Genomic DNA, 115,343 nt, shown 5'->3' with positions numbered 1-115,343 from the left:
GGCCAGCCAGCCGCACAACGCGCCGTGGAGTTCGGCCGCCGACGCGGCCAGGCCCAGTTGCTGGCTGGCTTGGGTGACGTCGTCGGCGCTAGGAAGTTCGATCATGGACGCAAGGCCTGTTGTGCGCTCGCCACCGAGAGTCGGGGCCAGCGGCGGAGCGGGACTGCGCAGTGTAGCAATCCGCATGTGTCGCGCTGCTTGTTAAGGCTTCCGGCGGGCGCCTACACTCCACCACCCCCTTTCCTGACCGAAGCCCTCTTCCCGCCATGTCGATCGAGCACGTCGCTGCGGGAATTGCCGGTTATGCCGGAACGGACTGGCGCTGGGGCTGGGCCGCCGCAGCGGCGATCCTGGCGGTGGCCGCCGTGGTTTCCGCGCTGCAGGCGCTGCACTGGCGGCGGCGCATGCAGCAACAGCAGAAACGCCAGCAGCAGCTGCAGCAGCGCGACCGCCACCTGAAGCTGGCGCTGTGGGCCTCCGGCGAGCACTTCTGGGACTACGACCTGCAGCAACGCAAGCTGCGCCGCATGCGCGCCGACGAAGCGGCGCCGCACGCGCAGGAGATCACCATGGTGATCCGCGAGGACGATCCGCTGCGCATCCACCCCGACGACGTGCCGCAGGCCGAGCGCGCGCTGCGCGAACACCTGCAGGGCCTGACCCCGGTCTACGTGGCCGAGTACCGGGTGGACCTGGCCGGCGACGGCGTGTGGCTGTGGGCGCGGGTGCGCGGCCGCGTGGTCGACTACGACGCCGCCGGCAAACCGCGCCGGCTCGCCGGCACCGCGCGCGACATCACCTCGCACCGCCAGGCCGACCTGGAACGGCGCATCGCCAGCGAAGTGCTGCGCAGCATGAGCGAGGCGGTCGCGGTGCTGGACGAAGACCTGCGCTTCATCTCGGTCAATCCGGCCTTCACCCGCATCACCGGCTACAGCGAACGCGAGGTGCTGGGCCAGCCGATGACCCTGCTCGACCATGCGCCCGACGTGCCCGCCGCGCCATCGCTCGAGCACGGCCGCTCCTGGCGCGGCGATGCCTGGAAGCGGCGCAAGGACGGCCTGGAAATCCTCTGCCACGTGCGCCGCAACACGGTCGGCGACGCCGACGGCCGGCACAGCTTCCACGTGGTGGTGCTGGAAGACATCACCGACCAGAAGCGCGCCGAGCAGGAACTGCGCTACCTGGCCAACTACGACACGCTGACCAGCCTGCCCAACCGCGCGCTGCTGTCCGAGCGGCTGGCGCGCTCGATCGTGCGTGCGCGGCGCCAGGGCAGTTCGGTGGCGGTGCTGTTCCTGGACCTGGACCGGTTCAAGGACATCAACGATTCGCTCGGCCATGCGGTCGGCGACCGGGTGCTGCGCGCGGTCGCCGAACGCCTGCAGCAGGCGGTGGGCCCGCAGCACACGGTCGCGCGCCTGGCCGGCGACGAATTCACCGTGGTGGTGGAGGACATCGCCGACCAGGCCGAGGCCGAAGCCGTCGCCACGCGCGTGCTGGCCGCGTTCGATGCGCCGCTGCAACTGGAGGACCGCCGCGAAGTGGCGATCTCCTCGTCGATCGGCATCTCGCTGTTCCCGCAGCACGCGTTGCTGCCCAGCGAACTGCTCAAGCACGCCGACACCGCGATGTACCAGGCCAAGGCGGCCGGGCGCCGCAACGTGCAGGTCTATTCGGCGCGCATGGACGAGGCCACCCGCCACCGCGCCACGCTGGCCAGCAGCCTGCGCAAGATCCCGTTCGACCAGGAGCTGAAGCTGGTCTACCAGCCGCGCTATTCGCTGCGCGAGCAGCGCGTGGTCGGCGTGGAAGCGCTGCTGCGCTGGCACAGCGCCGATTTCGGCACGGTCTCGCCGAGCCAGTTCATTCCCCTGGCCGAGGAAACCGGCCTGATCCTGGAGATCGGCGAATGGGTGCTGCGCCAGGCCTGCAGCACGCTGCGCGACTGGCGCCAGCTGGGCCTGACCGACTTGTGCATGTCGGTCAACGTGTCGGCGATCCAGCTCGAGCGCGGCGACCTGCCGGCGTTGATGGCGCGGATCCTGGCCGAGACCGGGGTCCCGGCCGCCAACGTCGAGCTGGAACTCACCGAAAGCGTGGTGATGTCGCAGGTCGGCAAGAACGCCGCCACCCTGCATGCCTGCCGCGCCCTGGGCCTGGCCCTGGCGATCGACGACTTCGGCACCGGCTATTCGTCGCTGGCCTACCTGAAGCGCTTGCCGATCAACACCTTGAAGATCGACCAGGAATTCATCGGCGACCTGACCCGCGATCCGGACGACGAGGCGATCACCAGCACCATCATCGCGATGGGCCACTCGCTGACCCTGAAAGTGGTCGCCGAAGGCGTGGAGCTGCCCGGCCAGCTGGCGTTCCTGCGCCAGCACGGCTGCGACGAGATCCAGGGCCATCTGGTCGCGCCGGCACTGGAACCGGACGCCTGCCTGCAGTTGCTGCGGCAGCCGCTGCTGCTGCCCGCCTGAGCGGCGGCCGTCGCGCCCTCCGCCGGCGTCTTGACCGCCGCTCGGGCGCATGCCTATCGTGGGCGCCATGGACAGCCCCGACGCCCTCGCCCAGCTTCGCACCCTCGCCACACGCGTGGAGACGCTGGTCGAGCGTTGCCAGCGCCTCACCGACGAGAACCGCAGCCTGCGCCAGCAGCAGGAGCAGTTGATCGGCGAGCGCTCGCAGTTGCTGACCAAGAACGAACAGGCGCGCTCGCGGGTCGAGGCGATGATCACCCGGCTCAAGTCGCTGGAGCAGCACACGTGAGCGAACCGGTCAGCGTCCGCATCCTGGACCGCGAATACACCGTCGGCGTCGAGGCCGAAGAACGCGACAGCCTGCTCGCCGCCGCGCGCCTGCTCGACGCGAAGATGCGCGAGGTGCGCGGCAGCAACCGCATGGCCGCGGTGGACCGGGTCGCGGTGCTGGCCGCCCTGAACCTGGCGCACGAACTGCAGCAACTGCGCGACGAGCAGGCGCGGCGCGATCATGAGATGACGCGCACGCTCGCCGATCTCAATCGCCGGCTCGACGGCGTGGTCGATACGGCGCGTTGATACCCGCCTCGCATTTCGATCATCAACGTGAATTGCGCCGTACCGCGCGACCGACGAACGGACTAGCCAAGCGCGGCGACGGCGCTATACTTCGTTTGCGTTCTCTGCTGTAAACGACAGCGTGTGCAAACATTCGCCTTGTCCCTTAATTACGACCACGGGATGGCGACGGAATCGGGTGTGCAGGTCCGCCTTGTAGCGGGAAGCCCGATGGTTCCCCAGCTATCCCACTTGAACCCCGGGTTCAAGGTCGTTTCGCACGCATCGTCTACGGCGGAGAATGCAATATCCCGGAAACGGCGCCGCAAGGCGCCGTTTCCTTTTGCGCGTCCGCGTCCGCGTGCGCCGCGCCCGACGACGCATCGCATCGGCGCCGCCGCTGGCCTCCCTGCAGCGCACGCAACTGCGCACCGACCAGCCGCCGGCGCAAGCCTGGGATACTGTCGCGCCCTTCCAGGAGACGCCGCATGCCCTCGTTCGCCCAGATCATCGACCGCTTCGACCCGAACGCCGGGTTCGACGTGCCTGCCAGCTGGTTGCAGGGACGCACCGCCTTCGGTGGCCTGTCCGCGGCGCTGGCGCTGCAGACCGCGCAGCGCGCCGCGCCGTCCGCGCTGCCGCCGCTGAAGTCGGCGCATATCTGGTTCGTCGGCCCCACCGACGCCACCTTGCGTTTCCAAGCGCAGCTGCTGCGCCAGGGCAAGTCCGCCACCTCGATCGCGGTCGATTGCCTGGCCGGCACGCAGCTCGCGCTGCGCGCGGCGCTGCTATTCGCGCAGCCGCGCCCCAGCCGCATCGCCCACGACTTCATGCCTGCGCGGCCCGCGGTGTGCGGACCCGACGCCGCAGCGCCGATCGCCGCCAGTGCGATTACTCCGGCGTTCGTCGGCAACTTCGAGATGCGCCTGGCCGGTGGCGCCCTGCCGGTGTCCGGCGCCGCCAGCCCGGAACTGATGGTCTGGGTGCGCCATCTTGATAGCGCGGGCGTGGATCCGAGCCTGGCCCTGGTCGCGCTCGGCGACAGCCTGCCGCCGGCGGCGATGGCCTGCTTCACCGAACCGGCGCCGGTCAGCTCGATGACCTGGACCCTGGATTTCCCGCAGCCGGCCGCGGCTGGCGACTGGTTCCTGCTGCGCTCGGCCAGCCAGCACGCCGCCGACGGCTACTCGCTGCAGGACATGCAGATCTGGAACGAAGCCGGGCAACTGGTGCTGTCGGGCCGGCAGACGGTGGCGATCTACGCGTGACGCCGCGTCGGCGGCAACGCCCTAGCCAGTCCACGCGCCGGCACCGACAATAGCGCCGTCCCTTCCCGCACCTGCCCGATGACTCCCGACGACCGCGACCTCCTGCGCCAGCAACTGCGCGCGCGCCGCCGCGCGCTCCCCGCAGCCACGCGCCTGGCCGCCGCCGACGCGCTGGCGCAGCGCTTGCTGGACCTGCCGTTCGCGCCGCAGCACGGCCACGTCGCCGGCTATTGGGCGATGGACGGGGAGATCGCGCTGCACCGCTGGCAATTGAGCCTGCCGGCCAGCGTGCAGTACTGCCTGCCGGTGCTCAGCGGCAAGACCCTGCGTTTCGCGCCGTGGCGCCCGGGGCAGCCGCTGACCGCCAACCGCTACGGCATTCCCGAACCCGACGTCGCCGCCGAGGCGACGCTGGCGCCGGAGCAGATGGCGCTGGTGGTGGCGCCGCTGGTCGGCTTCGACGCCGGCGGCGGACGCCTGGGCATGGGGGGCGGCTGGTATGATCGCAGCTTCGCATTTCGCCAGCGGCAAGCGCCTCCGCCCTGGCTGGTCGGCGCCGCGTTCGCTGTGCAGCAGGTCGACGCGCTGCCCATCGCCGCCCGGGACGTGGCGCTGGATGCGGTCTGCACCGACTCCCTCACCCTCCTGACCGCGACCGATCTCCCCGCATGACCGCACGCAAGCGCTACTGGCTGATGAAGTCCGAACCGGACGCCTTCTCGATCGACGACCTGCAGCGGGTCGGCAGCGAACCCTGGAACGGGGTGCGCAACTACCAGGCGCGCAACTTCATGCGCGACGGCATGAAGCTCGGCGACGGCATCCTGTTCTATCACTCCAACTGCAAGGTGCCCGGCATCGTCGGCACGGCCACGGTGGCCAGCGCAGCGTATCCGGACGTGACCCAGTTCGACCCCACCTCCGACTATCACGACCCCAAGGCCACCCGCGAACAGCCGCGCTGGTATCTGGTGGACGTCGCCTTCGAGCGCAAGCTCGCGCGCACCATCGCGCTGGACGAGATCAAGCAGCACGCCGACGCGCTCGGCGAAGGCTTCCCGCTGACCGCGCGCGGCAACCGCCTGTCGGTGTTCCCGGTCAGCGCCGCGCAGTGGAAGCTGCTGTTGGCGCTCGAGTAGCCGGGGATTTGGGATTGGGCATTGGGGATTCGTCTCCTGCCCTGCCCGCCCTGTTTTTCACGAATCTCCAATCCCGAATCCCTAATCCCGAGCCCTTACCAATGTCCGAAAGCAAGCGCCTGGCCGCCGAAAAAGCCATCGAATACGTCGAAGACGGCATGATCGTCGGCGTCGGCACCGGCTCCACCGTGGCCTACTTCATCGATGCGCTGGGCCGCATCGGCCATCGCATCAAGGGTGCGGTGTCCAGCTCCGAGCAGAGCACTGCGCGCCTGCGCCAGCACGGCATCGAGGTGCTGGAGCTGAACCACACCGGCAACCTGTCGCTGTACGTGGACGGCGCCGACGAGTGCGATGCGAACCGCTGCCTGATCAAGGGCGGCGGCGCGGCGCTGACCCGCGAGAAGATCATCGCCGAGGCCAGCGAGCGCTTCGTCTGCATCATCGACCCGAGCAAGCAGGTGCGGACGCTGGGTGCGTTCCCGCTGCCGATCGAGGTGATCCCGATGGCGCGCAGCCTGGTCGCGCGCGAGATCCTGGCGCGCACCGGCGGCCAGCCGGTGTGGCGCGACGGCGTGGTCACCGACAACGGCAACGTGGTGCTCGACGTACACAACCTCGGCATCACCGATCCGGTGGCGCTGGAGCGCGAACTGAACCAGATCCCCGGCGTGGTCTGCGTCGGCCTGTTCGCGCGCCGCCCGGCCGACGTGGTGATCGTCGGTGGCGAGCCGCCGCGCGTCCTGTAGGACGCGCGGGGATTCGGGATTCGGGATTCGGGATTAGGGATTGGGGATTGGGGATTGGGGATTCGCAAAAGCCGAAAGCACCTCCGGCCGCAGCTCCCCGCTCTTACGAATCCCCAATCCCCAATCCCGAATCCCGGCTCTATTGACTCGCCACCCACCATGCAACAAGGTGCGCGCTGATCCCACCTTCCCCGGCACCGCCATGTCCCTGTTCCGCGCCCTGTTCGTCCTCGTCCTGCTGACCCTCAGCGGCTGCGCCAGCGCCGGTGGCCATTGGGTGGAACTGGCCGGGCACCGCTATCAGGTCGAGCTGGCCCAGGACGATGCGACCCGCGCGCGCGGGCTGATGTTCCGCGACCAGATGGACGCCGACCACGGCATGCTGTTCATCCACGACCGCGAGGAACCGCAGGCGTACTGGATGAAGAACACCAAGATCGCGCTGGACATCCTGTACTTCGACACCCAGCGCAAGCTGGTGGCGCAGCAGCGCGACGTGCCGCCGTGCTCGGCCGGCAACGCCTGCCCGCCGTATCCCAGCAACGCCCCGGCGCGCTACGTGCTGGAACTCAATGCCGGCCAGGCCGCGCAACTCCAGCTGCAGGACGGCGCCGAACTGAGCTTCGACCCGGGCATCCCCAAGGCCCGCTGAGCCGCGCCGGCGTCGGGAAAAGCGCCGCCGCTGTGGCGCTGAACCCGACACCGCTGTCGGGAACCCCCGGACTTGATCGCGTCGCACTTTGCGGCCAGTCTTGGGCCATGGTCGACCGACTGACATTGCCGAGCTGGAACACCCTGGCCGCGCTGGACGACGATGCGCTGCCGCTGCTGGCCACCGCGCTGCTGATCGCCCGCGACGAGTATCCGGAACTGGATGCCGAGCACTACGACACGCTGGCGCAGAACCACGCCGAGCATCTGCGCCACGAAGTGGCGATGATCGAGCCGTGGCCGCTGAAGATGGCCGCGATCAACCGCCACCTGTTCGAAGAACTCGGCTACAGCGGCAACCACGACGAGTACTACGACCCGCGCAACAGCTACATGAACGAGGTGTTCGAGCGCCGCCTCGGCAATCCGATCTCGCTGGCGCTGGTGCAGATGGAAGTGGCGCGGCGGCTGGACATCCCGCTCGACGGCGTGTCCTTCCCCGGGCACTTCCTGGTGCGTCTGCCGGTGGACGACGGCCTGCTGGTGATGGACCCGTTCAACGGCGGCCGCCCGCTGGCGGTGGAAGAACTTCGCGAACGCGCGCGTCCGCACCTGGGCGGCGAGACCCCGGACGACCGCGCGCTGCTGCAGATCCTGGACCCGGCGCCGCACCGCGCGATCCTGACCCGGGTGCTGCGCAACCTGCACGGCGTCTACGCCGAACGCGACGAGTGGGACCGCGCCGCGCGCAGCGCCGACCGCGTACTCAAACTGATGCCCGACCAGCCCGAAGCCCTGCGCGACCGCGGCCTGGCCTACCTGCAGATGGACTATGTCCCCGGCGCGCGCCGCGACCTGGGCCGCTACCTGCAACTGAACCCGGAAGCCAACGACGTGCTGCCGATCCGCGAACGCCTGGTGGAACTGAGCGCGCGCGCGCAGCGGATGCATTGAGGGCCGGGATTGGGGATTTGGGATTGGGGATTCGCAAAGGCCGGTTCGGCGGTGGCTGCGGATTCGCCGCGTCCTGTGGGACGGTTCAACTCCGACCTGGTTTATCGGCATGCGCCGGAATTAAAGCCACTCCTACAGGCCGAAGCAATCGCCGGATAACCGCCGAGGCCGCTTTTGCGAATCCCCAATGCCGAATCCCAAATCCCGGCCTTCAATCAGTCCATCTCCACCATCTCGAAATCGTCCTTGGTCACGCCGCAGTCCGGGCAGGTCCAGGTGTCGGGCACGTCTTCCCAGCGGGTGCCGGGGGCGATGCCCTCTTCCGGCAGGCCGTCGATTTCCTTGTAGATGAAGCCGCAGACGACGCACATCCAGGCGCGGTAGGTGGTGGCAGTGGCATCGCTCATTGGATAATCGCGGGTCTACGGGCCGAACGGGAGGGCATTGTCCCACCCTCGCCTGCACACCGGAAGGCTCCTCCATGAATGCATCACCGCCGCCTCGCGGCGTCTACCTGATCACGCCCGACGAGGCCGACGGCGAACGCCTGCTGGCGCGCGTGGCGCCGCTGCTCGGCCACGGCCCGACCTGGCTGCAGTACCGCAACAAGCGCGCCGACGCGGCGCAGCGCCTGGCCCAGGCGACGGCGCTGCAGGCACTGTGCGCGCAGGCCGGGGTGCCGCTGATCGTCAACGACGATGTGGCCCTGGCGCAGGCGGTCGGCGCCGCCGGCGTGCACCTGGGCGAAGACGACGGCGACCTGGCCGCCGCGCGCGCTGCGCTCGGTGCCGGCGCCCTGATCGGCGCCTCGTGCTACGACGACCTCGCGCTGGCCCGCACCGCCGCCGCGGCCGGCGCCAGCTATGTTGCTTTCGGCGCGTTCTTCCCCACCCGCAGCAAAGTGACCACGCGCCGCGCCGACCCCGGCCTGCTGCGCGATGCCGCGGCGCTGGGATTGCCGCGGGTGGCGATCGGCGGGGTGAGCCCCGACAACGGCCGCGCCCTGGTCGCCGCCGGCGCCGACCTGCTGGCGGTGATCAGCGGCGTGTTCGACGCCGAGGATCCGCGCGCAGCCCTGGCTGCGTACCGCGCCTGCTTCGACTGAGCCGCGGCTGTTCCTTCTCCCATCGGGAGAAGGTGGCCCGCAGGGCCGGATGAGGGTACGGGCGCAGCCTCGTGCCCCAAACTCTGCGAGACGCTTCGCGCCGTACCCTCACCCCAACCCCTCTCCCGGTGGGAGAGGGGCTTTGACTCTTCCCTTCTCCCCTCGGGAGAAGGTGCCCCGCAGGGGCGGATGAGGGTACGGGCGAAGCCTCGTGCATCCAACTCGGCGAGGCGCTTCGCGCACGTACCCTCACCCCAACCCCTCTCCCGGGGGGAGAGGGGCTTTAGAACCATGCGCGCTCAGAAGTCGTAGCTCAGCGTCACCCGGGCCGAGCGCGGCGCCTGGTACGCCACCGCCTGGTTCCATAGCGGATTGACTTCGCCCGGATTCAATTCGGAGAACGGATAGACGTTGGTCACCGTCTGCCGGTTGGTGACGTTGAACACGTCCAGGCTCAGCGCCAGTTTGCCTTCGGCGAACTTCGGCTTGTAGGTCAGGCCCAGGTCGAGCTGCGCCACCCAGCTCAGGTTGCCGTGCGATCCCGGCGGCGACGCTTCGCCGGTGCCGGTGGCCGGGTTGTAGCAGAAGTGGTACGGGCCGCCGGTGATACTGGGATTGGCGTAGCCGGCCGGGTCGCGGTCGCCGGCGTCGTAGTTGCTGCCGTAGTAATAGCCCAGGCACGGCCGTGGCGCGCCGGAAATCAGGCTCAGGTTTGCGGACGTGCCCCACTCCTCGGTCAGCTGGTAGAAGCCGTACGCCTTCAGCTGATGGCGGCGGTCGTTGGACTGGTTGCCGTTGAAGTTCTCCATCAGCGCCGCGTGGTCCCAGCTCTGCGTGGTCGAGGTCGCCAGCTGCCCAGCGCGCCGCCGGTGCGCCACAGGTCCGAACGCAGCTGGCCTTCGGTGGTGCCGTAACTGTGCGACCACACGTAGCTCATCTTGGTGTACCAGCGGCCGTCGAACGGACGCTCCAGGTTGAATTCCAGCGCCGAATAACGGCGCTTGAATTCGGGGTAGCCGCCCTGCTCGCGGGTCACGGTCAACGCGTGCACCTGGCCGTCGGTCCCGACCACCCGGTAGGTATTGGTCTTGCCCGGATTGACCAGCGCCGCGCTGGCGTTCTTGGTCCAGTCGATGTCCACGCCCGCCGCGGCCGCCGCGGCCACCAGGCCCGCGTTGGAGTTGTCCAGGTTGGTGTCGTCGATGCCGTCGTTGAGCCGGCGGTGGGTGCCGCGCACGCCGAACACCCAGTCGTTCGGCAACACCGTGGTGAAGCCGAGAATGACCTCGTCCTGGTTCTCGCCCTTGATGTCCTCGACCACCGCGGTGCGCACGTCGGCGAGCCGGCCGAAGCGCGAATTGGCCGACACCGGCGGCGCCAGCTGGGTGGCCAGGATCGGCGTGCCGTCGGCGTTGATGCCGCTGTAGGTGTAGTAGGTGCTGGTGGACACCGCTGGGGTGAACAGGCCCGCCGGCGACAGCGGCAGGCCGAGGTAGTAGCGGCCGATGTTGCCGTACACCTTCAGGCTGGAATCGCCGTGGACGTCCCAGCTGAAGCCCAGCCGCGGCGCCCACTGGTTCTTCAGCTCGATGTAGGCCTGGCCGAACGGGGTGTAGTTGGTGAAGCTGTCGTTGCGCACGCCGAGCGAGAGCATCAATCTGTCGGTGGCCTGCCAATGGTCTTCGACGTAGTACGCGGTCTGCTTGGCGTCGTAGGAATACAGGTTGGTGTCGATGTCCTGGGTGACGTAGTAGCCGCCGCTGCCGTAGGTGGGATCGGCCAGGCCCGGGCTGGGCACGCCGATGCTGCCGTCCTCGGCCACCGAGCCGCTGACCTGGCCGCCGCTGTTGAGGCCGTACGGGTCCGGGGTGTAGCCGTAGGTCCAGGCATAGCCGGGGCCGGACTTGTACGAGCCGATGTTGATCGCCTCGCTCTTCTGGTTGTCGATGCCGAAATCGATGCTGTGCGCGCCGAGGCGCCAATTGAGATTCAGGCGCAGGTTGTCCTTCTTGTACTCGCGGTCCGGATCGGTGATCGAGACCACCGTCTGCGCATTGCCGATCGCGGTGCCGCCGGTATAGGCCGGATTCTGGTTGGCGACGCTGTTGAGGAACGGACCGTTGCCGGCGTCGTAGCCGATCGCGGTGAGCTTGTTGGGCAGGCTCTCCTTGCCGTACAGCGCGGTCAAGGTGAGGTTGTCGCCGAAATAGCCGGTGTACTTGCCCAGAAACAGGGTCGGGCCGAACTCGTTCTTGCCTTCGCGGCCCTTGTAGCTGCCGACCTCGCGGTTGACGTAGTCGTAGCCGTAGATGTTGCCGTTGGTGCGCGCCTTGTCCTGCGCGCCGGTGAATTCGAGCAGGTGGTTGTCGCTGATCTGCCAGTCGATCTTGGCGTAGGCGCGGGTCTGCTTGTAGTCGTAGCGGGTCCACGGCGAACCGGAGATGCCGCCGGAGGTGACGCGCGCATCGGCGACGCGGGTGCCGCTGGAATCGACCTGCTCCAGCGCCAGGAAGAAGAACAACCGGTCCTGCACCAGCGGGCCGCCGAGGTAGGCGCTGTAGGTGGTCTGATCGGCCTTGGTCTCGCTCAGCGGCATGTAGTTGCCGGCGGTGTACTTGGCGTTGTTCGGATCCCAGTACACGCTGTCCTTGCGGAAATACAGGTCGCTCTGCCGGGCGCTGAGGCTGTCCGGCTGCCAGATCACCGCCGCGCCGAAGTGCCAGTCGTTGCTGCCGCGCTTGCCGACCTGGCTGATCACGCCGCCGTTGGAACGGCCGTATTGCGCGCCGTAGCCGCCGGTGAAGATTTCCTGCTGGTCGATCGCGCCGTACGGCAGGGTCAGCCCGCCCAGGCTGCTGGCCGGATCGGTGGTGTTGAAGCCGTTGAGGTAATACGCGTTCTCGCTCGCCGCCGAGCCGCCGAAGCTGGCCAGCGAACCGCCGAGCGGGCCGTTGTCGTAGCCGCCGCTGTTGGCGACCACGCCCGGCGCCAGCAAGGCGATGGCCTCGGCGCTGCGGCCCAGCGGCAGCACCGCCAGTTGCTCGGCGGTGATCACGGTGCGGCTGTCGACGCTGGCCACGTCGATCCTGGCCACGTTGCCGGCCACCACGTTCACCGCATCCAGCGTCTGCGCTGGGCCGCCGAAGCCGACTTCGGTGCCGGCGCCGACCACCAGGCTGATGTTCTCGCGCGTCTCCACCACCTGGCCGTCGCGCTTGAGCGTGACCGTGTAGGTGCCCAGCGGCAGATTGCCCTGCGCGTAGCGGCCGCGTTCGTCCACCTTGACCTCGCGGCTGAAGCCGCTGGTGTTGGTGATCAGCACGCTGCTTTCGCCGGCGCCGGGCGGCACGCTGCCGACGATGCTGCCGGTGGTGGACTGCGCATAGCCATTGCCGGCGGCAAGCGCCAACGCGAGCGCCAAGGCGCTCTTGCGGATCGTACGGTGCATGCTCTCTCCCCGAAGATGAAGATCGTTGGCAACCCAACGAAAAATGCAGGTGCGACGCCAATGGCCGATGGCGCGCCCCGCGAACCCTGTGCAAACTCCGCCCATCGCACGGCCGCTCGCTGTCGGCGATCGGGCCGTGCGCCCCTGGACGTTTCGATACTAGGCAGCGGATCACACGACGGAGCCGGCCGTGGCGGGTAGGTGCGTGGCGGGCGGGTAGGTAGGCGTCCAGACGGCGGGCGACATGGCACGTGCAGGCGGCAGCCGCGACAATAGGCGGCATCGCTCCGCGCCCGGCCCATCGGCCCGGCCAGCTCGCCAAGGATTCCCACCCCATGAACCATGCCCGTTCGCACGCCCTCTTCGCCCAGGCGCAATCGCTGATCCCCGGCGGCGTCAACTCGCCGGTCCGCGCCTTCAAGTCGGTGGGCGGCGAACCGTTCTTCGTGCAGCGCGCCGACGGCCCCTACCTGTACGACGTGGACGGCAACCGCTACATCGACTATGTCGGCTCGTGGGGCCCGATGATCGCCGGGCACAACCACCCGGCGGTGCGCGAGGCGGTGCAGCGCGCGATCGGCGACGGCCTGTCGTTCGGCGCGCCGTGCCCGGCCGAGGTGACGATGGCCGAGACCATCACCCGCCTGGTGCCCTCGTGCGAGATGGTGCGCATGGTCAATTCCGGTACCGAGGCCACGCTGTCGGCGGTGCGCCTGGCGCGCGGCGCCACCGGGCGCAGCCGCATCGTCAAGTTCGAAGGCTGCTACCACGGCCACGGCGACTCGTTCCTGGTCAAGGCCGGCAGCGGCATGCTGACCCTGGGCGTGCCGACCTCGCCGGGCGTGCCGGCGGGCCTGAGCGAACTCACCGCCACCCTGAGCTACAACGACTTCGACGGCGCCACCGCGCTGTTCGACGAGATCGGCAGCGAGATCGCCGCGGTCATCATCGAGCCGGTGGTCGGCAACGCCAATTGCATTCCGCCGCGCGACGGCTATCTGCAGCATCTGCGCGCGCTGTGCACGCGGCACGGCGCGCTGCTGATCTTCGACGAGGTGATGACCGGCTTCCGCGTCGCCCTGGGCGGCGCCCAGGCACACTACGGCGTGGTGCCGGACCTGACCACCTTCGGCAAGATCATCGGCGGCGGCATGCCGGTCGGCGCCTACGGCGGCCGCGCCGAGCTGATGCGGCAGATCGCCCCGTCCGGGCCGATCTACCAAGCCGGCACGCTCAGCGGCAATCCGGTGGCGATGGCCGCCGGCCTGGCGATGCTGGAGCTGGTGCAGGCGCCGGGCTTCCACCAACGCCTGGATGCGGCGACCGCCGCGCTGTGCGCCGGGCTGGAGCAGGCCGCCGCCGCCGCCGGCGTGGCGGTCACCACCAACCGGGTCGGGGCGATGTTCGGACTGTTCTTCACCATACAGAAAGTCGAAACCTACGCCCAGGCCACCGCCTGCGACACCGCCGCGTTCAACCGCTTCTTCCACGCCATGCTGGAGCGCGGCGTGTTCCTGGCGCCGTCGGCGTACGAGGCCGGCTTCCTGTCCAGCGCGCACGACCAAGGCGTGCTGGAGGCCACGCTGGCCGCGGCGCGCGAGGCATTCGGCGTGGTCGCCGCCGGCTGAACGAAAACTGAGCAGCCGGTCGCGACTTTGCTTTTGTCGCGGCCGTGTCATAAGTTCAACGTTCACGGCCAACGGACGGCATCAGGGCGGGGGCCCGTGGAATCGGCGCCGCACCCGAGCTTTCCGCGATCTGCGCGGCAAGCCGGCACGCGGCCGACTCCGTACCGTCACCCGAACCGCCAGAGGGCGCGAGGGCGACTGCTGCAGACACTCATGGCGACATGCTCAAGCCTGTCACGCTGTTGAATCCGCGTTTTCCTGCGGCCGCGCACGACAGTCCCGCCATGCCCGACTGGGTGCTGGCCGACAAACTGGCGCCGCCGCGCTCGCGCGTGGCCGCGGTGCCGCGCGAGGCCTTGCTGCAGCACCTGGACCGCGCCGCCGAGCTGCCGCTGACCATGTTGCTGGCGCCGCCCGGCTTCGGCAAGACCACCTTGCTCGGGCAATGGCACCAGCGCCTGCGCGAGCGCGGCGAGGCCGCGGTGGCGTGGCTGTCGCTGGACGAGGACGATGCCGATCCAGGGCGTTTCCTCGCCTACCTGGCGCTGGCCGCGCGCGGTGCCGGGATCGACCTCGGCGCGTCCTTGCAGGCCGCGCTGCAGCAGCAGGGCCAGGACCTGGAGGTGGCATGCACCCTGCCGGTGCTGATCCGCGCGATCCGTGCCGCGCCGCGGCGCCTGCTGGTGATCCTCGACGACTACGACCGCGGCCACGCCAGCGCGCTCGACGAGGTGGTGACGCGGCTGGTCGAACACGCCGGCGGCCAATTGCACCTGCTGCTGGCGACCCGGCGCGCGCCGGCGCTGCCATTGGCGCGCTGGGCGCTGCAAGGCCAGCTGGAACGCATCGGCGCCCGCGAACTGGCGCTAGACGACGCCGAGACGCTGGCGCTGCTGGGACCGCAGGTGCCGGCGGCGATGGCCCGCCAACTGCGCCGGCAGACCGAGGGCTGGGCGGTCGCGCTGCAACTGGCCGGACTGTGGCTGGGCGGCGACGAACGCCGCCGCGACGACCTCGGCCGGTTCTCCGGACGCACCGCCGAGCTGGCGGCGTATCTGGCCGAACAGGTGCTCAACGACCTGGATCCAGCCTTGCGCGCATTGCTGCTGCAGCTCTCGCCGCTGGAACGGTTCAACGCCGCGCTCGCCGATGCGGTGCGCGAGCGCGACGACAGCGGCCGCCTGCTGGAGCGGCTGGCGCACTTCCAGGGCCTGCTGGTGGCGCTGGACGGCGAGCACGAATGGTTCCGCTTCCATCCGCTGTTCGCCGATTATCTGTACCAGCAGCTGGAACGCGACACGCCCGGACTGGCGCCGCAGCTGCACCGGCGCGCCGCGCACTGGTTCGACGCGCACGGGCAGTTGCCCGAAGCGGTGCGGCATGCGGTGCGCGGCGGCGCGATCGACAGCGCCGCCGACTGCATCGCCCGCGCCGGCACCTGGCAGTTGCTGCTGCGCCACGGCACCGCGCCGATCCGCGCGCTGCTGCGCCGCTTCCCGCGCAGCAGCATCGGCGAGCGGCCGGCGCTGAACCTGACCCAGGCCTACCTGCACATGAAGCTGGGCGAATTCGCGCACGCGCAGACCCTGCTGGAACGCTTCCGCGATTTTCCCGAGCAGGTGCGCGCGCCGTTCGAGCGCGACTACACGGTGGTGGTGGCGTTGCTGCGCGACCTGCTCGACCAGGTCTGCGCCAACCCGCGCGGACTGGCGCAGATCGCCGCGCAGGCGGCGGCGCTGGACGAGGACGACAGCCTGGGCCGCGGCACGCTGTGGTGTATCTGCGCCACCACCGCGCTGGGCCGCGCCGATTTCGCCGGCGCCGAGCGCTATGCGCAGCTGGCCGGCAGCGCGATGCAGGCCAGCGGCAGCGAGGTCGGCGCCAGCTATGCGCTGATCCATCTGGCGCAGAGCCACTACTACCGCGGCCAATTGGAGCGGGCCGAGGCCACCTGCCGCCAGGCGCTAGCCATCGCCCAGCGCCAGCAGCAGCTCGATCCCACCCTGCAGGCGGTCAGCCAATGCCTGCTGGCACAGCTGCAATGCGAGCACGGCCGCTACGACGAGGCCGCCGACTGCCTGCAGCCGGCGCTGGGTTTCCTGGAGCAGCACGACGGCTGGCTGGACATCTATGCCGCCGGCTACGAGACCGCGCTGGTGCTGGCGCGACAACACGACCGCAGCGGCCGCGCTGCGCTGGAACTGCTCGACCACATCGACCGCATCGCGCACGCGCGGCACCTGGGCCGGCTCGCCGACCTGGCGCTGGCCTGGCGGCTGCACGTGCTGCTCGACCAGCCACCGTCGCCGGCGATCGACGTACTGGTCGCGCGCACCGGCGGCGAAGCGCGGTTCGCGCACGCGCTGGGCCAGCCGCAGGATTGGCGCTTTCTCGCCGCGCTCGGCTTCGCCCTGGCCCGCTGGCACCGCCTGGGCGGACGCACCCGCGCCGCGCTGGCGGTACTGCAAGGCGTGGAGGCGGCCTGCGTGGCCGCCGACAACCAGGTGCAACTGGCGCGAGTGCGCGCGCGCATCGCGCTGGTGCTGCACGACCGCGGCGAATCCGCCGCCGCCCTGCCCTATCTGCGCCACGCGCTGCAGCACGTGGCCAGCACCCAGGCCTGGCAATGCCTGCTGGAACTGGGCGTGCCGGGCAAGGCGCTGCTGCGCATGGCGCGCCAGCAGGATCCGCAGGCCGCGCCGAACACCACGCTGGCGATGACCATCCAGGCGCTGCTGGACAAGCTGCGCCACGACCAGGACAGCGGCGCCGACCTGTTCAGCGAACGCGAACTGGAAGTGCTGGCGCTGCTGGCGCAGGGCGACGCGAACAAGCAGATCGCGCGACGCCTGGCGCTGTCGGAAAACACGGTCAAGTTCCACCTGAAGAACCTGTACCGCAAACTGGAAGCCGGCACCCGCGAAGCGGCGCTGGCCAGCGCGCTGCAGCGCGGGCTGCTGCAGCGCATGGCGCCGCCGGATGCCGCACTGGACTGAGTGCGATCCCGCAATCGCGAGCGTCGTCGCGGTCCTGTAGGAGCGGCTTCAGCCGCGGCCGGGTTTTACCGGGAAAGCCCGGTCGCGGCTGAAGCCGCTCCTACAGGTGAGTCGGCGCTGACGCAGGCCGAAGCCTGCGGCGCCATCATGTTCGAAAGGCGCTGCAGATCGCTGATCGCAACCTGCAGCGCAACCGCGGCCGCTCAACCGAACACGAACTTGCCCTTCATCATCGCCCAGTGCCCCGGGAACGAGCAGAAGAACGTGTAGTCGCCGCCCTTGGTGAGCTTGGCGGTGGAGAACTTGACCGTGTCCGACTGCCCGGCGCCGATCACCTTGGTGTGCGCGATGATCCGCGCGTCGTTCTTCGGCAGGTAGTTGTCGGCCAGGCTGGAACTGGTGCCGGCATTGGCCACCGCCTGGAAGTCCGGTGTCTTGGCCAGCACCCAGTTGTGGCCCATCACCGCGGCCGTGAGCTTGCCGCTGTGCTTGAGCGTCAGCGCCACTTCGGTGCAGTCGGCGGCGACCTTGATCTGCGGCTGGTCGAAGGACATCTGGTCGGTGCCGGTGATGGTCACCGCACAGGTCTTGGCCCAGGCCGCCGGCGCGAACGCGAGCGCGGCGAGGACCAGTAAGGGGGACAGCGACTTCGCTTTCAAGACGGACTCCTTGGCAATGGGGATGGCACAGCAACGCGAACCTCGCCAGCATGCGCTACGCGCACAGCGGCGTCGCCACGACTGTCTGCCTTTGCGCAAATGTTTGTCAACGACAAGCCCTCGTGCACTGCAGCATCCGGCGCGGGCAGCGCTAGGCGTTGCGGAAGAATCCGTGCAAAGGATCGTGCAGCGCCATCCTCGGTGCAGGTACCGGCAGCGGCCCGCGCTGGCCGGCCGCCACCTGCGCGAACGCGCGCTTGAACCGCGCCATCTCCGCCGCGGTACCAATGGTGATGCGCGAACGGTTCGGCCACAACGCCCAGCTGCGGCCGACGAATACGCCATAAGTGGCCATCGCGTCCATGAACTCCTGCGCCGGGCGCTTTACGTCGACCATGAAGCAATTGCTTTCCGACGCCGTGCACGCATGGCCCTGCGCGCCGAGCCAGCGCACTACATCGTTGCGGATGGCGCTGTTGAGCGCGCGTCGCTGCGGCACCAGCGCCGGATCGCGCAGGCTGGCCAAGCCGGCGGCGACCGCGGTTACCGGCAGGCTGTTGACACTGTAGAACTTGAGCTTGGCCAACAGCTCCGGCCGCGCCACCGCATAGCCCAGGCGAATGCCAGCCATGCCGTAGAGCTTGGAGAAGGTGCGCAGCACGATCACATCGTCGCCGGCGGCGACGCGATCGACCATGCTGCTGGCGCTGTCGGAAAAATGCAGATACGCCTCGTCGACCACCAGCACGCTGCCCTTGGGCTTGTGCGCCAGCGCGTAGTCCAGGTCCTTGCGTGCGGTCACCGAACCGGTGGGATTGTTCGGGTTGCAGATGTAGAGCACCCCGGCGTTGGCGTCGGCGGCGCACATCGCCTGCACGTCGTGCGCGTCGTCCTTGCGCAGCGGCACCTTGATCACCTTGGCGCCGTTGCGCGCAGCGGCGCGCCAGCCGGATTCGAAGGTGGGATCGGCGGTGACCAGCGACGCGCTGGGCGAAGTGAACGCCAGCATGGTGTAGTCCAGCGGCTCGGTGGAACCGGCGTAGGCCATCAGGTGATCGATGCCCACGCCGAGCTGGTCGGCAAGGGTCTGCAGCAATTCCAGTTGCAGCTCGCCCAGGTAGCGGCCGCCGCTGGACGCGATCGCCGCGATCGCGCGCTGCGCGGCCGGCGACGGGCCGCCGGGATATTCGTTGGCGTTGATCAGCACCGGCGCCAGTTCGGCATTGGCCGCCTGCGCCGCGGTGGGCACGGCCTGCGCCAGCCACGGCGCGCCGAAACCGGCCGCGGCGACCAGCGCCGAGTCCTTGAGGAACGTGCGGCGCGAGCGCGACGGCTGCTGCATGACGGACTCCTTGGAAAACAGGGCGAAGAACCTACGGACGCACCGCGACCACTTCGATCTCGATGCGGTACAGCGGATTGCCCAGCGCGGCGATCTGGAACGCCGAGCGCGACGGCAGGTTGGGCTGCGCGGGCGTGCCGAAGAACTGCCGGTAGCCCTCCATGAAACCGGCGAAATCCATCTTCCCGCCCAGCGCCGGATCGCCGACCAGGAACGCCTGCATCTTGACCACGTCGCGCATGCCCAGGCCCATGCCTTGCAGCTGCGCCTCGATCTGCGACAGCACGCTGACGGTCTGCGCCTTGGTGTCGCCGTAGGCGGCGGGCGAATCTTTCGGCGCGCTGGCATCGATCGGCCGCGGCACCGCGCCGCTGAGATAGACCGTGGTCTTGCCGGCCGGGATCTCCACCGCCGCGGAAATCGGAAAATCGCTGTTGGGAATCTTGTGGCGCACGATCTCGGCGGCGCCGGCCAGGGCGGGCAACCACAGCGCGGCGCACAGGCCGGCACGGAGCGGGCGGGAAACGAACGAACGGCGCATGCGGAACTCCTCGCGGTCGAAAAGAGAATGAAACGGTACCGGCTCAGTGCCGCAGCGTGCGCACCTCGTCGGCGCTGAGCTTGCCGGGATAGTCGTTGCCGAACTGGCTGCGCACGTAGTGCACGACCTCGGCGACCTGCTGATCGTTGAGCATGCCGGCGAAACCGGGCATGCCGCCGCGGCCGTCGAGCACCATCATCGCCACGTACGGCGCCGCCGCCACCTTGGGGTTGCCGGCCAGCGCCGGATACTCGCCGCCGCCGCGCGCGCCCTGCCCGCCGGGCATGTGGCAGCTCTGGCAGATCGCCGCGTACACGGTGGCGCCGGAGGCGGTGGCGAACGCGGCCTGCGGATACAGCGGCGTGGCATCGGAACTCTGCGCCGCGGCCGGGCCGATCGCCGGCGGCAGCATCAGCGCCAGCACTGCGGCGGCGACCGCCGCGGCGAGCACCCAATGACGATCGAGCTTCATGCGCGGGCTCCATTGACGACGCGGCGATGCAGGCGCTCGATCGCATCCAGCGCCGAGGTGATGGCCCCTTCCTGCCAGGCCGGAATGTACGAGGCGTGTTCGCCGGCGAGCGCGACGCGGCCATCGATCTGGCACAGGTTTTCGTAATGCTCGGCGCGCGCGGCGTCGCTCCACACGCCGAAGCAGCCATGGGTGAACGGCACCCGGTGCCAGCCCACGGCGATGCCGTTGTCGAATTCGCGCGGATACTGCGGATGCAAGTGCGTGCCGTACTCCACCGCCTTGGTCACGCGCTGCTGCGGCGTCATCGAGGTGAACTCGAACGCCTCCAGTCCCCACACGTAGGCACCGAGCAGCACGCCCTTGCCGGCGCTCTGGAAACCGGTGCTCGGATAGCTGATCAAGGTGATCGGCAGGTCGGTGTAGCTGATGCCGCCGTAGATCGCCTCATCCTCTTCCCAGAAACGGCGCTTGAACTGCAACCCCACCTTCACCGACGCCGCATACGGCACCTGGCCGATCGCCGCGGCCATCTTTTCGCCCACCGCGAGCGGAATGCGGCTGAGGATCGACAGCGGGATCGTGCACACGCACCAGTCGGCTTTCGCCAGTTGCTCGGCGCCGTCGCCGTCCTGGTAGGCGACGCTGACCCCGTGCGCGTCCTGGTCGATGCGGGTGACCCGCGCGTTGTAGCGGATCGCGTCGCCGAGCTCGCGCGCGAAGGCCTTGCCGATCTGGTCCATGCCGCCGACCGGCTGGAACATCGCGGTCTGCATCTCGTAGTTGTTGCCGGCCGCCAGCGTGGCCCACAGCCGCGAGCGCAGGATGTCCTGGGTGCTGAACGGTTCGGAGAATTGCGGCTTGCCGGACAGGCCGCCGCCGGGATACTTGGCGAAGCCGCGGCGCTCGCTGCTCTCGCGGCCTTTGACGTAGCCGAAGTCCTTGTCCAGCGCGCCCCAGTTGCGCAGCGACTCGAGCAGGATCTCCTGGTCCTCGCGCTGCACCTGCGCGTCCAGCGCGCCCTGCTTAGTGCTCTTGGCCAGCAGTTCGGCCACGTGCCCCTTGTAGTCGGCGTCGATGTCGCGGAAGCGCTGCGGCTTGCCGCCGAACCCGGCGCGGCTGTGCAGCAAGGCGTTGAAGTTGACCTGCACGAACGGTTCCAGCGCCACCCCGAACTGCTTGCAGTAGGACAGCACCGCCTTGTGATGATGCGGGATGCGCCACGGGCCGGGATTGAGGTACATGCCCTCGTCGAACCTGCATTGCTGCTCGAAGCCGCCCAGCTCGGTGTAGCGATCGCCGCCGCGCAGCGTCCAGTTGCGGCCACCGGGACGCGCGTTGTACTCGAGCACCTGCACGCGATAGCCGGCCTTGCGCAGCTCGTAGGCCGCGGTCAGCCCGGCCAGGCCGGCGCCGAGCACCAGCACCGAGGCGCCCTTGGCGTCGCCGTCCAGCCGCGGCACGCCGTTGAAACGAGATTCGGCGGCCATGCCCAAGCTGTGCATCGCCTGATACATCATCGCACCGCCGCCGGCCAGACCGATCCTGGCGAGCAATTGGCGGCGGGTCATGGCGCCCTTGGTTGTTGCTTGCATCGTCGACATCGCCTCACGGATTGCAGATCGACCATAGCCGCCGCGGCGGCGGCGCAGGCCGCGTGCGGCGGGTAGGTCGCGATGGAGCGGGTAGGGACGCGGACGGCGCGGCATTACGCGGGCGAGCACTCCGCTGGCGGACGTACCCTCACCCCAACCCCTCTCCCGGCGGGAGAGGGGCTCGAACCGCTCAGAAGCGGTAGGTCAGCTTGGCGTAGTAGCGCGCGCCGAAGTAACCAACCGGGCTGCCGGTCAGGTACGGCGAGTTGTAGTAGCTGAGATAGTTCTTCTCCAGGTAGTCGTACGCCGCCGCCGGCACCTTGTCGGGGTATTTGTTGAACACGTTGTCGCCGCCGACGCTGACGGTCAGCTGCTCGGTGGGCCGGAACGTCAGTTCGACGTTGGTCAGCGCCATCGTGCCGATCTTCTGCTTGTAGTACGGCGCGCCGTTGACGTCGACCACGTCCAGCTGGCTCAGCACGCTGTCGGGGAAGATGTCGCCGTTCCACTCGTCGTACGGCGCCACCAGCTGGTACTGCGGGCCATAGACCGCCTCGGTCACGCGCAGGCTGAACTTGCCGATGTTGAACGTAGCGCCCAGGTTGACCCGGTACTTGGGCGCGTTGTTCTCCAGATTGATCAGCGTCGCCGCGCTGTACATGGTGGCGCCGCCGAGCACCTCCGGCGCGGGCTTGGCGCTGAGCACCTCGGTCTTGTTGTAGTTGGCCGCCAGCATCCAGTCGATCGAGCCCCAGTCGAACTCGGTGATGTAGTTGGTCACCCAGTCCACGCCGGTGCTGCGGGTCTTCAGCGCATTGTTGAAGATCGCCACCGAGATGTCCTGCCGCGCGGTGGCGTCGAGCGAGCCGCCCGGCGCGGCCGGATCGATGCCGCCGAGATAGCCGAAATCAATCAGCGCCTGGCCCAGCGCGGCGTTGTAGGCGGCGTCGGGCGTGCCGTCGCCGTTGGTGTCGCCCGGCTGGCCGGCCTTGGAATACTCAAAGGTGCCGACGCCGATGCGGTCGGAGATGGTGATGCGGTAGAAATCCAGCGTGCTGTCGAAATTCTGCATCGGCCGGAACACGAAGCCGAGGCTGTAGTTGGTGCTGGTCTCCGGCTTCAGGCTGCCGAAGCCCAGCGCCGCGGCAGCCGCGCTGTTGGGCTGCAGGGTCGGGGTGGCGCTGGTCGGGCCGACCTGCACCGCCGAGTAATAGCCCTCCTGCAGGGTCGGCGCGCGGAACCCGGTGCTGGCGGTGCCGCGCACCGCGAACGTGTCGGTGAGGTCGAAGCGCGTGGTCAGCTTGCCGACCACCTTGCTGCCGAAGTCGCTGTAGTCCTCGTAGCGCCCGGCCACATCGACCAGCCACTTCTCGGTCGGATTGAACACCACGTCGGCATACGCGGCGTAGCTGTGGCGGCTGTAGGAGCCGGTGTTGAACAACGGGTTGTAGCCGGGGAACGAGGACGCGCCGGCGCCGTAGTACGAGGTCGGATCGCCCGGATCGATGCCGTACTGGTCGCGGCGGTACTCGACGCCGGCGTTGAAGGTCAGCGGCTGCGACAGGCCGATGTCGAAATCGTGCGTGGCGTTGAAATTGGTGGTCCACTGGCTGGCCCAGAAACTGCCGTCGTAGAAGTCCTCCGGCGAATAACCGTAGTCCTGCCACAAGCTGAAGTTCATCGAGTTCAACGTGTACACGTCCATCTCGTTCTTGCCGTAGCTGCTGGAGAAATCCCAGGACCAATCGGCCAGCACGCCCTTCAGCCCGGCGCTCAACTCGTAGTCCACCTCGTCGGAGGCCTCGGACGGATTGAAGCCCAACGGATACTTGTGGCTGACCTCGCCGCTCGCCGGATCGACGTAGCCGCCGTCCTGGCTGGGACGGCGGTAGTTCTCCTCCGACTGCGCGGTCTTCTTGCCGTAGCTGCCGAACGCGTAGAACTCCAGGGTGTCGCTGAGCACCACGCCGGAGTTGAAGAACAGCGCCTTGCGGTGCACTTCCGGCGGATTGAGCCAGGCGTTGACGTTGGGGAAGCGCCCGTTGAGGGTCATGCCCTCGACGTCGTCGGCCAGGAAATCGGCCATGTCCGGATTCACCGCCGAGCAGTCGGCGTAGTTGGCCACGCAGTCGGCGTAGCTGTACGAGCCGAGCCGGTACACGGTCTTGCGGTTCTCGACCTCGGCGCTGAGGCTGAAATACGCCGCGTCGCTGCCGAAGCCGATATTGGCACCCCACGAGTCGGTGCCGCCGCCGCCATCCTTGTAGCCTGCGTAACCGGCGTCCACTTCGCCGCCGTCGTGGTTCTTCTTGAGGATGATGTTGATGACGCCGGCGATCGCGTCCGAACCGTACAGCGCCGCGGCGCCATCGGTCAGCACTTCGACGTGATCGATCGCCGCGGCCGGGATGAACGACAGATCGGCCGAGGCCGCGCCGGTGGTGGTGTTGACGTTGGAGGTGATGTGGCGGCGCTTGCCGTTGACCAGCACCAGCGTGTGGTTGGGCGACAGGTTGCGCAGGCTGGCGGTGAGCGTCTGGCTCGCCATGTCGTTGCCGGTCTGGTTGGCGTTGTACGACGGCACCTGGTTGGCGATGGCGTTGATCAGGTCGGGCGCGGCCGACTGCTTGAGCATGTCCGCGCTCACCAACTGGATTGGCGCCGGGCTGTCGGTCACCGCCATGTTGGTCTTGCGCGTGCCGGTGGAGATGACGGTGATCGCGTCCAGCGTCTTGGCCTCGCCACCCGGCTCTTCCGCCAGCGCCGGCAGCGCCTGCGCACCGGCCAGCAGCAGCGTCAGCGTGGCCAGCCCGTGGCCGTGACGTGCGTTGCGCAATCCCCTGCATACCGATTCCGCCAGACGATCGGCGTTCAAACGCTTGCTCATGTTCAAGACCCCCGAGGTGACGTGGATGTGGCGTGGATGCGCACCGGCTCCCCGACCGGCGGCGCCGCGATCGCGGCGTGCAGGGACCATAGCCAGCGCGCAGCGGCGGGCGGCCGGATCCGGCGGGTAGGTGCGCAGCGAGCGGGTGGGCGCGAGCGGGCAGGCATCACGGGGCGGGTAGTGGCGCTCATCGCCGCGGCGAGTGGGTTAATCTCGGCCACCGACACTCCGGACCCGACCCATGCCCCATCCGCGCCGTTGCACGCAGCGCCAGACGCGGTGGCCGCGTTGATCCATCCTGTCCCGAAATTGCTGCTGCTCGACTTCGACGGCGTGCTGGCGACCTACTCGCGGACGGCACGCATCGCACACCTGGCCGCCCACTGCGGCTGCGATCCGGCGCGGGTGCGAGAGGTCCTGTTCGCTTCCGGACTGGAAACCGCCTACGACGGCGGCGACATCGCCACCGTCGCCTATCTGCACCGGTTAGGCGAAGGGTTGGGCGCGCATGTGGACGAAGCCGACTGGATCGCCGCACGCGTGGCCGGCAGTCGCGGCGATCCCGGCGTGATCGAACGCGTGCTGGCGCTGGCCGACAGGATCGACATCGGCGTGCTGACCAACAACGGCGCACTGATGGCCCAGGCGATCCCGCAGATCGTGCCGACCCTGTTCCCGCTGCTGCGCGGGCGCGTGCTGTGCAGCGGCGCACTCGGCGGACGCAAACCGCAGGCCGAGGTCTACCGCCGCGCGCTCGACCATTTCGGCGTCGCCGCGCGGCAAGCGCTGTTCATCGACGACCTGTTCGTCAACGTCCGCGGCGCCCGCGCGATCGGCATGCCCGCAGAAACCGCCAGCGGCGCCCGCGCCTTACGCCGCGCCCTTGCGCGGCACGGTCTGGGCTAGACGACGCGCCTACCGCCGACAGAAACCGCGTCCGCTGCAGCCGCCACTACGCTCGCGGCCATTCCTGCTGTTGCTGTTGCTGTTGCTGTTGCTGTTGCTGCGGTTGTTGCTGCGGTTGTTGCTGTTGATTCTGCTGTTGCCGTGGCTTTGCTTTACCGGGTTCCCTTCCGTAGCGGCGAATAGGTCGGGAAAAACCCCGAAGGGGCGGCGCACATGGATGTGCGCCGTTCGCGGCAGGGGCAGGATGCCCCTTCCGCGAATCCCGGCCTATTCGCGGACCCGGAGCGCGCAGCGCGGAGGGCGCGCAGGCAGGGTGTGTTTTCTTTTGGTTACTTTTCTTTGCACAAGCAAAGAAAAGTAACTCGCCGCAAGGCGAAAGCTTTGCTTCTGCTATTGCCTTTTGCTTCTGCTATTGCCGTTGCCGTTGCCGTTGCCGTTGCATCAAAAGCCAACCGACACCCACACAGCAATTCGCCTCAACGCTTACCGACATAAGCCAGCAACGCCGCCCGCAACCGCTTCAACCCCTCAGCCACTTCCTGATCCGTAATATTCAACGAAGGCAAGAAGCGCAACACATCCGGCCCCGCCTGCAACGTCAACAACCCCTGCGCAGCGGCATGATCGAGGATCGCCCCAGCCTGCCCCGCATGCGCCTGATTCAGCACCGCGCCCAGCATCAAGCCACGCCCACGCACCTGCGAAAACAGCGCGAAATCATCGTTGAGCGCGGCCAACCCGTGCCGCAGCGCCGCCGCCTGCCGCGACACGTTCGCCGCGATCGGCGCCGACCCCAGCTTGCGCAGCGCCACCCGCGCCACCGCCGCGGCCAGCGGATTGCCGCCGAACGTACTGCCATGCGCGCCGAACTGCATCGTCTCGGCCACCTTCGGTCCGGCCAGCAGCGCACCGATCGGGAAACCGCCGCCCAGTGCCTTGGCCAGCGTCACGATGTCCGGCGTCACCTCGTCCTGCCAGTGCGCGAACAGCGTGCCGGTGCGGCCCATGCCGCACTGGATCTCGTCCAGCAGCAGCAACGCGCCATGGTGGTCGCACAGCGCGCGCACCCGCGCCAGGAAGCCCGGCGCGGCAGGCATCACCCCGCCCTCGCCCTGCACCGGCTCCAGCATCACCGCGGCCACGTCGCCGGCGGCCATCGCCGTTTCCAGCTGCACGATGTCGTTGAAATCCACATAGCGGAAGCCGCCAGGCAGCGGCTCGTAGCCTTCCTGGTACTTCGGCTGCGCGGTGGCGGTGACCGCGGCCAGAGTGCGGCCATGGAAGCTGCCGCGGAAGGTGACGATGACCCGCCGGTCCGGCGCGCGGCCCTGGCTGGCCGCCCACTTGCGCACCAGCTTGATCGCCGCCTCGTTGGCCTCGCTGCCGGAATTGCACAGGAACACCCGCTGCGCGAAGCGCGACGCGGCGACCAGTTCCTCGGCCAGGCGCAGCGGCGGCTCGCTGTAGAACACGTTGCTGGTGTGCCACAGCTTGCCGGCCTGCTCGAGCAGCGCCGCGGTCAGGTCCGGATCGTTGTGGCCGAGCCCGCACACCGCGATGCCGGCGGACAGGTCGATGTAGTCGCGGCCTTCGCTGTCCCACACCTTGGCGCCCTGGCCGCGCTCCAGCACCAGTTGGCGCGGACGGTAGATCGGCAGGTAGTAGTGCTGGCCGAGGGCCATCAGATCCGCGGCGGAGGAAGCGGTCATCGAAAGGATTCCTGGGGGGAGACAGCACACGAGTATAAGACCGCTGCGCGGCGTGGCGGCCGGCGCGAACGGACCCACGCGCGCAGCCGCCGCGGCGGCGCACGGCCAGGAACACGAATCCACCAGCGCACTACCAGCCGCAGCAGGATTGATTGGGGGCGACACTCGGCAGACGCCCCAGGTGCTTCGCCAGCGCGCGCAAGCACGCGCCCGCCGGAACAGGGCCGGGTTAGCATGCGCGGATGCGACTTTTCCTGGATCCCCAACTCGCCCCGGCGACCGAGCACGGCTGGCGGCGGCGCTGGTTCGACATCATCTATCGGCACGACACCCGGCCTTCGCGCAATTTCGATCTGCTGCTGGTCGCGGCGATCGTGGCCAGCGTCGCGGTGATCATGGCCGACAGCGTGCCGGCGCTGCATGCGCGCTACGCCGGCTCCATGTACGTGCTGGAATGGGCGTTCACTGCGCTGTTCACTGCCGAGTACGCGTTGCGACTGATGACGGTGAAGCGGCCGCTGCGCTATGCGCTGAGCTTCTGGGGCGTGATCGATCTGCTCTCGACCCTGCCCACCTACATCTCGTTCCTGCTGCCCGGCGCGCAGACGCTCTTGGTGGTGCGCGTGCTGCGGGTGCTGCGGCTGTTCCGCATCCTCAAGCTGACCCGCTACGTGGAGGAAAGCAGCCTGCTGGTCGACGCGCTATGGCGCAGCCGGCGCAAGGTGTTCGTGTTCCTGTTCACCGTGATCACCCTGGTGGTGATCTTCGGTGCGCTGATGTACGTGGTGGAAGGGCCGGCCAACGGCTTCACCAGCATCCCCACCGCCATGTACTGGGCGGTCGTGACCATGGCCACGGTCGGTTTCGGCGACATCGCGCCGCTCACGCCGCTGGGCCGCGCCATCACCTCGGTGCTGATCCTGATCGGCTACAGCATCATCGCCGTGCCCACCGGCATCTATACCGCCGAGTTGGCCAACAGCCTGCGCGACGTCGACCGCAACCGCGCGCCGGATCAACGCAGCTGCGCGCGCTGCGGCCTGCAAGGCCATGACCGCAGCGCCGGCTATTGCCGGGGCTGCGGCCAGGTGTTGCCCGATACCGCGCCCTGAGCCCTCACCACACGCCGGTATTGGGCATCGATGCCCACGGCTCGGCCGGGGCCAGCGCCTCACCCTTCTGCAGCAGCTCGATCGAGATCAGGTCCGGGCTGCGCACGAAGGCCATGCGCCCGTCGCGCGGCGGGCGGTTGATGACGATGCCCTGAGCCTGCAGATGCGCGCACAGCGCATAGATGTCGTCGACCTCGAACGCCAGATGGCCGAAGTTGCGGGCGCTGCCGTAGTCCTCGTCCGAGCCCCAGTTGTAGGTCAGCTCGACTTCGGCCTCCGGGTTCTGCGGCGCGCCGAAGTACACCAGGGTGAACTTGCCGGCTTCGTTCTCGATGCGCCGGGTCTCGCTCAGGCCAAGGCCTTCGGTGAAGAATTTGCTGGTCTTCTGCAGATCGTGGACGCGGATCATGGCATGCAGGTATTTCATCGCGACAACTCCAATGGATGGGGGAAACGGGCAGGACCGCCACGATTTGCGGCCGCTGCCGCCACACGGGGCGCGACAGCGAAGTCCTTGCACAGGCGCATAGGGTAGCGCCCGCGGCGTGCAGGCGCGGGCAAGCCGCCGGCACGGACGCCGTGCACACGCCTTTCAGCGGAAGTAGCAGGCCTTCAACGGCAGCGTGGCCGCGCCAACCGCACTGGCGTCGGCCATCGCCGCGGCCGGCAGCAGCACCGGCAATGGCCGCGCCTGGCCGCGCCGCGGCTGGTTGTCGACGCGCAGCTGCGGGATCAGGCGCAGCGCCAGATCGCGCGGCAGGCGCCCGCCGAACACCACCGCCTGCGGATCGAATACGGCGCTGATCGCCGAGACGATCAGCGACAGGCCCGGCACCGCGCGCGCGATCCAGCGCTCGATCGTCGGCCAGGACGGATCGTAGGCCGCCACCAGCGCGCTGACGTCGGCCAGCATCACCCCATCCTCGATCAACATCTGCCGCAGCAGTTCCAGCGTGCCGCGCTCCAGGCCCGGCCCCGGCAGCATGCCGGCGAACTCGCCGGCATTGCCGTGCGCACCGCGCAGGACGGCGCCGTCGATCACCACGCCGCCGCCGAGACCGTAGCTGAAATACAGATAGGCGAAATCGCGGTACTGGCGGCCGACCCCGAGCAGGCTTTCGCCGACCGCGGCGACACTGCCGTCGTTGTCCACCCACACCGGCAGGCCCAGCGCGTCGGCCAGCCAGTCGCCGATCGACAGCTCGCCCAACGCGCGCAGCGGATCGGGCGGATTCATGCGCTCGGCGCCATCGACGAAGAACCCGGTCATCGCCACGCCCGCGCCCAGCCGAGGCCCAAGTCCGCGCCCAGCCGCGGCCAGCAGCGCCGCGTCGGCCTCGCGCAACTGCGCCAGCAAGGCCGCCGGCTCGGTCGAACGCAATCGGTGCTCGGCGGTGGCGCGGACCTGGCCGCTGAAATCCAGCAGCGCCAGCGACAGCGCGTCGGTGGCGATCGAGTAGCCGACGGTATGGCCGTGCGCGGGATTGAGCGCGATCGCCGCACCCGGCTTGCCGCGGCCGCCATGCGCCAGCGAGGCGCCGATCAGCACCAGCCCGCGCTCGGCCAGGCCATCGATCAGGCGCACCGCCGATTGCACGGTCAATCCGGTGATGCGGCTGAGATCGGCGCGGGTGACGGTGCCGAACAGGCGCAGGCTGTCGAGCATGCGCCGCTCGTTGTCGCTCAGATCGGCATGCGTGGCATGGACGGAACGGGAAGCGCGCGGCAGCGAGACGGCGACGGGAGCGGGCATGAGCGAGGATCGGCGAAAGGTCGGAAAGCATAGCGGGCAATGGTGAAATATTTAATTCACCCATAGTTATTAAATTTGCGCCATTGCCACTGAAAATCGCCGCTGTGTGGAGATGGCCGACGATCCAGAAGACCGCTGCGCCTCCGCATCAAACCTCCACGTTGCGCCCAATCCTCGGCCGCACATCCTGCAGAGAAATCAGCCCTGCCGCGATCCATGAAAGTTTCCAGTCTGCGGTCAAGTTCGGAGCTGAAGCCCCTCCTGCAGCCAGCGGCGCGACGGACGCACTGTCGCTGCACCGGCCGGCGCCTGCCCCGCTCAATCCAGGAACAGATCCGGCAACAACGGCTGCGCCGGATCCAGCGCGTAGCCGGACAGGTCGATCACCCCGGCCGCGGCCAACACCTCGTCGTCGATCAGGAACTGCCCATGGAACCCGGCCGCGGTGCGCGTCAGCACCGCATGCGCCGCATCGGCCATGATCTCCGGACGCCGGCCGTTGCCCGCATCGACGCCCGGGATCATGTTCAGCGCTTCGGTGGCAATCAGCGTGCGCGGCCACAGCGCATTGACCGCCACGCCCTGCGGGCCGAATTCGCCGGCCAGGCCCAGGGTCACGAAGCTCATGCCCATCTTCGCCAGCGTGTAGCCGGTATGCGGCGCCCACCATTTCGGATCCAGCGACGGCGGCGGCGCCAGGGTCAGGATGTGCGGATTGGCGCTGCGCAGCAGGTGCGGCAGACAGGCCTGCGCGCACAGGAAACTGCCGCGCGCATTGACCTGCTGCATCAGGTCGAAACGTTTCATCGGCGTGTCCAGCGCGCCGCGCAGCCAGATCGCGCTGGCGTTGTTGACCAGGATGTCGATGCCGCCGAACGCATCGACCGTCGCCGCCACCGCCGCGCGCACCTGCTCCTCCTCGCGGATATCGCACTTCAGCGCCAGCGCGCGGCCGCCGGCCGCCTCGACCGCCGCCGCGGCGCTGTGGATGGTGCCGGGCAACTTCGGATTGGGCACCGCCGACTTGGCCGCGATCGCCATATTGGCGCCGTCGCGCGCCGCACGCAGCGCGATCGCCAGACCGATCCCGCGCGAGGCGCCGGTGATGAACAGGGTTTTGCCTTGCAACGTCATGGGATTGGGGATTCGGGATTGGAGATTCGCCGCAGCTTAGCGCCTTTGTCGTCCCCGCCAGGACAGCCCCAGACACAGCCATGCGCCTTACCAATCCCGAATCCCCAATCCCGAATCCCGGCCTCTCAGGGCTTCGGCCCCTGCCCCTCGTTGTCTTCCCACTTCAGAATGCGCCGGGTCACGAAGCGGTAGACCGGCTTGCCGGTGGCGAACCACAGTTCGCGCACCCAGGAGTGGCGCTTGAGCAGGCGCAGTTCGACCGGGGTCAGCGCCTGCCGGCAGTACATGCGCTTGTGCTTGAGCAGGTGGCGCAGGTCCTCGCGCGCCAGCAACCGCATCCAGCGCGAACGCGGCGCGCCGCGCACCGCCAGCTGGAAGTCGATCAGCGCCGGACTGCCGTCCTCCAGTACCAGCCAATTCGCTTCCTTGGCCAGATCGTTGTGCGCCACGCCGCGCCGGTGCACCTGCTGCAGCAGGCGCCGGGCGGCGCGGAAGTAGGCCAGGTCGCCGCGCGGCGGACGCTGGTACATCGCGTCGCCGGCCAGGTAGCTGCGGTCCAGGAAGGTGCCGTCCCAGCCGCGCAGCTGCGGCGTCGCCGCCATGCCCGACAACTGCTGCAGCGCCCGCGCCTCGCGCCGCGCCAGCCACCAGGCCGGCAGGCGCAGCCACCATGGCGCGGCGGTCAGGTCGCGGCGCACGAACACGCGCTCGCCGTGGCCGTCGGCCTCGCGTACCAGCAGGATGCGTCCGAAGCTGTCGGACTTGAGGATCTGGGTGGAAGCGGCCGGCGCGCGTGTCATCGCGGCAGTTTAAGCGGAACGCCATGCGCGCCCACTTATAATCCCCCCATGAATGCATCATGGATCGACGCCACGCTGGAGTGGGTCGCAACGCATCCCATCCTGGCCGGCGCGGTCATCTTCGCGATCGCGTTCTGCGACGCGGTCATCGTGCTGGGCACCATCGTGCCGGCGCTGCCGTTGCTGTTCGCGATCGGGGTGCTGATCGGGCTGGGCCAGATCTCCGGCCCGTACGCCGTGGTCAGCGCCGCCCTCGGCGCGCTGGCCGGCGACGCGCTCAGCTACTGGGTCGGCCATCGCTGGGGCCACCAGCTGCGCAACTACTGGCCGTTCCGGCGCTATCCGCAGCTGCTGGATCGCGGCGAGGCGATGTTCCGCCGCAATGCCTTCAAGAGCATCCTGGTGGCGCGCTACGTCGGCGCGATCCGCCCGTTCGTGCCGGCCGTGGCGGGGATGATGAAGATGCCGCTGCGCCGCTACTTCGTCGCCAGCGGCGTCGCCGCGGTGACCTGGGCGCTGCTGTTCCTGGGCCCGGGCTGGCTGCTCGGCCAGGCCTACGACGCGGTGGCCGCGGTCGCCGGGCGCCTGTTCCTGGTGCTGGGCCTGCTGGTGCTGGCGCTGGGCCTGGTCTGGGCGATCGTGCTGTACGGCTATCGCTGGTCGGCCGGGCACATGGATGCGCTGCTGGCGCGCGGCCTGGACTGGTCGCGCCGGCACCCGGTGCTGGGCCGCTACTCGGTCGCGGTGTTCGACCCGCAACGGCGCGAGTCGGTGCCGCTGGCGATGCTGGCGGTGATGCTGCTGGCGCTGGGCTGGGGTTGGTTCGCGCTGCTGATGGTGGTGGTCGGCCACGGCGAGCCGCTGCGGCTGGACCTGGCGGTGCACGACCTGATGCTGGCGCTGCGCAATCCGCTGGCCGACTACCCGATGACCGCGCTGGCCTCGCTCGGCGACTGGCAGGTATTGGTGCCGGCCACCACGCTGGGCCTGGTCTACCTGATCTGGCGCCAGCGCTGGATGGCCGCGGCGCACTGGCTGGCGGCACTGGCCTTCGGCCTGGCCCTGACCAAGCTGCTCGGCACCACCGTGCACGTGGTGCGCCCGCCGGCCGCCAGCAGCGGCTTCGGCTTTCCCTCGGTGGCGGTGACCATGGCCACGATCAGCTTCGGCTTCTTCGCCGTGCTGATCGCGCGCGAACTGCCCGGGCGCTCGCGGGTGTGGCCGTACCTGCTGTCGGGCGTGGTGGTGACCCTGATCGGCTTCGCCCGCCTGTACCTGGGCGCGCATTGGCTCAGCGACGTGGTCGGCGGCATGCTGTTCGGCATCTTCTGGCTGCTGGTTCTGGGCATCGCCTACCGCCGCCGCTTCAACCGCGCGTTCTGGATGAAGCCGCTGGCCTGGCTGTTCTACGGCGGCTTCGTGGCCGCGGCGCTGTGGTACGCGCCGCGCGATCTGGAACGCAAGCTGGCCAAGTTCGAGCCGCCGCCGCCGGTGCTGATGGACCTGACCGCCAGCGCGTGGTGGCAGGACGAGTGGCGGCTGCTGCCGTCGCGGCGCAACGAGTTCGACGACGACCAGCGCTGGCCGCTGGACCTGCAGGTGGCCGGACCGCTGGCGCCGCTGCAGCGCCAGCTCGAAGCCGCCGGCTGGCGCGTGCAGCCGCAGGCCGGCTGGCAGCAGGCGCTGCAGTTGCTCGACTACAAGACCCAGGCCGAACGCGTCCCGGTGCTGCCGGCGACGCTGGACACCCGGGTGGAATCGCTGCTGATGCTGCGCCGCGGCCCGCGCCCCGGCGAACTGTATGCCTTGCGCCTGTGGCCGGCTCCGGCGCGGCTGCAACCGGGCAACGTGCCGCTGTGGCTGGGCAGCGCGCAGAGCCTGCGCTACGAACGCCACTTCAACCTGATCGGCCTGTGGCGCCCGCTGCGCGGCGCCGATCCCGCACTCAACGCGGTCACCGACGCGCTGCACACGCTGCCCACCCGCAAGGACATGCATCGCCCGTCGGATGTGCCGGTATTGCTGGTGCGCAGCGAGGGCGAGGCGCCGGCCGAGGCCCAATAACGCAGGCCCACTTCAGCTGTTTAGCGCCAGCGGAGCGTGTAGCGGAGCAATGGAGGAGTGACGTCGGTCGCAACAGACATTGCCGGCAAAACCTGGCGCGACCGATGGTTCATGGCTACCTCGTATCGCGCCAACCAGTCTCGCGCCATGCTGCGGAACGATCCCCAGTCGCTGATGGCTCAGGTCGCGGCTGAAGCCGCTCCTACAAACGCTCGATCGTGCCTGGAGCATCCGCGTCCAGCAGAGGCATGGCCATTCGCCACGCATCCACGCCGACACCCGCTGCGAATCCCACCCGGCGCTCAGGGAATCCATCCCAGCAACTGCTCCAGCCGCTCGTGCGGATCGTCTTCCTGCAGCAGCGCCAGGCGTTGGCGCTCGTCCAGCGGCAACAGTTCGGCCAGGCGCCAGCCGACCCAGGCGGCCTGATCGAGCAGGCGCGGACCGACCACCGGATATACGTCGGCGGCCTGGTCCAGGATGCTGTCCAGCACCGTCGACAACAGCGCGTGCTGCGGCCGCAACTCGTCGTCCTCATCCGGCTCGCGCCAGTGCACGTCGCCGACCACCAGGCCGTTGTCGCGGACCCGGCTGCGCAGCACGTGGAAACGGCGTTCGCCGCGCAGGCTCAGCACCAGCACGCCGTCGGCGCCGACATCGAAATCGACGATGCGCGCCTCGGTGCCATACGCCGCCGGCACCGCCGGGACGCCGGTCTCGGCACCCTCCAGAATCAGGCACACGCCAAAACCGCTGCCGCTGCGACCGCAGTCGCGCACCATGTCCAGGTAGCGGCGTTCGAACACGCGCAGCTTGATCGACGCACCCGGCAGCAGCACCGCATGCAGCGGAAACAGCGCCAGCGTGCTGCGTTCCTCGCTCATGCGGGCACTCCAGCGCGCGGCATGACGCTCACTGCAGCGCTGCCAGGAAGCGCCGCGGCGCACCGTCGAAGCCGCCGTTGGACATGAACACCACATGGTCGCCAGCGCGCGCCTGCGCCTGCAGCACCGCCAGCAGCGCGTCCACGTCCGCGGCGGCCCAGGCCTGGCCGCGTACCGCGGCGATCACCTTGCCGGCGTCCCAGGCCAGTTCCGGCCGCTGCAGGAACACCACCGCATCGGCCGCCTCCAGCGCCGGCGCCAGCGCCTCGGCGTGCGCGCCCAGCCGCATCGAATTGCTGCGCGGCTCCATCGCCACCACGATGCGCGCCGCGCCCACTTTCGCGCGCAACCCTTCCAGGGTGGTGCGGATCGCGGTGGGGTGGTGCGCGAAGTCGTCGTAGACGGTGATGCCCTGCGCCTGGCCGAGCACTTCCAGGCGCCGCTTGACGCTGCGGAACTGCGCCAGCGCCGGCATCACCTGCGCCGGCGCCACGCCGACCGCATGCGCCGCGGCCAGCGCCGCCAGCGCGTTCATCACGTTGTGGCGGCCGAGCAGCGGCCAGCGCACTTCGCCCAGTTCCTGGCCATCGTGCAAGACAGCGAAATGGCTGCCGTCGGCGGCAATCGGGCGCGCGCTCCATTCGAACGCCGGATCGAACCCGAAGCGCTCCACCGGCGTCCAGCAGCCCATCGCCAGCACCTCGCGCAGATGCGCGTCCTCGCCGTTGACGATCAGCCGCCCGCGCCGCGGCACGGTGCGCACCAGATGGTGGAACTGGCGCTGGATCGCGGCGACGTCGGGGAAGATGTCGGCGTGGTCGTATTCGAGGTTGTTGAGGATCGCCACCAGCGGCCGGTAGTGCACGAACTTGCTGCGCTTGTCGAAGAACGCGGTGTCGTACTCGTCGGCCTCGACCACGAACAGCGGCCGCGCTTCCGCGGCTGCGGTTTCGCTCGCACGCGTGCCGGTGGCGGCCGCTGCGTGCTCGCGCGCCGCGACGGCCTCTGCGCCCGGATCGCGTTGCGCACCGCCGGGTGGCGATGCCTTGCCGCCCAGGCGTGCGGACACGCCGAAATCCTCGGCCACGCCGCCGATCAGGAACCCCGGCTCGCGGCCGGCCGCCTGCAGCAGCCAGGTCAGGATGCTGGTCGTGGTGGTCTTGCCGTGGGTGCCGGCCACCGCCAGCGTGTCGCGTCCGGGCAGCACCCGCTCGCTCAGCCACTGCGCGCCGGAGGTGTAGGCACGGCCGGAATCCAGCACCGCCTCGACCGCGGCATTGCCGCGCGACAGCGCATTGCCGACGATCACCTGCGCGCAGTCGGCGCAGATGTGCTCGGGCAGGTAACCCTGCTTCAGCGCGATGCCCAGGTGCTCCAGCTGCGTGGACATCGGCGGATAGATCGCCTGGTCGCTGCCTTCGACCTCATCGCCGAGTTCGCGCGCCAGCGCGGCGACACCGCCCATGAACGTACCGGCGATGCCGAGAATATGGATCTTGCTCATGCCGCGATTGTCGCCGATCCCCCGACGCGCGCAAACCGGCACGACGCGGCTGCCGGCCCGCGGTGCGGCGCCATCGAGGGGCAAGCTGCCCAGCTCTTTCCTCGAAACGGCGACGACGTCAAGTAGGAAATCCCCCACACCCCCTGAAGAAAGTTCCCGATAGGCAAGTCGGGAGCCAACATCGAAAATGAACGAGCCAGCCGCAACCCCCTACGGTCCTACTCCCCAAGAGGCCATCCCCAAGGGAGCTCATGTTGTGGGGCTCTGAGCAAGCCCGTTCGCTGGCACCTAACGGTTCCGGCCTCCCGCCCGCGTCCACGCGTGGCGGGAGGCATGGATTTGGCCTTGGCCACTGCTGGCAGCGGATGCGATTGGATTCTTGCGCAGAACGCGGTTCGCCAACCACGTGGCGCGGACGCGCGGCAGCCGGAGTTAGGTCGACGCCTGGCGGGCTTGAACCCTGCGCGCACCCCGTACACGCGAGCCTTACGTCCTATCCCGTGCAGGAGCGGTTTCGACCGCGACAAGCGAAGTGTGAGGTGCAGACTTCGGACACAGCCTGTCGGGGCTGAAGCCCCTCCTACAGCGCACCCAGTCAGCTTGCCGCAAGTCTCTGTAGGAGCGGCTTCAACCGCGATGAGCGAAGCGGCGTGCTTTCCGCCGGCGCGATGCGTCGGGACTGAAGCCACCTCCACAGTGCACCCAGTTAGCTTGCCGCAAGTCCCTGCAGGAGCGGCTTCAGCCCCGACTAGCGAAGCAGCGCACTTTCCGGCGGCGCAATTGCGTCGGGACTGAAGTCCCTCCCACAGCGCACCCAGTCAGCTTGCCGCAAGTCTCTGTAGGAGTGGCTTCAGCCGCGACGAGCGAAGCGGCGTGCTTTCCGGCAGCGCAATGCGTCGGGACTGAAGTCCCTCCCACAGCGCACCCAGTTAGCTTGCCGCAAGTCCCTGTAGGAGCGGCTTCAGCCGCGACGAGCGAAGCGGCGCACTTTCCGGCGGCGCGATGCGTCGGGACTGAAGTCCCTCCCACAGTGCACCCAGCGAACAGGCTGCAAGTCCCTCGGGACTTCGGAAACCGTCGGGGCTGAAGCCCCTCCTACGGTGAAGCGAGCGCGACGGACTCAGGCCTGCGAAGAAGCGCAGCGGATGAGGCGAGACCGTCAGCCCCATGGGTCGCGTCGAGCGCCGCAGCGAGGCGGCCGCTCGTCGCAGGGCCGTCTCAGCGGCCGATCGACGCCAGGATGCGCGCCAGCACTTCGTCCAGCGAGCCGACGCCGTCCACGCGCGCCAGGGTGCCGCGCTTGTCGTAGAAACCGATCACCGGCGCGGTCGAATCGTTGTACACCTGCAGGCGCTTGCGCACCGATTCGGGGTTGTCGTCTTCGCGGCCTTCGGCCTTGGCGCGGCCGGCGATGCGCTCGACCAGCAGTTCGGTGGCCACGTCCAGCTGCACCACCGCGTCCAGCGGCTGGCCGATCTTGGCCAGCAGTTCGTCCAGCGCCGAGGCCTGCGCCAGGTTACGCGGATAGCCATCGAGGATGAAACCGTTGGCGACGTCGTCGCGGCCGAGGCGCGATTCGAGCATGCCGAGCAGGATATCGTCGGAAACCAGGTCGCCGCGCGCCATCACTTCCTTGGCCTGCACGCCCAGCGGGGTGCCGGCGGCGACTTCGGCACGCAGCAGATCGCCGGTGGAAATGTGCGGGATCTGCAGCTTGTCCTTCAGGCGGCTCGCCTGCGTGCCCTTGCCCGATCCGGGCGGTCCCAACAGAACCAATCGCATCAACCTGACTCCTCGAGGAAATTACCGTGCGCGGCCGGCGGCGTTAGACTCGGGGGCCACGCCTGCGCTGTACCGCAAGGCCCCCAGCTTAACGCATCCGGGCAATGTCCCGGCAATGTCCCCACCCCAGGAGCGAGTCCCGACCATGGCCCAAGGCACCTTGCTGTATGCCCAGTCCGGCGGCGTCACCGCCGTCATCAACGCCAGCGCCGCCGCCGTGATCGGCGAGGCGCGCGCGCGCAAGGTCAAGGTCCTGGCCGCGCGCAACGGCATTCTCGGCGCACTGCGCGAGGAACTGATCGACACCTCCAAGGAGTCGGCCGCGGCGATCCGCGCGCTGGCGCACACGCCCGGCGGCGCGTTCGGCTCGTGCCGCTACAAGCTCAAGTCGCTGGAGGCTGACCGCGCCAAGTACGAGCGCCTGCTGCAGGTGCTGCAGGCGCACGACGTGCGCTACTTCCTCTACAACGGCGGCAACGATTCGGCCGACACGGCGTGGAAGGTGTCGCAGCTGGCCGACGCCTTCGGCTATCCGCTGCACTGCATCGGCGTGCCCAAGACCATCGACAACGACCTGGCGGTCACCGACACCTGCCCCGGCTTCGGCTCGGCCGCCAAGTACACCGCGGTGTCGGTGCGCGAAGCGGCGCTGGACGTGGCGGCGATGGCCGAGACCTCGACCAAGGTTTTTGTCTACGAAGCGATGGGCCGCCACGCAGGCTGGCTGGCCGCCGCGGCCGGACTGGCCGCGCAGTCGCCCGACGACGCGCCGCAGATCATCCTGTTCCCCGAACGCGCCTACGACGAGGCCGCGTTCCTGGCGCAGGTGCGCAAGGTGGTGGACAAGGTCGGCTGGTGCGTGGTGGTGGCCAGCGAAGGCATCCAGACCGCCGACGGCCGCTTCGTCGCCGATGCCGGCGGCGGCACCGATGCGTTCGGCCACAGCCAGCTCGGCGGCGTGGCCTCGTACTTGGCCGGCAAGGTCAAGGCCGAACTCGGCTACAAGGTGCACTGGACCCTGCCCGACTACCTGCAGCGCTCGGCGCGCCACATCGCCTCCAAGACCGACTGGGAGCAGGCGCAGGCGGCCGGCAAGGCGGCGGTGCAGTTCGCGCTGAAGGGCATGAACGCGGTGATGCCGGTGATCGTGCGCAGCAGCGATGCGCCGTACCGCTGGAAGATCGAAGCCGCGCCGCTTAGCAAGATCGCCAACCACGAGAAGAAGATGCCGCCGGCGTTCCTGCGCAAGGACGGGTTCGGCATCACCGAGAAGGCGCGCCGCTACCTGCAGCCGCTGATCCGCGGCGAGGCGCCGCTGCCCTACGGCAGCGACGGCCTGCCCAAGTACGTGACGCTGAAGAACGTGGCGGTGAAGAAGAAGCTGCCGGCCTGGGAGGGGTGACCCTCACGGCGCGCGCCGGCCATGGCGGCGCATCGGCGGGAACGGATGCGCGCGCGCTGCGCGGCGGGATCGCGCCGCCTGCAGGATCACGAAGTCGCCGAGGAGCGCCGGAAAGAACGCAGTGGCATCAGTTCTCCAACCTGCTGCCAAGTGCGGCTGCGCAGCGCAGCCTCGCGACTGCCCAGGACCTGGCGACGCGATTAGGCCAGGCTGTGCCGATCGCGTTGCAGGCCTTAGCGCGCGTCGCGTTCCTGCACGGCATAGCGAACCGGCAGCGACGGCAGCATCAACGCGGGAGCTGCGGTTCCCGGCGCGACCAGCACCTGGTCCAGCGCGATCGCGTCGTCGCCCTCGCGCGCGACGAAGGCCTGGACCAGGCGGGTGCCGGCCGTCGGCAACAGTGCCTGCGGGATCGGACTCGGCGTGCGACCCATGCCCACCAGCCATTGCGGACGCCCGGCGACGAGCGTCGTGCGCGGGTGCACGACCTGCAGATCGACCGAACCCGCTAGCAGGCCCACCGTCAGCGGCTTGCCGTGCCGCATCAAGACCACGGAGCGGCCGTGTGTCTTGGGTTCGGCGATGGCATACAGGTCGGCGTCGGGCCGATTCATCGGAATCGGCGACAGGCCCGCCTGGTCGATCGTCAGCGGATCGATGCCCGTGGCCCGCTTGAGGCGCTGCGCCATCATCTCGACCTTTGCGCCCTCTGCGGCGATCGGCCGTTCGGCGGCATGGTGTTCGCCGGCATAGATCAGGATCTTGCTGGTGGGAGCCTGCTCGAGCGCACGCCGGATGAGGTTGTCGGCCTGGTCCTGCTCCCGCTGCGCCTGGGCCTCGCCGGGATCGGCGGCGTAGTCCGTGCGCGTGGTTTCGTACGACACCAGGTGGTAGCCCAGCGCGAGCGACTGGCGCAGGAAATCGGCGAAGACTGGATCGTGCAGGTAGTAGCCGCTCATCTGCCGTGGATAGCCGTCCTTCGAGAGCGCCGCCATCTTGTCGCGTGAGACCGCATCGTCAGCATCGCGCTTCAACGCCTCCGCCGCCAGCACGGTGTAGCCGAGCGGGCGCAAGGCGCGCGCGACCTCAAGCCCGAACGCGCGGCCGCGTGGATCGAGATGGTTCTCGTCGAGGATCACGATGCTGGTGCGGCGCGCGCGGCGCACGATCTCCGCAAGCGCGGAAACGCCGTGCGCGGCGCGCAGGTCGGCGAGCTGTTCCTCGGGCACGTGGAAATCCGCCGCCTTCGCCGGATTGAACGTCGGCATGCCGGTCATGCACGACATCACCTGCGCCCATTGGTCGAACACGTCCGCATCCTGGATATCGCCCGCCGAGGCGACGCCGAGATGCGCCAGCAGGCCGAACGAGGCATCCAGATAGCGGCCATGCATAGCGTCCTGGACGGACTGGTCGTTGGCGGCCTGGACGCGCGTCGCGGCATCCGCTTCCGCCGCTGCGGCCAAAGCGGAAGGCCTGCCAGCCATGCTCGTGGCGGCCGCCGTCATCAGGAGCAGACCGCCGACGATCGATTGGGAACGCATATGGATGCCCGTGCCGTTGGCTATTCCGGAATTATCTCCGGGGACTTCGCCAAAGAACAAGGCACTGATCTCCGATGCTCGCCATCGTGCACCCGACGCTCGGTGCCGGTTGAGCGCCGAGCGGATCATCCTGGCGGGCGCAGAAGCTTCTTCAGCCCACTTTGGACGATCTCCGCGAACACCTTCGGTTCACCATAGGCGCGCGCGGTGAGCATCGCGCCGTACACGATCGACATGAACGCTTCCGCCTCCAGGCGGGCGGAGCCTTGCAGTTGGAACCGGCCCAGTTGCGCGCCCTTGGTCAGCACGATTTCCAGCCAGTTCGACAGGTCGCGGAAATGCGCGCGCACATGCTCGGCCAGATCGTCGGGCAAGGTGGGCAATTCGCTGGCGAGCATGCCGGCGACGCAAAAAGGCGCGGACGCGTCGGCGATGCACCGTTCCCAGTAGCCGGTATAGAAGCCGAGTTGCTGCTCGGGATCGAAGGCGCCGCTCTCCAGCATGCGGGTCTGCGCAACGATCAGGCCGCGGGATTCCTCCACGACCGCCCGCGCCAGATCGGCCTTGGCAGGAAAGTGGTGGTGGATGCTCGCCTTGCGCACCTGCACCTGTTCGGCGACGTCGGCATAGCTGAAGCCGTTGTAGCCCCGGGCCTGGATCAGGTAACGGGCCGAATCGATGAGTTTCTGCTGCGTCGTCATGGCTGGATTCTACCACTTAGTAGGTAGCCACTCGATCCATCCAGTCCTGTACAGCCCTAAATCAAGCAGCCTCACGAGCGCATTGACTATTTACCTACCAACTAGTAGGTTGAATCCTCTTTCCGAGGATGTCCCCATGAACGCACTTCGCAATTTCTACCTCCTGCGCGCCGGCGTCGCCTTCGCCTGGATCGCCGCGGTCCTGCTTTCCTCGCCGGGATCCGCGGCGCTCGCCGGAACACTCATGGTGCTTTACCCGGCCTGGGACGCGCTCGCAAACGTTATGGATGCGCGGCGCAGCGGCGGACTCCGTGCCAACCCGGGGCAGACGTTCAACGCGCTGGTCAGTGCCGTCACTGCCGTCGCCATGGCAGTCGCATTCGCGCTGCATGGCAACGCGGGCGGTGTCCTGGTCTTCGGCGCATGGGCGTTGCTCGCGGGACTGTTCCAGCTCGCCGTCGGCATCCGCCGCCGCAAGCTCGGCGGCCAGGTCTTCATGATGATCAGTGGCGCCCAATCGGCGCTCGCCGGCGTGTTCTTCGTCGTCCAGTCGTTCGGCACCGCGCCCACACTCGCCCAGCTCGCGCCCTACGCTGGCTTCGGCGGCCTCTACTTCCTGCTTTCCGGCCTGTGGCTGAGCTTCCGGAAACCGCGTCCGGCGTCCTCGATTTCCTGAAGCGCCTGGCGAGAACGCGCTTCCCGCATTGGAGAATTTTTGTCCAGGCGCACAGGTGCGGCGGATTCACGGCGAGGGATGCGGTTACGCTAGCGCACGCCAACCGGCATCCGCCCTGCAAACCGGCGACAAGGAACCAGAATGGACGTCGATTGGCACAACGGTCCGATCACCCGCACAACGCCGGTGGACGAGACCTACCGCAATACGCAGGCAGTGCGCCGGTTCCTGGCCGGTGCGTGCGGAGCCGGATTCAAGTTCGATCGCGCCTTCATGGCGTGGATCAAGGACGGCGCGCCCAAGAACATGGGCGACGTTGCCGACGAATGGCTGCGCCGACGGCGGGCAGGACTGTAGCTAGCTAGCGCGATAACGCTGAGCAGGTTCGCGTGGCCTATACGTTCGATTAAAAACTGGCGGCGGCGCACGGCAACGCGCGTTCGCGGCTGAGAAAAAATGCATTTCAGGCAGCCGCTGGCCGGGCTGAGCGCGGATGGCGAACGGCGAACGGCGAACGGCGCGAGCATGCAAGCGCATCGCGTCAGACAGGAAACGTGCCCGGCCGCCAGATGTCCATGCAACGCATCGGCGACGCTGCGCGAGCAGTCGCGCAGCGGCTGCATTCCACAAGGAATGCGCTTACGCGCACCGGCTCAGCGGCAAGCCTTGCCTTCCAGCGTCATCTGCGCGGCGAACTGCGGCACCTGCGCGATCGCGCCGGCTGCCGCCTGCTTCTTCGCCTCTTCCAAATAAATCCGCGACTGGCCCTGGCCGTCGAGATCCGCCTTTGTCGCCACCGGCTTGCGCCACACCCGCACCACCGCCTGCTGCGACGGACAGGCGGCGCTAGGCACGCGGATCACATCGTTGAACTTCCACCCGGTCGCTTCGCTGGGCTTGGCCTGGTCGAACTCCACCAGCTTGGCGCGCGGCTGGCAGGTGGGGCTGCTGCGCACCGCGGAAAACTTGTAGGGCTGCGCCGCATCGCCGGTGTAGACGCCTTCGAAGCGCACACAGGCTTCGGGGATCTGCCGGATCGTATGCACCACGCCCACCGCCTGCGCGGTACCGGGCTGGCGCTGCAGCTCCGGGACCGGATCGGCGGCCAGCGCCGCCAGCGGCGCGCAGGCGCACAGGCCCAGGGCCAGGGTCGAAGCGAGTGCGCGCAGCCGCGCCGGGATGGTCGATTGCATGGGCTTGCTCCTTGGAAGCGATGCGCAACGCTGCCACGCGCCGACTGAACGCGGCGCCAAGACAGCGTAGGCGCCCAACGCTGGCGATGGGCAGGACCCGGGCGCATACTCGGCCCGGTTCAAGCCAGGTCGAACATTGCGATACGCACCACCGGCGCATTGCGGCCGCGGAGTCGTTGCATGCCTCAGACTCCTTTTGGTGTGATCCCGTTGTACGTCCCACCGCTTGGGCGTCATCCACATCCTTGGGAGGGGTCATGCTGGAACGATATGCGGTCACCGTGGCACTGGCGTGCGCGGCCTTGGCAATACTCTATGGCATCGTGTCCACACGCTGGATCCTGGCGCAGCCCGCCGGCAACGAACGCATGCGGCAGATCGCCGATGCGATCCAGGAAGGCGCCCGCGCCTACCTCAACCGCCAATACCAGACCATCGCCGTCGCCGGCGTGGCGCTGTTGCTGCTGGTCGGGTTCTTCCTGAGCTGGTACACCGCCGGCGGCTTCGCGATCGGCGCCGTACTGTCCGGCGCGGCCGGCTACATCGGCATGAACCTGTCGGTGCGCGCCAACGTGCGCACCGCCGAGGCGGCGCGGCGCGGGCTGGGTCCGGCGATGGACGTGGCGTTCCGCGGCGGCGCGATCACCGGCATGCTGGTGGTCGGGCTGGGCCTGATCGGCGTGGCCGGCTACTACGGCGTGCTGCAATGGCTGGGACGCAGCGTCGAGGAAAGCCTGCACGCGCTGGTCGGCCTGGCCTTCGGCAGTTCGCTGATCTCGATCTTCGCGCGCCTGGGCGGCGGCATCTTCACCAAGGGCGCCGACGTCGGCGCGGACCTGGTCGGCAAGGTCGAGGCCGGCATCCCCGAGGACGATCCGCGCAACCCGGCGGTGATCGCCGACAACGTCGGCGACAACGTCGGCGACTGCGCGGGCATGGCCGCGGACCTGTTCGAGACCTATGCAGTCACCGTCATCGCCACCATGCTGCTCGGCGGGCTGATGGCGGCCGAGGCCGGGCGCAACGCGGTGCTGTATCCGCTGGTGCTCGGCGGGGTGTCGATCGTCGCCTCGATCGTCGGCACCTTCTTCGTGCGCGTGCGTCCCGGCGGCTCGATCATGGGCGCGCTGTACAAGGGCGTGATCGTGTCCGCGCTGCTGGCCGCGGCGGCGTTCTGGCCGGTGACCCAGCAACTGATGGGCGACACCGCCGCCGGCGCGACCAAGCTGTACGGCTGCGCGTTGATCGGCCTGGTGCTGACCGGCCTGATCGTGTGGATCACCGAGTACTACACCGGTACCCAGTACAAGCCGGTGCAGCACGTGGCGCAGGCCTCGACCACCGGCCACGGCACCAACATCATCGCCGGGCTCGGCATCTCGATGAAATCGACCGCACTGCCGGTGATCGCGGTGTGCGCGGCGATCTGGGGCGCGTTCGCGCTGTCGGGCCTGTACGGCATCGCCATCGCCGCCACGGCGATGCTGTCGATGGCCGGCATGATCGTCGCGCTGGACGCCTACGGGCCGATCACCGACAACGCCGGCGGCATCGCCGAGATGGCCGAACTGCCGCCGGAAGTGCGCGCGGTGACCGACCCGCTGGACGCGGTCGGCAACACCACCAAGGCGGTGACCAAGGGCTATGCGATCGGTTCGGCCGCGCTGGCCGCACTGGTGCTGTTCGCCGACTACACGCACAACCTGCGCGCCGCGCATCCGGGCGAAACCTTCGCCTTCGACCTGTCCGACCACACCGTGATCATCGGTCTGTTGCTCGGCGGCCTGATCCCCTATCTGTTCGGCGCGATGGCGATGGAGGCGGTGGGCCGCGCCGCCGGCGCCGTGGTCGAGGAGGTGCGGCGCCAGTTCCGCGAGATCCCCGGCATCATGGAAGGCACCGGCAAGCCGCAGTACGACCGCGCGGTGGACATGCTGACCCGTTCGGCGATCCGCGAAATGATCGTGCCGTCGCTGCTGCCGGTGGCTGTGCCGGTGGTGGTCGGGCTGCTGCTGGGCCCGCGTGCGCTCGGCGGCCTGCTGATCGGCACCATCGTCACCGGGCTGTTCGTGGCGATCTCGATGACCACCGGCGGCGGCGCCTGGGACAACGCCAAGAAGTACATCGAGGACGGCCACTTCGGCGGCAAGGGCAGCGAGGCGCACAAGGCAGCGGTCACCGGCGACACCGTCGGCGATCCGTACAAGGACACCGCCGGCCCGGCGATCAATCCGCTGATCAAGATCATCAACATCGTCGCCCTGCTGATGGTGCCGCTGCTGTAGCGGCACGCACCCGGCACCGGCGCTGGCGATCCGCCGGCGCCGGGCCGCACGCAGCGCGACTACAGGCAATCGATCAAGCCGTCGTTGACGCTGCGCTGGCTGTGCGGCAGCGGCGCGAACAACGGGTGCTCCCCGGCCAGCGCCTGGTACAGCGCCACCAGCCGGGTCTGCGGCAGCAACGGTGTGGGGCACTGCCACAGCTTCGCATCCACCTGCACCTGGCCGGTGGCCGGGTCGATGCTGGCCTCGCTGGCGCCGAAGGTCCACACGCACTGCCCGATCGCCCCATCGCGCTGGCGTACCGAGCAGCGGTAGCGCAGCGGCTGGTAGTCGCTGTACTCGCCCTCGCAGAAGGTGTCGCCGCAACTCTGGTCGAAGTCCTCGGCCAGCCGCCGCTCCAGATCGTCGAACGCCTCCCAGCCTGCGCCCGCGGTGGGATAGTCGACCGCATCCACGTAGACCTGCTGCTGCGCCTGCGCCTGCGATGCGCCACAGGCCAGCAACACGACCGCCAGCAGCGGGCCTATCGAATACCGGATTCCTTTCATCGTCTTGCTCCTTGGGATGGACTGTGGACATAGCCTCGCCTCACAAGCGGCCGGGCACTATCGGAAGCCTCCCCATGCGGCTCGGTATGGAGTCCGAAAACCTTGTAGGAATAGGCTTAGCCGCCCGCGCTGCATTGCAACAGCCAACCGACTAGAATGCAGGCCTCTTTGAAGCCACTCCACTGGAGCTAGCGCATGGGTCTGGAACTGGTCACCTCCGGCAAGAATCTCCCGGAAGAAATCAACGTCGTCATCGAAATCCCCAAGGATTCGGAGCCGGTCAAGTACGAAGTGGACAAGGCCAGCGGCGCGATCTTCGTCGACCGCATCCTGTCCACGCCGATGCGCTATCCCTGCAACTACGGCTACGTGCCCAACACCCTGTGCGGCGACGGCGACCCGGCCGACGTGCTGGTGGTGCTGCCGCTGCCGCTGGTGCCCGGCTGCGTGGTGCGCTGCCGCCCGGTCGGCGTGCTCAAGATGAGCGACGAGGCCGGCAGCGACGAGAAGATCCTGGCGGTGCCGGTGGCCAAGGTGTTCGAGGGCTACGGCCACATCGAGGACATCGCCCAGGTGTCGGGCCACTGGATGGAGCGCATCGGCCACTTCTTCGAGCACTACAAGGATCTGGAGAAGGGCAAGTGGGTCAAGCTGGACGGCTGGGGCAACGCAGCCGAGGCCAAGCAGATCCTGCTGGACGCGGTCGAGCGCTACAAGGCCGGCGCCTGACCTGACGAACCGACGCCGCGGCGGGGGGGATCGCCCGCCGTGGCTGACTCGCTTCACGTTTTACGAATACGGACGCTGCCGTATTCCGGGGTTTAGAGTACATTGCTGAACGAATGTCCGGGCCGGTCGAGCGTGAACCGGCCCCTCTTGGGGGGTAGTCTCTTGCGTATCCTGTTCGTCGGCGACGAGGCGAGCCTGCCGGCCGAAGTCACCGCATACATCCGCGAATTGGGCGAGGACTGGCAGGTCCAGACCGTGACCGACGGCAATGCCGCCATCGCCGCCGCCGCGACCGTGCAGCTGGATGCGGTGATCGCCGCGCCGGCGCTGCCGGACCTGACCACGGCCACCTTGCTCGGCCAGATCCGCACGCTGAGCCCGGAAACCATCCGCATCGCGCTGATCGACGCCGAGCAGAGCAACCGCGCGCCGCCGGCGCGCATCATCGGCGTGGCGCATCGTTTCCTGCCGCTGCCGCTGTCGCCGGAAATGCTGCTCGAGGCGGTCACCAGCATCGAGGAACTGCAGGAGCTGCTCGGCGATCCCCGGTTGCGCGCCAGCATCGGCCGCATCGAGAAGCTGCCCTCGCCGCCGCATCTGTACCTGAGCCTGATGCATGCGCTGGAACAGGACGACGGCAGCAACGCCGCCGACCTGGCCAAGCTGGTCTCGGCCGATCCGGCGATCGCGGCCAAGGTGCTGCAGCTGTGCAATTCGGCGTACTTCTCCAACGGCCGCACGATTTCCGACCTGCGCACCGCCGTGACGCGGCTGGGCATCGCCACCTTGCGCGACCTGGTCCTGGCTAGCGAAGTGTTCTCGGTGCAGGCGCTGTCCAATGCCGAACGCAACGCGCTGCAGCAGCGCTCGCTGCTGGCGTCGAAGCTGGCGTCGAAGATGCTGCCGTCCTCCAGCGCCGAACTGGGCGCGACCGCCGCGCTGCTGGCCGACATCGGCCTGCTGCTGCCGGGCATCCGCAACGAGCGCGAGCCGGCCGTCGAAGGCGACGACGAACGTCCCGGCCATGCCGAGGCGGGCGCCTACCTGCTCGGCCTGTGGGGCCTGCCGATGCCGATCATCGAAGCGGTGGCGTTCCACCGCGAGCCGCAGCGGTCCAGCACCCGCAGCTTCTGGGTCACCGGCGCGGTGCACGTGGCGATGGCGCTGGCCAGCGGCTCGGAGATCGATGAGGACTACCTGACCAAGACCGGCACGCTGAACAAGCTGCCGACCTGGCGCGAACAGGCGGATAACCTGATGGGACTGACCTCGGCCTAGCCGCGGCCGCGCTGCCCTCGCGGCGCGGGAAGTTGATGGGAAAGCGGCTCTCACGTGAGAGCCGACCCCATCGCGCATCGTATCGAAAGGAATGAGCAGTGCCCCACGCGGCGCTGACGCCGGCGGCTTGCCGGCAATTCCGGCGATGCGTCATCGACACAGACCATCCAAGTAGACACATCGGCTCAGCTTCGCTGTCTTCGCCCCCCCCTCGTGTCCGACACTGCCGCCATGACCATTCGCCGCAGCGATAGCGGGACACCGGCGCTGCGGCCTTTCTTGCGGGAGTCATTCCGGGTGGCGTCGGGCCATCAATCGCGACGCGTTATCGGTAGTGTCCGTCGCGACTGAAGTCGCTCCCACAAAAAAACCGCCGCCCTCCTCGCTCACCGCTCAACCTCTCGCCGCCGCCGCATTCGATGTGCGCCGAAAGCAAAAAAAGACGGGCCTTGCGGCCCGTCCTTTTTTGTTACTCAGACGCCGATGGATCAGAAGCGCTGGGTGTACTTCATGTAGAGCATGCGGCCGATGTCGAAGCTTCCGTTGTACGAGAAGTTCGAGTTGGGCTGGCTGTACATGATCGGGCCCTGGTGATTGAACACGTTGTTGGCACCCAACGACACGGTGGCATCCCACGGCGCGTTGTAGCGGATCTGCACATCGTGGAACGTGTTGGAACCGACCGTGCGCGACGGCTGCTCCAGCGTGTACGCGGAGGTGAAGCCCGGCTCGTTGCACTCCGAACCGCCACCCAGATCGTACGTGCAAGCCTCGCGCAGACCGGAGTAGTAACGCACACCCCAGTTGACGCCGAAGCTGCCGTAGCTCCAATCCACGTTCAAGTTGGAACGAACGCGGAAGTTGGAACCCCAGTCGCTGCTGCCCCAGCCATTGTGCTGCTCGATCGGCGTTTCCGACTCGTTGTCGCGCTTGTATTCCTGGTAGTCCACGTAGGTGGTCTTCCAGTCGAACACGAAGTTGCCGAAGCCGGTGTCGCTCAGACGATAGCGCACGCCCAGATCGTAGCCGGCGGTTTCCTGGTAGCCGCCGTTGATCAGGGTACGGGTCACGTCGATGACCTGGCCGCTGGTGGCATCACGCACGAAACGGTCGCAGGCCGCGCCGATGTTCTGCACGTAGCACTGGTTGAGGATGGAGGTGACCGATTCGGCAGCGATGACGTTGTCGATGCGGATCTTCCACCAGTCCAGGCTGATGTCCAGGCCGTTCACGTAGCTCGGGCTGTAGACCAGGCCCAGCGTGTAGGTCTTGGAGGTTTCCGGCAGCAGCTCCGGGTTAGAGCCGGACAGGTACGCGTAGTTCGACTGCGACCCGGGACCGCTGGCATCCACGCCGCCGGAGGCTTCCTGGCGGAAGTTCGCCGGCACCGCGCCGCCGCAGCGCGTGGCCACGCCCGCGTTGCGGGTCGCGGCACCGAACAGGGTGTCGCACGGATCGGTGTAGGAGTCGAAGGTCTGCGAGGTGCCGCCGTACAGGTCGGACACGGTCGGCGCACGGAAGCCGGTGGCGTAGGTGCCGCGCACCAGCAGGTCGTCGATCGGCTTCCACTTCAGGCCGAACTTGCTGTTGGTGGTGTCGCCGAAGGTGTTGTAGTCCGAGTAACGACCGGCCACGTCAAACGACAGTTCCTTGGCGAACGGCATGTCGGCCAGCACCGGGATGTTGAACTCCAGGTACACCTCGTCCAGCGAGTAACCGCCGCGGGTCGGCGCGCCGGCCAGGTCGGTGCTCAGGCCGGACTGCAGCAGCGCGTCGGGATCGTAGCGCGCGTCTTCGCTGCGGTGCTCGACGCCTGCGGCCATCGCCAGGTCGCCGGCCGGCAGCGCCATGATGGTGCCGCTGAGGTTGGCGCTGTACACCTTGGTGGTGCTCATCGAGGTGTCGTGCGACGGCAGGAACAGGTACGCCTGCAGCGCCGGATCGGCCAGCGAGCCGGCACCGGCGGTGCCGTTCGGCAGCAGGGGGTTCCACGGCATGCAACCGGCGATCACGTTGCCGGCGGAGCCGCACTTGACCACGCCGTCGCTGTCCAGGAACGACGGGCCGACCGCGTTCTGCACGTTCGGAACGAACAGGTTGCCGGTACCGGTCTTGGTGCCCTTGTTGCGGTTGTAGACGTAGCCGACGTCCCAATCCCAGTAGTTGTCGCCCAGCTGGAACGAACCTTCGAGCCCGCCGCTGAAGCGGAAGGTGTTCAGCTCGGAACGGGTCTGGCGCGGCACTTCCCAGGTACGGCGCATGAAATCGACGTCCTGGCCCGGCAGCGGATTGAAGTAGCTTTCGCCCGACAGCGGGCTGTCGAACGCCACCGAACGGTACGGATAGCCGGCGATCTGCTGCAGCGTCTCGCGCTCGGTGTACAGCACGCTGGCGGTGCCGCGGACGTTGTCGGTGAAATCGAAGTTGCCGTTGGCGAACACCGAGCGGCGCTCGATCCCGGTCTGCAGGAACATCTGCTGGCTCGGGTTGGACAGATCGGCGTTGCTGAAGTCGTGGTAGTCGGCGAAGTTGCGCGGGTTGCCGCCCGGATTCAGCGAATACATGTTGCCGTCCGCGTCGAGCAGCACACCCTTCTCGCTGATCGCGCTCCAGCCGTTGGAGGCATCGGCGGTCGGAACCGGGTGGAAGTAGCCGTTCGGCGACGCGCTGTAATCGCGGTTCTTGGCGTAGACCGGATCTTCCTTGCTGTACTCGGCGCCGAGGGTCAGCGAACCGCGGTCGTTGCTGGCGCCGTAGACGAAGTTGTAGGTTTCCTTGTGGCCGTCGCCCTGGCCGTACTGGCCGACGTAGGCGCTGGCTTCCAGACCATCGAAGTTCTTGCGGGTGATCACGTTGATCACGCCGGCGATGGCGTCGGAGCCGTACAGCGCCGACGCGCCGTCGGTCAGCACTTCCACGCGCTCGACCATCGAGGTCGGGATCGAGGCCAGATCGGTGTAGCCGCCGGAGCTGACGCCCATGCGCTTGCCGTCCAGCAGCACCAGGGTGCGCTGCGGGCCGAGGTTACGCAGATCGACGTACTGGCCGCCGACTTCTTCGCCCGAGGACAACGCATCGGCGCGGCTGATCGCCGGCGAACCGGTGGCCGACAGGTTCTGCACGATATCGGCGACGCTGGTGTAGCCCTGCTTCTCGATGTCGGCGCGCTGCAGCGCGATTACCGGCTGCGCGGTTTCCGAGCTGGCCTGACGGATACGCGACCCGGTGACCTCGATGCGGTCGAGGTTGGTCGGATTGCTATCGGTAGCGGCGGATTCTTGCGCGCCGGCGATAGCCGGCGTCAACGCGATCGCGATGCTGGCGGGCAACAGGCCCAGCCGCACTGCGGAAGTGCGAAGGTTCATTCATCTCTCCAGGGGTAACGTTAGGGGCGTGTTAAGCGCCCTGGGCACGTTACGTTCCGGTGAGCACCGGCGCTTTGCTGCGGCCGTTCGCAGACTTTGCCGACTCTGGCGGCACCGCCGCCGCTTGTCGATATTGCGAAGCGGAGACGCCGAAGCGCGCACGAAAGGCGCGGGCGAAGCTGCAGCAGTTGTCGAAGCCGCTGGCCGCGGCGACCTCGCCGATCATCATCGCCGTGTCGCGCAGCAGGTCCGCGGCGCGCTCCAGGCGCAGCCGCGCCGACAGCGCCTGCGGGCTTTCCTCGTACAGGCATTGGAAAGTCTTGGACAGATACCAACTGGAGAAGTTGGTCAGCTCGGCCAGTTCGCTGATCCGCACCACGCGGTCGCGGTGTCCTTCCAGATACAGATGCGCGCGCTGCATGCGCCCGAACACCTGGCGCTTGCGCACCCGCGAACGCCCAGGGCAACGCTGCACGCGGTGCGACAGCTCGCCCTGCATCGAGGCCAGGTGCAGCAACACCGGACGCATCGCCAGCACATCGCCCGGCCGCGCCGCCGCCTGCCGCCATAGCCGCAGCGCGATCCGCGCCTCGCGCGGCGGCAGCACGCCGCGGCCGGCATACAGGGTCGCATCGGCCATCCGCCCAAGCGCCTTCAATGCGTCGGCGTCCAGGCTGAGGCCGATGCACAAGCCGTCGCGATCGGCCTGCACCAGCGGCCGCGAATCGCGCTCGAAGGCCAGCCACTGGCCGCGCTGCAGTTCGAAGCGGCCTTCCTTGGCTTCGATCCAGGCGCTGCCGCGCAGCTGGATCCAGACCGTGAACGCGGCGGCCGAGGCCTGCAGGCTACCCAGGCGCGCCGCGCCCAGGCAGGCCGAGCCGGCGGGCGCGTCCTCGTTGTCCAGGATCCGTTGCTGCCCACGATCGGCCAGGAAGACTTGTCGCATCCGATGCACCCGCTTTGCTTCAACCGGCGCGCAGTGTTGCCGGATGTGGCGGCAGGGTCAGGACGATGTGGCGATGTTTGTCCGAAATCGGCACGAAGCGGTCACGAACAACTTACGATGCTCACTTTCCCTTGTGCAGCAACCACTTGGAGGCGATCACCGAGAACCAGCCGGTGCTCTCGGGCATGCGCATGAAGCCGATGTCGCTGCCGTCCTCCACCGCCAGCGCCGCATACACGTCGCCGCTGCGCCGATCGATGCTGAAGCCATTGGCCGAACTGAGCCGGTCGCGGTCCAGGCACGCGCTGTCGCCGAGGCCGCCGCCGATCCGCGCCAGCCGGCTGGCGCACTCGCCGGTCGGGAACAGATAGCGCACCTCGCCGCCCGCACCCAGCGCCCAGGTGCGGTAGCGCCACAGCGACGGCACCGCCGCGTCGACTGCCGCCACGCTGGCCGGGTCCAGGGTCGCGTCGGCGCGCCACAGGCCGCTGCGCGCCAGGCGAGTGAACAGCACGCGCCCGCTGTCCGGGTCCACGCGCAGCTGCGAGACATCGTCCAGCGCCGCCAGCCGCCGCCACGGCAGGCTGCGCCGGTCGTACAACTGCAGCCGGGTGCGGCCGTTCTCGCCGAGCAGCACCAGCAGCTGCGCCGGATCGGCGGTGTACGCCGCCTGCAGCGGTTCGCCGGAAGGCACCGGCAAGGGCACGACGCTGCCCGACTGCGGCCGCACTTCGTAGATCGCCGAGCGCCCCTGCGCATCGCGGCCGCTGACCAGCAGCGATTGGCTGTCGGCCGACCAGGCCGGCGCCTGCCCGGTTTCCGGGCGCACGCCCTCGATCAGGCGCAACGACTGCGGCCGGGTCACGTCGCCCCACCACAGCGCGAAACTGCCGGAACGGTCTGAGGTGAAGACCAGTTGGCGGCCGTCGGGCGCGATCACTGGCTGGCTGTCGCGCCCGGTGGAGGCGAACAGGCGCTGGCTCTCGCGGTTGCCCTGGCGGTCCGCGGCGGAAATCCGATACAGCGCGAACTGCGGGCGCCGGTGCACGAACGCGAGCCGTTCGCCGTCGCGCGACAAGGTCGGCGACTGCGCATCGCCCAGGTCCAGGTCGCGAAGGCGCTGCGAGGCGGTATCCAGCCGATACAGGCGCGTCTCGCTGTCGACCCGGCGCCCGAATACCAGGCCGCGGCTGTCCTGGGTCCAGTCCCAGCCACGGATCTCGGCGAACTCGCGGGTCAGCGGCTCGGCGCGGCCGCCGCCGGCCGGCATCCGCCACAGGCCGCCCATCTGCGGGTTGCGCACGAAGGCGATCCACTGGCCATCGGGCGAATAACGCGGCGCGTAGTCGAAATCGCCCGCTCCGAGCGTGTAGGGCAGCGCACGCCAGTGCCCGCTGGCCAGATCCAGCACGCGGATCCCGCGGCTGGGCTGGCGCCCGGTCATGCTGCCGAACAGCAGGCCGCGCCCGTCCGGCGTCCAGTCGAAACTGAGCAGCTCGGTGCCGTCGCAGCGGGTCGCTTCGCGCGCCACATCAGGCTTGTCGGCGGCTATGAGCAGCACCTGGCACTGCCCCTCCGGCCCCAGCCGGGCGAAGGCGATGCGGCGGCCATCCGGCGACCAGGCCGGCAGCCGGTCGGAATAGCCCTTGCCCGGCACGCCGAGCGAGCGCGGCGGCACGCCGCCGGCCGCACGGCCGGTCGCCTGCACCAGCAGTTGCGTCCCCGCGCGGCCCTCGATCCCGGCGGCATACGCCACCTGCGCGCCATCCGGCGATAACGCCGGCTCCAGCTCGAAGCCCGGCATCGTGGTGATCAATCGGTACGGCCGCTCCGGGCTGCCGACCACCCGCTCCTGCTCGCTGCCGGCCGGGTCCTGGCCGCCCCGCGGCAGCCACCAGACCAGCATCGCCAGCAACATCAGGCCGGCGCCCGCGGCGGCCGCCAGCACCACCTGCAAACCGCGCGACGGCGGCGCAGGCACCACCGCGGCCGGCGACGGCGCTGCGTCGGCGACCGCCGGCATGGCGACGTCGGCATCGGCATCGGCGCACAGGTCCTCGCTCGCGGCCGCAGCCGCCGGCGCGCCGGCATCGACCTCGACCTCCGCCAGCGCCTGCACCGGCGCCACCAGGCGATAACCGGTCTTGGCCAGCGTCTCGATATAGGCCGGCGCGTCGCCCTTCGCACCGGCAGCGAACGCCTTGCGCAATTGGGTGATGGCCTGGGTCACCACATCGTTGGTCGGCTGCGTGTCCGGCCACACCTGGGCCAGCAAGGTCTCGCGCTCCACCACCTGTCCCGGCTGCGCCAACAGCACGCGCAGCACGCCCATCGCCTTGGGCGTGAGCCGCTGCGGCCGCCGCGCGCGCGGCGCATGCACTTCGCGCAGCGACAGCAGCACCAGGCAATCGCCGACCTGCAACCGTTCCGGAAGCAGTGGAGTGGCGGAGGATGACGAGGACATGCGACTAAGGCGACGACGATCTGCGATGGAGTGGGAACCACGTCACGGCAAAAGTGACGCCGTATGGCGCCAACGGGCAGATTCGGCAAACCAATGCGACGAATGCGGCCAGGCGTGGCGATGCCGACAAATTCTACCCTAGTCGTTGCCGCCGCCAACCGCGGCGAAGCACTACAGGCTCTCTCTCCGCCGACGAAACTCACATAAACGTTGCAAGATTACGCGCCAGTTGGCGCGTTTTTTTTAGCGATTGTTCAGGCTTTGGTTTTGCGTGTGACGCTGAGCCCAATCAGCCGCGACACCACAAGGGCGATATACATCACCCCGGCGAACTGTTCGAGCATCACCAACGAACGCGCCAGCGGCAGCACCGGCAGCACGTCGCTGAGGCCGACCCCGGACAGCACGCTGAAACTCAGGTACAGCAGCTCCATCCAGGTCCGCGGCGACTGCGTCGTCTGCGCGCCGATGAAGCTGCCCGGCAGCCATTGCTGGCACACCGAGAATGCGAAGGCGAACGCCCATGCCAGCAAGGTGAAGGTCGCGCCGGCCGCGTACAGTTCGTCGCGGGTGACCTCGTGGTCCTGCAGCATGTAGGCGATCAGGCTGGCCGCGGTATAGAAATACAGCAGGCTTTCCAGCAGTTGCGCGAACGCGCCGAGCTGCGGGCTGTGGTGCAGCGCCGCGGCGATCGACAGCACCACCGACGGCAGCGCCAGGCACCAGGCGATCCACAGCACCGACGGGCTGCGGTTGACCACCCACAGCGCCAGGCCCAGCACCACGATGCCGAACGCGCCGAACAGCGCGCGCCCGGCGGCGGTGTCTTCCATCAGCGGATACAGCAGCAGGCCCAGCAATTGCACGCCCAGCAGCAACGCGGACGGGTGGCGGCGCAAGGCGAGCGCGTAGCGGAGCATGCGGAATTCCGGAAGTGGCGTGCGCGCATCATAGACAAGCGCACGCCACGGCGGCGGCAATGCCGCGGCCTTACTCCTGCCGATAGACCTCGGCGCCGGCATCCAGGAATTGCGCCGATTTCTCGGCCATGCCGGCCTGCAGCGCGTCGGTCTCGCCGACGCCGTGCTCGGCGGCGTAGTCGCGCACGTCCTGGGTGATCTTCATGGAACAGAAGTGCGGGCCGCACATCGAACAGAAATGCGCCAGCTTGTGCGCGTCCTTGGGCAGCGTCTCGTCGTGGAATTCCTTGGCCTTTTCCGGATCCAGGCCGAGATGGAACTGGTCGTCCCAGCGGAATTCGAAGCGCGCCTTGGACAGCGCGTTGTCGCGCACCTGCGCACCCGGATGGCCCTTGGCCAGGTCGGCCGCATGCGCGGCGATCTTGTAGGCCATGATGCCGTCGCGCACGTCCTGCCGGTTGGGTAGGCCCAGGTGCTCCTTGGGCGTCACGTAGCACAGCATCGCGGTGCCGAACCAGCCGATCATCGCCGCGCCGATCGCCGAGGTGATGTGGTCGTAGCCGGGCGCGATGTCGGTGGTCAGCGGCCCCAGCGTGTAGAACGGCGCCTCGCCGCATTCGCGCAGCTGCTTGTCCATGTTCTCCTTGATCAACTGCATCGGCACGTGGCCGGGGCCTTCGATCATGGTCTGCACGTCGTGCTTCCACGCCAGCTTGGTCAGCTCGCCCAACGTTTCCAGTTCGCCGAACTGCGCCGCGTCGTTGGCATCGGCGATGCAGCCCGGGCGCAGCCCGTCGCCCAGCGAGAAGGCCACGTCGTAGGCCTTCATGATCTCGCAGATGTCCTCGAAGTGGGTGTAAAGGAAGTTCTCCTTGTGATGCGCCAGGCACCACTTGGCCAGGATCGAGCCGCCGCGCGAGACGATGCCGGTGACGCGTTTGGCGGTCAGCGGCACGTAGCGCAGCAGCACCCCGGCGTGAATGGTGAAGTAGTCCACGCCCTGCTCGGCCTGCTCGATCAGCGTGTCGCGGAAGATCTCCCAGGTCAGTTCCTCGGCGCGGCCATCGACCTTCTCCAGCGCCTGGTAGATCGGCACCGTGCCGATCGGCACCGGCGCGTTGCGGATGATCCACTCGCGGGTTTCGTGGATGTGCTTGCCGGTGGACAGGTCCATCACCGTGTCGCCGCCCCAGCGGATCGACCACACCAGCTTCTCCACTTCCTCGGCGATGCCCGAGCTGAGCGCGCTGTTGCCGATGTTGGCGTTGATCTTGGTCAGGAAATTGCGGCCGATGATCATCGGCTCGCTTTCCGGATGGTTGATGTTGTTGGGCAGGATGGCGCGGCCGCGGGCGATCTCGGCGCGCACGAACTCGGGGGTGATGACGTGCTGGATGCTGGCGCCGAACGCTTCGCCTGGATGCTGCTGGCGCAGCAGCGCATCGCGCACCGCCTCCAACCGCTGGTTTTCGCGGATCGCCACGAACTCCATCTCCGGGGTGACGATGCCGCGCCGCGCGTAGTGCATCTGGGTGACGTTGGCACCGGCCAGCGCGCGCCGCGGCAGGTGCCGGGCCGGGAAGCGCACCGCGTCCAGCCGCGCGTTGTGTTCGCGGCCACGGCCGAAATCGGAGCTGAGTTGTTCCAGCGCGGCAGTGTCGCCGCGCTCTTCGATCCAGCGCGCGCGCAGCGGCGCCAGGCCGGCGCGCAGGTCGATGCTCGCGTCCGGATCGGTATACGGCCCGGAGGTGTCGTACACGGTGACCGGCGGATTGTCTTCGCCGCCGAACAGGGTCGGGGTGCGGGTCAGCTGGATCTCGCGCATCGGCACGCGCAGGTCGGGACGCGAGCCTGGCACGAAGATCTTGCGCGAACCGGGGATCGGCCGGGTCACCGACTCGGACAGGGTATCGGCCTGCTGCAGCAACGGGCTGGGTACGGCATTCATCGGCATTCGTCCTATTTCTGAGAGCCTGCAGCGAGTGCGGGCGGTTGCGAGCGAACTCGCATCACGGACGAAGCGGCGGCGCGGCACGGACCGGCGCAAAAAGCGCATGGACCGGGCTTGCGAAGCTTCCCTACGCCGGTATCAACCGGATCAGGTTCGAAGGGACTGTCTCAACCGCGGCCTGCGCCGGCGGTACCCCCGCTTCTGCGCCCATTAGACCCGTTTCTGCGGCCGCAGCCAACCGCGCGCAGCTGAATCGGCGCACAACCGGACCCGCTTCTTGTCAGCGCCGGCACGCGCGCACGCCATTGCGGCAAACCCCGGCGACATACCGCGCCTAGCCTGGGCCCCACAAGAACGACGTCTCTCTCCCTGCCGCCGGCTCACCCCGGTGGCGTTTTTTTGTGCGGCGCCCGCCGCGGCGCTCATTCCAGCACGTAGGCCACGCGCAGTCCGCCCCAGTGGCGGCCGCGCACGTACACCGGCACCGACAGGTCGAACAGGATCTGCCCGGTGTCGCGCCGATACACCTGCAACAGATACGGCTGGGTGTGGCGACCGACGCTGCGCCCGACCCGATCGGTGAACATGCGCTTGGTGCGGTTGCCGACCAGATCGCGGGCGCGGTCGCCGCTCAGCGGCTGGCTGAAGCGCAGGTTGTGGGTGGGCACGTAGCCGTCAGGATTGGCGCAGATCGCGAACACGATCCATGGATGCGCGGCCAGCAGCGGTTCCTGCAGCGGCGGCAGCAGTTCGTCGCACAACGCATCGAAGGTGGTGCGGTACTTGGGTGGATCGATGCCCGCGATCGGCGTGTAGTCGGTGGAAAACAGCGCGTCCTCGCCGATGCGGCCGCGCGCGACCGCATCGGCCAGCGCCTGCCCGATCCTGCCGGCGGCCGCCGTCGCCAGTTCGCGGATGCGCGCGTGCCGCGGCTGCTGCATCGGATCGGACGGCAAGCGGAACAGGCCCACGCAGTCGTGCAGCGTGGCGCTGCCCGCGGCCAGCGCCGCGCTGCGCTCGACCACGCGCGCGACATGCTCCAGGTTGCTGCGGCTGAGCCCGACCACGTGCTCGACCGCGCGATCGATGCCGCCGATCTCTGCGCCTTGCGCGGCGACGCGGGTGGCCACGGTTTCCATCGCCGCACTGGCGCGACCGAGCAACTGGCCGATGCCGCCGAGCACCTGCTCGGTGCGCTGCGCCGAGGCGGCACTGTCGTGCAGGGCGCTGCCGGTCTCGCCGATGATGACGCGCACGTCGCGCGCGGCGGCGGCGGCGCGTTCGGCCAGGCGCCGGATCTCGCTGGCGACCACGGCGAAGCCGCGCCCGGCGGCGCCGGCATGCACCGCCTCGATGCTGGCATTGATCGACAGGATGTTGGTCTGGAACGCGACCGCGTCGATCACCTCGATGACCTCGGTGGCGCGCGCCGAGCGCCGCTCCACCTCGCGCATCGCCTGGCCCAGCGCGCGCGCCGCTTCCGCGCCCTGGCGCGCGCTGTCGTCGGCGCTGGCCGCCACCGCGATCACCGCGCGCAGTTCCTGGTCCATCTCGTGCAGGCCCTGCAGCAGCCGCCGGGTGGTCGCCACCACCGTCTGCAGCGCTTCCATCTGGGTCTGCGATTGCTGCGCCAGCTCGTCGTTCTCGGCGACCACGTGCGGCACGTCGGCGGCGATCTGCAGCGACAGCGCCACCGCCTGGCGGATCGCCTCGGCCAGGTTGCCGAAGCCGGCCGACAGGCGCCGCCCGGCCATCGCCTCGGTGTCCTGCGCGGACAGCGGCGTGCTCAGCCCCAGGTCCAGATCGCAACCGGTCAGGCGCTCGCCGACCCGGTCGAGCAAGGCCTGCGCCTGCGCACCGGCCTGCAGCTGCTGCGCCAGCGCCTGCAGCGCCGGGCTGATGGCGCCTTGCGCCTGGCCGCCGCCGAGCAGGGCGACGTCGCGCAGCAGCGCGGCGGTTTCCGGATGCGGCAGCGACAGCAGCCAACCTTCCCCGTCGCGATCGCGCTGATAGCGCACGCGCCGCGCCGGATCGGCGCCCGATGCCAGCCAGCTGCCCTCCGCACCGGCCAGCGACGCCAACGGCAGCCCCCACACCGCTTCGCTGGATTCGCCGAGCAAGGCCTCTGAGTGCACCCCGAGCAAATCCAGCGCGGCACGATTGGCGGCACAGACCCGGCCTTGCGGGTCCAATCGCAGCAGCGCCACCGGTGCGTCCGGCAAGGCCGCGGCATGTCCGGCATCGGCGTTCGGACCGCGTGTGAACAACGACATCGTCTTCCCCTCCAGGAACTCTTCCGCCATGGTATCGGCCGCCGCCGTGCAACCTGAGCGGGGACATGCGCAACCGGGATCGGCGTCATGTCCGGACTCTTGCGGATTCAGACGCCTGCGATCGCGCCGCGACGGCGAGGATCGCAGCCGATGGGCGCGGACATGGTCGTGAAAGGAACCAGCGTCGAATTTGCGGGACGCATCAGATCTGGCTGTGCGGCTCCCGGCTTGGTTTGCCTGCGGAGAGAAGCTTAGATCCGCACTACTGCAGCGCTAGCCGCAGCGCACCATAACGGTACCGTGACGATGCACGCGGTATCGTTGCTGGCTTCGTTCGCGATTGCCCTTCGCCGCTGCTGCAGCGATTCCAGACCGGCAACCGCTGCGTGCCGCCTGTGTTGCGCATCGCCGCAACGCCGACACGCTCCCTCTCGCTTCCTTGCCCGGAGACGCTGCCGCATGGTGTTTCGTATTTCCATCGCGCTTGTAGCCTTGCTGGTGCTGATCGCGGGCCTCGCGCCCGGCCCGTTCGACGACGTGGTGCAAGCGGCGCTGGCCCAGGTCATCCGCGGCGCCGGCTGGATGTATTTGCTGGTGGTGTTCCTGACCCTGGCCTTCATGCTGTATCTGGCCTTCGGTCGCTTCGGCCATCTGCGCATCGGCGGCGAGGACGCCGAGCCGGACTTCTCCCGCGCCAGTTGGCTGTCGATGCTGTTCGCCGCCGGCATGGGCATCGGTCTGGTGTTCTGGGGCGCGGCCGAGCCGATCTCGCACTTTCTCAAGCCGCCGGAAGGGCTGGCACCGCAAAGCATGGAGGCGGCGCGCGCCTCGATGCGCTACGCGTTCTTCCACTGGGGCCTGCATCCCTGGGCGGTCTATGCGTTGATCGGCCTGGCGATGGCCTGGTTCCAGTACAACCGCAACGGCCGCGGATTGGTCAGCGACATGCTGCAGCCGGTCATCGGCCGCCACCACCGCGGCTGGGTCGGCCATGCGGTGAATATCGCCGCGGTCGTGGCCACCGCGATCGGCGTGGCCACCACGCTGGGCTTCGGCACGATCCAGATCGCCGCCGGCCTGCACCGCGTGTTCGGCGTGCAGGCGAGCATCCCCGTGCAGATGGCCATCATCGCCGTGGCTTTCGTGCTGTACATGGCCTCCACCGCCAGCGGCGTGGAGCGCGGCATCAAGTGGCTGTCCAACTTCAACCTGGCGCTGGCCGCGCTGCTGCTGGCCGCGGTGCTGGTACTGGGCCCGACCGGCTTCATCTTCGACACCTTCACCACCACGCTCGGTTCCTATCTCAACCAACTGGTGACGATGAGCTTGCGCATGTCGCCGTTCTCCGGCAGCAAGTGGGTGGCCGAATGGACCATCTTCTATTGGGCCTGGTGGATCGCCTGGGCGCCGTTCGTCGGTGCGTTCATCGCCCGCGTCTCGCGCGGGCGCAGCATCCGCGAGTTCGTGGTGGGCGTGGTGCTGGCCCCCACCCTGCTCGGCTTCGTATGGTTCTCGGTGTTCGGCGGCGCTGCGCTGTGGGCGCAGCTGTTCGGCCATGTCGACATGCTGCAGGCGCTGGGCAACGGCTACGAGACGGTGCTGTTCACCCTGTTCGACAGCCTGCCTGGTTCATTGCTGCTGTCCAGCGTGGCATTGCTGTTGCTGACGATCTTCTTCGTCAGTTCGGCCGATTCGGCGGTGCTGGTACTGGCCAGCATGTCCACCGACGAAGCCGGCGATCCGCCGCTGGCGCGCAAGCTGGTATGGGGCGTGGCGGTGGCGCTGATCGCGGCGGTGCTGTTGCTGGCCGGGGGCCTGGATGCGCTGCAGGGCATGATCACCATCGCCGCGTTGCCGTTCGCGGTGCTGATGGTGCTGGTGATCGTGTCGCTCTATCGCGTGCTGGACGCCGAGCACACGCGGGAACGCCGACGCGATCGACGCGCCAGGCACATGATCGAGGAATGGATCGCGCGCGAACAGGCGGCGCAGGAACAGACCCGCACCGAGGCCGGGCGCACGCAAGCGCAGGAGTGAGCGCGCGGGCGGCAGCGCCGACCCGCGCATCAACACAACGCGCCGGCCGCCGCACGCGAGCCGGCCGCGACACCGCCGCGGCGCAGGCTCAGTAGCCGGCGGCCTGCCCGTCCTTGCGGCTTTCCGAGGCGCCGTAGTACACGCCGCTGGCCGGATCGCGGAGGATCGCCTGATAACCGCCATACGGGCCATCGGCGAAGATCACGCGGTGGCCCTTGCGCATGAGCGCGCGGATCGTGTCGTAGGAAAAGCCGGTTTCCAGATTCAGCTCGCCGCCGTCGCTCATCGCCGTGGCCTGCCCGGTCGGCTCGGTGGACCCTTCGTGCTGGATCCGCGGCGCGTCGCCGGCTTCCTGCAGGTTCATGTGGAAATCGATCAGGTTCATCACGATCTGCACGTGGCCCTGCGGCTGCATCGCCCCGCCCATCACGCCGAAGCTCAGCCACGGCTTGCCGTCCTTGGTCACGAACGCCGGGATGATGGTCTGGAACGGGCGCTTGCCCGGCGCGTAGCCGTTGGGGTGATCCTTCTTCAGCACGAACATCTCGCCGCGGTCCTGCAGGATGAAGCCCAGCCCCGGCGGCGCCATGCCGCTGCCCATGCCGCGGTAGTTGGACTGGATCAGCGACACCATCATGCCGTCGGCATCGGCCACGGTCAGGTAGATGGTGTCGCCCTCTTCCAACTGCTTGGGCGTGCCCGGCTGCACTTCCTTCAAGGCCTTGTCCATCGAGATCAGCGCGCGACGCTGCGCGGCGTAGTCCTTGGAGATCAGCTTGGCCAACGGCGCCGGCTGGAACGCCGGATCGGCGTAGAAGCGCGCGCGGTCGGCGAAGGCCAGCTTCTTGGCCTCGGTGAACAGATGGATGTGCTCGGCCGAGCCGAACGCGATCTTGGAGAAGTCGTAGCCCTCCAGGATGTTGAGCATCTGCAGCGCGGCGATGCCCTGGCTGTTGGGCGGCAGTTCCCACACGTCGTAGCCGCGATAGTTGCTGCTGACCGGCTCGACCCATTCGCCATGGTGGCTGGCCAGGTCGTCGTAGCTGAGGAAGCCGCCGTTGGCCTTGAAATAGGCGTCGATGGTGCGCGCGATCGGCCCCTTGTAGAACGCGTCGCGGCCGCCGTCGGCGATCTGCTGCAAGGTGTCGGCCAGGTTCGGGTTCTTCCACAGTTCGCCCTTGCGCGGCGCATGGCCGTCGATGGTGAACTGCTCCTTGAAGCCGGGATACTGCGACAGCCGCGGCACCGAGCGGTCCCAGTAGTAGGCGATGGTCTCGGCCACCGGGTGGCCCTCGCGCGCGTAGCGGATCGCCGGCGCCAGGTTCTGCGCCATCGGCCTGCGCCCGAAGCGTTCGTGCAGCGCGAACCAGCCGTCCACCGCGCCCGGTACCGACACCGGCAGCGGCCCGGTCGGCGGAATGTCCTTCAAGCCGCGGCGCTGGAATTCGGCCAGGGTCAGCGACTTGGGCGAACGGCCCGAACCGTTGTAGCCGTAGAGCTTGTGCGTCTTCGGATCCCACACGATCGCGAACAGGTCACCGCCGACGCCGTTGCCGGTCGGCTCCATCAGTCCGAGCGCGGCGTTGGCGGCGATCGCCGCATCCACCGCCGACCCGCCCGCCTGCATCGTGTCCAGCGCGATCTGCGTGGCCAGCGGCTGCGAGGTGGCGGCCATCGCGTGCGGCGCGATCACCTCCGAGCGCGTGGCGAACGCCTGGCCGGTGACGCGGTCGGCCGCAGTGGCCAGTGCCGGCAGGCCCAGCGCAAGCGCCAGGCAGGCCAAGGAAAACTTCGAAACGGACATGCGCATTCCCCGCAGCGGATACCGCGCCACCCTACCCGAGCGGAGCCGCGCGCGCAGCTGCGGCGGCGCCAGCGCATCTGGAGCGAGCCCGATGCAGCGCGATGACGACAGCGTCGCGGCGCTGCATCCGACGCGCAGACACTCAGCGCAACGCCAGCGTCTGTTGCCCGGCATCCAGGCGCCGCAGCAACTCGGCCTGCGGCGCCAGCTGTGCGACCAGCACCGGACGCGCCTGTTGCAGTTGCGCGCGCGCTTCGTCGCGCCGGTCGAGGGCCAGCAGCGCTTCGGCCAACGACACCCGTGCCATCGCGGTGGGCACCGCCGCACTGCCCAGTTCGGCCTGGTTCGCCTGCACCACACTTTCCCAGCCGCGCAGCGCCGCGGCGCTGTCGCCGGCGTGTTGCGCCAACTCCGCGGCCAACATGTCGCGCCGTCGCTGCAGTTGCGTCGACGGCCAGCCGGCCGCCGGCCGGAGCGCGTCCAGCTCGCGTTGCGCACGCGCCAGCTCGCCGCTGCGCATGTGCAGCTCCACCTGGCTCAGGCGCTGCACCAGTTGCCGCGGATGATCGGCGGGATACAGCCGCGCCATACCCTCGTAGGCATGCCGCAACAGCGGCTCGGCTTCGCCCAGCCGGCCCTGGCGCATCAGCATGCGGCCCAGGTTGCCCTCGGCGTTGAGCGTCATCGGGTTGTCCGCGTCCAGCGCCTGCCGGCGGATCTGCCAGGATTGCCGATACAACTTCTCGGCCGTCGGCAGATCGCCGCGCGATTCCTCCAGCGTGGCCAGGTTGTTGAGATAGCGCGCATGGTCGACGCTCTGCGCCAGGCCCAGCGCCGGCAACATCGCCAGCGCTTGCAGATAGTGCACGCGTGCCGCAGCGAAATCGCCGGCATCCTGGTACACCGACGCCAGTTCGTTTTCCGCATCGGCCAGCAGCGGACTGCGCGCACCGTACAGCGCGCGCGACAGTTCCAGGTTGCGCTGCATCAGCGCGCTCGCCGCCGGCAAGGCGCCGCGTGCCGCCAGCGTCTTGGCCAGGCCTTCGGCGCTGTGCAGGTAGTCGACGCTGCGCGCGCCGAAGTCGCGCTGCTTCAGCGCCAGCGCGCGCCGGTACCAGTGCTCGGCCTGCACCAGATCGCCGTTGGCCTTGAACACCTGGCCCAGGTTGTGCATCGCCGTGGATGGACCGCCGTCGGTCTTCCCACCCGGCTGCATGCGCAGCGCCAGCGAGCGCTGCAGCATCGCCACGGCCTCGTCGGTGCGGCCGACCCGGCTCAACGCCAGACCCATCGCATTGGTCGCCTTGGCCAGCGCGTCGCGCTCTTCGCCGGGTTCGGCCAGACGCAGCGCCTCGGTGGCCGCGGCCAGCGCCGCAGCGCCGCGATCCTGGTTGTACAGCAGCACCGCCAGGTCGCTGAGCGCCTGCGACGCCGACGCCGGTTCGCCCACCTGTGCGCTGCGCAATTCGCGCGCGGCCTGGCGCAGCAACGTCTCGGCACGCGCGTCCTGGCCAAGGTTCATATAGGCGCGGCCGAGCGTGGCGCGCAGCCGCGCGCGCACCGCCGGCGATTGCGCCAGGCCCCGGTCGAGCTGCGCGGCGGAACGGTCCAGCACCTGCTGCGCGCTGATCGTCGCGGTGCCCTGGGCGCCGCGGCTGCGCGGGTCGGCGGCATCGAACGCATCGGTCATGAACTGGCTGACCTGCAGTGCGATCGCCGCTTCGCGCTGCGCCTGCGCGCGGGTCTCCAGCAGGCGCCACATGAAGCCGGCGCTGAGCAGCAGCACCGCCGCGGCCACCGCGCTCTCGCGCCAGCGCCGGCGCAGCAGGCGGGCCAGCGCATAGCGGCGACCGCCGCGGCGCGCCTGCACCGGGCGGTGGCCGAGATGGCGCTGCAGATCGGCAGCCAGCTCGGCGACGTTGGCGTAGCGCTGCGCCGGATCCTGCGCGCAGGCCTTGGCCGCGATCGCGTCGAGATCGCCGCGCAGCTGCCTGCGCAACGCCGGCAGCTGCGCCAGCGCGCTCGGCGGGGGACAAGCCGCGTCGGTCCCGGCGTGCGCCGGCAGGCGCTGCGCGGACAGCACTTCGCTCAGCATCACGCCCAGGCTGTAGACGTCGCCGGCCACGCCCACCGGCTGCCCGGCCAGCAGTTCCGGGCTGGCGTAAGGCGGCGTGCAGAAGCGGCCGCGCTCGGCGCCGTCGGCCGCGTCCTGCAGCCGGGCGATGCCGAAGTCCAGCAGCACCGGCTCGCCGTCGGCGCGGACCAGCACGTTGCCCGGCTTCAGGTCGCAATGCAGCACCAGGCGCTGGTGCGCCGCCTGCACCGCGCGGCAGATGCGCAGGAACAGTTGCAGCCGTGCAGGCAGGTCCGGCGCCTGCGCCTGCAGGTAGCGGTCCAGGGCGACGCCGTCGACGTACTCCATCACCAGGTACGGCTGCCCGCCCGGGGTGGCGCCGCCGTCGTACAGGCGCGCGATATTGGGATGCTGCAGGCTGGCCAGGATCTGCCGCTCGGCGGCGAGGCGCTGCGCGGTCAGCGCGTCGGGCAGGCCGCGCAGCAGCTTCACCGCCACCTGCCGCTGATATTGCTCGTCCGCGCGCTCGGCGACGAACACGCTGCCCATGCCGCCGCTGGCCAGGAAGCGGGTCAGCCGCCACGGGCCGAGCCGGTCGCCTACGCCCAGTTCCGGCGCGGCCATGCGTCCGGCCAGCGCCCGCAACGGCGCGGCCAACTGCTGCAACTGCACGGTCTGCGCGGCGAGCAGGGCCAACGCCTCCTGCACCAGCGCCGGATCCTGGCTGAGCCGCTGCAGGGTCGGCTGCCACTGCGCCGGCGGCAGGTCGCAGACCGATTCGAACAGCTGGCGCACCTGTTGCCAGCGTTCGTCGCTCATGGGCGGCCAGGATCGGCGCTGAGTTCGCGCTTGAGCCAGGCGCGGGCGATGCGCAGGTCGCGCTCGACGGTCGGCACCGACACCTCGAGCAGGCAGGCGATCTCGTCGTGGGTCATGCCGCCGAAATAGGCCAGCTCCACCGCATGCGCCGCGCGCGGGTCGAAACCGGCGAAGCGCTGCAGCGACTGGTGCAGGGCCAGCACCTGGTATTCCTCGCTGGGCGCGGCGCCGTCGCGGTCGGCATGCGACAGGGTCATCATCATCGCCCCGCCGCCGCGCTTGGCGGCCAGGTTGGCGCGCGCGTAGTCGACCAGCACCGCGCGCATCTTCAACGAGGCCAGGGCGAAGAAATGCACCCGGTCGCGGTACTCCACGTCGGCGTCGAGCATGCGCAGCAAGGCTTCGTGGACCAGCGCGGTCGGCTGCAGCAAGGCATCGCCTTGGCGCGCCGCCATGCGCGCGGCGGCCATCTCGCGCAGCGCGGCATAGACCAGTTCCAGCAATTGCGCTTCGGCCTGCGCGTCGCCGCTGCGCCAGCGCTGCAGCAGGCCGGTGACCTGCGCGCTCTCGGCCACGGCCGACGCGGAGGCCTTGCGCGGAGCGACCGCCACGGGAAGAGGTTCGGAATGCATGCGCCGGATCGTCGAACAGGAGTGATTGAAGGTGGCCGGCAACGGCCGGGCCGTGGCAGCCGCGCCAGATTACCGCAGGATGGCGACCGCCTGTTGACGCCGCGTGGCAGGCGCGGAAGACGCCGATTTTCCGCGCAATCGGACGTGCATTCGCTGCGCCGGCGCACCGTTTCAGGCGTAACGATGCTGTGCTGGTGCGGCTTTCGGCACATTCGCTGTTTCGCAGCAGCAGCAGGGTTGACAGCCCCGCAAAGGCCATGTTTATCTCGCTGCATGTTGCATCGCCACACCAGCCCGAAGCCGACCCGCCTGCCCGCCGCGCTGCGCGCGGACGCCGCCGCGTCGCTCCTCGTACTCGTGCTTATTACCTCGCCCACAAGTGCGGGACGAACCGGCGTGTAAGCGACAAGCAGCCTGGATTCGATCAGACCCCGCACCGGCAACGGCGCGGGGTTTTTCATTTTAGTAACCGCGAAACACACGTTTCCCTTCCTACCCACACCGTTCCGAGGACATTCGCCCCATGACCAGTTCCGCCCAGCCCACCACCAAGATCGCCATCGTCGGTTACGGCAGCCAGGGCCGCGCGCATGCGCTGAACCTGCGCGAGTCCGGCTTCGACGTCACCGTCGGCCTGCGCGCGGGCGGCCCGACCGAAGCCAAGGCGCAGGCCGACGGCTTCGTGGTGAAGAGCCCCGCCGAGGCGGTCAAGGACGCCGACCTGGTCGCGGTGCTGACCCCGGACATGGTGCAGAAGAAGCTGTACGACGAAGTGCTGGCGCCGAACATGAAACAGGGCGCCTGCCTGCTGTTCGCGCACGGCCTGAACGTGCATTTCGACATGATCAAGCCGCGCGCCGACCTGGACGTGGTGCTGGTCGCGCCGAAGGGCCCCGGCGCGCTGGTGCGCCGCGAGTACGAGATCGGCCGCGGCGTGCCGTGCATCTGGGCGGTGTACCAGGACCAGAGCGGCAAGGCCGAGCAGTTCGCGCTCGAGTACGCCGCCGGCCTGGGCGGCGCGCGCGCCAACCTGATCAAGACCACCTTCAAGGAAGAGACCGAGACCGACCTGTTCGGCGAGCAGGCGGTGCTGTGCGGCGGCGCCTCGTCGCTGGTCCAGGCCGGCTTCGAAGTGCTGGTGGAAGCCGGCTACCAGCCGGAAATCGCCTACTACGAAGTGCTGCACGAACTGAAGCTGATCGTGGACCTGTTCTACGAAGGCGGCATCACCCGCATGCTCGAGTTCGTCTCCGAAACCGCGCAGTACGGCGACTACGTCAGCGGCCCGCGGGTCATCGACGCGGCTACCAAGGAGCGCATGCGCGACGTGCTGACCGACATCCAGAACGGCACCTTCACCAAGAACTGGGTCGCCGAATACGAAGCCGGGCTGCCGAACTACAACAAGTTCAAGCAGGCCGACCTGGAGCACCCGATCGAAGTGGTCGGCAAGCAGCTGCGCGCCAAGATGGTCTGGCTGAACGGCGACGCCGCTGCCGCCAAGCCGGCCGCGACCGGCCAGCAAGCCGCGTAACCGCGGCTCCCCCACCCGCTTTTACCGAAAGGTCGCCACCGTATGAACTCCTCCGCTCACGGCACGCCCCGCAACGGCGCGCGCTGGCTGACGCAGGCCCTGGAAGCCGAAGGCGTGGACACGCTGTTCGGCTATCCGGGCGGCACCATCATGCCGTTCTACGACGCGCTGGTAGACAGCCAGCTCAAGCACATCCTGGTCCGCCACGAGCAGGGCGCGGCGCTGGCCGCCAACGGCTACGCCCGCGCCAGCGGGCGGGTCGGGGTCTGCGTCGCCACGTCCGGCCCGGGCGCCTCCAACCTGGTCACCGGCATCGCCGACGCGATGCTGGACTCGGTGCCGATGATCTGCCTGACCGGGCAGGTCGCCACGCCGCTGCTGGGCACCGACGCGTTCCAGGAACTGGACGTGTTCGGGCTGACCCTGCCGATCGTCAAGCACAGCTTCCTGGTGCGCCGCGTGGACGACCTGCCGCAGGTGCTGCGCGACGCGTTCCGCATCGCCCGCGAAGGGCGTCCGGGGCCGGTGCTGATCGATCTGCCCAAGGACGTGCAGTTGGGCGACGCCTCGCACCTGCCCGACCACGTGCCGGCCGCGGTGCCGACCCCGCCGGCGCCGCATGCCGCGGCCCTGGCCGAAGCGCTGGCGGCGATCGCCGGCGCCGACAAGCCGGTGATCTACGGCGGCGGCGGCATCGCCCTGGCCGATGCGGTGGACGCGTTCCGCCAGTTCGTCGACACCACCCGCATCCCCACCGTGCTGACCCTGCGCGGGCTGGGCGCGCTGCCGCACGGGCATCCGCACTACCTGGGCATGCTAGGCATGCACGGCACCCGCGCCGCCAACATGGCGGTGCAGGAGTCGGACCTGCTGATCGTGGTCGGCGCGCGCTTCGACGACCGCGCCACCGGCAAGCTGGCCGAGTTCGCCCCGTTCGCGCGGGTCATCCACCTGGATGCCGACGCCTGCGAGATCTCCAAGCTGCGCCATGCCGACATCGCCGTGCCCGGCGACGTGGCCGAGGCGCTGCGCGCGCTGAGCGCGGCGACCAGCACCTGCGAGGCGTGGCATGCGCGCTGCGTCGGCCATCGCGAAAAATTCGGCGCCCGCTACGACGCGCCGGGCGACGACATCTACGCGCCCGGCCTGCTGAAGCGGCTGAGCGAGCTGGCCCCGGCCGACACCGTGATCGCCTGCGATGTCGGCCAGCACCAGATGTGGGTGGCCCAGCATTGCCGCTTCAACCATCCGCGCAACCACCTGACCAGTGGCGCGCTGGGCACGATGGGCTTCGGCCTGCCGGCGGCGATGGGCGCGCAGTTCGCCTGCCCCGAGCGCACCGTGGTGCTGGTCAGCGGCGACGGCAGTTTCATGATGAACGTGCAGGAGCTGGTCACCATCGCGCGCTGCAAGCTGCCGGTGAAGATCGTGCTGCTGGACAACAGTTCGCTGGGCATGGTGCGGCAGTGGCAGGAACTGTTCTTCGCCGAGCGCTACAGCGAGATCGACCTGTCCGACAACCCGGACTTCGCCGCGCTGGCGCAGGTGTTCGGCATCCCGGCCAAGCGCATCACCGCGCGCGGCCAGGTCGAGGACGGCCTGGCCGAACTGCTGGCGCAGCCGGGTCCGGCGCTGCTGCACGTGGCCATCGACGCGCGCGCCAACGTGTGGCCGCTGGTGCCGCCGAACACCGCCAACAGCACCATGCTGGAGAGCAACCCCGCGACCCAGCGCCAGGAGATCCCCCATGCGATACCAGCTTGACCTGGTGCTGAAGCCGGCCGAAGGCGCGCTGCTGCGCGCGATCGGCATGGCCGAGCGGCGCGGCTTCGCGCCGCTGTCGATCAGCGGCGCGTCTGCGCCCGACGATGCCGGCCGCTGGCACCTGCAGATGGTGGTGGACGGCATTCGCCCCGGCGAGAGCCTGCGCCTGCAGATGGAGAAGGTGTACGACTGCGAGTCGGTACGGGTGACTGCGTTGGACGTGGTGCCATGATCGGGCCGGGAGTGGGGAATCGGGAATCGGGAATCGGCAAGCGCGCCGACGGCCGCGCGGTCGCCGCTGCCGCGCCGGCGATCCGCCAGCGCCATGGCCTCACGCGGAGGAGTCTTCTTCCACGGAGGTCGCTTCTTCGGGCACAGGATTCGCATGTCGAATCCCTACTCCCCACTCCCCAGTCCCGGCCCCTTCATGCCTGACACCGGCCGCCCCGCCCCGCAGGAACCCGACGTAGGCGACGTAGCGGTCAGCGTCGCCGACGTGCTGGCCGCGCAGGCGCGGCTGCGCCGCTACCTGCCGCCGACGCCGGTGCACTACGCCGAGCGGTTCGGCGTGTGGCTGAAGCTGGAGAACCTGCAGCGCACCGGCTCCTACAAGGTACGCGGCGCGCTGAATGCGCTGCTGGCCGGGCTGGAGCGCGGCGACGAGCGCACCATCATCTGCGCCTCGGCCGGCAACCATGCGCAGGGCGTGGCCTGGGCCGCGCACCGCCTGGGCGTGCAGGCGATCACGGTGATGCCGCACGGCGCGCCGCAGACCAAGATCGCCGGCGTCGCCCATTGGGGCGCCACCGTGCGCCAGCACGGCGACAGCTACGACGAGGCCTACGCCTTCGCCCGCGAACTGGCCGAGCAGAACGGCTACCGCTTCCTGTCCGCGTTCGACGACCCGGACGTGATCGCCGGCCAGGGCACGGTCGGCATCGAGCTGGCCGCGCACGCCCCGGACGTGGTGATCGTGCCGATCGGCGGCGGCGGCCTGGCCTCCGGCGTGGCCCTGGCGCTGCGCTCGCAGGGCGTGCGCATCGTCGGCGCGCAGGTCGAGGGCGTGGATTCGATGGCACGGGCGATCCGCGGCGATATCCGCGCGATCGACCCGGTGCCCACCCTGGCCGACGGCGTCAAGGTTAAAATCCCCGGGTTCATCACCCGCCGGCTGTGCGCCAGCCTGCTCGACGACGTGGTGATCGTGCGCGAGGCGGAACTGCGCGAAACGCTGGTCCGTCTGGCGCTGGAGGAGCACGTCATCGCCGAGGGCGCCGGCGCGCTGGCCCTGGCGGCCGGCCGCCGCGTCTCCGGCAAGCGCAAATGCGCGGTGGTGTCCGGTGGCAACATCGACGCCGGCGTGCTGGCGACGCTGCTGTCGGAGGTGCGCCCACGCGCGCCACGCAAGCCGCGCCGCCGCAATGCCGAGCGACTTCGCAACCAACGTGCCGCCGCCCCGCCCGCTTCCGCTCGCCCCGCGTCTTCGCTCTCCCATCCGCCAGCCACCGCCGCCGTAGAGGAAACCATCTGGTGAACACTTCGTCTTCTTCCCAGACCCCCCGCATCCGCATCTTCGACACCACCCTGCGCGACGGCGAGCAATCCCCCGGCTGCAGCATGACCCCGCCGCAGAAGCTGGTCATGGCGCGCGCCCTGGCCGAGCTGGGCGTGGACATCATCGAGACCGGCTTCCCGGCCAGTTCGCAGTCCGACCGCGAGGCGATGGCGCTGATCGGCCGCGAACTGCGCGAGCCGACCCTGGCGGTGCTGTCGCGCTGCCTGGCCACCGACATCGAGACCTCCGCGCGCGCGCTGGAGGCGGCGGCCAAACCGCGCCTGCACGTGTTCCTGTCGACCAGCCCGCTGCACCGCGAGCACAAGCTGCGGATGAGCCGCGAGCAGGTGCTGGAATCGGTGCGCAAGCACGTGTCGCTGGCGCGCCAGTACGTGGACGACGTGGAGTTCTCGGCCGAGGACGCCACCCGCACAGAGGAAGACTTCCTGGCCGAAGTGACCGCGGTGGCGATCGCCGCCGGCGCCACCACCATCAACCTGCCCGACACGGTCGGCTTCACCACGCCCGAAGAGATCCGCGGCATGTTCGCGCGGTTGATCGCCAGCGTGCCCGGCGCCGAGCGGGTGATCTTCAGCACCCACTGCCACAACGACCTGGGCCTGGCCGTGGCCAACTCGCTGGCCGCGGTGGAAGGCGGCGCGCGGCAGGTGGAATGCACCATCAACGGCATCGGCGAGCGCGCCGGCAACTGCGCGCTGGAAGAGATCGCGATGGCGCTGAAGGTGCGCAACGCGTTCTACGAGATCGACACCGCGATCAACACCCAGCGCATCGTCGCCAGCTCGCAGCTGCTGCAGCGGCTGGTCGGCATGCCGGTGCAGCGCAACAAGGCGATCGTCGGCGGCAACGCCTTCGCCCACGAGTCGGGCATCCACCAGCACGGCATGCTGCGCCACCGCGGCACCTACGAGATCATGCGTCCGGAAGACGTGGGCTGGGAGTCCTCGCAGATGGTGCTGGGCCGTCACAGCGGCCGCGCCGCGGTCGAGCAGCGCCTGCGCGCGCTGGGCTACGTGCTGGAAGAGGCGGAACTGAACCTGGCATTCGAGGCGTTCAAGGCGCTGTGCGAACAGCAGCGCGTGGTCAACGACGCCGACCTGCAGGCGATGATGCAGGACGCGCCGGAAAGCCAGGGCTACCGGCTGTCGTCGATGACCGTCAGCGACCGCGGCCAGCGCGCCAGCGCGCAGGTCGAGCTGTCCGATCCGGACGGCCAACGGGTCAGCGAGCGCGCCGAAGGCGACGGCCCGGTGGATGCGCTGTTCGCCGCGCTGGCCGCGGCCACCGGCGTGCAGCTGACCCTGGACAGCTACCAGGTGCACAGCGTCGGCATCGGCGCCGACGCGCGCGGCGAAGCCAACCTCAGCGTGCGCCACGGCGAAATCGAATACGACGGCAGCGGTACCAGCCGCGACATCATCGAGGCCAGCGCGCTGGCCTGGCTGGACGTGGCCAACCGCGTGCTGCGCCAGCGCCAGGGCGTGCATGCCAGCGCCGCCACCGCGGCCGCCTGAGCACATGAGCGCAACCATCGTGCCCGCCGCCGGCCAACGCTGGAACGCGCAGGGCTATGCCGACGATGCCGGCTTCGTGCCGGCACTGGGCATGCCGGTGCTGGAGCTGCTGGCACCACAGCCGGGCGAGCGGATCCTCGACCTGGGCTGCGGCGACGGCGTGCTGACCGCCAAACTGGCGGCCAGCGGCGCCGAGGTGCTCGGCGTGGACGCATCGCCCGAACTGGTCGACGCCGCACGCGCACGCGGCGTGGACGCGCAGGTGCTGGATGGCCATGCGCTGGCGTTCGAGCAGCGTTTCGATGCGGTGTTCAGCAATGCCGCACTGCACTGGATGCGCGAGCCGGACCTCGTGCTCGGCGGCGTGCGCCGCGCGCTGCGTCCGGGCGGTCGCTTCGTCGGCGAATTCGGCGGCCACGGCAACGTGGCGGCGATCGTCACCGCGCTGCATGCGGCGCTGCGCCTGCATGGCGCGCCGGCAGCAGCGTTCGCCTGGTTCTTCCCCAGCGCCGACGCCTATGCGCAGCGCCTGCAGGCGCATGGATTCCAAGTGCTGCAGATCGCGTTGCTGCCGCGGCCCACGCCGCTGCCGACCGGCATGGCCGGCTGGCTGCGCACCTTCGCCGACCCGTTTCTGGTCGGCCTGAACGCCACGACACGGCAGGACGTTCTCGCTACTGCCGTCGCATTGCTGACGCCAACGCTGTGCGACGATCGCGGCCGCTGGAGCGCCGACTACGTCCGCCTGCGCTTCCACGCCATGGTACCGGCCCAGGCCGACGCCTGAGCCCGCCCGTTCCAGACCCACGCAAGGTTATCGGCAATGAACCCAGCCCCCCGCACCCTGTACGACAAACTGTGGGACGCGCATGTCGTCGTCCCCGAAAGCGGCACCGCCCCGGCGGTGCTGTACATCGACCTGCACCTGATCCACGAGGTGACCTCGCCGCAGGCGTTCACCGAACTGAAGGCGCGCGGGCTCTCGCCGCGCCGTCCCGACCGCACCAAGGCGACGATGGACCATTCCACGCCGACCCTGCCGCGCGGCGCCGACGGCAAGCTGCCGTACTACACCAAGGCCTCCGAAGCGCAGGTGGACATGCTCGCGCGCAACTGCGCCGACTACGGCATCGAGCTGTTCGACATGGCCTCGGACAACCGCGGCATCGTGCACGTGATCGCGCCCGAGCAGGGCTTCACCCAGCCCGGCATGACCATCGTCTGCGGCGACAGCCACACCTCCACGCATGGCGCTTTCGGGGCATTGGCGTTCGGCATCGGCACCAGCGAGGTCGGCTACGTGCTGGCCACGCAATGCCTGCTGCAACGCAAGGCCAAGACCATGTCGATCACCGTCGACGGGCCGCTGGCGCCGGGCGTCGGCGCCAAGGACGTGATCCTGCACATCATCGGCGTGATCGGGGTCAACGGCGGCACCGGCCACGTGCTCGAGTACCGCGGCTCCACCATCGAGGCGATGGACATGGAGCAGCGCATGACCCTGTGCAACATGTCGATCGAGGCCGGCGCGCGCGCCGGCATGGTCGCGCCGGACCAGGTCACCTTCGACTGGATGGCGAACACGCCGCGCGGGCCCAAGGGTGCTGAGTTCGACGCCGCGGTGCAGCGCTGGTCGCAGCTGCGCAGCGATCCGGGCGCGCGCTTCGACGTGGACGTGCGCATCGACGCGCGCGACATCCGCCCGACCCTGACCTGGGGCACCCACCCGGGCACCGCGATCGCGGTGGACGTGCCGATTCCGGCGGCGCAGGACGCGGCCGCGCAGAAGGGCCTGGACTACATGCATTTCGAATCCGGCCATGCGCTGATCGGCACCCCGGTGGACGTGGTGTTCGTCGGCTCGTGCACCAACGGCCGGCTCAGCGACATGCGCGAAGTGGCGCAGGTGCTGCGCGGCCGCCGCGTCGCGCCGAACGTGCGCATGCTGGTGGTGCCGGGCTCGGAGATCGTCAAGCGCCAGGCCGAGGCCGAGGGCATTCACGAGGTGGTGCGCGCCGCCGGCGCCGAGTGGCGCGAATCCGGCTGCTCGATGTGCATCGCGATGAACGGCGACCTGGTCGCGCCGGGGCAACTGGCGGTGAGCACCAGCAACCGCAATTTCGAAGGCCGCCAGGGTCCCGGCTCGCGCACCTTGCTGGCGTCGCCGATGACCGCGGCCTGGGCCGCGGTGAACGGCAAGGTCAGCGACCCGCGCACGCTGTTCGCGGAGGTCGCGTGATGGTGCCGCACATCGCCGCGCTCGCGGCCACGCTGACCTTCGTCGCCGCCACCACCCGTGCCTTCGCCCATCGCGGCAAGCCGCTGCTGCCGCCGCACGTCCCCACTCCGGCGCTGCCGCCGGCGACGCTGCCCGACGCGGCCGTCGCCGCCACCGCCACCGCCACCGTGTCACAGGAGACCTGCTGATGGCCGGATTCGCCGCCCTCACCTCGGCCAGCGTGGTGCTGCGCCAGACCAACATCGATACCGACCAGATCATCCCGGCGCGGTTCCTGTCCACCACCGAGCGCGCCGGCCTCGGCCGCAACGCGTTCAACGACTGGCGCTGGCAGGCCGACGGCACGCCGAACCCGGAATTCGCGTTCAACCAGCCGCAGAACGCCGGCCGCCAGATCCTGCTGGCCGGGCGCAACTTCGGCTGCGGCTCCTCGCGCGAACACGCGCCGTGGGCGCTGACCGACCTGGGCCTGCGCGCCATCGTCAGCAGCGAGATCGCCGACATCTTCCGCAACAACAGCCTCAAGAACGGGCTGCTGCCGATCGTGCTGGACGAGGCCGATGTGCAGACCCTGATGCAGCGCCCGGACGACGCGCTGACCGTGGATGTGGCCGCGCGCGAACTGCGCACGCCCGACGGCCGCGTCTACCCGTTCCCGCTCGACGAGTTCTCGCAGACCTGCCTGCTCGAAGGCGTCGACGAACTCGGCTACCTGCTGCTGCGCCAACCCGCCATCGAACAGTACGAGGCCACCCATGCACGCTGACATCGTCGTCCTGCCCGGCGACGGCATCGGCCCCGAAGTCGCCGCCGCCGCGGTCTCGGTGCTGCGCACCATCGCCCGCCGCTACCAGCACACGTTCGAATTCCACGAACACGACATCGGCGGCATCGCCATCGACCGCCACGGCGAGCCGCTGCCGGCAGCGACGCTGGCCGCCTGCCAGCAGGCCGACGCGGTGCTGCTGGGCGCGGTCGGCGGGCCGAAGTGGTCCGATCCCAACGCCAAGATCCGCCCCGAGCAGGGCCTGCTGGCGATCCGCCGCGGCCTGGGCCTGTTCGCCAACCTGCGCCCGGTCAAGCCGCATCCGGCGGCGCTGGACGCCTCGCCGATCAAGCCGCACCTGCTCACCGGCGTGGACATCGTGGTGGTACGCGAGCTGACCGGCGGCATCTATTTCGGCGACAAGACCCGCACCGCCACCGACGCCAGCGACCTGTGCCGCTACAGCGTCGAGGAGATCGAACGGGTGCTGCGCAGCGCGTTCCGCCTGGCCCAGCAGCGCCGCAACCACGTCACCTCGGTGGACAAGGCCAACGTGCTGGAGACCTCGCGGCTGTGGCGCGACGTGGCCACGCGCATCGGCCGCGACGAATTCCCGGACGTGCGCCTGGAGCACCAACTGGTCGATTCGATGGCCATGCACCTGCTGGCCAAGCCGCGCGAGTACGACGTGATCGTCACCGAGAACATGTTCGGCGACATCCTCACCGACGAGGCGTCGATGCTCGCCGGTTCGCTGGGGCTGCTGCCGTCGGCGTCGCTGGGCGAAGGCCGGATCGGCCTGTACGAGCCGATCCACGGCTCGGCCCCGGACATCGCCGGCAAGGGCATCGCCAATCCCTACGCCACCATCCTCAGCGCCGCGCTGCTGCTGCGCCATTCGCTGGGCCTGGATGCCGAAGCCGAGGCGATCGAGCAGGCCGTGGACGCCGCGCTCAACGCGCACGCCTTCACCGCCGACCTCGCCGCCCCCGGCCATGGCATTTCCACCAACGCGGCCGCACGCGCGGTGGTGGAGCAGCTGCAGGCGCATGGGTCGGTGGAGGCCGAGATTCGCGAGTAGGTAGTGGGATTGGTCACTGCGTTCGGTCGCTGCGCGGATAGGCAGCGGCCGAAGGCTCGCGCGTCGGGCGGCGCGGATCGCTCCTGTAGGAGGGGCTTCAGCCCCGACAGGATTCCGCGCCGCAGGCTCGCCGTGCTGTGTGTCGCGGCTGAAGCCGCTCCCACAAGGGTGCACCTGCGCTTTGGCGCCTAGCCGATCACCCGATCGCGGCCTTCGTGCTTGGCCTGGTACAGGCGCTGGTCGGCCAGCACCAGCAATTCGCGCCGGCTCTGCAGCGCCGGGCTGACGCAGGCGAAACCGACGCTGGCCGTGCACTGCACGGTGCGCCCATCGACGTCGTGGACCACGATCGCGGCGACGCGGCGGCGCAGATCGTCAAGCCGCGTCCGCGCCTGTTCGCGGTCCAGGCCCGGCAACACCAGCAGGAACTCCTCGCCGCCGTGGCGCGCGGCGAAGGCCTGTTCGCCGAGCGTGGCGCGCAGCACCTCGCCGACCCGGCGCAGCACTTCGTCGCCGATCTCGTGGCCGTGGCGATCGTTGATCCGCTTGAAGTTGTCGATGTCCAGCAGCGCCACGCACAGCGGCGTTTGCGTGGCCCGCGCATGCTCCAGCGCGGCAGTCAGGTGCGGATCGGCGGTGCGCCGGTTCGGCAGGCCGGTCAGCGCGTCGTGGCCGGCTTGGTAGGCGAGCTTGCGCACCAGCTCCTCGCGCTCGAAATCGGCCAGCTTCAGCGCCAGATTCTTCGCGCGCAGTTCGTGGGTGCGCTCGGCGATGATGCGGTTGAGCCGGCGCTGGCGGCGCAGGTAACGATTGCTGCGGCCGCGGTACCACCACAGCAGCAGGCCACTGAACGCGATCGCCGCGATCACCACGAACGGACCGCGCTGCCAGAACGGCGGCACCACGTCCAACTGCAGCGAAGCGCGCCCGACCAGATCGCTGCGCGACCAGTCCATCGCGTTGGTGGTCGCCTGCACTTCCAGCCGGTAGTCGCCAGGCGGCAGGTTGGTATAGACCGCCTCCTCGCTGCTGCCGGCCTCGATCCACTCCCGGTCGAAGCCATGCAGGCGATAGCGGTAGCGCATCTTGTTCGGCGAGCGGAAACTCAGTCCGGCGTAGTCGACGCTGAGCCGGCCGACGCTGCCGGGCAAGCTGTAGTCGGCGCGCAACGGCTGCTCGCGGCCATCGACCTGCAGCCGCTCGATCACCACCGCCGGTGCGCGCAGCGAATGCCGGCTGGGCAGTGCCGGGTCGATCAGCGCCAAGCCGGCGGAGGTCGGGATCAGCAAGGTGCCGTCGCGGCTCAGCCAGCCGGCCGGCGCGCTGCTGCCGTTGCCCTGGCTGCCGGGCATGCCGTCGCTGCGATCCACCACGTCCACCGCCAACTGCGCGCGGCGGCCTGCATCCAGTTGCGCGATGCTGTCGCGGGCGATGCGGAACACGCCCTGGTTGCTGGTCACCCACAGATGGCCCTGGCCATCGTCGATGACCCGGAACAGCTTGTCGCGCGGCAGCCCGACACGATGGTCGTAGATGCGGAAGCGACCATTGCGCAGGCACAGCAGGCCGCGGTCGCTGGCGATCCACAGCGCGCCGTCGGCGTCCTCCAGGAAATCGAACGCGTTGTGCGCGGGGAACGCGGCGCCGGCCGGCCAGCGGCGCAGCGTGCCGCCGGCCGACAGCGCCGCGATGCCGTCGCTGGTGCCGATCCACAGCACGCCGGCGCGATCGCGGTACAGCGCCTGCACCTGCAGCGCCGGCAGCCCGTCGGCCAGTGTGTACAGGCGGGTGCGGCCACGGTTGCGATAGGCCAGGCCGGCATTGCTGCCGACCCACAGCCCGCCGTCCGCATCCTGCAACAGCGCCCGCACCATGGCCTGCGGGATCCCGGCCTCGGTGCCGAGCCGTTGCCGGACCGCACCGTCGGGCGCCAGCAACAGGACTCCCTGGTTGTAGGTACCGACCCACATGCCGCCATCGTTGGCCGCGGCCAACGCCAGCACCGACGGATCGCGGCCGGCGGCGGCGATGCGCAACGTGGCGATGCGGCCGTGCTGCCAGCGATCGAGGCCCGCGGCATGGCCGATCCAGACCGCGCCATCGGCGCTCTGCTGCACCACGCGTACGTAATCGCCGCCGAGGCCGTCGTGCCGGGTCAGGCCGCCGGCATCGCCCACGGCGATGCGGAACAGGCCGTCGGTGCTGCCGGCCCAGATCAGGCCTTCGCGGTCTTCGATCAGCGCCGGACTGACCACGCCGGAGATCGACAGCATCTCCTCGCTGACCCCGCTCGACGAGCGCCGCAGCAACTGGCCGCTGGACAGGCTCATCCACAACTCGCCCTGGCGATCCTGCAACGCGGCATCCACGCGCTGGCCCTGGCGCAACCACTGCAGCGCGCCGTCGTCGTGCAGCCAGAACACGCCGGCGTCGCCGGCGACCAGCAGCCCGCCGTCGCGGTCGCGGCTCAGCCGCCGTACCGGCGCAGCGCGCATCGCCTCCGTGCGGCCCCAACGCCGCGCGCGGCCCGAGGCCGGGTCGAGGCGGAACAGCCCGTGCCCGGTGCCGACCAGCACGCTGCCATCGGCCTGCTGCAGCAGCGCCGCCACCCGCGTTTTCGGCAGCCCGGCGGCTGCGCCGGCCGCGCTCAGGCGGCCATCGGCCTCGATCCGGAACAAGCCGTCCTCGCTGCCGACCCACAACGCACCGTCGCGGGCACGCAACATCGACGCCACCTGCAGCCGCTGCGCAGGCGCATCGCCCAGATGCTCCCAGGTGCCGCCCGCGTAGCGAAATACGCCGTCGTAGGCGGTGCCGACCAGCACCCCGCCGTCGCGTTCGGGCACGATCGCGAACACACCGGACATCTCCATGCCCGGGGTGTTCTGCCGGTCGAACACGGTGAAGGCGCGGCCATCGAAGCGCGCCACGCCTTCCCAGGTCCCGATCCAGAGCAGGCCGTCGCGGTCCTGCGCCAGCGCATGCACCAGGTTGTGCGGCAGGCCTTCGTCCATCGTCCAGCGCACCACCGTCGGCCGGTCGGTGATGCTGCGCGCGGTCGCCGGCAGCGTTGCCTGGGCCACAGCGGACCCTGCCGCGCAGCAGGCGCACAGCAGCATCAGGAAAAAACCGATGCGCCCGCGCAGGCGTCGGCGCAGCGCAGACGCGCTGCCGATGGTTGTGTGACGCCGGTCCCCCTGCTCCATTGCTTCCCGAATCATGCCCTCGGCAGCACGCGGTCTCCAAACCGCACGAGAAGCCAATTTATCACTACATGTTCGCCGCCGATGTCAGGACGTTCCTCACATTGCCGAACGGCGGCAGTCCATGACGCCGCTCAGGCCCAATGCCAGGCGCACCCATCCGTTCGATCGGCGGACCAGGGCGGGCACGGCTGACATCCTGAATAGTGAACTTAAGGGTGTAGTATAAATATCGAACCGACTGGTCTAGTATTGCCGTCATGGTCAGCAAACCCGTTCTCTCCCCCAAAGCCTCTTCCCGCGCCGCCGGACCGGGCCGTCCGAAGGACATGGGCAAGCGTGCGGCGATCCTGGACGCGGCCAAGCACATGTTCACCGAACTGGGCTTCGGCGGGGTCAGCATGGACGGCATCGCTGCCCGCGCCGGGGTGTCCAAGCTCACCGTCTACAGCCATTACGGCGACAAGGAGACCCTGTTCGCCGAGGCGGTGCGCGCGCAGTGCCAGGCGCTGCTGCCCGACGACCTGTTCGGGCATGCGCTGAAAGGCCCACTGCGCGCCCAGTTGGTGGAGATCGGCCTGGCCTTCTTCGCGATGATCAGCAGCGAGGCGGCGATGGCGACGCACCGCATGATGCTCGCCCCCGGCACCGGCGACGAGCACGTGCGCGAGATGTTCTGGAATGCCGGTCCCAAACGCACCCAGCAGGATCTGGCGCAGTTGCTGCAGGCGCACGTGGCGGCGGGCGAGCTGGAGATCGCCGACCTGGGCCTGGCCGCCTCCCAGTTCTTCTGCCTGATCAAGGGCGAACTGCACTCGCTGATGATGTGCGGCCTGTGCCGCGACCCCAGCCGGGCGCGGATCCAGGCCCATGTCGAGGCCAGCGTGGATTTCTTCCTGCGCGCCTATGCGGCGCGCTGAGCCCGCGCCGGCCGGGCGGCCCGATGACTTCCGGCACTGCGCGCGGCGGCACCGCTGCGGCGATGCTGCAGCATACGCACGGCCCCCGCGCCGGCTAAAATGCGCGACCCACCGCGTTGGATGCCCCAGATGACGATCGACTATTCCCAAGCCCGCGAAACGATGGTTGAACAGCAGGTGCGTCCCTGGGACGTGCTCGACCTGCGCGTGCTCGACGTGCTGGCGCGGCTGCCGCGCGAGACCTTCGTGCCGCAAAGCCACCGCGCGGTGGCCTATGCCGATCTGGAAATCCCGCTGGGGCACGGCCAGTACATGATGAAGCCGGTGATCGAAGGGCGCATGCTGCAGGCGCTGGACCTGCAACCGGGCGAGGACGTGCTGGAGATCGGCACCGGCAGCGGCTTCATCAGCGCCTGCCTGGGCGAGCTCGGCCGCGAGGTGGTCAGCCTGGAGATCGAGCCGGCCCTGGCCGCCGCCGCACGCGCCAACCTGGATGCCGCCGGGCTGGGCAGCAACGTGCGCATCGAGACCGCCGACGCGTTCGGCTGGCACAGCGAGCGCCGCTTCGACGTGGTCTGCGTCACCGCCGCGGTCACCGAGATCCCGGCGCAGTTCCTGGCCTGGCTGCGGCCCGGCGGCCGCCTGTTCGCGGTCCGCGGCCGCGCCCCGGTGATGGACGCGGTGCTGGTCCACGCCGATGCCGGTGCGCCACGCGTGGAATCGCTGTTCGAAACCGACCTGGCGTACTACCTGCGTGGCGCCGCGCCAGTCCCCCAGTTCACATTCTGATCCATCAAGGAAGCCGCAATGATCCGCCGATCCCTCGTTCTGGCGCTGGCCGCCGCGCTGTTTCCGCTGGCCGCCAACGCCACGGACCTGCTGCAAGTCTACGAAATGGCCCGCAATAGCGACCCGCAGCTGGCCAGCGCGGAATCGAACCGGCTGTACGAAAAGGAAGGCGCGGTGCAGGCGCGCGCGGCGCTGCTGCCGCAGATCAACGGCACCGCCTCGCTGCAGCGCAGCCATAGCGAAACGCAGCGCGGCAGCGGCGAACTGGACAACACCGGCAAGAGCCGCAGCTACGCGATCCAGGGCCAGCAGACCCTGGTCAACTTCGCCCAGTTCTCGACCCTGCGCGCGCAGAAGGCGCGCAGCCTGGCCGCCGACTACACCCTGGCATCGGCCAACGACGACCTGATCGTGCGCACCTCGGCCGCCTACTTCAACGTGCTGGTGGCGATCGAGTCGCTGGTCGCCGCGGAAACCAACGAAGCCGCTGCCAAGAAGCAGTTCGACTACGCCGACAAGCGCCTGGAAGTGGGCCTGGCACCGATCACCGACGTGCACGAAGCGCGCGCCGAGTACGACCAGGCGCGCGCCGACACGATCACCGCGCGCAATTCGTTGCAGGACCTGTACCAGGCACTGACCGAGATCACCGGGCAGCCGGTGCACGACCTGCGCAGCCTGCCGGAGGATTTCCGTCCGCAGCTGCCGGCCGAGAGCGGCAACATCGACAGCCTGATCGCTTCGGCGCTGGACAAGAACCCGTCGCTGCGCGCCTACCAGTACCAGGTGCAGCAAGCCGAAGACAACGTCTCCACCGCCCGCGCCGGCCATCTGCCGACGCTGAACCTGTCGGCCAGCGCCGGCCGCGATGCCAGTTGGGGCGACAACCTCTCAGGCAGCAATTCGCCGCGCGCGGACAGCAACGTCATCGGCCTGACCTTGAACATCCCGATCTTCGCCGGCGGCGCGACCCAGTCGGCGGTGCGCCAGGCGCTGTCGCAGCGCGACATCGCCCAGGACACGTTCGAGCAGCAGAAGCGCGCGCTCGACCGCAATACCCGCAACGCCTACCAGACCGTCGTCGCCGGCATCAGCGAAATCGAGGCGCGGCGCCTGGCGGTGGTCTCGGCGCAGGCCGCGTACGACGCCTCGCAGGTCGGCCTGGAGGTGGGCACGCGCACCGTGCTGGACGTGGTGCAGAACCAGCGCACCCTGTACCAGGCGCAGCTGAACTACGCGCAGTCGCGCTACAACTTCCTGCAGAACCGCCTGCTGCTGAGCCAGGCGCTGGGCTCGCTGGACGTGGCCGAAGTGCAGTCGATCAACGCGCTGCTGACGCAGAGCGCCGAATCCAAGCTCAACTCCGCCAGCAGCACCCAGTAACGCTGCGCCGGCAACTGCGCTACCGCGAACGGCGGGCCTTCGGGTCCGCCTTTTTGCTTGGGGATGGCGTAAGGGTGGAAGGAACGTCTGATGGCGCCAGAGACTTCCGATCGAGATCAGGATGCCACTTGTAGGAGCGGCTTCAGCCGCGACGGCGTTACCGATAGATCCTGTCGCGGCTGAAGCCGCTCCTACAACGCGCAGCCAACTGCAATGCCCGCGTCGAAACCGCGTTACTCGTTCGCCGGCGCGTCGTGCGCCAGCGGCGGCAGATGCTCGGCGATCAGTTGCAGCGCGCGCTGCAGCGCGCCGCGGCCGTTGGCGACCAGCGCGCAGCCGGCTTCGGCCATGCGCGCGCGCGCGGCCGCGTCGCCGAGCAATTCGTGCAGTGCCGCGCAGACCCCTGCGGCGTCTTCGCAGATCGCCACCGCGCCGGCCTCGCGCATGCGCCGCGAGATCTCGGCGAAGTTGTGCAGGTGCGGCCCGCTCACCGACGGCGTGCCGACCGCGGCCGGCTCCAGCAGGTTGTGCCCGCCGATCGGCTGCAGGCTGCCGCCGACGAAGGCGACCTGGGCGCAGGCGTAGAACATCATCAGTTCGCCCAGCGTATCGATCACGAACACGCTGTCCTCGGCGCCGGGCCACTGCTGCTGGCGGCGCGTGGCCACGCGCCAGCCCTGGTCGCGCGCCAGCGCCTCGACCTTGGCGAAACGTTCGGGATGGCGCGGCGCCCACAGCAGCAGCAGGTCCGGCCAGTGCCGGCGCAGTTGCCGGTGCATCTCGATCACCGCCGCCTCCTCGCCCTCGTGGGTGCTGGCGGCGATCCACACCGGCCGGGTCGCCGCCACGCGTTCGCCGAACGCGGCGACGAACTGCGGCAACTGCGCGGGCACGGCGATATCGAACTTCAGGTTGCCCAGCGCGCGCACCTGCTGCGGATTGGCGCCGAGTTCGATGAAGCGTTCGGCATCGGCCTGCGACTGCGCGGCCACGCAGGTGACGGTGCGCAGCGCGCGCCCGATCAACGGCCGCAGCAGGCGGTAGCCGCGCAGCGAGCGCGCCGACAGCCGCGCGTTGAGCACGTAGACCGGGATGTCGCGGTCGCGGCAGCCGAACAGCATGTTCGGCCACAGCTCGGTTTCCAGGATCAGCGCCAGGCTCGGGCGGAAATGCTGCAGGAAGCGGCCAACGCTGCCGGGCACGTCGTACGGCAGGTAGACGTGGTCCAGCGCATCGCCCCACAGCGCACGCACCCGCTCCGATCCGGTCGGGGTGATGGTGGTGATCACCCAGCGGATGTCCGGGCGCTGCGCGCGCAGCGCGTTGACCACCGGTGCGGCGACGTTGACCTCACCCACCGACACCGCGTGCAGCCACACCCGCGGCCGCCCGCGCGCCTGCGGATACGAGGCGTAGCGCTCGTCCCAGCGCTGGAAGTACTGGCGCACGCGGAACCCGCGCCAGACCAGGTGATAGACGGTGACCGGCAGCAGCATGTACAGCACGGTCGAGTACAGGCCGCGCAGCAGCCGTTCGATGAAATCGTTGCGCATCGCGAAAGCATAGCGGGTTGCGTCGTGCAGGCGGCAGACATCGCGACCGTGGTCACCAAGCGGAGACGCCGCCGTGCCGCGCCAATGCCGCGCTGCCCGCTCCCGGCTAAACTTGGCGCATGTCCGATCCGACCCCCGCTCTTCCGTCCGCCGCCACCACGGCCACGCCGCCGCCGCGCTCGCCGCGGCACTGGCCGACCTGGCTGCTGCTCGGCATCGCCGTGGCCATCGCGCGGCTGCCCTGGCTGCTGCAACGCGCGCTCGGCCGCGGCGTCGGCTGGATCGCGTTGCGCCTGGCCAGCAGCCGCCGCCATGCCGCCGAGGTCAACCTGAAGCTGTGCTTCCCCGAACAGAGCGAGGCTTGGCGCACGCGCCTGCTGCACGACAGCTTCGACGCGCTGGGCGTGGGCGTATTCGAGTTCGCGCGCGCCTGGTGGGGCAGCATCGGCCCGATCCGTCGCCGCACCCGCATCGAAGGCCTGGAGCACCTGCGCGCGCTGCAGGCGCAGGGGCGCGGCGTGCTGCTGGTGTCGGGCCATTTCATGACCCTGGAGATGTGCGGCCGGCTGCTGTGCCAGTACGTGCCGCTGGCCGGCATGTACCGCCGCCACCGCAACCCGGTGTTCGAATGGGCGGTCAAGCGCGGCCGCCTGCGCTACGCCATCGCCATGTTCGCCAACGAGGACCTGCGCGGCAGCGTGCGCCACCTCAAGCGCGGCGGCTTCCTGTGGTACGCGCCGGACCAGGACATGCGCGGCAAGGACACGGTGTTCGTGCCGTTCTTCGGCATGCCCGCCTCCACCATCACCGCCACGCACCAATTGGCGCGGCTGACCGGCTGCGCGGTGGTGCCGTATTTCCACCGCCGCGAAGGCGCCGACTACGTGCTGCGCATCGCTCCGCCGCTGGAAAATTTTCCATCGCAGGACATGGTTGCCGACACCGCGCGGGTCAATGCCGCGATCGAGGCCATGGTGCGCGAAGCGCCGGCGCAATACCTGTGGATCCACCGCCGCTTCAAGCGCCAGCCCGGCGGCCGCAGTACGTTCTACGAGCGCGATTGAGCGGGGTGTAGGTACGGGCGCGGCCTCGTGCCCCCAAACTCCGCGAGTCGCTTTCGCGCCGGACCCTCACCCCAACCCCTCTCCCGGTGGGAGAGGGGCTCGGCTGCTCCCTTCTCCCACCGGGAGAAGGTGCCCCGCAGGGGCGGATGAGGGTACGGGCGCAGCCTCGTGCACCCAACTCCACGAGACGCTTCGCGCCGTACCCTCACCCCAACCCCTCTCCCGATGGGAGAGGGGCTAGCGCTGCTCCCTTCTCCCGTCGGGAGAAGGTGCCCCGAAGGGGCGGATGAGGGTACGGGCGCAGCCTCGTACACCCAACTCCGCGAGACGCTTCACGCCGTACCCTCACCCCAACCCCTCTCTCCCACGGGACTTCCTTCGGTCGCCGGTGGGAGAGGGGCTACACAGTTCCTGCAGCGCCCTCGGCGTCGCGCTCCTCGGCCAGCAGCGCGCCGACATACAGGCCGACCAGCATCAGCGCCAGCGAGCCCCAGAACGACGAATAGAACGCCAGGTGGGTGTTGAACGGGAATACCGTCACCAGCAACGCCAGCATCGCCGGCCTTGCCCGTTCGCGCGCCTGCGGCGAGGCGTAACGCCATGCGCGCCACGCCTGCGCGGCGCCGGCCAGCCACAGCAGCAAGCCGATCACGCCGGTCTCGCTGAGCACTTCGAGCACGATCTGGTGGGCATGGAAGGCCGGCTCGCGGCCCCAGGCGCCGCCATGCGCCGGATCCGGGTCGCAGGCCACATAGGCCTCGCGGAAGCCGCGCACGCCGACGCCGTTGAGTGGATGCTGGCGGATCATGCACCACGAGGCGTCCCAGATCTGGGTGCGCCCGGCCAGCGCCGCGTTCACGTCGGCCGGTCGCCCGCTCAGCGCCAGCGTGGTGCGGGCGAAGCGTTCGCGCACCTGCGGCGAGAGTGCGCCGAGCACGCCGGCGACCAGCACCGCGGCCATGCCCAGCGCCAGCATCCGGCGCATGCCCAGCAGGCGCCAGCCCGACAGCAGCAGCACCAGGGCGTAGGTGATCCACGACGCGCGCGACCCGGCCAGCACCAGCACCACCCCCACCGCCGCGGCGGCGAGCAGCCAGCCCCAGGCGCCGCCGCGGCGCCCGGCCGCGAACAGCAGGAACGGCGACAGGCTGGCCAGCACCTGGCCGAACTTGAGGTTGCACGGGCCGAACACGCCGCTGAGGCGGTCGGCCAGCGCGATTTCCTGCGGCGTGCACAGGCCGTGGTGGTTGATCGCCCACTTCAGCTGGTCCATCGACCAGAACAGCGGGCTGGTGCCGCACAACGCCTGCGCCAGCGCATCCACGGTCCAGATCGCGGCAATGATCGCCAGCCCGTTGAAGGTGGTGCGGCGGCCGCGCGGCGTCGCCACCGCCATCGCCACCAGCCACAGGAACGGCAGGAAGCGCAGGTCCACCGCCGATTCGCGCAGCGCCAGCGGCACGTCCACCGCATCCAGCGCCGACAACGGCTGCGGCAACCAGTAGCTCAGGAACAGCAGCGTGGTCAGCGCCCACGCCGGGCCGCTGAGCAGGCTGGCGCCGCCGCGGAAGCGGCTGTGCAGCAGCCGCGCCAAGGTCGCCAGCGCGCCCAGCGCGAGCACGCCGGCGGCCAGGCCGGGTGCCGGCCACAGCGCCACGAACGCCAGTACCCAGACCGGGGCCCAGCGTTCGCTGCGCGCCGGCGTCAGCGGCGCGAGCAGGGAGGAATCAGCGCCGGAGTTCGTCATACACCGCCAGGGTCGCGTGCTGCATCGCCTGCAGCGTGTAGGGGATCTGCGCCGGCGGTGCCGGCGGTTGCGCCAGCAGGCGCGCCGCCGCCGCGTGCAGGGCCGCCGGATCGAACGCGGGAACCGCACCGGACGGCTGCAGCTGCGCCAGCAGTTCGCCGGCGCCGCCGTGCGCCCAGCCCAGCACCGGCCGCCCCACCGCCAGCGCCTCGACCACGGTGCGGCCGAACGCTTCCGGCTTGCGCGACAGCTGCAGCACCAGATCGCTGGCGGCATAGGCCTCGGCGATGCGCGCGGTGGGCGCGGTGAACGCGATCGCGTCGGCGATACCCAGCGCGGCGGCCTCGGCCTCCAGCTCCTGCAGGTAGGCCTCGCGCCCGGCTTCGCGCGCGCCGGGCAGCCACAGCCGCGCCGCGCTGCCGTCGGCGCGCAGCGCGGCGAGCAGGCGCAGTGCATCGGCGTGGCCCTTCAGGCGGGTGCCGCGACCGGGCAACAGCAGCAGCGGGCCGCTGCCGGCGGTGGCCGGCGCCTCGCTCGCGGCCCAGGCGCGCGCGTCCGGATCGGGCTGCGCCCGGCGCGGGAACTGCGCCGGGTCGATGCCGCGCGGGATCACTCGCAGCCGCGCCGGGTCGGTCTGCGGGTAGTGGCGCAGCACGTAGTCGCGGACTGTGGCCGACACGCAGATCGCGCGCTCGCCGCGGGCCATGATCGCGCTGTAGCGGCTGGGCGAATTGAGTCCGTGCACGGTGGTGACGAAGCGCGGCCGCTGCGCCGCCGGCAACCCGCGCAGCGCGTGCCAGCCGAGCCAGGCCGGCAGCCGCGAGCGCGCATGCACGATGTCCACCCGCTCGCGCACGAACAGGCGCCGCAGCGTCGGCACATGGCGCAGGCTCAGCAGCGACTTGCGGCCGATGTCCAGGGCGATGTGCTCGGCGCCGGTCGCGGCCAGCGCCGGCAACAGGCGACCGCCGGCCGACACCACCAGCGCGCGATGCCCGGCAGCGACCAGCGCCGCGGCGATTTCCAGGGTGGAGCGTTCCACGCCGCCGGACTCCAGCGCCGGCAGCAGCTGCACCACGGTCAGGCGGTGCATCGACCCGGCGGTCAGTCGACCAGCACGAAGACCGCGCCGCAGTAAGGGCACTGGGCCTCGTGGCTGGGTTCTTCGTCCACCGGCAGATAGACCCGCGGATGCGAGTTCCACAACGCCATCTCCGGGGTCGGGCAGCTCAGCGGCAGGTCGGCGCGGTGCACGGTGTAGCGCTTCTCTGCATTGGCGGGCGCGGTGGCGGTATGGCTCATGGCGGTGGGACACGGCGGGAGGAGACGGGGAATTCTAGCAGCCCGCCCCAGGCGCGCGCCGGCCAGGAAACGCCGCGCCTGTCCTGTCCCGAGTTTGTCCGTTCCTGTCGGCTTGATGCCAAGCGATGACATCCACTATGCTCGGGGGACGCGGCGCAACCATGCCGCTCTGAGGTGTCCCGTGGATATAGGTGTGCGATTGATGCAGGCGCGGCGCAATGCCGGTTTCACGCTGCGCGAACTGGCGGCCCTGCTGGGCGTGGCGCATAGCACCCTGGGTCACTGGGAGAACAATCGTTCCGTTCCCAATGCCCGGCATTTGCTGAAGATTGCCGAACTTACTGGCGTCGATGCCTATGTGCTGCTGACTGGCAAGCCGTCCAAGCTGAACCAGGGCGACCACGAAAGCCTGCCGCTGCCGGTAGGCAAGCGCCTGGCCTGAGCGCGCTGCGGCGCGCTCTTGGCGCCGCATTCGATCCTGCGCAACCGCGATGGCGGGCGCTGCATGGGGTCGTGCTTTTGCGCATCTTGCGGCAGGTTTTTGCGCAGCAACTCCTAAATCGTTCACGCGCCACGCTCTGATCGCGCTTGCTTTTAGCGCGTTCGCGGCATTCCGTGGCCAGGCGCCAAACAAGCCTGCTTTGACTTCGACCCGCCTCAGGCCTGGTCGACAGGCCCCGCTGCTTCACTCGGTCATCCGCGAAGCGCGTGCGCGCCGTGCGACCCATCGCCGGATCGGTGATCTCGGCGGGGAATCGGGCAAGCCCGACGCAATGACATAAGGACGCGCTGCAGGCAGCCCGCCGTACACACACCAACCGATCCGGACGACTGCAGCGAAACGCGCAGCCATCAACGGCTGCGCGCTTGCGTACCGAACGCGCCGAAGCGTTTGCTTACGGCGCGCTCTTCTCCGCTTCCAGCTGCTTGCGGATCTGCGCATCGACCGCGGCGATCGCGGTCATGTTCATCACCCGGCGCGAGGTGGCACTGGTGGTGAGGATGTGCACCGGCTTGGAGATGCCCATCAGGATCGGGCCGATCGCCACCCCGTCGGTGAACACGCGCACCAGGTTGTAGGCGATGTTGGCCGCTTCCAGGTTCGGCAGCACGAACAGGTTGGCGCGGCCCTTCAAGGTGCTGTTGGGCATGATCTGCTTGCGCAGCGCTTCGTCCCAGGCGGTGTCGCCCTGCATCTCGCCGTCGATGTTGAGTTCCGGCTTGCGCTTGAGCAGCGCCTCGCGCACCTGGCGCATCTTCAGCGCGTCGCGCGAGTCGTGGCTGCCGAAGTTGGAATGCGACAGCAGCGCGATATTCGGCTCGATGCCGAACAGCCTGAGTCGGAATGCGGCCTGCAGCGTGGCCTCGACGATCTGCTCCACGCTCGGATCTTCCTGCACGTGCGTATCGAGGAAGAAGAACGCGCCCAATTGGTTGATCACCCCGGTCATCGCCGAGGTCGAGCTGACCCGCGGTTCCAGCGGAATCACGCTGCGCGCGTAGCCGAGCTTCTTGTGGAAGCGGCCGACCACGCCGGTGAGCAGCGCATCGGCTTCGCCGCGCGCGACCATCACCGCGGCGATCAGCGTCGGCCGCGAGCGCATCAGTTCCTTGGCCGCGGTGACGGTGACGCCGCGGCGCTCGGTCAACGAGTGGTAGTACTGCCAGTAGTCGTTGAAGCGCGGATCGTCGTGGATGTTGGTGATCTCGAAGTCCACGCCGGCGGTGATGCGCAGGCCCAGGCGCTGGATGCGCGCCTCGATCACATCCGGGCGGCCGATCAGGATCGGGAACGCCAGGCCTTCGTCGATCACGCTCTGCACCGCGCGCAGCACCACTTCCTCTTCGCCCTCGGCATAGACCACGCGCTGCTTGTCGGCGCGGGCGCGGTCGTAGACCGGCTTCATCATCAGGCTGGTGCGGTAGACGAACTGGCCGAGCTTGTCGCGGTAGGCCTCCATGTCGGCGATCGGGCGCGTGGCCACGCCCGAGTCCATCGCCGCCTGTGCCACCGCCGAGGACAGCTCGACCAGCAGGCGCGGATCCAACGGCCGCGGAATCAGGTAATCGGGGCCGAAGCTCGGGGTCTCGCCGCCGTAGGCCGCGCCCAGGTCGGAGGCCTCGCGCCGCGCCATCGCCGCGATCGCCTTGACGCAGGCGATCTTCATCGCCTCGTTGATGCCGGTGGCGCCGACGTCGAGCGCGCCGCGGAACAGGTACGGGAAGCACAGCACGTTGTTGATCTGGTTCGGGTAGTCCGAACGGCCGGTGCCGATGATCGCGTCCGGGCGCACCGCCTTGGCCGCCTCCGGGGTGATTTCCGGATTGGGATTGGCCAGCGCGAAAATCACCGGCTGCGCCGCCATCGTCGCCACCATCTCCGGCTTGAGGATGCCGGCGGCCGACAGGCCGAGGAAGATGTCCGCGCCCTCGACGATCTCGGCCAGGGTGCGCTTGTCGGTGTCGCGCGCGTAGCGCTGCTTGTCCGGATCCAGATCGGTGCGGCCGGTATGGATCACCCCGTCGCGGTCCAGCGCCAGGATGTTCTCCGGCTTCAGGCCCAGCGAGACCAGCATGTTGACGCAGGAGATGCCCGCCGCGCCCATGCCGGTGGTGGCGAGCTTGACGTCCTCGATCTTCTTGCCGGTGACGACCAGCGCGTTGAGCACCGCGGCGCCGACGATGATCGCGGTGCCGTGCTGGTCGTCGTGGAACACCGGGATGTTCATCCGCTCGCGCAGCTTGCGCTCGACGATGAAGCACTCCGGCGCCTTGATGTCTTCCAGGTTGATGCCGCCGAAGGTCGGCTCCAGGCTGGCGATGATGTCGACCAGCTTGTCCGGGTCGTTCTCGTTGATCTCGATGTCGAACACATCGATGCCGGCGAACTTCTGGAACAGAACGCCCTTGCCTTCCATCACCGGCTTGGACGCCAGCGGGCCGATGTTGCCCAGGCCCAGTACCGCGGTGCCGTTGCTGATCACCGCGACCAGGTTGCCGCGCGCGGTCAGCTCGCTGGCCTGCTGCGGATCGGCGACGATCGCTTCGCACGCGAACGCCACGCCTGGCGAATAGGCCAGCGACAGGTCGCGCTGGGTCAGCATCGGCTTGGTCGCCGCGACCTTGATCTTGCCCGGCGGCTGCTGGCGGTGATAGTCGAGGGCGGCCTGTTTGAAATCGTCGTTTGACATCGAGGGCTTCTTTTGTCGAAAGGCGCGGAGGCTTGGAATTCTACTCTCCGCGGCCATGGCCGGTCCTGTCTGGCGGCTGTCGCCGCGCGCGCCGGCACCTGAAAAAACGCGACGCGCCGGCAATGCCGGCGCGTCGTACGCTGCAGCAGATCAGCGGGCGGCGAGCGGTTCGGTCGTCACCGCCGGCAGCGGCACGGCCTCGCCGTCCAGCGCCAGACGCAGGCGATCGCGGTCCAGCGCGTTCTCCCAGCGCGAGACCACCACGGTCGCCACCGCGTTGCCCATGAAGTTGGTCAGCGAACGGCACTCGCTCATGAAGCGGTCCACGCCCAGGATCAGCGCCATGCCGGCCACCGGCACTTCCGGCACCACCGCCAGCGTCGCCGCCAGGGTGATGAAGCCGGCGCCGGTCACGCCCGCGGCGCCCTTGGAGCTGAGCATCGCCACCAGCAACAGCGTGATCTGGTGCCACAGGGTCAGTTCGGTGTTGGTGGCCTGGGCGATGAACAGCGCAGCCAGGGTCATGTAGATGTTGGTGCCGTCCAGGTTGAACGAATAGCCGGTGGGCACCACCAGCCCGACCACCGACTTCTCGCAACCGGCCTTTTCCATCTTCTCCATCAACGACGGCAGCGCCGATTCGGACGAGGACGTGCCCAGCACCAGCAACAACTCCGCCTTCAGATAGCGGATCAGCTTGAAGATCGAGAACCCGCACAGGTACGCCACGGCGCCGAGGATCACCAACACGAACAGCAAGGACGTGACGTAGAACGAACCGACCAGCCAGGCCAGCTGCACCAGCGAATGCAGGCCGTGTTCGCCGATGGTGTAGGCGATAGCGCCCAGCGCGCCGATCGGCGCGGTCTTCATCAGGATGTGCACCAGCTTGAACACCGGCGCGATCAGCGCCTCCAGCAGGTTCAGCACCGGCTTGCCGCGCTCGCCGACCAGGGCCAGCGACACGCCAAACAGCACGGCGACGAACAGCACCTGCAGCACATTGGGGCCGGCCAACTTGCCGTTGACCACCTGGTCGCCAGTGAACGCGCCGATCAGAGAATTGGGAATGATGTCCATCAAGAAGCCGACCAGGGTCAGGTCGTGCGACTTCTGCACGTAGCTGGCGACCTTGCTCTGGTCCAGCGTCGCCAGATTGACGTTCATGCCCGCGCCGGGCTGCACCACGTGCGCGACGATCATGCCGACCACCAGCGCCAGCGTGGAGAAGAACAGGAAGTACACCATCGCCTTGACGAAGACGCGGCCCACCGTCTTCAGCTGGGTCATGCCGGCGATGCCGGTGACGATGGTCAGGAAGATCACCGGCGCGATGATCATCTTCACCAGCTTGATGAACGCGTCGGCCAGCGGCTTGAGCTGGGTGCCCCAGGACGGCTCCAGATGGCCGAGCAAGGCACCGATGACGATGGCGACCAGCACCTGGACGTACGTATGCCTATAGAACGGCACAGGACGCGGCGCGGGGCCGGCAGGGGAAGCGGGGATATGCATGTGAGCGCTCCGGAGCGGATGTAGACCGGCAACCCGACGCAGGTCGCGGAATGCTGCCTTTGTACGCGGCGCCCGCTTCTAAGCAGATAACCTATTGGTACTAGTCCCCTGTTCGCGACGCCGCCGAGGCAGTTACAGTGTTCCGGCACGCTCACGGGAGGGAGGTGCGACGCGCGATGCCGGCCAGGTAAATGCCCGCCGATGCCGCGTCGCCTGCCGATCTGCCGCCGGCGCTGCCGGCGTCGCATGCGTATTCAGGGGCGATGCGCCGTCGCAGGATCGCAACACCGCTGTAAAGAACCGCCGGATGCGTCCGCTATTGCATGCGGGCGGCTCGTTGTTCCGGCGCTGCGCCCCGCACCACGGCCGAGGGAACGTCGTGGTCGGCATCACGCTGCACCGCCCGCGCAAGCCTTGCCGTCCCGTCTGTCGAGTGCCGGCGCGCTTTTTTCCTCATCAAGAAGACATCACATCATGCGCCATACCCTTCTCTTCGCTGCGCTGTGCCTGACCGCCGCCGCTCCCGCCGCTGCCGCCAGCGGGTTCGACGATTGGCCGACCAAGGTCGCCTTCAGCGACGGCACCGAACTGGCCGTGACCGGCAACTACGGCTACGACTGGAACAACTTCTCCGACGACGACGCGCGCCTGGAAGACGACAACGCGTTCCGCCGCAAGGAATTCGGCGCCACGCTGAAGAAGAAGGGCGTGTACGACGCGATGGTGTACTTCGACTTCCAGTCCAAGCTGTGGCTGGACGTGTTCTTCCGCTTCGAGACCAAGGCGCTGTTCGGCAGCGACTACGGCAAGGTGCGGCTGGGCTACATCAAGGTGCCGGTCGGCCTGGAAGGCGTGACCAGTTCGCGCGCCGACAGCTTCCTGGAAACCGCGCTGCCGATCCAGGCGATCTACCAGGGCCGCCGCACCGGCGTGGAGTGGACCTTCGAGCGTCCGCAGTACCTGCTGCAGGCCGGCGCGTACGGCGGCAAGGACCTGCAGGGCGACAACCCCGGCACCACCCAGGCGGTGCGCGGCGTGTGGACCCCGTTCAAGGCCGACGGCGACGTGCTGCACCTGGGCCTGGCGTATTCGCAGGAAAGCCCGCGCGGCTACCACAACGGCCTGGACGTGAGCTTCAGCCCGCGCGTGCGCCTGCGTGCGCGTCCGGAAGCCGGCCTGACCGACGTGCGCCTGGTCGATTCGGGCACCCTGGTCGATGCCGACCAGGTGCGCCGCACCGGCCTGGAGGGGATCTGGATCAAGGGTCCGTTCTCGATGCAGGGCGAAGCGCTGCGCGCCGAGGTCACCCGCGACAACGGCCGCCCGGACTACACCGCCGACGGCCAGTACGTGTTCGCCAGCTACGTGCTGACCGGCGAGTCGCGCCCGTACAGCGCCGGCAACGTGGCCAACGTCAAGCCGGCCAATGCCTACGGCGCGGTCGAAGTGCTGCTGCGCTACAGCCGCCTGGATCTGGACGACGGCAGCGTGCTCGGCGGCCGCCAGCACGACTGGACCGTGGGCGCCAACTGGTACCTGACCAGCCACTTCAAGTTCCAGGCCAACTACGTGCGCGCCGATGCCGAGCGCGCCGGCGTACACACCAAGCCGGACTCGATCGACCTGCGCGCGCAGGTGCAGTTCTGATAGGCAGGTCCTGATCCGCATCTCGATCGGCACTGCCCGATCGAGGTGCGTTCGCAACGAAGACACGCGACGGCAGCGTCGGCCCTCCGCATCTGGGCCGGCGCTGCCGTCGTGCATTCGGCAATCTGGTTGCCACGGCCGCTTGCGCGCTCGCCGCGACACGGCGGGAACGCCTAGCGCAACCTTCCGCGGAACGCATCGCCACCAGCACGCGTGTCGCTGCCGCTAAGCTGGCAGGATACCGTCCCGACCGCGCCCACTCCGCCGCATGTATCCCGCCCTGCGCTATCGCCGCTTCGCCCTGCTCCTGCTTGCCGCCCTCGGCGGCATGGCGTTGGCGATGCTGTCGGCCGGGCATTTCGCCGAACAGCGCGCGCTGCGTGCCGAGAGCCGGCAATTGCGCCAGCAGTTGGAGCTGTACGCGCAGACCCTGCAGCAGCGCATCGACCGCTACCGCACGCTGCCACAGGTGCTGGCGCTTGATCCGGAACTGCGCGAGGCATTGACCGGGCCGCTGGATCCGGCCGCGCACCAGCGGCTGAACCTGAAGCTGGAACGCGCCAACGACGTCACCCGTTCCTCGACGCTGACCCTGATCGATGCCGATGGCGTGGCGGTGGCCGCCAGCAACTGGCGCCTGGCCAGCAGCAACGTCGGCGCCGACTACAGTTTCCGCCCCTACGTGAAGCAGGCGCTGGCGCAGGGCAGCGGCCGTTTCTACGGCATCGGCATGACCACCGGCGTGCCCGGCTATTTCCTGTCGCAGGCGATCCGCGACGAGGCCGGACGCACCCTCGGCGTGATCGTGATCAAGATCGAACTGGCCGCGCTGGAACGCGAATGGCTGCGCGTGCCCGACGTGGTGCTGGTCAGCGATCGCCATGGTGTGGTGTTCCTGTCCAGCCGCGACGCCTGGCGCTACCGCCAGCTGCAGCCGCTCAGCGCGCACGAACGCGACGAACTGCTGGCCACCCGCCAATACGCGCGACAGACCTTGCTGCCGGCGCAGCGGCGCAGCCTGGCCACGCTGGACGACGGCGGCCAGGTGATGCGCATCGATGCGCCTGCGCAGCGCGCGTCGCTGCTGTGGCAGAGCATGGCGCTGCAGGAAAGCGGCTGGCGCCTGCACCTGCTGCACGACATCGGCGGCAGCCGCGCCGCCGGCCGCGCCGCCGCGCTGGCCGCGGCCGGCATCTGGCTGGCGCTGGTGTTCCTGGGCCTGCTGTTCCAGCAGCGCCAGCGCCTGGCGCGGCTGCGCCAGCGCAGCCGGCGCGAGCTGGAATCGCTGCTGCAACAGCATGCGCAGGAACTGCGTACCGCGCAGGACGGCGTGGTGCAGGCTGCGCAGCAGGCCGATACCGGCCTCAGCCGCAGCCTGGAGCACTTGCCGCAGGGCGTGGTGATCATCGATGCGCAGTTGCGCCTGGTGGCGTGGAATTCGCGCTACCTGGAGATCTTCCGTTTCCCGCCGGAGCTGATCCGCATCGGCCGCCCGATCGAGGACGTGTTCCGCTACAACGCGCGCCGCGGCCTGCTCGGCCCCGGCCCGGTGGAAGCGGCGATCCAGCGCCGCCTCGACCATCTGCGCAGCGGCCGCCCGCACATGCGCGAGAGCGAGAAGGACGACGGCACGGTACTGGAAATCCGCGGCAATCCGCTGCCCGACGGCGGTTTCGTCACCAGCTATGCCGACATCACCAGCTACAAGAACGCCGCGCGCGAACTGCGTTCGTTGGCCGACGCGCTGGAGCACCGCGTCGCCGAGCGCACCCGCGACCTGGCCGACGCCAAGCGCGAGGCCGAGAACGCCAATCGCTACAAGACCCGCTTCGTCGCCTCGGCGGTGCACGACCTGCTGCAACCGCTCAACGCCGCGCGCATGTTCGTGTCCGCCTTGCGCGGCAGGCTGCACGACGCCGACGCGCGACAGATCGCCGACCATGTCGACAACGCGCTGGTCGCGCAGGACGCCATCCTCAACAGCCTGCTGGACATCTCGCGGCTGGAAGCGGGCACGCTGAAGACGCAGGTGCGCGACTTCGCGCTGGGGCCGCTGCTGCAGACCCTGGCGCACGAGTTCGGCATCGTCGCCGAAGACCGTGGTCTGCATCTGGACTACGTGCCCACGCGCGCCGCGGTGCGCAGCGACGAGACCCTGCTGCGGCGCATCCTGCAGAACTTCCTGTCCAACGCGGTGCGCTACACCCCGCGCGGCCGCGTGCTGCTGGGCTGCCGCCGCGACGGCGACAGCCTGCGCATCGAGGTCCACGACCAGGGCCCGGGCATCCCCGAGGCGCTGCAGCAGGAGATCTTCGAAGAGTTCCGCCGCCTCGGCGACGGCGTCGCCCACGACCGCGGCGCCGGGCTGGGCCTGGCCATCGTGGAGCGCATCGGCCGCCTGCTCGGGCACCGCATCGGCCTGCGCTCGCAGCTCGGCCGCGGCAGTGTGTTCGCGGTCACCGTGGCGCTGGGCGACGCCGCCGCCGCGGCGCAGGCGCAGGCGCCGACCGCGGTGGCCAGCGACAACGGCGACGACCCGATCCTGCATGGCTGCCGGGTGTGGTGCATCGACGACGACCCGCGCGTGTGCGAAGCCAGCCGCGCGCTGCTGGAACGCTGGGCCTGCCGGGTGGAACTGGCCGCCGGCCCGGAGGAGGCGCTGGCAGCGGCGCAACCGGCGCAGGCGCCGGAGCTGGTGCTGCTGGACGTGCGCATGGGCGAGCGCGACGGCCCGGCCTTGTTCGCGCAACTGTGCGGGCGCTGGAACGCCGAACCGCGGGTGATCCTGGTCACCGCCGAACCGGACCCGGCGCTACGCGCGCTGGCCCAGGAGCACGGCTGGGGCTTCCTGTCCAAGCCAGTGCGCGCGCCGGCACTACGCGCGCTGATGACGCAGATGCTGTTGCGACGCGGTTGAGCCCCTTTCGCAGAAGGCGAAAGGGAGCAGCCGCGGCATGCCTTAGCCCCTCTCCCATCGGGAGAGGGGTTGGGGTGAGGGTCCGGCGCGAAGCGGCTCGTGGAATTGGGTGCGCGAGGCTGCGCCCGTACCCTCATCCGCCCCTGCGGGGCACCTTCTCCCGAGGGGAGAAGGGACAGCCGACTAGCCCCTCTCCCATCGGGAGAGGGGTTGGGGTGAGGGTCCGGCGCGAAGCGTCTCGCGGAGTTTGGGTGCGCGAGGCTGCGCCCGTACCCTCATCCGCCCCTGCGGGGCACCTTCTCCCGGGGGGAGAAGGGACAGAAGGCTAGCCCCTCTCCCGCCGGGAGAGGGGTTGGGGTGAGGGTCCGGCGCGAAGCGTCTCGCGGAGTTTGGGTGCACGAGGCTGCGCCCGTACCCTCATCCGCCCCTGCGGGGCACCTTCCCCCGAAAAGGGGGCCATGGTCCCGGTGGGAGAAGGGAACAGCCGCGCTTAGTCCCCACCGACGCCCGATCCCCCACCGCCCGCTCACCACTCGCGCGGCGCGATCAACTCCTCGGCATCGGCGGCATCGAAGCCATAGGTCTTGGCGATGTACAGGAAGTCCACGCCGATGTTGTCGCGCGCGGCGGTCTCGATCTCGCTGTCGTGCGCCTCGAACTCCAGCGCCAGCGCGTTGAATTCCTCGGTGGCGGCGTGGGTGAGCCGGTACAGCGCCGGCAGGTCCGGCGGTGCCTGCGCCTCGATCGCCTCGCACAGCCGCAGCAGGATCTTCTGGCCCTTGCCGACCAGGAAGGAAGGAAAATAATCGTCGTCCAGCATTTCCTGCAGGAACGGGTAGTAGGCGATCTGCTCGTTGCGGATAGGCATGGTCCGGGGGTCCTTTCCGCCCGCAGGAAGCGCGGGCGCCAGTGCATAGCATCGCGTATCCGGGCGCGGCGGAAAACGCTCCCGGCCCATCGCTTGGCCGAACCCCGCGCGGGGTTCAGGCCTCGCCTTCCGGCTCCAGCGCCTTGACCAGCACCGCGGCCTGGGTGCGGCTGTGGCATTCGAGCTTTTTCAGGATCGCCGTCACATGCACCTTGACCGTGTTCTCGGCCAGGCCCAGTTCGTAGGCGATCTGCTTGTTGAGCAGGCCGTCGGCCAGGCACAGCAGCACGCGGAACTGCTGCGGGGTCAGCTGCGCCAGGCGTGCGGCCAGTTGCGCGTCGGCTTCCGAACGCGCGGCGGTCAGCGGCGGGAACCAGGTGCCGCCGTCGAGCACCGCCGCCACCGCGATGCCGATGGTCTCGGCCGGCGAGGACTTGGGAATGAAGCCGGCCGCGCCGAACTGCTGCGCGCGGCGGATCACCCGCGGGTGGTCGTTGGAGGAGATCACCACCACCGGCACCTCCGGACGTTCGCCGCGCACGTGCAGCAGCGCCGAGAAGCCGCGCGCGCCAGGCATCGCCAGATCCAGCAGGACCAGGTCGACGTGCGCCTGCGCGGCCAGCGCGGCATCCAGCGTGGCGGCGCTGGACGCCTCGGTCACCCGCGCGCGCGGCAAGGCCTGGCGCAGCGCGTGCAGCACCGCGGCGCGGAACAGGGGATGGTCGTCGGCGACCAGAATCGTGGGCGCATCCATGCCTACAGTCTGGCATGCGCGGCCGCCACCGTGCCGGTCCTGCGCCAGGAATCGCCCCGCCCCCGGCAGTGGCGGCGTTCAAGCCGCAGCACCGGCGGCCGATAGCGAGGCGTGATCCGGACCCTTTCGACCCTGCTGCGCGGCCTGCGCCCGACCGGGTGCCGCTGCGCGCTGCTGGCGGCGCTGCTGGCGCCAGGCGCGAGCGTGGCCGCGACGCTCGCCGCGACCGCCGCCAGCGCTGGCGACGACACCGAATTGCCGAGCAGCCTGGAGCATTTCGGCCTGGACGACGGGCTGTCGCAGCTCACCATCACCGCGCTGCAGAGCGACGACCAGGGCTTCCTGTGGGTCGCCACGCAGGAGGGCCTGAACCGCTTCGATGGCCATCTGTTCCGCGTCTACCGGCACGAACTCAACGCCAGCGACCGGCAAAGCCTGCTCAGCAGCAGCATCGACAGCCTCGCCTTCGAAGCCCGCGGCACCCGCCTGTGGCTGGGCAGCAACGACGCCGGCCTGGAGGTGATCGACCTGGCCACCTGGAAGCGGCATCGGCTGGGCGTGACCGACGGCCTGTCGCACAACCGGATCACCAACATCCTGATCGATCCGCGCGGCGGCGCCTGGCTCGGCACCGAGCACGGCATCGACCGCGTCGACGCGGCACTGAGCCGGGTGCTGCCGCTGGGCGGCGATGCGCCGGTGGTCGGCCTGACCTGGATGCCCGACGGCAAGCGCGCGGTGGCGCTGGACCGGCGCTGCCGGCTGTGGCTGCTCGACGCGAACGCGCGCCAGGCGCTGCCGGCGCCGCCCGGCATCGACGAATGCGTGGGCCTGCAATCCGGGCCGGAGGGGCTGTGGCTGGCCTCGGCCAGCGCCGGGCTGTTCAAGCTCGATGCGCAAGGCGCCACGCTCGCGCACTGGAGCACGCAGCAACTGCTGACCGGGCACAGCGATCTCAGCGCGCTGATCCGCCTGGCCGACGGGCGGGTGCTGGTCGGCTCCACCAATGGCACGGTGACGCAGTTGGACAAGGATGCGGCGGCGCCGCGGCGGTTGAGTTTCGACGTGCCGCCGCAAAGCGCCATCACCCGGTTCTACCAGGACGGCAACGGCACCTGGTGGATCGGCACCTACACCGCCGGCCTGTACCGGGTGCGGCCGATGTCGGCGGTGATCCGCAACGACGAGGAAGACCTCAGCGACACCCATGCCTGGCCCAGTCCCAGCGTGCGCAGCATCTGGCGCGACGGCACGCGCATGCTGATCGGCACCGACCAGGGGTTGTTGCTGCGCGAGCGCGGCCGCGCGTCCTGGCAGGTCCCGGCCGCGCTGGACACGCGCATGGTGCGCGCCATCGAGGGCGACGGCCGCCACTGGTGGCTGGGCACCCGCCACGGCCTGTGGCGCCTGGACGAAAACGGCGCGCTGGCACGCGTGGACGGGCTGGCCGATGCGCACGTCAACGGCCTGCTGCGCGAGGGCGACACGCTGTGGGTGGCCACGCGCCGCGGGCTGACCCGGGTGGTCGACGGCCGCGTGCAGGACGATCCGCGCTGGGCGCCGCTGGCCGGGCGCATGCTGACCCGGGTGTACCGCGACACCCAGGGCACGCTGTGGATCGGCTGCAACGACTGCGGCCTGTGGCGGATACGCGGCGACCGGCCGGCCGAGCCCTACCGCCCCGGCGGCGCCGGCCTGTATCCGTCGGTGTGGGCGCTGTACGAAAAGGACGGCGTGCTGTGGGTGGGCACGTTCTCCGGCGGGCTGTATGCGGTGGACCTGAAGCGCGACCTCGCGGTGCGCTACACCGACCGCGAAGGCCTGAGCAGCAACGTCATCTACACCATTCTGCCGGATCCGCAGGGACGGCTGTGGCTGAGCACCAACAACGGCCTGAGCGTGCTCGATCCGGCCACCCGCATCGTGCAGAACCTGGGCAGCCGCGACGGCCTGCAGAACCAGGAATACAACAGCGGCCAGGGCTATCGCGACAGCCGCGGGCTGCTGTATTTCGGCGGCACGCAGGGCGTGGACGTGATCGACCCGCACAAGCTGCCGTTGCGTAGCCACCCGGCACGCGCGGTGCTGACCGACCTGCGCGTGCTCGACGCCAGCGAAGGCAGCCACGACGGCAAGCGACAGATCGAGACCGACGTGGTGTATGCGCACGACATCGCGCTGGACTATCGCGACAACGTGTTCACCCTGGGCATGACCGCGATCGACTTCACCGCGCCGGGCACGGCACGGCTGCGCTACCGGGTGGACGGCCTGCACAAGGGCTGGATCTATCCGCAGACCGCGCACAGCGAATTCTCGGTCAGCCATCTGCCGCCGGACCGCTACACGCTGGAACTGCAGGCGGCCGGGCGCGACGGCCAGTTCGGCGCCGCGCGCACGCTGCAGATCGAGGTGCGGCCGCCGCCATGGCGGCATCCGCTGGCGTATGCCGGCTATGCGCTGCTGGGCCTGCTGCTGCTCGGTCTGGGCGCGCAGCGCGTGCGCCGCACGGTCAACCGCGAGCGCGACATGGTGGAACTGCTGAACCTCACCGTCGCCGAGCGCACCCGGCAGCTGGAGCGCGCCAACCAGCAACTGCTGCAGAGCAATGCGCAACTGGAAGCGGCCACCCGCCTGGATCCGCTGACCCGCGTTTCCAACCGCCGCGAACTGCAGGATTGGCTGGCCCGCGAATGCCCGGCGCTGCGCGCGCAACTCGACGCCGGCAGCAGCGCCGATGAGCTGTATTTCTTCATGATCGACATCGACAACTTCAAGCGCATCAACGACGACTACGGCCACCAGGCCGGCGACACCGCGCTGGTGCAATGCGCCGACAGCCTGCGCGCGCTGTGCGGCGAGCGCGACCTGCTGGTGCGCTGGGGCGGCGAGGAATTCGTGCTGGTCACCCGCCTGCCTCGCGACGGCGCCGCCGAGGCGCTGGCCGAGCGCCTGCGCGCGGCAGTGGCCGCGCAGCGGTTCGCGCTGGAGCAGCGCGAACTGACCCTGACCTGCTCGATCGGTTTCGCGCCGTGGCCGTTGGTGGCGGCGTGGCCAGCGCTGGGCGATTGGGAGCAGAGCGTGGGCCTGGCCGATCGCTGCCTGTACGCGGCCAAGGGCGCCGGCAAGAACGCGTGGGTGGGGCTGGGCGCCGGCGCGGCACCGGATCGGCCGCGCGTGCAGGCCTTGCTTGCCGGCGGCGCGCCCGAACAGCTCGGCGACAGCGTGCGCATCCTGCACTCCACCGCGCAGCCGCCGCACTTCGCGCGTTGAGCGCCGGCGTCCGCCTAGGCGCGTTCAGCGCGGCGGATGGCGGCGCATGCTGCTGCGCCAGGCATCCAGGAACTGGCGGCGCTTGAGCGCGTCCAGGTACACCAGCAAGCCCGGCCCCAGCGCGATCGGGCGGAACGCCGGCGTCGCCGCCGGCGTCGCGCCGCCGCTGGCGCCTGCCCCCGGCAGGATCGGCTTGAGCCGCGCCTCGCGCGACAGCACCTGCTGCCCGCGCGGCGACAGCAGATAGTCGAGGAACCGGCGCGCTTCGGCCGCATGCGGCGTATCGCGCGGAATGACGGCCGTGCGCAGCGCGACCAGGGTGTAATCCTCCGGCTGCACGATCGCCAGCGGCGCGCCGGCGTCGATCCGCGCCTGCGCGTACGACCCGAGCACGTTGTAGGCCAGCAGCAGTTCGCCGCGGCTGACCCGGTCCAGCAACACGCCGGTGCGTTCCTCCAGCACCACCTGATTGTCGCCCATCGCCGCCAGCAAGGCGCCGGCCATGCTGCCGATCTGCCCGTCCTGGGTCGCGAACAGATAGCCCACGCCGCTGCGCTCCACGTCGTAGGTGCCGATCCTGCCGCGCAGCGGCATGCCCGGCGCGCGCAGCAGCTCCAGCAGCTGGCGGCGCGTGCGCGGCACCTGCGCCGCCGGCAGCCGCGCCTTGTTGTAGACGATCGCCACCGGCTCGTAGCTGATCCCGAACGCCTCGTGCCGCCATTGCGCCCACGCCGGCAGCGCCTCGGTCTGCGGCGAGCGGTGCGCGAGCGCGTGGCCGTCGTTCACCAGCTTGGTCTGCAGGTCCATGCTGGCGCTGATCAGCAGGTCGGCGCAGCGCGCGCCGGGCTGCGGATGCAGGTAGCGCTGGTACATGTCCCAGGCGATCACGTCCTGGTACACCACCTCGGTGCGCGGATGCAGCCGCTGGTAGTCGCCGATCACCGCGGCGAACACCTCGATGTCGGTGGACCCCTGGATGCACAGCTGCGCCTCGGCGCCGCCCTGTGCCGGGAAGCGGCGGATGTCGCCGGGTGCGGCGGCGACGGCATGGGCCAAGACGCAGCCCAGCAGCAGCGCGGCGGCGCGAAACCCGCGGAGCACGGTCATGGATGCAACCTCGGCAGGCGCAGGCTGGCGATAAGGCCGCCGCCGACGCGGTTGGCCAGATCGATGCGTCCGCCGTGGCTGTCGACCACGCGCTTGACGATCGCCAGGCCGAGTCCGGCGCCGCCGGCGGCCGCACCCTCGCCACGCGCGAAGCGCTCGAACACGCGCTCGGCGTCGGCGGCGGCGATGCCGGGGCCGTGGTCGGCCACGGTCACCACGCAATCGCGCGCTTCGCAGGTCAACGCTACCTGCAGCGCGCCGTCGCCGCCGTACTTGCCGGCGTTGTCGATCAGGTTCTTGATCGCCTCGCGCAGCAGCAGCGCGTCGCCGCGCACCATCGCTGGCTCGCTGGCAATGGCCAGCTGCACGCGCGGCCGCGGCTGCGACTGCGGCAGCGCTTCGTGCAGCGCCTGGTGCACGACTTCGGCCAGGTCCACGCTGGCGTAGCGCTGCAGGTTGGCGCGGTGAATCACGCTGGCGTCGCTGAGCAATTGGTTGAGCAGCCGGCTCATATGCGTGGCGTTGCGCTCGATCGCCTCCAGGCTGCGGCGCATGTCGCGCGGATCGTCGTCGTCCAGCGCCAGCTGCGCCTGCGCGCGCAACGCGGCCAGCGGCGTGCGCATCTGGTGCGCGGCCTCGGCCATGAACGCGCGCAAGGTCTCGTTGCTGCTCGCCAGGCGCGCCATGAAGCGGTTCAACGCCGCCACCATCTGGTGCATTTCCTGCGGCGCCGCCACCGCCAGCGGCTTCAGTTCCGAGGGTTCGCGCCGCGACAGGTCGCGCTCGATCCGGTGCAGCGGACGCAACGCGCGATACACCCCCAGCCACACCAGCGCCAGCGACAGCAGCGACAGCACCGCGATCGCGACCAGCGCGTGCAGCACCACATCCTGCGCCAGCGCTTCGCGCGCGCGCCGGGTCTGCCCGACCTGCACCCACACCTCGTCCTGCGCCGCGGCCGACGACACCCGCCGCGCCACCACCGCGAAGCGCACCTGCTCGCCGCTGTAGAACGCGTCGAACAATCGCGGCGCCGTGCTGGCACGCGGCAGCGACGGCGCCTTCGGCAGATCGTCGTAGCCGGTGATGGTGCGCCCGCGCGCATCGAACACGCGGTAGAACACCCGGTCCTCCGGCGCCATCGCCAACAGGTCCAGCGCCGCGTACGGCAGGTCCACCTGCCATTGGCCGTCGGCCAGCGCCACCGAATCGACGATCGACAGTGCCGAAGACACCAGCAGGTGATCGTAGGACCGGTTGGCCGCACGCTGGCCGTAATCGCGCGCGGCGAAGAACAGCGCCACCGCGCCGAGCAGCGACAGCGCCCCCAGGTACAGCAGCAGCGTGCGCCGGATCGACGGTGCCGGCAGCGCGGCCTCAGCCATCGCCGCCCGCATCCTGCGGTGGCGCCGGCGACGCTTCGACCTCGGCCGCTTCCAGCTTGTAGCCGACCCCGCGCACGGTGACGATGCGCAGCGGCGCGCCCGCCAGCTTCTTGCGCAGCCGCCCGACATACAGCTCGATCGCGTTCGGCCCGGCCTCGTCGTCGAAACCGAACAGCCCGTTGCCGATCTCGTCCTTGCCCACCACCTGGCCGATCCGCCCGATCAGGATCTCCAGCAAGCGGTATTCGCGATTGGGCAGCTCGATCGGCGCACCGTCCAGGCTGACGGTATGCGCGGCGTTGTCGAAGGCGAACGCGCCCAGCTGAACCACCTCGCTGGCGTTGCCGCGGTTGCGCCGCAGCAGCACCCGGCAACGCGCCTCGAACTCGCGGAAATCGAACGGCTTCCCCAGGTAATCGTCGGCGCCCACGTCCAGCGCCTGCACCCGGTCCTCGATGCCGTCGCGCGCGGTCAGCATCAGCACCGGCGTGGTGTCGCCGCGCTCGCGCAGCCCGGCCAGCACGCGCAGCCCATCCAGCCCGGGCAGGCCGATATCCAACACCACCAGGTCGAAACTCTGGTAGCGCAGCACGCTGGCCGCGCCCAGCCCATCGCTCTGCCAGTCCACCGCATGCCCGCTGCGGCGCATGCGCCGCACGATCGCATCGGCCAGATCGGCGTTGTCCTCGACTAACAACAGACGCATTGGGGATGACCAGCAGTGCGGCTGTGGAAAGCCGGGATTGGGGATTCGCAAAAGCGATTCGGCCGGCGGATGCTAACCCGCTTGCGCCGCGCTGGCAGCCGGCAATCGGGCCGGCGATTCAGATAGCGACGATGCCCGGCACCGGAATCGCAGGCCGCTGCCATCGCCATTGTGCCCACCGATGGCGCGTTCACTGCGACGGCATGGTGATCGCCGCCAGGCTCGGATCGGTGGTGAAGATGATGCGGTACAGGTAAGCGCCTGGCACATCCGGATCCGGCAACGTCTGCGTGACGGTGGAATACATCGGCGCATCGCGCGCACCGGCCATGGCCTGCACTGCGGTGGAGAATTGCGCATCGCTGAGGCGCGTGTTCGAGGCCGATGCCATGCAGACATGGGCTCCGCATGCGACATCTTTGACCGCGAAACCGGCATCAGCCTCGCTCAGGTAGTCCCTGAAATTCTCCTTGTAGGCCCTGGACCTGGTCAGGCCGTCGAACTCGGCCTGCCTTGCCACCTTCTGCAGGATCAGGTCGAAGTCCCTGCTGCCGATGACGCGCATGGCCATTCCCCCGTCGATCGCCTTTCCCCTGAGAAATGCCATCTCCGCCAAGGGCGCCGGCTGGCGACCCTGCGTTGCAGGGAATGTGTCGGCGACGGCCGGCGACGCTTCCTCGGCTTGAAGCAGGTCTGTCCCCGAGCGCGTCTTGGCGCCGGCAGCGCGCGCATCGCGCGCGTCGCCCGTAGTGGCGGCGGCAGAGGCCCCTGTGCCTGGCTGCGAGCGCACAGCGACAGGCGGCCGCTGCCAAAGCATGAATGCCCCGACTGCGAGGACCAGGACCAACAGGCCGGCGAGCACTCTACGCATGGCGACTCCGGTGACGCGCGATTGGGGCCAGGGAGACGCCGCGACGCGAGCAGATGCGGTCTCCCGCTGGCCGAAAGTCCAGCGCCGATAACCTACCTAGACTGCGCCGGTTGCACAACGACGCCCGGTGCGCCGCCAGTCCTCGCCGCCAGCGCGCCGGGCGGACGGACCTACGGCGGGCGACCTAGCGCGCCTGAAACGCTTGGCTCCCCACCGACAGGTCGATGACAGCTACGCCGCACTAGGCTGCAGCCACGCCGGCCTGCGCGTTCCGTTGCGGGCTACCGACTCATCGACGCGCTGCGCGCACCTGGGAGGGTACGTGAACCTGAAGAAATTGAGCCTGTGCGGCGCTTGCGCCTGCGCCGTGTTGTCCCTGCCCGCGCTGGCGCAGGCCGCCGATGGCGACGACGACGGCCCGGTCACCGCCGAGATCGGCGGCCGCCTGCATTGGGACTTCGCCCAGTTCGACAACGACCAGCGCGGCACGCCCAACCCCGACGACACCGAGATCCGTCGGTTGTGGATCGACGTGTCCGGCAAGTTCTTCGGCTTCGGCTACAAGGTCGAAGGCGATTTCGCCGGGTTGCAGGACGACTTCAACGGCAAAGGCATCGAGGCCAAGGACGTCTACCTGACCCGCAAATTCGATGCCGGCACGCTGAGCGTCGGCCAGTTCAAGCAGTATTTCTCGCTGGACGACCGCACCGGCTCCAACTTCGGCCAGTTCCTGGAGCGCAGCGGCGCGGCCAGCACGCTGGCACCGCTGTACCGCAAGGCGGTGTCGTGGCAGGCGGCCGGCAAGGACTACACATGGGCCGCCAGCGTCTACAGCCTGGAAAGCATCGACGTGTCCAACATCAAGGGCGATGCGTTCGGCGGCCGCGGCACCTGGGCGCCGGGCGCGCGCGATGGCGACGTGCTGCACCTGGGCCTGTCGCTGGCGCACGAGCGCTACGACCATCCCGGCGCCAACGGCGCGCCGGCTTTGAGCATCCGCCCGCGCCCGGCCGGGCATCTGTCCGACGACAGCCGCATCACCCTGGCGCGCTTCGCCGACGGCCGCGATACCGACGTGGACAAGTGGTCGCTGGAGTACGCGCAGGTGCGCGGCCCGCTGTCGTGGCAGAGCGAATTCAGCGGCGGCCTGTTCGACGATGGCGCGCAGCGTGCGCAGGTGATGTCCGCCTATGGCTTCGTCAGCTGGTTCGCGACCGGCGAATCGCGTCGCTACGACAGCAAGACCGGGCGCTTCACCCGCATCAAGCAGGTCAACAACCCGCGCGGCGCGTTCGAACTGGCGCTGCGCTACGACCGCATGTGGGGCACGCAGCACCTGGACGGCCAGGCGGACTTCCTCGATGCGTCCACCGCGTCGTGGACGCTGGCCGGCAACTGGTATCTCAAGCCGAACCTGCGCCTGATGCTGAACCTGATCGACAGCCGCAACCGCGACCACCTGGCCGGCACCACGCTCGACCATACCCGCGCGATCACCGGGCGCTTTCAGTACGACTTCTGAGTCTCCCGCACTTCTGTAGGAGCGGCTTCAGCCGCGACAGGTCGGTACCGGAAAGATCCTGTCGCGGCTGAAGCCGCTCCTACAAAACAGCAGCAACGCCTCTTTCCCCCGTACCACCCAAGGAACTCCCATGCTGACCGCGCTCGGTTTCGGAATGGTCATCACCTTCATGTACCTGATCATGAGCAAGCGGCTGTCGCCGCTGGTCGCCTTGATCATCGTGCCGATCGCCTTCGCGCTGGCCGGCGGCTTCGGCACCGGCATCAACGAGATGATGCTGGAAGGGATCAAGAAGATCGCGCCGACCGGCGTGATGCTGATGTTCGCGATCCTGTACTTCGGGGTGATGATCGACGCCGGCCTGTTCGATCCGCTGGTGCGGCGCATCCTGCGCCTGGTCAAGGGCGACCCGATGAAGATCGTGGTCGGCACCGCGGTGCTGGCGCTGCTGATCTCGCTCGACGGCGACGGCTCCACCACCTACATGATCACCGTGTCGGCGATGCTGCCGCTGTACCGGCGCATCGGCATGAACGCGCTGAACCTGACCTGCGTGACCATCCTCGCCGGCGGGGTGATGAACCTGACCCCGTGGGGCGGGCCGACCGCGCGCGCGGCCACCGCGCTGCACGTGGACCCGGCCGACGTGTTCGTGCCGCTGGTGCCGGCGATGGCGCTGGCGATCGCCGGCATCCTGCTGCTGGCCTGGTATCTGGGCATGCAGGAGCGGCGCCGGCTCGGCGTGGCCGCGCTGCCGGGCGACACCTGGCTGGACAGCAGCGTGGCCGACGACGGCGATGCGCTGCCGACCGTGGAGGACGCCGAGGACATCAAGCGGCCGAAGCTGCTGTGGGTGAACCTGGTGCTGACCCTGGCGCTGATGGCGGCGCTGGTGGTCGGCGTGCTGCCGATGCCGGTGCTGTTCATGATCGGCTTCGCGCTGGCGCTGCTGATCAACTATCCGAACCTGGCCGAGCAGCGCCGGCGCCTGGTCAACCACGCCGGCAACGTGCTGTCGGTGGTGTCGCTGATCTTCGCCGCCGGCGTGTTCACCGGCATCCTCTCCAACACCGGCATGGTCGAGGCGATGTCGCGCAGCTTCCTGGCGGTGATTCCCGATGCCTGGGGTCCGTACTTGGCGGTGATCACCGCGCTCGCCAGCATGCCGTTCACCTTCTTCATGTCCAACGACGCGTTCTACTTCGGCGTGCTGCCGATCCTGTCCGAAGCGGCCAGCCACTACGGCATCACTCCGGTGGAAATGGCGCGCGCCTCGTTGGCCGGGCAGCCGGTGCACCTGCTCAGCCCGCTGGTGCCATCGACCTATCTGCTGGTCGGCCTGGCCAAGGTCGATTTCGCCGACCACCAGCGCTTCACCATCAAGTGGGCGGTGCTGGTGTCGTTGCTGTTGATGGGCGGCGGCTTGTTGTTCGGCCTCTTTCCGCTGGCGCGCTGACCGCCGCCCGGGATTGGGAATTCGGGATTCGGGATTCGTAACAGCCCAGGCCCGCTCCGCTTGTCCAATCCCGAATCCCCACTCCCGAATCCCAACTCCGAAGGAGTTCTTGCATGACGCTACGAATCGCCTACGTCACCAGCGGCATGGGCAGCATCGGCACCGCGATCTGCCAGAAGCTGGCGCGCAACGGACATACCGTGGTCGCCGGCTGCGGCCCCAATTCGCCGCGCAAGTCGGCGTGGCTGCGCGAGCAGCGCGAACTGGGCTTCGACTTCGTCGCCTCCGAAGGCAACGCCACCGACTGGGATTCCACCGTCGCCGCGTTCGCCAAGGTCAAGGCCGAGGTCGGCGAGATCGACGTGCTGGTCAACAACGCCGGCGGCAGCCGCGACACCCTGTTCCGGCAGATGAGCCGCGAGGATTGGCAGGCGGTGATCGCCAGCAATCTCAACTCGCTGTTCAACATCACCAAGCAGGTGGTGGACGGCATGACCGCGCGCGGCTGGGGCCGCATCGTCAACATCGGCGCGGTCAGCGCGCAGAAGGGCCAGATCGGGCAGATCAACTACGCCACCGCCAAGGCGGCGATGCAGGGCTTCAGCCGCGCGCTGGCGCAGGAAGTGGCTTCGCGCGGGGTCACCGTCAACACGGTGTCGCCCGGCTATATCGCCAGCGCCGCGATCAGCAGCTTCCCGCCGGACGTGCTCGACCGCCTGGCGACCTCGGTGCCGCTGCGCCGGCTCGGCAAGCCCGAGGAAGTGGCCGCGCTGTGCGGCTGGCTGACCTCCGACGAAGCGGCCTACGTCACCGGCGCCGACTACGCGGTCAACGGCGGCTTGCACATGGGCTAGGCCGGCACCGCCTCACGGGTTGGCGCTGGCATCGCAGCGGCTGGCATACACTGCCGATTCCGCTCCCTGCGCCAGCGCCGACACCGCATGTCCGACAAACCCGACCGCACCGCGCCAGGCGCGCGCCTGCAGATGGCCGACATCGCGCGCATGGCCGGCGTGTCCGAATCCACCGTCTCGCGCGCGCTGGCCGACAACCCGGTGGTCGCCCAACGCACCCGCGCCTATATCAAGCAACTGGCCAGCGAGGCCGGCTATCGCGTCGATCTGGCCGCGCGCAGCCTGCGCTCGCGGCGCTCCAACATCGTCTGCGTCGCGGTGCCGCTGATGCACGCGCACGAGCAGCCGCTGTCGGACCCGTTCATGATGACCATGCTGGCGCTGCTCGCCGACGCGCTGACTTCGCGCGGCTACAGCATGCTGCTGTCCAAGCTGGACCGGCACCAGGACCATTGGGTCGAGGACCTGGCGCACGGCAGCCGCGCCGACGGCGTGATCATGCTTGGGCAGAGTTCCGAGCACGCCGCGCTCGACGCCGCCGCGCGCGGCGGCCTGCCGATGGTCGTGTGGGGCAGCCGCATCGACGGCCAGGCCTACGTCAGCATCGGCAGTGACAACCTGCGCGGCGGCGAGCTGGCCACCGCGCACCTGATCGAGATCGGCCGCCGCCGCATCGCCTTCCTAGGCGACGAACAACTGCCGGAGGTGGCGCCGCGCTTCGCCGGCTACCGGCGCATGCTCGAGCGCCACGGCCTGGAGTTCGATCCGCGGCTGCATGCGCGCAGCCACTTCCTCAGCGAAGACGCCTACCGGTTGACGCGGGCGATGCTGAAGAAGGCCGATCCGCCCGATGCGGTGTTCGCTGCCTCCGACGTGATCGCGCTGGGCGCGATCCGCGCGCTGACCGAAGCCGGCCACCGCGTGCCGCAGGACATCTCGCTGGTCGGCTTCGACGACATCCCGCTGGCCACCTACAGCCAGCCGCCGCTGACCACGGTACGCCAGGACCTGGCGCAGGCGGCGAGGCTGCTGGTGGACGGCGTGCTCGGCCTGATCGACGGGCAACCGCTGCAATCGGTGGAACTGGCGGTTAGCCTGGTGGTGCGTGATTCGGCGTGAAGAGCCGGGAATGGAGAATCGGGAGTGGGGAATCGGAAAAGCGCGGCGGCGCGAACTGAAGCCTTATCGACTTCCCTTCTTCGATTCCCCATTCCCGATTCCCGATTCCCGGCCCTTGACCAACAGCATCGCCACCGCCGCCATCAGCATCAGTGCGCCGGCCAGGCGGATCACGTTGCGTGGGTCGCCGTGCAGCAAGGACTCGTAGTACAGCGGCAGGGTCACGATCTGGATCAGCATCGGCAGCACGATGAACAGATTGAACAGGCCCATGTACACGCCGGTGCGCTCGGGCGGGATGCTGTCGGCCAGCATCAGGTACGGATTGCCCATCATGCTCGCCCAGGCCAGGCCGATGCCGATCATCGGCAACAGCAGCAGCCAGCGGTCGTGGATCGTGGGCAGCAGGCACATGCCGATGCCGGCGGCGAGCAGGCAGGCCGCATGCGTGGCCTTGGGGCCGACACGGCGCGCCACCGGTACCATCGCGAACGCGGCGACGAAGGCGACGAAGTTGTAGAAGCCGCCGATCTGGCCATTGACCAGTCCGGCCTCGCGGAAGCCGTGCGAATCCGGCTCGGTGGTGCCGAACAGCGTGGTCGACAGCGACAGCACGATGTACTGCCAGTAGCAGAACATCGCATACCACTGGAACAGCATCACCGGCGCCATCTGCTTCATCGTCGGCGGCATGTGCCGCACTGCATCGGCGATCTCGCGCAGCGTGGCCAACGGCCCCACTGGCGCAGCGCGTAGGCGCTCCAGTTCCAGCGGCGGCAGCACCGGCTCGCGCACGCTGCGCGCGGTGAGCAGGATCGAGGCCGCGGAGAAGCCCGCGCCGATCGCGAACGCGGCGATGGTGACGTAGGGAATATGGTGCGCATTGGCCGCGTCCTGGTTCATGCCGAACCACACCAGCAGCGGCGGGGTCACATAGGCCAGGGTCTGGCCCAGGCCGGTGAACGCGCTCTGGGTGAGATAGCCGAGCGGGCGCTGGCGCGGCGCCAATACGTCGCTGACCAGGGCCCGATACGGCTCCATCGCCACGTTGTTGGCCGCGTCCAGCATCCACAGCAGGCTCACCGCCATCCATAGCGCCACGCTGAAGGGCATCAGCAGCAGGCACAGGCTGCACACCAGCGCGCCGACCACCATGTACGGCATGCGCCGGCCCCAGCGGGTGACGGTGCGGTCGCTCAGCGCGCCGACCACCGGCTGCAGCACCAGCCCGGTGATCGGCCCGGCCAGCCACAGGTACGGCAGGCTGGCGTGATCGGCGCCCAGGTAGTTGTAGATCGGGCTCATGTTGCTCTGCTGCAGACCGAAGCTGTACTGCACGCCGAAGAAACCAGCGTTGAGCGCCAGCACGCGCGACAGCGGAAGCAAGGGGCGATCGGAGCGCATGGGCATCAGCCTGACAGGAAGAAGCCGAGGACGCCGCGGGCGGCGCGCCACGGCGGCGGAGCGGATGTTGGGATTTATGCAATCGTTTGTAACGCTGCGTTGCACCATGATTTTCTTGAAAAACCGCATTCAAACATTGTCTACGGCGACTTCAACAATTTTCCATAGATAAAAATTGCAATCGATTGCAAAAGGCCGTATCACTGCGCCACCCCACCGCCTGTCCGGCATGGGCGCCGCGCCGGTCCACGCCGTCGCACGCCGCATGCCGGCCCTACCCGCGTCACCCCTCGCTTCGGGAGAGATAGCGATGCACCACCCTTCGATCCGCCTGCATACCCTGGCCTGGGCCGTCGCCGCGGCCCTGGCCGCCCCGGCCGCCTGCGCCCAGGACGCGGCCGCGCCCGCCGCCCAGCCCGGTCCCGCGCAGGCCGACGTGGTCAGCCTGGATTCGGTGTTCGTGACCGGCACTGCCAGCGCCAAGAGCAAGCTCAAATCCAGCGTGTCGGTCAGCACCGTCGGCGCCGAAGCGATCGAGCAATCCGCGCCGCG

General features: G+C 69.3%; 88 protein-coding genes, 1 other RNA gene, 1 pseudogene and 1 riboswitch (2 of these 91 only partly in view). Of the genes and pseudogenes, 46 read left to right on the top strand and 44 right to left on the bottom strand.

The annotated features are described in order from the left end of the window. On the bottom strand, positions 1-105 hold the 5' portion of the coding sequence (locus HEP75_RS04640) for a YecA family protein (protein WP_179566969.1). It extends 441 nt beyond the left edge of the window; 105 of the gene's 546 nt are visible here — the first part of the coding sequence; the start codon lies at positions 103-105; the stop codon falls past the left edge of the window. 161 nt (positions 106-266) lie between these two features. Here HEP75_RS04640 and HEP75_RS04635 point away from each other — a divergent pair, with 161 nt between their 5' ends. From HEP75_RS04635 to HEP75_RS04590, 10 genes are all read left to right on the top strand, one after another. Beyond that, the gene (locus HEP75_RS04635) at positions 267-2,486 is read left to right on the top strand and encodes a GGDEF domain-containing phosphodiesterase (RefSeq protein WP_185815372.1); all 2,220 of its coding nucleotides are present in this window, start codon (positions 267-269) and stop codon (positions 2,484-2,486) included. 67 nt (positions 2,487-2,553) lie between these two features. Beyond that, complete coding sequence (locus HEP75_RS04630; protein WP_053836518.1) at positions 2,554-2,775, top strand: TIGR02449 family protein; 222 nt, start codon at positions 2,554-2,556, stop codon at positions 2,773-2,775. Further along, on the top strand, positions 2,772-3,065 hold the full coding sequence (locus HEP75_RS04625; protein WP_185822333.1) for a cell division protein ZapA: 294 nt from the start codon (positions 2,772-2,774) through the stop codon (positions 3,063-3,065). The genes HEP75_RS04630 and HEP75_RS04625 overlap by 4 nt, the downstream gene beginning before the upstream one ends. 98 nt (positions 3,066-3,163) lie before the next feature. Then, a non-coding RNA gene (ssrS, locus tag HEP75_RS04620) (6S RNA) lies at positions 3,164-3,349 on the top strand. A gap of 183 nt (positions 3,350-3,532) precedes the next feature. Next, complete coding sequence (locus HEP75_RS04615) at positions 3,533-4,312, top strand: thioesterase family protein (protein ID WP_185825611.1); 780 nt, start codon at positions 3,533-3,535, stop codon at positions 4,310-4,312. A gap of 78 nt (positions 4,313-4,390) precedes the next feature. Then, positions 4,391-4,984, top strand: a complete 594-nt coding sequence (locus tag HEP75_RS04610) for a 5-formyltetrahydrofolate cyclo-ligase (protein ID WP_185825610.1) — start codon at positions 4,391-4,393, stop codon at positions 4,982-4,984. Then, the gene (locus HEP75_RS04605) at positions 4,981-5,451 is read left to right on the top strand and encodes an EVE domain-containing protein (protein ID WP_185822330.1); all 471 of its coding nucleotides are present in this window, start codon (positions 4,981-4,983) and stop codon (positions 5,449-5,451) included. The genes HEP75_RS04610 and HEP75_RS04605 overlap by 4 nt, the downstream gene beginning before the upstream one ends. Before the next feature lie 101 nt (positions 5,452-5,552). After that, entirely contained in the window at positions 5,553-6,200 is a 648-nt protein-coding gene (gene rpiA / locus HEP75_RS04600; protein WP_185825609.1) for a ribose-5-phosphate isomerase RpiA, read from the top strand. A 202-nt stretch (positions 6,201-6,402) separates the two neighbouring features. Continuing rightward, complete coding sequence (locus tag HEP75_RS04595; RefSeq protein ID WP_185825608.1) at positions 6,403-6,852, top strand: DUF192 domain-containing protein; 450 nt, start codon at positions 6,403-6,405, stop codon at positions 6,850-6,852. A gap of 107 nt (positions 6,853-6,959) precedes the next feature. Next, positions 6,960-7,805 (top strand): SirB1 family protein, encoded by an 846-nt coding sequence (locus HEP75_RS04590; protein WP_179566988.1) that lies wholly within the window; start codon positions 6,960-6,962, stop codon positions 7,803-7,805. Positions 7,806-8,020: 215 nt separating this feature from the next. On the opposite strand, the gene HEP75_RS04585 is transcribed toward HEP75_RS04590, so the two are convergent. Next, complete coding sequence (locus HEP75_RS04585; protein ID WP_185815365.1) at positions 8,021-8,212, bottom strand: rubredoxin; 192 nt, start codon at positions 8,210-8,212, stop codon at positions 8,021-8,023. Between the two features lie 74 nt (positions 8,213-8,286). Between HEP75_RS04585 and thiE the strand changes: the two genes are divergently transcribed. Further along, the gene (gene thiE, locus HEP75_RS04580; protein WP_185825607.1) at positions 8,287-8,910 is read left to right on the top strand and encodes a thiamine phosphate synthase; all 624 of its coding nucleotides are present in this window, start codon (positions 8,287-8,289) and stop codon (positions 8,908-8,910) included. A gap of 299 nt (positions 8,911-9,209) precedes the next feature. Here the strand turns inward: thiE and HEP75_RS04575 are convergent. Beyond that, positions 9,210-12,358, bottom strand: a pseudogene (locus HEP75_RS04575) (TonB-dependent receptor). A gap of 335 nt (positions 12,359-12,693) precedes the next feature. On the opposite strand from HEP75_RS04575, the gene hemL reads away from it, so the two are divergent. Both hemL and HEP75_RS04565 read left to right on the top strand, forming a co-directional pair. Next, positions 12,694-13,986, top strand: coding sequence for a glutamate-1-semialdehyde 2,1-aminomutase (hemL, locus tag HEP75_RS04570; RefSeq protein ID WP_185825606.1), 1,293 nt, complete (start codon positions 12,694-12,696; stop codon positions 13,984-13,986). Between the two features lie 221 nt (positions 13,987-14,207). Further along, on the top strand, positions 14,208-16,982 hold the full coding sequence (locus HEP75_RS04565) for a LuxR C-terminal-related transcriptional regulator (protein WP_185825605.1): 2,775 nt from the start codon (positions 14,208-14,210) through the stop codon (positions 16,980-16,982). Positions 16,983-17,185: 203 nt separating this feature from the next. Here the strand turns inward: HEP75_RS04565 and azu are convergent, their stop codons facing one another. From azu to HEP75_RS04535, 6 genes are all read right to left on the bottom strand, one after another. Beyond that, positions 17,186-17,626, bottom strand: coding sequence for an azurin (azu, locus tag HEP75_RS04560; protein WP_185823302.1), 441 nt, complete (start codon positions 17,624-17,626; stop codon positions 17,186-17,188). 166 nt (positions 17,627-17,792) lie between these two features. Continuing rightward, positions 17,793-18,983 carry a pyridoxal phosphate-dependent aminotransferase gene (locus HEP75_RS04555; RefSeq protein ID WP_185825604.1) on the bottom strand — a complete coding sequence of 397 codons (1,191 nt, stop codon included), beginning with the start codon at positions 18,981-18,983 and terminating at the stop codon, positions 17,793-17,795. Between the two features lie 31 nt (positions 18,984-19,014). Then, positions 19,015-19,524 (bottom strand): RidA family protein, encoded by a 510-nt coding sequence (locus HEP75_RS04550; RefSeq protein WP_185815359.1) that lies wholly within the window; start codon positions 19,522-19,524, stop codon positions 19,015-19,017. 43 nt (positions 19,525-19,567) lie between these two features. After that, positions 19,568-19,996: a cytochrome c gene (locus tag HEP75_RS04545; RefSeq protein ID WP_185825603.1), complete on the bottom strand. Its 429-nt coding sequence runs from the start codon at positions 19,994-19,996 to the stop codon at positions 19,568-19,570. Beyond that, complete coding sequence (locus HEP75_RS04540; protein ID WP_185826497.1) at positions 19,993-21,567, bottom strand: flavin monoamine oxidase family protein; 1,575 nt, start codon at positions 21,565-21,567, stop codon at positions 19,993-19,995. The genes HEP75_RS04545 and HEP75_RS04540 overlap by 4 nt, the downstream gene beginning before the upstream one ends. A gap of 214 nt (positions 21,568-21,781) precedes the next feature. Continuing rightward, positions 21,782-24,478, bottom strand: a complete 2,697-nt coding sequence (locus HEP75_RS04535; RefSeq protein ID WP_255423999.1) for a TonB-dependent receptor — start codon at positions 24,476-24,478, stop codon at positions 21,782-21,784. A gap of 288 nt (positions 24,479-24,766) precedes the next feature. Between HEP75_RS04535 and HEP75_RS04530 the strand changes: the two genes are divergently transcribed. Beyond that, positions 24,767-25,384 (top strand): HAD-IA family hydrolase, encoded by a 618-nt coding sequence (locus tag HEP75_RS04530; protein ID WP_255424074.1) that lies wholly within the window; start codon positions 24,767-24,769, stop codon positions 25,382-25,384. 476 nt (positions 25,385-25,860) lie between these two features. On the opposite strand, the gene HEP75_RS04525 is transcribed toward HEP75_RS04530, so the two are convergent. After that, complete coding sequence (locus tag HEP75_RS04525) at positions 25,861-27,093, bottom strand: acetylornithine transaminase (RefSeq protein ID WP_185825601.1); 1,233 nt, start codon at positions 27,091-27,093, stop codon at positions 25,861-25,863. A gap of 242 nt (positions 27,094-27,335) precedes the next feature. Between HEP75_RS04525 and HEP75_RS04520 the strand changes: the two genes are divergently transcribed. After that, on the top strand, positions 27,336-28,205 hold the full coding sequence (locus tag HEP75_RS04520; protein WP_185825600.1) for an ion transporter: 870 nt from the start codon (positions 27,336-27,338) through the stop codon (positions 28,203-28,205). Positions 28,206-28,209: 4 nt separating this feature from the next. On the opposite strand, the gene HEP75_RS04515 is transcribed toward HEP75_RS04520, so the two are convergent. The 4 genes from HEP75_RS04515 to HEP75_RS04500 form a co-directional block, all read right to left on the bottom strand. After that, positions 28,210-28,632, bottom strand: a complete 423-nt coding sequence (locus HEP75_RS04515; protein ID WP_185825599.1) for a VOC family protein — start codon at positions 28,630-28,632, stop codon at positions 28,210-28,212. Between the two features lie 165 nt (positions 28,633-28,797). After that, on the bottom strand, positions 28,798-29,871 hold the full coding sequence (locus tag HEP75_RS04510; RefSeq protein ID WP_255424073.1) for an ROK family transcriptional regulator: 1,074 nt from the start codon (positions 29,869-29,871) through the stop codon (positions 28,798-28,800). A 405-nt stretch (positions 29,872-30,276) separates the two neighbouring features. After that, positions 30,277-31,092 (bottom strand): NAD(P)-dependent oxidoreductase, encoded by an 816-nt coding sequence (locus HEP75_RS04505; protein WP_185825598.1) that lies wholly within the window; start codon positions 31,090-31,092, stop codon positions 30,277-30,279. 125 nt (positions 31,093-31,217) lie between these two features. Beyond that, the gene (locus HEP75_RS04500; RefSeq protein ID WP_185825597.1) at positions 31,218-31,892 is read right to left on the bottom strand and encodes a serine/threonine-protein kinase; all 675 of its coding nucleotides are present in this window, start codon (positions 31,890-31,892) and stop codon (positions 31,218-31,220) included. Positions 31,893-31,940: 48 nt separating this feature from the next. Here HEP75_RS04500 and HEP75_RS04495 point away from each other — a divergent pair, with 48 nt between their 5' ends. After that, positions 31,941-33,956, top strand: a complete 2,016-nt coding sequence (locus HEP75_RS04495; protein WP_185825596.1) for a bifunctional DedA family/phosphatase PAP2 family protein — start codon at positions 31,941-31,943, stop codon at positions 33,954-33,956. 302 nt (positions 33,957-34,258) lie between these two features. Here the strand turns inward: HEP75_RS04495 and HEP75_RS04490 are convergent, their stop codons facing one another. The 3 genes from HEP75_RS04490 to HEP75_RS04480 form a co-directional block, all read right to left on the bottom strand. Then, entirely contained in the window at positions 34,259-34,840 is a 582-nt protein-coding gene (locus HEP75_RS04490; protein ID WP_185815348.1) for an LON peptidase substrate-binding domain-containing protein, read from the bottom strand. Positions 34,841-34,868: 28 nt separating this feature from the next. After that, positions 34,869-36,344 carry a UDP-N-acetylmuramate:L-alanyl-gamma-D-glutamyl-meso-diaminopimelate ligase gene (mpl, locus tag HEP75_RS04485; RefSeq protein ID WP_185825595.1) on the bottom strand — a complete coding sequence of 492 codons (1,476 nt, stop codon included), beginning with the start codon at positions 36,342-36,344 and terminating at the stop codon, positions 34,869-34,871. Positions 36,345-37,562: 1,218 nt separating this feature from the next. Further along, positions 37,563-38,126, bottom strand: a complete 564-nt coding sequence (locus HEP75_RS04480; RefSeq protein WP_185815346.1) for an adenylate kinase — start codon at positions 38,124-38,126, stop codon at positions 37,563-37,565. A gap of 145 nt (positions 38,127-38,271) precedes the next feature. On the opposite strand from HEP75_RS04480, the gene HEP75_RS04475 reads away from it, so the two are divergent. Further along, on the top strand, positions 38,272-39,528 hold the full coding sequence (locus HEP75_RS04475) for a 6-phosphofructokinase (protein ID WP_185825594.1): 1,257 nt from the start codon (positions 38,272-38,274) through the stop codon (positions 39,526-39,528). 233 nt (positions 39,529-39,761) lie between these two features. Here HEP75_RS04475 and HEP75_RS04470 read toward each other — a convergent pair whose 3' ends face one another. Then, entirely contained in the window at positions 39,762-41,132 is a 1,371-nt protein-coding gene (locus HEP75_RS04470) for a hypothetical protein (RefSeq protein ID WP_185825593.1), read from the bottom strand. A 65-nt stretch (positions 41,133-41,197) separates the two neighbouring features. Next, the gene (locus HEP75_RS04465) at positions 41,198-41,773 is read right to left on the bottom strand and encodes a TetR/AcrR family transcriptional regulator (RefSeq protein ID WP_185825592.1); all 576 of its coding nucleotides are present in this window, start codon (positions 41,771-41,773) and stop codon (positions 41,198-41,200) included. A 136-nt stretch (positions 41,774-41,909) separates the two neighbouring features. Here HEP75_RS04465 and HEP75_RS04460 point away from each other — a divergent pair, with 136 nt between their 5' ends. Then, positions 41,910-42,449: a DUF308 domain-containing protein gene (locus HEP75_RS04460; RefSeq protein ID WP_185825591.1), complete on the top strand. Its 540-nt coding sequence runs from the start codon at positions 41,910-41,912 to the stop codon at positions 42,447-42,449. Positions 42,450-42,590: 141 nt separating this feature from the next. Next, positions 42,591-42,806, top strand: a complete 216-nt coding sequence (locus HEP75_RS04455; protein WP_185825590.1) for a DUF6434 domain-containing protein — start codon at positions 42,591-42,593, stop codon at positions 42,804-42,806. Between the two features lie 296 nt (positions 42,807-43,102). On the opposite strand, the gene HEP75_RS04450 is transcribed toward HEP75_RS04455, so the two are convergent. Next, positions 43,103-43,642: a hypothetical protein gene (locus HEP75_RS04450; RefSeq protein ID WP_255423998.1), complete on the bottom strand. Its 540-nt coding sequence runs from the start codon at positions 43,640-43,642 to the stop codon at positions 43,103-43,105. 257 nt (positions 43,643-43,899) lie between these two features. Here HEP75_RS04450 and HEP75_RS04445 point away from each other — a divergent pair, with 257 nt between their 5' ends. Then, entirely contained in the window at positions 43,900-45,927 is a 2,028-nt protein-coding gene (locus tag HEP75_RS04445) for a sodium-translocating pyrophosphatase (RefSeq protein ID WP_185825589.1), read from the top strand. A 59-nt stretch (positions 45,928-45,986) separates the two neighbouring features. Here the strand turns inward: HEP75_RS04445 and HEP75_RS04440 are convergent, their stop codons facing one another. Then, positions 45,987-46,475: a hypothetical protein gene (locus tag HEP75_RS04440; protein WP_185825588.1), complete on the bottom strand. Its 489-nt coding sequence runs from the start codon at positions 46,473-46,475 to the stop codon at positions 45,987-45,989. Positions 46,476-46,670: 195 nt separating this feature from the next. Between HEP75_RS04440 and ppa the strand changes: the two genes are divergently transcribed. Then, complete coding sequence (gene ppa, locus HEP75_RS04435; RefSeq protein WP_179567039.1) at positions 46,671-47,204, top strand: inorganic diphosphatase; 534 nt, start codon at positions 46,671-46,673, stop codon at positions 47,202-47,204. Positions 47,205-47,366: 162 nt separating this feature from the next. Beyond that, the gene (locus tag HEP75_RS04430; protein WP_185825587.1) at positions 47,367-48,482 is read left to right on the top strand and encodes an HDOD domain-containing protein; all 1,116 of its coding nucleotides are present in this window, start codon (positions 47,367-47,369) and stop codon (positions 48,480-48,482) included. A 488-nt stretch (positions 48,483-48,970) separates the two neighbouring features. On the opposite strand, the gene HEP75_RS04425 is transcribed toward HEP75_RS04430, so the two are convergent. The 6 genes from HEP75_RS04425 to HEP75_RS04400 all read right to left on the bottom strand — a co-directional run bounded on the left by HEP75_RS04425 (position 48,971) and on the right by HEP75_RS04400 (position 60,401). After that, positions 48,971-51,847 (bottom strand): TonB-dependent receptor, encoded by a 2,877-nt coding sequence (locus tag HEP75_RS04425; protein ID WP_185825586.1) that lies wholly within the window; start codon positions 51,845-51,847, stop codon positions 48,971-48,973. Between the two features lie 49 nt (positions 51,848-51,896). Further along, on the bottom strand, positions 51,897-52,793 hold the full coding sequence (locus HEP75_RS04420) for a helix-turn-helix transcriptional regulator (RefSeq protein WP_185825585.1): 897 nt from the start codon (positions 52,791-52,793) through the stop codon (positions 51,897-51,899). A gap of 121 nt (positions 52,794-52,914) precedes the next feature. After that, a complete protein-coding gene (locus HEP75_RS04415; RefSeq protein ID WP_185825584.1) occupies positions 52,915-55,257 on the bottom strand; it encodes a winged helix-turn-helix domain-containing protein in 2,343 nt (780 codons plus the stop codon). A 254-nt stretch (positions 55,258-55,511) separates the two neighbouring features. After that, positions 55,512-56,177, bottom strand: coding sequence for a two pore domain potassium channel family protein (locus HEP75_RS04410; RefSeq protein WP_185825583.1), 666 nt, complete (start codon positions 56,175-56,177; stop codon positions 55,512-55,514). A gap of 70 nt (positions 56,178-56,247) precedes the next feature. Next, positions 56,248-58,125, bottom strand: coding sequence for a phosphomethylpyrimidine synthase ThiC (thiC, locus tag HEP75_RS04405; RefSeq protein ID WP_185825582.1), 1,878 nt, complete (start codon positions 58,123-58,125; stop codon positions 56,248-56,250). A gap of 109 nt (positions 58,126-58,234) precedes the next feature. Beyond that, a riboswitch (TPP riboswitch) is annotated at positions 58,235-58,335 on the bottom strand. Positions 58,336-58,550: 215 nt separating this feature from the next. After that, a complete protein-coding gene (locus tag HEP75_RS04400) occupies positions 58,551-60,401 on the bottom strand; it encodes a methyl-accepting chemotaxis protein (protein WP_185825581.1) in 1,851 nt (616 codons plus the stop codon). Between the two features lie 459 nt (positions 60,402-60,860). Between HEP75_RS04400 and HEP75_RS04395 the strand changes: the two genes are divergently transcribed. Beyond that, the gene (locus HEP75_RS04395; protein ID WP_185822301.1) at positions 60,861-62,438 is read left to right on the top strand and encodes a BCCT family transporter; all 1,578 of its coding nucleotides are present in this window, start codon (positions 60,861-60,863) and stop codon (positions 62,436-62,438) included. Positions 62,439-62,526: 88 nt separating this feature from the next. On the opposite strand, the gene ggt is transcribed toward HEP75_RS04395, so the two are convergent. From ggt to HEP75_RS04380, 3 genes are all read right to left on the bottom strand, one after another. Then, entirely contained in the window at positions 62,527-64,242 is a 1,716-nt protein-coding gene (gene ggt / locus HEP75_RS04390) for a gamma-glutamyltransferase (RefSeq protein ID WP_185825580.1), read from the bottom strand. Between the two features lie 142 nt (positions 64,243-64,384). After that, the gene (locus HEP75_RS04385; RefSeq protein ID WP_185825579.1) at positions 64,385-67,135 is read right to left on the bottom strand and encodes a serine/threonine-protein kinase; all 2,751 of its coding nucleotides are present in this window, start codon (positions 67,133-67,135) and stop codon (positions 64,385-64,387) included. Then, positions 67,132-67,767 (bottom strand): ECF-type sigma factor, encoded by a 636-nt coding sequence (locus HEP75_RS04380; RefSeq protein ID WP_185825578.1) that lies wholly within the window; start codon positions 67,765-67,767, stop codon positions 67,132-67,134. Before HEP75_RS04380 ends, HEP75_RS04385 begins: the two co-directional genes overlap by 4 nt. A 523-nt stretch (positions 67,768-68,290) precedes the next feature. Here HEP75_RS04380 and ilvC point away from each other — a divergent pair. The 10 genes from ilvC (at position 68,291) to leuB (ending at position 78,241) form a co-directional block, all read left to right on the top strand. Then, complete coding sequence (gene ilvC, locus HEP75_RS04375; RefSeq protein ID WP_185825577.1) at positions 68,291-69,301, top strand: ketol-acid reductoisomerase; 1,011 nt, start codon at positions 68,291-68,293, stop codon at positions 69,299-69,301. A 42-nt stretch (positions 69,302-69,343) separates the two neighbouring features. Then, a complete protein-coding gene (gene ilvG, locus HEP75_RS04370; RefSeq protein ID WP_185822296.1) occupies positions 69,344-71,065 on the top strand; it encodes an acetolactate synthase 2 catalytic subunit in 1,722 nt (573 codons plus the stop codon). Continuing rightward, positions 71,049-71,297, top strand: a complete 249-nt coding sequence (locus HEP75_RS04365; protein ID WP_185825576.1) for an ACT domain-containing protein — start codon at positions 71,049-71,051, stop codon at positions 71,295-71,297. The genes ilvG and HEP75_RS04365 overlap by 17 nt, the downstream gene beginning before the upstream one ends. 195 nt (positions 71,298-71,492) lie before the next feature. After that, entirely contained in the window at positions 71,493-72,599 is a 1,107-nt protein-coding gene (locus HEP75_RS04360) for a threonine dehydratase (RefSeq protein WP_185823297.1), read from the top strand. Continuing rightward, the gene (locus HEP75_RS04355) at positions 72,596-74,155 is read left to right on the top strand and encodes a 2-isopropylmalate synthase (protein WP_185825575.1); all 1,560 of its coding nucleotides are present in this window, start codon (positions 72,596-72,598) and stop codon (positions 74,153-74,155) included. The genes HEP75_RS04360 and HEP75_RS04355 overlap by 4 nt, the downstream gene beginning before the upstream one ends. A gap of 4 nt (positions 74,156-74,159) precedes the next feature. After that, positions 74,160-74,942 (top strand): class I SAM-dependent methyltransferase, encoded by a 783-nt coding sequence (locus HEP75_RS04350; protein WP_185825574.1) that lies wholly within the window; start codon positions 74,160-74,162, stop codon positions 74,940-74,942. A gap of 36 nt (positions 74,943-74,978) precedes the next feature. Further along, positions 74,979-76,394: a 3-isopropylmalate dehydratase large subunit gene (leuC, locus tag HEP75_RS04345; protein ID WP_185825573.1), complete on the top strand. Its 1,416-nt coding sequence runs from the start codon at positions 74,979-74,981 to the stop codon at positions 76,392-76,394. Then, the gene (locus HEP75_RS04340) at positions 76,394-76,582 is read left to right on the top strand and encodes a hypothetical protein (RefSeq protein ID WP_185826493.1); all 189 of its coding nucleotides are present in this window, start codon (positions 76,394-76,396) and stop codon (positions 76,580-76,582) included. The genes leuC and HEP75_RS04340 overlap by 1 nt, the downstream gene beginning before the upstream one ends. Next, positions 76,582-77,160, top strand: coding sequence for a 3-isopropylmalate dehydratase small subunit (gene leuD, locus HEP75_RS04335; protein ID WP_185825572.1), 579 nt, complete (start codon positions 76,582-76,584; stop codon positions 77,158-77,160). Before HEP75_RS04340 ends, leuD begins: the two co-directional genes overlap by 1 nt. Then, entirely contained in the window at positions 77,150-78,241 is a 1,092-nt protein-coding gene (gene leuB / locus HEP75_RS04330) for a 3-isopropylmalate dehydrogenase (protein WP_185822291.1), read from the top strand. Before leuD ends, leuB begins: the two co-directional genes overlap by 11 nt. Positions 78,242-78,429: 188 nt before the next feature. On the opposite strand, the gene HEP75_RS04325 is transcribed toward leuB, so the two are convergent. After that, positions 78,430-81,324 carry a ligand-binding sensor domain-containing diguanylate cyclase gene (locus tag HEP75_RS04325; protein WP_255423997.1) on the bottom strand — a complete coding sequence of 965 codons (2,895 nt, stop codon included), beginning with the start codon at positions 81,322-81,324 and terminating at the stop codon, positions 78,430-78,432. 380 nt (positions 81,325-81,704) lie between these two features. Here HEP75_RS04325 and HEP75_RS04320 point away from each other — a divergent pair, with 380 nt between their 5' ends. The 3 genes from HEP75_RS04320 to HEP75_RS04310 all read left to right on the top strand — a co-directional run bounded on the left by HEP75_RS04320 (position 81,705) and on the right by HEP75_RS04310 (position 84,536). Continuing rightward, the gene (locus HEP75_RS04320) at positions 81,705-82,364 is read left to right on the top strand and encodes a TetR/AcrR family transcriptional regulator (RefSeq protein ID WP_185815318.1); all 660 of its coding nucleotides are present in this window, start codon (positions 81,705-81,707) and stop codon (positions 82,362-82,364) included. A 129-nt stretch (positions 82,365-82,493) separates the two neighbouring features. Next, positions 82,494-83,153: a protein-L-isoaspartate O-methyltransferase gene (locus HEP75_RS04315; RefSeq protein ID WP_185815317.1), complete on the top strand. Its 660-nt coding sequence runs from the start codon at positions 82,494-82,496 to the stop codon at positions 83,151-83,153. An 18-nt stretch (positions 83,154-83,171) separates the two neighbouring features. Next, the gene (locus tag HEP75_RS04310) at positions 83,172-84,536 is read left to right on the top strand and encodes a TolC family outer membrane protein (RefSeq protein WP_185822288.1); all 1,365 of its coding nucleotides are present in this window, start codon (positions 83,172-83,174) and stop codon (positions 84,534-84,536) included. Between the two features lie 233 nt (positions 84,537-84,769). Here HEP75_RS04310 and waaA read toward each other — a convergent pair whose 3' ends face one another. Then, entirely contained in the window at positions 84,770-86,089 is a 1,320-nt protein-coding gene (waaA, locus tag HEP75_RS04305) for a lipid IV(A) 3-deoxy-D-manno-octulosonic acid transferase (protein ID WP_185825570.1), read from the bottom strand. 119 nt (positions 86,090-86,208) lie between these two features. Here waaA and HEP75_RS04300 point away from each other — a divergent pair, with 119 nt between their 5' ends. Then, positions 86,209-87,153 carry an LpxL/LpxP family Kdo(2)-lipid IV(A) lauroyl/palmitoleoyl acyltransferase gene (locus tag HEP75_RS04300; protein WP_185822286.1) on the top strand — a complete coding sequence of 315 codons (945 nt, stop codon included), beginning with the start codon at positions 86,209-86,211 and terminating at the stop codon, positions 87,151-87,153. 400 nt (positions 87,154-87,553) lie between these two features. Here HEP75_RS04300 and HEP75_RS04295 read toward each other — a convergent pair whose 3' ends face one another. The 3 genes from HEP75_RS04295 to HEP75_RS04285 are packed head-to-tail and all read right to left on the bottom strand — an operon-like array spanning position 87,554 to position 90,202. Beyond that, complete coding sequence (locus HEP75_RS04295; protein WP_185825569.1) at positions 87,554-88,900, bottom strand: O-antigen ligase; 1,347 nt, start codon at positions 88,898-88,900, stop codon at positions 87,554-87,556. After that, positions 88,881-89,993 carry a glycosyltransferase gene (locus tag HEP75_RS04290; protein WP_185825568.1) on the bottom strand — a complete coding sequence of 371 codons (1,113 nt, stop codon included), beginning with the start codon at positions 89,991-89,993 and terminating at the stop codon, positions 88,881-88,883. The genes HEP75_RS04295 and HEP75_RS04290 overlap by 20 nt, the downstream gene beginning before the upstream one ends. 11 nt (positions 89,994-90,004) lie before the next feature. Next, positions 90,005-90,202, bottom strand: coding sequence for a zinc-finger domain-containing protein (locus HEP75_RS04285; protein WP_184412051.1), 198 nt, complete (start codon positions 90,200-90,202; stop codon positions 90,005-90,007). Between the two features lie 202 nt (positions 90,203-90,404). Between HEP75_RS04285 and HEP75_RS04280 the strand changes: the two genes are divergently transcribed. After that, positions 90,405-90,644, top strand: coding sequence for a helix-turn-helix transcriptional regulator (locus tag HEP75_RS04280; protein WP_145703540.1), 240 nt, complete (start codon positions 90,405-90,407; stop codon positions 90,642-90,644). A 454-nt stretch (positions 90,645-91,098) separates the two neighbouring features. Here the strand turns inward: HEP75_RS04280 and HEP75_RS04275 are convergent, their stop codons facing one another. Continuing rightward, the gene (locus HEP75_RS04275) at positions 91,099-93,393 is read right to left on the bottom strand and encodes an NADP-dependent malic enzyme (protein WP_185815310.1); all 2,295 of its coding nucleotides are present in this window, start codon (positions 93,391-93,393) and stop codon (positions 91,099-91,101) included. Positions 93,394-93,543: 150 nt separating this feature from the next. Continuing rightward, positions 93,544-94,908 (bottom strand): dicarboxylate/amino acid:cation symporter, encoded by a 1,365-nt coding sequence (locus HEP75_RS04270; RefSeq protein ID WP_185825567.1) that lies wholly within the window; start codon positions 94,906-94,908, stop codon positions 93,544-93,546. Positions 94,909-95,382: 474 nt separating this feature from the next. On the opposite strand from HEP75_RS04270, the gene HEP75_RS04265 reads away from it, so the two are divergent. Beyond that, positions 95,383-96,555, top strand: coding sequence for a porin (locus HEP75_RS04265; RefSeq protein ID WP_185815308.1), 1,173 nt, complete (start codon positions 95,383-95,385; stop codon positions 96,553-96,555). A gap of 268 nt (positions 96,556-96,823) precedes the next feature. Further along, on the top strand, positions 96,824-99,472 hold the full coding sequence (locus HEP75_RS04260) for a PAS-domain containing protein (protein WP_185825566.1): 2,649 nt from the start codon (positions 96,824-96,826) through the stop codon (positions 99,470-99,472). A 526-nt stretch (positions 99,473-99,998) separates the two neighbouring features. On the opposite strand, the gene HEP75_RS04255 is transcribed toward HEP75_RS04260, so the two are convergent. After that, positions 99,999-100,340, bottom strand: a complete 342-nt coding sequence (locus tag HEP75_RS04255; protein WP_053839186.1) for a DUF5713 family protein — start codon at positions 100,338-100,340, stop codon at positions 99,999-100,001. Between the two features lie 115 nt (positions 100,341-100,455). Then, positions 100,456-101,094: a response regulator transcription factor gene (locus HEP75_RS04250; RefSeq protein ID WP_185815305.1), complete on the bottom strand. Its 639-nt coding sequence runs from the start codon at positions 101,092-101,094 to the stop codon at positions 100,456-100,458. A 111-nt stretch (positions 101,095-101,205) separates the two neighbouring features. Between HEP75_RS04250 and HEP75_RS04245 the strand changes: the two genes are divergently transcribed. Then, a complete protein-coding gene (locus tag HEP75_RS04245) occupies positions 101,206-104,367 on the top strand; it encodes a ligand-binding sensor domain-containing diguanylate cyclase (protein ID WP_255423996.1) in 3,162 nt (1,053 codons plus the stop codon). A gap of 24 nt (positions 104,368-104,391) precedes the next feature. Here the strand turns inward: HEP75_RS04245 and HEP75_RS04240 are convergent, their stop codons facing one another. The 4 genes from HEP75_RS04240 to HEP75_RS04225 form a co-directional block, all read right to left on the bottom strand. Continuing rightward, positions 104,392-105,474, bottom strand: a complete 1,083-nt coding sequence (locus tag HEP75_RS04240; protein ID WP_185825565.1) for an ABC transporter substrate-binding protein — start codon at positions 105,472-105,474, stop codon at positions 104,392-104,394. Next, complete coding sequence (locus HEP75_RS04235; RefSeq protein ID WP_185825564.1) at positions 105,471-106,859, bottom strand: sensor histidine kinase; 1,389 nt, start codon at positions 106,857-106,859, stop codon at positions 105,471-105,473. Before HEP75_RS04235 ends, HEP75_RS04240 begins: the two co-directional genes overlap by 4 nt. After that, entirely contained in the window at positions 106,852-107,565 is a 714-nt protein-coding gene (locus HEP75_RS04230; protein WP_185825563.1) for a response regulator transcription factor, read from the bottom strand. The genes HEP75_RS04235 and HEP75_RS04230 overlap by 8 nt, the downstream gene beginning before the upstream one ends. 190 nt (positions 107,566-107,755) lie before the next feature. Continuing rightward, positions 107,756-108,436 (bottom strand): hypothetical protein, encoded by a 681-nt coding sequence (locus HEP75_RS04225; RefSeq protein ID WP_185825562.1) that lies wholly within the window; start codon positions 108,434-108,436, stop codon positions 107,756-107,758. Between the two features lie 322 nt (positions 108,437-108,758). Between HEP75_RS04225 and HEP75_RS04220 the strand changes: the two genes are divergently transcribed. From HEP75_RS04220 to HEP75_RS04205, 4 genes are all read left to right on the top strand, one after another. Then, on the top strand, positions 108,759-109,958 hold the full coding sequence (locus tag HEP75_RS04220; protein ID WP_185815301.1) for a porin: 1,200 nt from the start codon (positions 108,759-108,761) through the stop codon (positions 109,956-109,958). 130 nt (positions 109,959-110,088) lie between these two features. After that, a complete protein-coding gene (locus HEP75_RS04215; RefSeq protein WP_185825561.1) occupies positions 110,089-111,414 on the top strand; it encodes a CitMHS family transporter in 1,326 nt (441 codons plus the stop codon). 113 nt (positions 111,415-111,527) lie between these two features. Next, entirely contained in the window at positions 111,528-112,268 is a 741-nt protein-coding gene (phbB, locus tag HEP75_RS04210; protein WP_185815299.1) for an acetoacetyl-CoA reductase, read from the top strand. An 87-nt stretch (positions 112,269-112,355) separates the two neighbouring features. Continuing rightward, a complete protein-coding gene (locus tag HEP75_RS04205; RefSeq protein WP_185815298.1) occupies positions 112,356-113,387 on the top strand; it encodes a LacI family DNA-binding transcriptional regulator in 1,032 nt (343 codons plus the stop codon). Between the two features lie 63 nt (positions 113,388-113,450). On the opposite strand, the gene HEP75_RS04200 is transcribed toward HEP75_RS04205, so the two are convergent. Beyond that, positions 113,451-114,791: an MFS transporter gene (locus HEP75_RS04200; protein ID WP_185825560.1), complete on the bottom strand. Its 1,341-nt coding sequence runs from the start codon at positions 114,789-114,791 to the stop codon at positions 113,451-113,453. A gap of 304 nt (positions 114,792-115,095) precedes the next feature. On the opposite strand from HEP75_RS04200, the gene HEP75_RS04195 reads away from it, so the two are divergent. Next, a protein-coding gene (locus HEP75_RS04195; protein ID WP_185826491.1) for a TonB-dependent receptor crosses the window boundary here: on the top strand, positions 115,096-115,343 show its 5' end (the start). The gene runs 2,200 nt beyond the window's last position; the window shows 248 of its 2,448 coding nt (coding positions 1-248); the start codon lies at positions 115,096-115,098; the stop codon falls past the right edge of the window.

This window comes from Xanthomonas sp. SI, assembly GCF_014236855.1.
Lineage (GTDB): Bacteria > Pseudomonadota > Gammaproteobacteria > Xanthomonadales > Xanthomonadaceae > Xanthomonas_A.
This window is presented reverse-complemented; position numbering and strand designations above follow the sequence as displayed.

Bases quoted from the DNA above. Each gene is read 5' to 3' on its own strand.
- HEP75_RS04635 (WP_185815372.1), top strand. From the start codon at position 267: ATGTCGATCGAGCACGTCGCTGCGGGAATTGCCGGTTATGCCGGAACG.
- HEP75_RS04630 (WP_053836518.1), top strand. From the start codon at position 2,554: ATGGACAGCCCCGACGCCCTCGCCCAGCTTCGCACCCTCGCCACACGC.
- HEP75_RS04615 (WP_185825611.1), top strand. From the start codon at position 3,533: ATGCCCTCGTTCGCCCAGATCATCGACCGCTTCGACCCGAACGCCGGG.
- HEP75_RS04610 (WP_185825610.1), top strand. From the start codon at position 4,391: ATGACTCCCGACGACCGCGACCTCCTGCGCCAGCAACTGCGCGCGCGC.
- HEP75_RS04605 (WP_185822330.1), top strand. From the start codon at position 4,981: ATGACCGCACGCAAGCGCTACTGGCTGATGAAGTCCGAACCGGACGCC.
- rpiA (WP_185825609.1), top strand. From the start codon at position 5,553: ATGTCCGAAAGCAAGCGCCTGGCCGCCGAAAAAGCCATCGAATACGTC.
- HEP75_RS04595 (WP_185825608.1), top strand. From the start codon at position 6,403: ATGTCCCTGTTCCGCGCCCTGTTCGTCCTCGTCCTGCTGACCCTCAGC.
- HEP75_RS04590 (WP_179566988.1), top strand. From the start codon at position 6,960: ATGGTCGACCGACTGACATTGCCGAGCTGGAACACCCTGGCCGCGCTG.
- HEP75_RS04585 (WP_185815365.1), bottom strand. From the start codon at position 8,212: ATGAGCGATGCCACTGCCACCACCTACCGCGCCTGGATGTGCGTCGTC.
- thiE (WP_185825607.1), top strand. From the start codon at position 8,287: ATGAATGCATCACCGCCGCCTCGCGGCGTCTACCTGATCACGCCCGAC.
- hemL (WP_185825606.1), top strand. From the start codon at position 12,694: ATGAACCATGCCCGTTCGCACGCCCTCTTCGCCCAGGCGCAATCGCTG.
- HEP75_RS04565 (WP_185825605.1), top strand. From the start codon at position 14,208: ATGCTCAAGCCTGTCACGCTGTTGAATCCGCGTTTTCCTGCGGCCGCG.
- HEP75_RS04555 (WP_185825604.1), bottom strand. From the start codon at position 18,983: ATGCAGCAGCCGTCGCGCTCGCGCCGCACGTTCCTCAAGGACTCGGCG.
- HEP75_RS04550 (WP_185815359.1), bottom strand. From the start codon at position 19,524: ATGCGCCGTTCGTTCGTTTCCCGCCCGCTCCGTGCCGGCCTGTGCGCC.
- HEP75_RS04545 (WP_185825603.1), bottom strand. From the start codon at position 19,996: ATGAAGCTCGATCGTCATTGGGTGCTCGCCGCGGCGGTCGCCGCCGCA.
- HEP75_RS04540 (WP_185826497.1), bottom strand. From the start codon at position 21,567: ATGACCCGCCGCCAATTGCTCGCCAGGATCGGTCTGGCCGGCGGCGGT.
- HEP75_RS04535 (WP_255423999.1), bottom strand. From the start codon at position 24,478: ATGAGCAAGCGTTTGAACGCCGATCGTCTGGCGGAATCGGTATGCAGG.
- HEP75_RS04525 (WP_185825601.1), bottom strand. From the start codon at position 27,093: ATGACCGCTTCCTCCGCCGCGGATCTGATGGCCCTCGGCCAGCACTAC.
- HEP75_RS04520 (WP_185825600.1), top strand. From the start codon at position 27,336: ATGCGACTTTTCCTGGATCCCCAACTCGCCCCGGCGACCGAGCACGGC.
- HEP75_RS04515 (WP_185825599.1), bottom strand. From the start codon at position 28,632: ATGAAATACCTGCATGCCATGATCCGCGTCCACGATCTGCAGAAGACC.
- HEP75_RS04510 (WP_255424073.1), bottom strand. From the start codon at position 29,871: ATGCTCGACAGCCTGCGCCTGTTCGGCACCGTCACCCGCGCCGATCTC.
- HEP75_RS04505 (WP_185825598.1), bottom strand. From the start codon at position 31,092: ATGACGTTGCAAGGCAAAACCCTGTTCATCACCGGCGCCTCGCGCGGG.
- HEP75_RS04500 (WP_185825597.1), bottom strand. From the start codon at position 31,892: ATGACACGCGCGCCGGCCGCTTCCACCCAGATCCTCAAGTCCGACAGC.
- HEP75_RS04495 (WP_185825596.1), top strand. From the start codon at position 31,941: ATGAATGCATCATGGATCGACGCCACGCTGGAGTGGGTCGCAACGCAT.
- HEP75_RS04490 (WP_185815348.1), bottom strand. From the start codon at position 34,840: ATGAGCGAGGAACGCAGCACGCTGGCGCTGTTTCCGCTGCATGCGGTG.
- mpl (WP_185825595.1), bottom strand. From the start codon at position 36,344: ATGAGCAAGATCCATATTCTCGGCATCGCCGGTACGTTCATGGGCGGT.
- HEP75_RS04480 (WP_185815346.1), bottom strand. From the start codon at position 38,126: ATGCGATTGGTTCTGTTGGGACCGCCCGGATCGGGCAAGGGCACGCAG.
- HEP75_RS04475 (WP_185825594.1), top strand. From the start codon at position 38,272: ATGGCCCAAGGCACCTTGCTGTATGCCCAGTCCGGCGGCGTCACCGCC.
- HEP75_RS04465 (WP_185825592.1), bottom strand. From the start codon at position 41,773: ATGACGACGCAGCAGAAACTCATCGATTCGGCCCGTTACCTGATCCAG.
- HEP75_RS04460 (WP_185825591.1), top strand. From the start codon at position 41,910: ATGAACGCACTTCGCAATTTCTACCTCCTGCGCGCCGGCGTCGCCTTC.
- HEP75_RS04455 (WP_185825590.1), top strand. From the start codon at position 42,591: ATGGACGTCGATTGGCACAACGGTCCGATCACCCGCACAACGCCGGTG.
- HEP75_RS04450 (WP_255423998.1), bottom strand. From the start codon at position 43,642: ATGCAATCGACCATCCCGGCGCGGCTGCGCGCACTCGCTTCGACCCTG.
- HEP75_RS04445 (WP_185825589.1), top strand. From the start codon at position 43,900: ATGCTGGAACGATATGCGGTCACCGTGGCACTGGCGTGCGCGGCCTTG.
- HEP75_RS04440 (WP_185825588.1), bottom strand. From the start codon at position 46,475: ATGAAAGGAATCCGGTATTCGATAGGCCCGCTGCTGGCGGTCGTGTTG.
- ppa (WP_179567039.1), top strand. From the start codon at position 46,671: ATGGGTCTGGAACTGGTCACCTCCGGCAAGAATCTCCCGGAAGAAATC.
- HEP75_RS04425 (WP_185825586.1), bottom strand. From the start codon at position 51,847: ATGAACCTTCGCACTTCCGCAGTGCGGCTGGGCCTGTTGCCCGCCAGC.
- HEP75_RS04420 (WP_185825585.1), bottom strand. From the start codon at position 52,793: ATGCGACAAGTCTTCCTGGCCGATCGTGGGCAGCAACGGATCCTGGAC.
- HEP75_RS04415 (WP_185825584.1), bottom strand. From the start codon at position 55,257: ATGTCCTCGTCATCCTCCGCCACTCCACTGCTTCCGGAACGGTTGCAG.
- HEP75_RS04410 (WP_185825583.1), bottom strand. From the start codon at position 56,177: ATGCTCCGCTACGCGCTCGCCTTGCGCCGCCACCCGTCCGCGTTGCTG.
- thiC (WP_185825582.1), bottom strand. From the start codon at position 58,125: ATGAATGCCGTACCCAGCCCGTTGCTGCAGCAGGCCGATACCCTGTCC.
- HEP75_RS04400 (WP_185825581.1), bottom strand. From the start codon at position 60,401: ATGTCGTTGTTCACACGCGGTCCGAACGCCGATGCCGGACATGCCGCG.
- HEP75_RS04395 (WP_185822301.1), top strand. From the start codon at position 60,861: ATGGTGTTTCGTATTTCCATCGCGCTTGTAGCCTTGCTGGTGCTGATC.
- ggt (WP_185825580.1), bottom strand. From the start codon at position 64,242: ATGTCCGTTTCGAAGTTTTCCTTGGCCTGCCTGGCGCTTGCGCTGGGC.
- HEP75_RS04385 (WP_185825579.1), bottom strand. From the start codon at position 67,135: ATGAGCGACGAACGCTGGCAACAGGTGCGCCAGCTGTTCGAATCGGTC.
- HEP75_RS04380 (WP_185825578.1), bottom strand. From the start codon at position 67,767: ATGCATTCCGAACCTCTTCCCGTGGCGGTCGCTCCGCGCAAGGCCTCC.
- ilvC (WP_185825577.1), top strand. From the start codon at position 68,291: ATGACCAGTTCCGCCCAGCCCACCACCAAGATCGCCATCGTCGGTTAC.
- ilvG (WP_185822296.1), top strand. From the start codon at position 69,344: ATGAACTCCTCCGCTCACGGCACGCCCCGCAACGGCGCGCGCTGGCTG.
- HEP75_RS04365 (WP_185825576.1), top strand. From the start codon at position 71,049: ATGCGATACCAGCTTGACCTGGTGCTGAAGCCGGCCGAAGGCGCGCTG.
- HEP75_RS04360 (WP_185823297.1), top strand. From the start codon at position 71,493: ATGCCTGACACCGGCCGCCCCGCCCCGCAGGAACCCGACGTAGGCGAC.
- HEP75_RS04350 (WP_185825574.1), top strand. From the start codon at position 74,160: ATGAGCGCAACCATCGTGCCCGCCGCCGGCCAACGCTGGAACGCGCAG.
- leuC (WP_185825573.1), top strand. From the start codon at position 74,979: ATGAACCCAGCCCCCCGCACCCTGTACGACAAACTGTGGGACGCGCAT.
- HEP75_RS04340 (WP_185826493.1), top strand. From the start codon at position 76,394: ATGGTGCCGCACATCGCCGCGCTCGCGGCCACGCTGACCTTCGTCGCC.
- leuD (WP_185825572.1), top strand. From the start codon at position 76,582: ATGGCCGGATTCGCCGCCCTCACCTCGGCCAGCGTGGTGCTGCGCCAG.
- leuB (WP_185822291.1), top strand. From the start codon at position 77,150: ATGCACGCTGACATCGTCGTCCTGCCCGGCGACGGCATCGGCCCCGAA.
- HEP75_RS04320 (WP_185815318.1), top strand. From the start codon at position 81,705: ATGGTCAGCAAACCCGTTCTCTCCCCCAAAGCCTCTTCCCGCGCCGCC.
- HEP75_RS04315 (WP_185815317.1), top strand. From the start codon at position 82,494: ATGACGATCGACTATTCCCAAGCCCGCGAAACGATGGTTGAACAGCAG.
- HEP75_RS04310 (WP_185822288.1), top strand. From the start codon at position 83,172: ATGATCCGCCGATCCCTCGTTCTGGCGCTGGCCGCCGCGCTGTTTCCG.
- waaA (WP_185825570.1), bottom strand. From the start codon at position 86,089: ATGCGCAACGATTTCATCGAACGGCTGCTGCGCGGCCTGTACTCGACC.
- HEP75_RS04300 (WP_185822286.1), top strand. From the start codon at position 86,209: ATGTCCGATCCGACCCCCGCTCTTCCGTCCGCCGCCACCACGGCCACG.
- HEP75_RS04295 (WP_185825569.1), bottom strand. From the start codon at position 88,900: ATGACGAACTCCGGCGCTGATTCCTCCCTGCTCGCGCCGCTGACGCCG.
- HEP75_RS04290 (WP_185825568.1), bottom strand. From the start codon at position 89,993: ATGCACCGCCTGACCGTGGTGCAGCTGCTGCCGGCGCTGGAGTCCGGC.
- HEP75_RS04285 (WP_184412051.1), bottom strand. From the start codon at position 90,202: ATGAGCCATACCGCCACCGCGCCCGCCAATGCAGAGAAGCGCTACACC.
- HEP75_RS04280 (WP_145703540.1), top strand. From the start codon at position 90,405: ATGCAGGCGCGGCGCAATGCCGGTTTCACGCTGCGCGAACTGGCGGCC.
- HEP75_RS04275 (WP_185815310.1), bottom strand. From the start codon at position 93,393: ATGTCAAACGACGATTTCAAACAGGCCGCCCTCGACTATCACCGCCAG.
- HEP75_RS04270 (WP_185825567.1), bottom strand. From the start codon at position 94,908: ATGCATATCCCCGCTTCCCCTGCCGGCCCCGCGCCGCGTCCTGTGCCG.
- HEP75_RS04265 (WP_185815308.1), top strand. From the start codon at position 95,383: ATGCGCCATACCCTTCTCTTCGCTGCGCTGTGCCTGACCGCCGCCGCT.
- HEP75_RS04260 (WP_185825566.1), top strand. From the start codon at position 96,824: ATGTATCCCGCCCTGCGCTATCGCCGCTTCGCCCTGCTCCTGCTTGCC.
- HEP75_RS04255 (WP_053839186.1), bottom strand. From the start codon at position 100,340: ATGCCTATCCGCAACGAGCAGATCGCCTACTACCCGTTCCTGCAGGAA.
- HEP75_RS04250 (WP_185815305.1), bottom strand. From the start codon at position 101,094: ATGGATGCGCCCACGATTCTGGTCGCCGACGACCATCCCCTGTTCCGC.
- HEP75_RS04240 (WP_185825565.1), bottom strand. From the start codon at position 105,474: ATGACCGTGCTCCGCGGGTTTCGCGCCGCCGCGCTGCTGCTGGGCTGC.
- HEP75_RS04235 (WP_185825564.1), bottom strand. From the start codon at position 106,859: ATGGCTGAGGCCGCGCTGCCGGCACCGTCGATCCGGCGCACGCTGCTG.
- HEP75_RS04230 (WP_185825563.1), bottom strand. From the start codon at position 107,565: ATGCGTCTGTTGTTAGTCGAGGACAACGCCGATCTGGCCGATGCGATC.
- HEP75_RS04225 (WP_185825562.1), bottom strand. From the start codon at position 108,436: ATGCGTAGAGTGCTCGCCGGCCTGTTGGTCCTGGTCCTCGCAGTCGGG.
- HEP75_RS04215 (WP_185825561.1), top strand. From the start codon at position 110,089: ATGCTGACCGCGCTCGGTTTCGGAATGGTCATCACCTTCATGTACCTG.
- phbB (WP_185815299.1), top strand. From the start codon at position 111,528: ATGACGCTACGAATCGCCTACGTCACCAGCGGCATGGGCAGCATCGGC.
- HEP75_RS04205 (WP_185815298.1), top strand. From the start codon at position 112,356: ATGTCCGACAAACCCGACCGCACCGCGCCAGGCGCGCGCCTGCAGATG.
- HEP75_RS04200 (WP_185825560.1), bottom strand. From the start codon at position 114,791: ATGCGCTCCGATCGCCCCTTGCTTCCGCTGTCGCGCGTGCTGGCGCTC.